The organism is Cryobacterium sp. SO1 (assembly GCF_004210215.2).
GTDB lineage: Bacteria > Actinomycetota > Actinomycetes > Actinomycetales > Microbacteriaceae > Cryobacterium.
In genome coordinates this window covers 2,612,797-2,726,168 of the sequence record NZ_CP067394.1, presented here as the reverse complement: position 1 = coordinate 2,726,168, position 113,372 = coordinate 2,612,797, and the positions used below count along the sequence as shown (strand labels likewise).

101 protein-coding genes, 2 tRNA genes and 4 pseudogenes (2 of these 107 only partly in view) are annotated in these 113,372 nt (G+C 69.1%); 62 read left to right on the top strand and 45 right to left on the bottom strand.

The window, feature by feature from the left end:
• Window positions 1-822, top strand: the 3' portion of a protein-coding gene (locus BJQ95_RS12885) for an ADP-ribosylglycohydrolase family protein (RefSeq protein ID WP_205750048.1). It extends 186 nt beyond the left edge of the window; 822 of the gene's 1,008 nt are visible here — the last part of the coding sequence; its start codon lies beyond the left edge, outside the window; its stop codon occupies window positions 820-822.
• A gap of 35 nt (window positions 823-857) precedes the next feature.
• On the opposite strand, the gene BJQ95_RS12880 is transcribed toward BJQ95_RS12885, so the two are convergent.
• Both BJQ95_RS12880 and BJQ95_RS12875 read right to left on the bottom strand, forming a co-directional pair.
• Window positions 858-3,041, bottom strand: coding sequence for an ATP-dependent DNA helicase RecQ (locus tag BJQ95_RS12880; protein ID WP_130176673.1), 2,184 nt, complete (start codon window positions 3,039-3,041; stop codon window positions 858-860).
• Between the two features lie 59 nt (window positions 3,042-3,100).
• On the bottom strand, window positions 3,101-5,698 hold the full coding sequence (locus BJQ95_RS12875) for a glycoside hydrolase family 65 protein (RefSeq protein WP_240694633.1): 2,598 nt from the start codon (window positions 5,696-5,698) through the stop codon (window positions 3,101-3,103).
• A gap of 74 nt (window positions 5,699-5,772) precedes the next feature.
• Between BJQ95_RS12875 and BJQ95_RS12870 the strand changes: the two genes are divergently transcribed.
• Genes BJQ95_RS12870 through BJQ95_RS12860 form a run of 3 tightly spaced genes read left to right on the top strand, consistent with a single transcriptional unit; the run spans window position 5,773 to window position 8,798 of the window.
• Window positions 5,773-7,050, top strand: a complete 1,278-nt coding sequence (locus BJQ95_RS12870; protein ID WP_130176671.1) for a M18 family aminopeptidase — start codon at window positions 5,773-5,775, stop codon at window positions 7,048-7,050.
• A gap of 44 nt (window positions 7,051-7,094) precedes the next feature.
• Window positions 7,095-7,772, top strand: a complete 678-nt coding sequence (locus tag BJQ95_RS12865) for a MerR family transcriptional regulator (RefSeq protein ID WP_130176670.1) — start codon at window positions 7,095-7,097, stop codon at window positions 7,770-7,772.
• Window positions 7,773-7,802: 30 nt separating this feature from the next.
• On the top strand, window positions 7,803-8,798 hold the full coding sequence (locus BJQ95_RS12860; RefSeq protein WP_130176669.1) for a hypothetical protein: 996 nt from the start codon (window positions 7,803-7,805) through the stop codon (window positions 8,796-8,798).
• Here BJQ95_RS12860 and BJQ95_RS12855 read toward each other — a convergent pair.
• Window positions 8,795-9,700, bottom strand: a complete 906-nt coding sequence (locus BJQ95_RS12855; RefSeq protein WP_130176668.1) for an oxygenase MpaB family protein — start codon at window positions 9,698-9,700, stop codon at window positions 8,795-8,797. The genes BJQ95_RS12860 and BJQ95_RS12855 overlap by 4 nt on opposite strands.
• 62 nt (window positions 9,701-9,762) lie before the next feature.
• On the opposite strand from BJQ95_RS12855, the gene menC reads away from it, so the two are divergent.
• On the top strand, window positions 9,763-10,872 hold the full coding sequence (gene menC / locus BJQ95_RS12850) for an o-succinylbenzoate synthase (protein ID WP_130176667.1): 1,110 nt from the start codon (window positions 9,763-9,765) through the stop codon (window positions 10,870-10,872).
• Here menC and BJQ95_RS12845 read toward each other — a convergent pair.
• Entirely contained in the window at window positions 10,869-11,768 is a 900-nt protein-coding gene (locus tag BJQ95_RS12845) for a DUF429 domain-containing protein (protein WP_130176666.1), read from the bottom strand. The genes menC and BJQ95_RS12845 overlap by 4 nt on opposite strands.
• Window positions 11,769-11,900: 132 nt before the next feature.
• On the opposite strand from BJQ95_RS12845, the gene BJQ95_RS12840 reads away from it, so the two are divergent.
• Together BJQ95_RS12840 and BJQ95_RS19565 are read left to right on the top strand one after the other, a co-directional pair.
• Complete coding sequence (locus BJQ95_RS12840; protein ID WP_240694632.1) at window positions 11,901-13,352, top strand: sugar porter family MFS transporter; 1,452 nt, start codon at window positions 11,901-11,903, stop codon at window positions 13,350-13,352.
• Window positions 13,312-13,656 (top strand): pentapeptide repeat-containing protein, encoded by a 345-nt coding sequence (locus BJQ95_RS19565; protein ID WP_370688392.1) that lies wholly within the window; start codon window positions 13,312-13,314, stop codon window positions 13,654-13,656. Before BJQ95_RS12840 ends, BJQ95_RS19565 begins: the two co-directional genes overlap by 41 nt.
• 71 nt (window positions 13,657-13,727) lie before the next feature.
• Here BJQ95_RS19565 and BJQ95_RS19560 read toward each other — a convergent pair.
• The 10 genes and pseudogenes from BJQ95_RS19560 to BJQ95_RS12790 all read right to left on the bottom strand — a co-directional run.
• Window positions 13,728-14,075, bottom strand: a pseudogene (locus tag BJQ95_RS19560) (RNase H family protein); the annotation flags it as partial.
• Between the two features lie 44 nt (window positions 14,076-14,119).
• Window positions 14,120-15,298 (bottom strand): MarP family serine protease, encoded by a 1,179-nt coding sequence (locus BJQ95_RS12830; RefSeq protein ID WP_130176663.1) that lies wholly within the window; start codon window positions 15,296-15,298, stop codon window positions 14,120-14,122.
• A 106-nt stretch (window positions 15,299-15,404) separates the two neighbouring features.
• Complete coding sequence (locus BJQ95_RS12825) at window positions 15,405-15,665, bottom strand: DUF6510 family protein (RefSeq protein ID WP_130176662.1); 261 nt, start codon at window positions 15,663-15,665, stop codon at window positions 15,405-15,407.
• A gap of 38 nt (window positions 15,666-15,703) precedes the next feature.
• Entirely contained in the window at window positions 15,704-16,414 is a 711-nt protein-coding gene (locus tag BJQ95_RS12820; protein ID WP_240694631.1) for an FAD-binding oxidoreductase, read from the bottom strand.
• 32 nt (window positions 16,415-16,446) lie between these two features.
• Complete coding sequence (locus BJQ95_RS12815) at window positions 16,447-17,040, bottom strand: sulfite oxidase-like oxidoreductase (RefSeq protein WP_205750047.1); 594 nt, start codon at window positions 17,038-17,040, stop codon at window positions 16,447-16,449.
• A 49-nt stretch (window positions 17,041-17,089) separates the two neighbouring features.
• Window positions 17,090-17,500, bottom strand: coding sequence for a hypothetical protein (locus BJQ95_RS12810; RefSeq protein WP_130176661.1), 411 nt, complete (start codon window positions 17,498-17,500; stop codon window positions 17,090-17,092).
• A 189-nt stretch (window positions 17,501-17,689) separates the two neighbouring features.
• Window positions 17,690-19,183 carry an HNH endonuclease signature motif containing protein gene (locus BJQ95_RS12805; RefSeq protein WP_256041375.1) on the bottom strand — a complete coding sequence of 498 codons (1,494 nt, stop codon included), beginning with the start codon at window positions 19,181-19,183 and terminating at the stop codon, window positions 17,690-17,692.
• A 90-nt stretch (window positions 19,184-19,273) separates the two neighbouring features.
• Entirely contained in the window at window positions 19,274-19,441 is a 168-nt protein-coding gene (locus BJQ95_RS12800) for a TraR/DksA C4-type zinc finger protein (RefSeq protein ID WP_130177382.1), read from the bottom strand.
• Window positions 19,442-19,480: 39 nt separating this feature from the next.
• A complete protein-coding gene (locus BJQ95_RS12795; RefSeq protein WP_165384906.1) occupies window positions 19,481-19,651 on the bottom strand; it encodes a hypothetical protein in 171 nt (56 codons plus the stop codon).
• Window positions 19,652-19,653: 2 nt separating this feature from the next.
• Window positions 19,654-21,195, bottom strand: coding sequence for a molybdopterin-dependent oxidoreductase (locus BJQ95_RS12790; RefSeq protein WP_256041374.1), 1,542 nt, complete (start codon window positions 21,193-21,195; stop codon window positions 19,654-19,656).
• A gap of 559 nt (window positions 21,196-21,754) precedes the next feature.
• On the opposite strand from BJQ95_RS12790, the gene BJQ95_RS12785 reads away from it, so the two are divergent.
• From BJQ95_RS12785 to BJQ95_RS12760, 6 genes are all read left to right on the top strand, one after another.
• Window positions 21,755-23,470: a glycosyltransferase gene (locus tag BJQ95_RS12785; RefSeq protein ID WP_240694700.1), complete on the top strand. Its 1,716-nt coding sequence runs from the start codon at window positions 21,755-21,757 to the stop codon at window positions 23,468-23,470.
• Window positions 23,467-24,198, top strand: coding sequence for a biotin/lipoyl-binding protein (locus tag BJQ95_RS12780; protein WP_130177380.1), 732 nt, complete (start codon window positions 23,467-23,469; stop codon window positions 24,196-24,198). Before BJQ95_RS12785 ends, BJQ95_RS12780 begins: the two co-directional genes overlap by 4 nt.
• 32 nt (window positions 24,199-24,230) lie before the next feature.
• The gene (locus tag BJQ95_RS12775; RefSeq protein ID WP_130177379.1) at window positions 24,231-26,285 is read left to right on the top strand and encodes a glycosyl hydrolase; all 2,055 of its coding nucleotides are present in this window, start codon (window positions 24,231-24,233) and stop codon (window positions 26,283-26,285) included.
• Window positions 26,286-26,302: 17 nt separating this feature from the next.
• Window positions 26,303-28,801 (top strand): RNA helicase, encoded by a 2,499-nt coding sequence (locus BJQ95_RS12770; RefSeq protein ID WP_130177378.1) that lies wholly within the window; start codon window positions 26,303-26,305, stop codon window positions 28,799-28,801.
• A 30-nt stretch (window positions 28,802-28,831) separates the two neighbouring features.
• The gene (locus BJQ95_RS12765) at window positions 28,832-29,314 is read left to right on the top strand and encodes an Lrp/AsnC family transcriptional regulator (protein ID WP_130177377.1); all 483 of its coding nucleotides are present in this window, start codon (window positions 28,832-28,834) and stop codon (window positions 29,312-29,314) included.
• A 126-nt stretch (window positions 29,315-29,440) separates the two neighbouring features.
• Entirely contained in the window at window positions 29,441-30,622 is a 1,182-nt protein-coding gene (locus tag BJQ95_RS12760; RefSeq protein WP_130177376.1) for a Gfo/Idh/MocA family oxidoreductase, read from the top strand.
• A gap of 7 nt (window positions 30,623-30,629) precedes the next feature.
• Here the strand turns inward: BJQ95_RS12760 and BJQ95_RS12755 are convergent, their stop codons facing one another.
• The 8 genes and pseudogenes from BJQ95_RS12755 to BJQ95_RS12720 all read right to left on the bottom strand — a co-directional run bounded on the left by BJQ95_RS12755 (window position 30,630) and on the right by BJQ95_RS12720 (window position 40,019).
• Window positions 30,630-30,929: a LysM domain-containing protein gene (locus BJQ95_RS12755; RefSeq protein WP_256041373.1), complete on the bottom strand. Its 300-nt coding sequence runs from the start codon at window positions 30,927-30,929 to the stop codon at window positions 30,630-30,632.
• A gap of 307 nt (window positions 30,930-31,236) precedes the next feature.
• On the bottom strand, window positions 31,237-32,616 hold the full coding sequence (locus BJQ95_RS12750; RefSeq protein WP_130177215.1) for an L-serine ammonia-lyase: 1,380 nt from the start codon (window positions 32,614-32,616) through the stop codon (window positions 31,237-31,239).
• Window positions 32,617-32,652: 36 nt separating this feature from the next.
• On the bottom strand, window positions 32,653-33,234 hold the full coding sequence (locus BJQ95_RS12745) for a CoA-binding protein (protein ID WP_130177214.1): 582 nt from the start codon (window positions 33,232-33,234) through the stop codon (window positions 32,653-32,655).
• Window positions 33,231-34,532 (bottom strand): O-acetylhomoserine aminocarboxypropyltransferase/cysteine synthase family protein, encoded by a 1,302-nt coding sequence (locus tag BJQ95_RS12740; RefSeq protein ID WP_130177213.1) that lies wholly within the window; start codon window positions 34,530-34,532, stop codon window positions 33,231-33,233. Before BJQ95_RS12740 ends, BJQ95_RS12745 begins: the two co-directional genes overlap by 4 nt.
• Window positions 34,533-34,593: 61 nt before the next feature.
• Window positions 34,594-35,637: a YeiH family protein gene (locus BJQ95_RS12735; protein ID WP_130177212.1), complete on the bottom strand. Its 1,044-nt coding sequence runs from the start codon at window positions 35,635-35,637 to the stop codon at window positions 34,594-34,596.
• Between the two features lie 107 nt (window positions 35,638-35,744).
• Window positions 35,745-37,002 (bottom strand): annotated as a pseudogene (locus BJQ95_RS12730) (IS110 family transposase).
• Between the two features lie 184 nt (window positions 37,003-37,186).
• A complete protein-coding gene (locus tag BJQ95_RS12725) occupies window positions 37,187-38,287 on the bottom strand; it encodes an acyl-CoA desaturase (protein ID WP_130178392.1) in 1,101 nt (366 codons plus the stop codon).
• A gap of 190 nt (window positions 38,288-38,477) precedes the next feature.
• Complete coding sequence (locus BJQ95_RS12720; RefSeq protein ID WP_240694833.1) at window positions 38,478-40,019, bottom strand: dolichyl-phosphate-mannose--protein mannosyltransferase; 1,542 nt, start codon at window positions 40,017-40,019, stop codon at window positions 38,478-38,480.
• A 51-nt stretch (window positions 40,020-40,070) separates the two neighbouring features.
• Between BJQ95_RS12720 and rsmI the strand changes: the two genes are divergently transcribed.
• From rsmI to BJQ95_RS12675, 9 genes are all read left to right on the top strand, one after another.
• Window positions 40,071-40,946 (top strand): 16S rRNA (cytidine(1402)-2'-O)-methyltransferase, encoded by an 876-nt coding sequence (gene rsmI / locus BJQ95_RS12715; protein WP_130178394.1) that lies wholly within the window; start codon window positions 40,071-40,073, stop codon window positions 40,944-40,946.
• A 67-nt stretch (window positions 40,947-41,013) separates the two neighbouring features.
• Window positions 41,014-42,576, top strand: coding sequence for a methionine--tRNA ligase (metG, locus tag BJQ95_RS12710; protein ID WP_130178395.1), 1,563 nt, complete (start codon window positions 41,014-41,016; stop codon window positions 42,574-42,576).
• Complete coding sequence (locus BJQ95_RS12705; protein WP_205750171.1) at window positions 42,569-43,543, top strand: TatD family hydrolase; 975 nt, start codon at window positions 42,569-42,571, stop codon at window positions 43,541-43,543. The genes metG and BJQ95_RS12705 overlap by 8 nt, the downstream gene beginning before the upstream one ends.
• Window positions 43,540-44,418: a 16S rRNA (adenine(1518)-N(6)/adenine(1519)-N(6))-dimethyltransferase RsmA gene (gene rsmA / locus BJQ95_RS12700; RefSeq protein ID WP_130178396.1), complete on the top strand. Its 879-nt coding sequence runs from the start codon at window positions 43,540-43,542 to the stop codon at window positions 44,416-44,418. Before BJQ95_RS12705 ends, rsmA begins: the two co-directional genes overlap by 4 nt.
• Before the next feature lie 9 nt (window positions 44,419-44,427).
• Window positions 44,428-45,363, top strand: coding sequence for a 4-(cytidine 5'-diphospho)-2-C-methyl-D-erythritol kinase (locus tag BJQ95_RS12695; protein ID WP_130178397.1), 936 nt, complete (start codon window positions 44,428-44,430; stop codon window positions 45,361-45,363).
• Window positions 45,364-45,534: 171 nt separating this feature from the next.
• Window positions 45,535-47,340, top strand: a complete 1,806-nt coding sequence (locus BJQ95_RS12690; RefSeq protein WP_130178398.1) for an ABC-F family ATP-binding cassette domain-containing protein — start codon at window positions 45,535-45,537, stop codon at window positions 47,338-47,340.
• A gap of 255 nt (window positions 47,341-47,595) precedes the next feature.
• Window positions 47,596-48,501 (top strand): MetQ/NlpA family ABC transporter substrate-binding protein, encoded by a 906-nt coding sequence (locus tag BJQ95_RS12685; RefSeq protein WP_240694834.1) that lies wholly within the window; start codon window positions 47,596-47,598, stop codon window positions 48,499-48,501.
• Window positions 48,502-48,571: 70 nt separating this feature from the next.
• A complete protein-coding gene (locus BJQ95_RS12680) occupies window positions 48,572-49,612 on the top strand; it encodes a methionine ABC transporter ATP-binding protein (RefSeq protein ID WP_130178399.1) in 1,041 nt (346 codons plus the stop codon).
• A 2-nt stretch (window positions 49,613-49,614) separates the two neighbouring features.
• Window positions 49,615-50,274: a methionine ABC transporter permease gene (locus BJQ95_RS12675; RefSeq protein WP_205750172.1), complete on the top strand. Its 660-nt coding sequence runs from the start codon at window positions 49,615-49,617 to the stop codon at window positions 50,272-50,274.
• A 72-nt stretch (window positions 50,275-50,346) separates the two neighbouring features.
• On the opposite strand, the gene BJQ95_RS12670 is transcribed toward BJQ95_RS12675, so the two are convergent.
• Window positions 50,347-50,838 (bottom strand): MarR family winged helix-turn-helix transcriptional regulator, encoded by a 492-nt coding sequence (locus tag BJQ95_RS12670; protein WP_130178401.1) that lies wholly within the window; start codon window positions 50,836-50,838, stop codon window positions 50,347-50,349.
• A gap of 102 nt (window positions 50,839-50,940) precedes the next feature.
• On the opposite strand from BJQ95_RS12670, the gene BJQ95_RS12665 reads away from it, so the two are divergent.
• From BJQ95_RS12665 to BJQ95_RS12655, 3 genes are all read left to right on the top strand, one after another.
• Window positions 50,941-51,012 (top strand) — tRNA-Gln (locus BJQ95_RS12665).
• Between the two features lie 20 nt (window positions 51,013-51,032).
• Window positions 51,033-52,460, top strand: coding sequence for a bifunctional UDP-N-acetylglucosamine diphosphorylase/glucosamine-1-phosphate N-acetyltransferase GlmU (glmU, locus tag BJQ95_RS12660; RefSeq protein WP_130178402.1), 1,428 nt, complete (start codon window positions 51,033-51,035; stop codon window positions 52,458-52,460).
• Window positions 52,461-53,438 carry a ribose-phosphate diphosphokinase gene (locus tag BJQ95_RS12655; protein ID WP_130178403.1) on the top strand — a complete coding sequence of 326 codons (978 nt, stop codon included), beginning with the start codon at window positions 52,461-52,463 and terminating at the stop codon, window positions 53,436-53,438. It abuts the gene before it with no gap.
• A gap of 66 nt (window positions 53,439-53,504) precedes the next feature.
• Here the strand turns inward: BJQ95_RS12655 and BJQ95_RS12650 are convergent, their stop codons facing one another.
• The gene (locus BJQ95_RS12650) at window positions 53,505-53,867 is read right to left on the bottom strand and encodes a hypothetical protein (RefSeq protein WP_130178404.1); all 363 of its coding nucleotides are present in this window, start codon (window positions 53,865-53,867) and stop codon (window positions 53,505-53,507) included.
• A 75-nt stretch (window positions 53,868-53,942) separates the two neighbouring features.
• Here BJQ95_RS12650 and BJQ95_RS12645 point away from each other — a divergent pair, with 75 nt between their 5' ends.
• Together BJQ95_RS12645 and BJQ95_RS12640 are read left to right on the top strand one after the other, a co-directional pair.
• Entirely contained in the window at window positions 53,943-55,214 is a 1,272-nt protein-coding gene (locus BJQ95_RS12645) for an APC family permease (protein WP_256041372.1), read from the top strand.
• A gap of 195 nt (window positions 55,215-55,409) precedes the next feature.
• Window positions 55,410-56,369: a hypothetical protein gene (locus BJQ95_RS12640; RefSeq protein WP_130178405.1), complete on the top strand. Its 960-nt coding sequence runs from the start codon at window positions 55,410-55,412 to the stop codon at window positions 56,367-56,369.
• Between the two features lie 171 nt (window positions 56,370-56,540).
• Here the strand turns inward: BJQ95_RS12640 and gndA are convergent, their stop codons facing one another.
• Window positions 56,541-57,944, bottom strand: coding sequence for an NADP-dependent phosphogluconate dehydrogenase (gndA, locus tag BJQ95_RS12635; protein ID WP_240694835.1), 1,404 nt, complete (start codon window positions 57,942-57,944; stop codon window positions 56,541-56,543).
• 121 nt (window positions 57,945-58,065) lie between these two features.
• Window positions 58,066-58,770 carry a FadR/GntR family transcriptional regulator gene (locus BJQ95_RS12630; protein ID WP_370688339.1) on the bottom strand — a complete coding sequence of 235 codons (705 nt, stop codon included), beginning with the start codon at window positions 58,768-58,770 and terminating at the stop codon, window positions 58,066-58,068.
• Between the two features lie 220 nt (window positions 58,771-58,990).
• Here BJQ95_RS12630 and BJQ95_RS12625 point away from each other — a divergent pair, with 220 nt between their 5' ends.
• From BJQ95_RS12625 to mfd, 3 genes are read left to right on the top strand one after another with little or no spacing between them, the layout of a single operon-like run.
• A complete protein-coding gene (locus BJQ95_RS12625) occupies window positions 58,991-59,602 on the top strand; it encodes a 50S ribosomal protein L25/general stress protein Ctc (RefSeq protein ID WP_130178407.1) in 612 nt (203 codons plus the stop codon).
• A 47-nt stretch (window positions 59,603-59,649) separates the two neighbouring features.
• Window positions 59,650-60,237, top strand: coding sequence for an aminoacyl-tRNA hydrolase (gene pth, locus BJQ95_RS12620; RefSeq protein ID WP_130178408.1), 588 nt, complete (start codon window positions 59,650-59,652; stop codon window positions 60,235-60,237).
• Between the two features lie 30 nt (window positions 60,238-60,267).
• Complete coding sequence (mfd, locus tag BJQ95_RS12615) at window positions 60,268-63,903, top strand: transcription-repair coupling factor (protein WP_130178409.1); 3,636 nt, start codon at window positions 60,268-60,270, stop codon at window positions 63,901-63,903.
• On the opposite strand, the gene BJQ95_RS12610 is transcribed toward mfd, so the two are convergent.
• Window positions 63,830-65,038 (bottom strand): Na+/H+ antiporter NhaA, encoded by a 1,209-nt coding sequence (locus BJQ95_RS12610; protein WP_130178410.1) that lies wholly within the window; start codon window positions 65,036-65,038, stop codon window positions 63,830-63,832. The two genes, mfd and BJQ95_RS12610, sit on opposite strands and share 74 nt — an antisense overlap.
• A gap of 121 nt (window positions 65,039-65,159) precedes the next feature.
• Here BJQ95_RS12610 and BJQ95_RS12605 point away from each other — a divergent pair, with 121 nt between their 5' ends.
• The 9 genes from BJQ95_RS12605 to BJQ95_RS12565 all read left to right on the top strand — a co-directional run bounded on the left by BJQ95_RS12605 (window position 65,160) and on the right by BJQ95_RS12565 (window position 73,503).
• Window positions 65,160-65,864, top strand: a complete 705-nt coding sequence (locus tag BJQ95_RS12605) for a MazG family protein (RefSeq protein ID WP_130178411.1) — start codon at window positions 65,160-65,162, stop codon at window positions 65,862-65,864.
• A 32-nt stretch (window positions 65,865-65,896) separates the two neighbouring features.
• Window positions 65,897-66,430 (top strand): ferritin, encoded by a 534-nt coding sequence (locus BJQ95_RS12600; RefSeq protein ID WP_130178412.1) that lies wholly within the window; start codon window positions 65,897-65,899, stop codon window positions 66,428-66,430.
• A 137-nt stretch (window positions 66,431-66,567) separates the two neighbouring features.
• Window positions 66,568-67,821 carry a histidine--tRNA ligase gene (gene hisS / locus BJQ95_RS12595; RefSeq protein ID WP_130178413.1) on the top strand — a complete coding sequence of 418 codons (1,254 nt, stop codon included), beginning with the start codon at window positions 66,568-66,570 and terminating at the stop codon, window positions 67,819-67,821.
• A gap of 159 nt (window positions 67,822-67,980) precedes the next feature.
• Window positions 67,981-69,261 (top strand): phosphopyruvate hydratase, encoded by a 1,281-nt coding sequence (eno, locus tag BJQ95_RS12590; RefSeq protein WP_088456721.1) that lies wholly within the window; start codon window positions 67,981-67,983, stop codon window positions 69,259-69,261.
• A gap of 236 nt (window positions 69,262-69,497) precedes the next feature.
• Entirely contained in the window at window positions 69,498-70,064 is a 567-nt protein-coding gene (locus BJQ95_RS12585; RefSeq protein ID WP_130178414.1) for a septum formation initiator family protein, read from the top strand.
• Complete coding sequence (locus tag BJQ95_RS12580) at window positions 70,061-70,597, top strand: DUF501 domain-containing protein (protein WP_130178415.1); 537 nt, start codon at window positions 70,061-70,063, stop codon at window positions 70,595-70,597. Before BJQ95_RS12585 ends, BJQ95_RS12580 begins: the two co-directional genes overlap by 4 nt.
• Window positions 70,552-71,871, top strand: a complete 1,320-nt coding sequence (locus BJQ95_RS12575; protein ID WP_130178416.1) for a S8 family serine peptidase — start codon at window positions 70,552-70,554, stop codon at window positions 71,869-71,871. Before BJQ95_RS12580 ends, BJQ95_RS12575 begins: the two co-directional genes overlap by 46 nt.
• 39 nt (window positions 71,872-71,910) lie before the next feature.
• Complete coding sequence (locus BJQ95_RS12570; protein ID WP_130178417.1) at window positions 71,911-73,365, top strand: NAD(P)/FAD-dependent oxidoreductase; 1,455 nt, start codon at window positions 71,911-71,913, stop codon at window positions 73,363-73,365.
• Between the two features lie 64 nt (window positions 73,366-73,429).
• A tRNA-Leu gene (locus BJQ95_RS12565) sits at window positions 73,430-73,503 on the top strand.
• 12 nt (window positions 73,504-73,515) lie between these two features.
• Here BJQ95_RS12565 and BJQ95_RS12560 read toward each other — a convergent pair.
• Complete coding sequence (locus tag BJQ95_RS12560; RefSeq protein WP_256041370.1) at window positions 73,516-75,774, bottom strand: Ig-like domain-containing protein; 2,259 nt, start codon at window positions 75,772-75,774, stop codon at window positions 73,516-73,518.
• A gap of 200 nt (window positions 75,775-75,974) precedes the next feature.
• Between BJQ95_RS12560 and BJQ95_RS12555 the strand changes: the two genes are divergently transcribed.
• The 4 genes and pseudogenes from BJQ95_RS12555 (at window position 75,975) to BJQ95_RS12540 (ending at window position 80,596) form a co-directional block, all read left to right on the top strand.
• A complete protein-coding gene (locus BJQ95_RS12555) occupies window positions 75,975-76,595 on the top strand; it encodes a TetR/AcrR family transcriptional regulator (RefSeq protein WP_130176143.1) in 621 nt (206 codons plus the stop codon).
• A gap of 2 nt (window positions 76,596-76,597) precedes the next feature.
• Entirely contained in the window at window positions 76,598-77,839 is a 1,242-nt protein-coding gene (locus tag BJQ95_RS12550) for an alanine racemase (RefSeq protein WP_130176151.1), read from the top strand.
• Window positions 77,836-79,145 (top strand): annotated as a pseudogene (locus tag BJQ95_RS12545) (D-arabinono-1,4-lactone oxidase). The gene BJQ95_RS12550 and the pseudogene BJQ95_RS12545 overlap by 4 nt, the downstream one beginning before the upstream one ends.
• Complete coding sequence (locus BJQ95_RS12540) at window positions 79,142-80,596, top strand: glycoside hydrolase family 1 protein (protein WP_130176141.1); 1,455 nt, start codon at window positions 79,142-79,144, stop codon at window positions 80,594-80,596. Before BJQ95_RS12545 ends, BJQ95_RS12540 begins: the two are co-directional and overlap by 4 nt.
• A gap of 71 nt (window positions 80,597-80,667) precedes the next feature.
• Here BJQ95_RS12540 and BJQ95_RS12535 read toward each other — a convergent pair whose 3' ends face one another.
• Complete coding sequence (locus BJQ95_RS12535) at window positions 80,668-81,402, bottom strand: ABC transporter permease (RefSeq protein ID WP_130176140.1); 735 nt, start codon at window positions 81,400-81,402, stop codon at window positions 80,668-80,670.
• A complete protein-coding gene (locus tag BJQ95_RS12530) occupies window positions 81,399-82,133 on the bottom strand; it encodes an ABC transporter ATP-binding protein (RefSeq protein WP_130176139.1) in 735 nt (244 codons plus the stop codon). The genes BJQ95_RS12535 and BJQ95_RS12530 overlap by 4 nt, the downstream gene beginning before the upstream one ends.
• Before the next feature lie 176 nt (window positions 82,134-82,309).
• Here BJQ95_RS12530 and BJQ95_RS12525 point away from each other — a divergent pair, with 176 nt between their 5' ends.
• Together BJQ95_RS12525 and BJQ95_RS12520 are read left to right on the top strand one after the other, a co-directional pair.
• Window positions 82,310-82,876 (top strand): LemA family protein, encoded by a 567-nt coding sequence (locus BJQ95_RS12525; protein ID WP_130176138.1) that lies wholly within the window; start codon window positions 82,310-82,312, stop codon window positions 82,874-82,876.
• A gap of 47 nt (window positions 82,877-82,923) precedes the next feature.
• The gene (locus tag BJQ95_RS12520) at window positions 82,924-83,808 is read left to right on the top strand and encodes a M48 family metalloprotease (protein ID WP_130176137.1); all 885 of its coding nucleotides are present in this window, start codon (window positions 82,924-82,926) and stop codon (window positions 83,806-83,808) included.
• Window positions 83,809-83,897: 89 nt separating this feature from the next.
• Here the strand turns inward: BJQ95_RS12520 and BJQ95_RS12515 are convergent, their stop codons facing one another.
• Window positions 83,898-85,103: a winged helix-turn-helix domain-containing protein gene (locus BJQ95_RS12515; RefSeq protein WP_130176136.1), complete on the bottom strand. Its 1,206-nt coding sequence runs from the start codon at window positions 85,101-85,103 to the stop codon at window positions 83,898-83,900.
• A 123-nt stretch (window positions 85,104-85,226) separates the two neighbouring features.
• Between BJQ95_RS12515 and BJQ95_RS12510 the strand changes: the two genes are divergently transcribed.
• From BJQ95_RS12510 to ilvA, 6 genes are read left to right on the top strand one after another with little or no spacing between them, the layout of a single operon-like run.
• A complete protein-coding gene (locus BJQ95_RS12510) occupies window positions 85,227-86,378 on the top strand; it encodes an ABC transporter substrate-binding protein (protein ID WP_130176135.1) in 1,152 nt (383 codons plus the stop codon).
• A complete protein-coding gene (locus BJQ95_RS12505) occupies window positions 86,368-87,228 on the top strand; it encodes an ABC transporter permease subunit (RefSeq protein WP_130176150.1) in 861 nt (286 codons plus the stop codon). The genes BJQ95_RS12510 and BJQ95_RS12505 overlap by 11 nt, the downstream gene beginning before the upstream one ends.
• Window positions 87,225-88,109: an ABC transporter permease gene (locus tag BJQ95_RS12500; protein WP_130176134.1), complete on the top strand. Its 885-nt coding sequence runs from the start codon at window positions 87,225-87,227 to the stop codon at window positions 88,107-88,109. The genes BJQ95_RS12505 and BJQ95_RS12500 overlap by 4 nt, the downstream gene beginning before the upstream one ends.
• Complete coding sequence (locus BJQ95_RS12495; protein ID WP_130176133.1) at window positions 88,106-89,215, top strand: ABC transporter ATP-binding protein; 1,110 nt, start codon at window positions 88,106-88,108, stop codon at window positions 89,213-89,215. The genes BJQ95_RS12500 and BJQ95_RS12495 overlap by 4 nt, the downstream gene beginning before the upstream one ends.
• Before the next feature lie 9 nt (window positions 89,216-89,224).
• Window positions 89,225-90,541, top strand: coding sequence for an AI-2E family transporter (locus BJQ95_RS12490; protein WP_240694565.1), 1,317 nt, complete (start codon window positions 89,225-89,227; stop codon window positions 90,539-90,541).
• Window positions 90,542-90,554: 13 nt separating this feature from the next.
• Window positions 90,555-91,811, top strand: coding sequence for a threonine ammonia-lyase (gene ilvA / locus BJQ95_RS12485; RefSeq protein ID WP_130176132.1), 1,257 nt, complete (start codon window positions 90,555-90,557; stop codon window positions 91,809-91,811).
• 58 nt (window positions 91,812-91,869) lie between these two features.
• Here ilvA and greA read toward each other — a convergent pair whose 3' ends face one another.
• Together greA and BJQ95_RS12475 are read right to left on the bottom strand one after the other, a co-directional pair.
• Window positions 91,870-92,358 (bottom strand): transcription elongation factor GreA, encoded by a 489-nt coding sequence (greA, locus tag BJQ95_RS12480; RefSeq protein ID WP_130176131.1) that lies wholly within the window; start codon window positions 92,356-92,358, stop codon window positions 91,870-91,872.
• Window positions 92,359-92,507: 149 nt separating this feature from the next.
• Complete coding sequence (locus BJQ95_RS12475) at window positions 92,508-92,909, bottom strand: DUF4307 domain-containing protein (RefSeq protein WP_130176130.1); 402 nt, start codon at window positions 92,907-92,909, stop codon at window positions 92,508-92,510.
• Between the two features lie 70 nt (window positions 92,910-92,979).
• Between BJQ95_RS12475 and mca the strand changes: the two genes are divergently transcribed.
• Both mca and BJQ95_RS12465 read left to right on the top strand, forming a co-directional pair.
• Window positions 92,980-93,843: a mycothiol conjugate amidase Mca gene (gene mca / locus BJQ95_RS12470; RefSeq protein WP_205750015.1), complete on the top strand. Its 864-nt coding sequence runs from the start codon at window positions 92,980-92,982 to the stop codon at window positions 93,841-93,843.
• Entirely contained in the window at window positions 93,840-94,103 is a 264-nt protein-coding gene (locus BJQ95_RS12465; RefSeq protein ID WP_130176129.1) for a hypothetical protein, read from the top strand. The genes mca and BJQ95_RS12465 overlap by 4 nt, the downstream gene beginning before the upstream one ends.
• Before the next feature lie 14 nt (window positions 94,104-94,117).
• On the opposite strand, the gene BJQ95_RS12460 is transcribed toward BJQ95_RS12465, so the two are convergent.
• Window positions 94,118-94,819, bottom strand: a complete 702-nt coding sequence (locus tag BJQ95_RS12460) for a hemolysin III family protein (RefSeq protein ID WP_130176128.1) — start codon at window positions 94,817-94,819, stop codon at window positions 94,118-94,120.
• Between the two features lie 76 nt (window positions 94,820-94,895).
• Between BJQ95_RS12460 and BJQ95_RS12455 the strand changes: the two genes are divergently transcribed.
• The 3 genes from BJQ95_RS12455 to BJQ95_RS12445 all read left to right on the top strand — a co-directional run bounded on the left by BJQ95_RS12455 (window position 94,896) and on the right by BJQ95_RS12445 (window position 98,383).
• Window positions 94,896-95,675: an isoprenyl transferase gene (locus tag BJQ95_RS12455; protein WP_130176127.1), complete on the top strand. Its 780-nt coding sequence runs from the start codon at window positions 94,896-94,898 to the stop codon at window positions 95,673-95,675.
• Window positions 95,672-96,820 (top strand): aminotransferase class V-fold PLP-dependent enzyme, encoded by a 1,149-nt coding sequence (locus BJQ95_RS12450; RefSeq protein ID WP_240694564.1) that lies wholly within the window; start codon window positions 95,672-95,674, stop codon window positions 96,818-96,820. The genes BJQ95_RS12455 and BJQ95_RS12450 overlap by 4 nt, the downstream gene beginning before the upstream one ends.
• Before the next feature lie 213 nt (window positions 96,821-97,033).
• A complete protein-coding gene (locus BJQ95_RS12445) occupies window positions 97,034-98,383 on the top strand; it encodes a PhoH family protein (protein ID WP_370688338.1) in 1,350 nt (449 codons plus the stop codon).
• A 64-nt stretch (window positions 98,384-98,447) separates the two neighbouring features.
• Here BJQ95_RS12445 and BJQ95_RS12440 read toward each other — a convergent pair whose 3' ends face one another.
• From BJQ95_RS12440 to xseA, 5 genes and pseudogenes are all read right to left on the bottom strand, one after another.
• Window positions 98,448-99,809, bottom strand: coding sequence for an aspartate ammonia-lyase (locus BJQ95_RS12440; protein WP_240694569.1), 1,362 nt, complete (start codon window positions 99,807-99,809; stop codon window positions 98,448-98,450).
• A 105-nt stretch (window positions 99,810-99,914) separates the two neighbouring features.
• Window positions 99,915-100,552, bottom strand: a pseudogene (locus BJQ95_RS12435) (carbonic anhydrase).
• Window positions 100,549-101,238: a DUF4245 domain-containing protein gene (locus BJQ95_RS12430; RefSeq protein WP_130176124.1), complete on the bottom strand. Its 690-nt coding sequence runs from the start codon at window positions 101,236-101,238 to the stop codon at window positions 100,549-100,551. Before BJQ95_RS12430 ends, BJQ95_RS12435 begins: the two are co-directional and overlap by 4 nt.
• Window positions 101,235-101,462, bottom strand: coding sequence for an exodeoxyribonuclease VII small subunit (locus BJQ95_RS12425; RefSeq protein WP_130176123.1), 228 nt, complete (start codon window positions 101,460-101,462; stop codon window positions 101,235-101,237). Before BJQ95_RS12425 ends, BJQ95_RS12430 begins: the two co-directional genes overlap by 4 nt.
• A gap of 10 nt (window positions 101,463-101,472) precedes the next feature.
• Window positions 101,473-102,699 carry an exodeoxyribonuclease VII large subunit gene (gene xseA / locus BJQ95_RS12420; protein WP_240694563.1) on the bottom strand — a complete coding sequence of 409 codons (1,227 nt, stop codon included), beginning with the start codon at window positions 102,697-102,699 and terminating at the stop codon, window positions 101,473-101,475.
• A gap of 110 nt (window positions 102,700-102,809) precedes the next feature.
• Here xseA and BJQ95_RS12415 point away from each other — a divergent pair, with 110 nt between their 5' ends.
• Window positions 102,810-103,850: a 4-hydroxy-3-methylbut-2-enyl diphosphate reductase gene (locus BJQ95_RS12415; RefSeq protein WP_130176144.1), complete on the top strand. Its 1,041-nt coding sequence runs from the start codon at window positions 102,810-102,812 to the stop codon at window positions 103,848-103,850.
• Between the two features lie 18 nt (window positions 103,851-103,868).
• Here the strand turns inward: BJQ95_RS12415 and BJQ95_RS12410 are convergent, their stop codons facing one another.
• A complete protein-coding gene (locus BJQ95_RS12410; protein WP_130176122.1) occupies window positions 103,869-104,447 on the bottom strand; it encodes a DUF6264 family protein in 579 nt (192 codons plus the stop codon).
• 15 nt (window positions 104,448-104,462) lie between these two features.
• The gene (gene fbaA, locus BJQ95_RS12405; protein WP_130176121.1) at window positions 104,463-105,488 is read right to left on the bottom strand and encodes a class II fructose-bisphosphate aldolase; all 1,026 of its coding nucleotides are present in this window, start codon (window positions 105,486-105,488) and stop codon (window positions 104,463-104,465) included.
• A gap of 183 nt (window positions 105,489-105,671) precedes the next feature.
• Here fbaA and glpX point away from each other — a divergent pair, with 183 nt between their 5' ends.
• On the top strand, window positions 105,672-106,658 hold the full coding sequence (gene glpX / locus BJQ95_RS12400; protein WP_130176120.1) for a class II fructose-bisphosphatase: 987 nt from the start codon (window positions 105,672-105,674) through the stop codon (window positions 106,656-106,658).
• Between the two features lie 4 nt (window positions 106,659-106,662).
• Here glpX and BJQ95_RS12395 read toward each other — a convergent pair whose 3' ends face one another.
• The 3 genes from BJQ95_RS12395 to BJQ95_RS12385 are packed head-to-tail and all read right to left on the bottom strand — an operon-like array spanning window position 106,663 to window position 109,036.
• A complete protein-coding gene (locus tag BJQ95_RS12395; protein WP_130176119.1) occupies window positions 106,663-107,319 on the bottom strand; it encodes a pentapeptide repeat-containing protein in 657 nt (218 codons plus the stop codon).
• On the bottom strand, window positions 107,319-107,756 hold the full coding sequence (locus tag BJQ95_RS12390) for a nitroreductase family deazaflavin-dependent oxidoreductase (protein ID WP_130176118.1): 438 nt from the start codon (window positions 107,754-107,756) through the stop codon (window positions 107,319-107,321). The genes BJQ95_RS12395 and BJQ95_RS12390 overlap by 1 nt, the downstream gene beginning before the upstream one ends.
• A 5-nt stretch (window positions 107,757-107,761) precedes the next feature.
• Window positions 107,762-109,036: an MFS transporter gene (locus BJQ95_RS12385; RefSeq protein ID WP_130176117.1), complete on the bottom strand. Its 1,275-nt coding sequence runs from the start codon at window positions 109,034-109,036 to the stop codon at window positions 107,762-107,764.
• Between the two features lie 41 nt (window positions 109,037-109,077).
• Here BJQ95_RS12385 and prfB point away from each other — a divergent pair, with 41 nt between their 5' ends.
• The 4 genes from prfB to smpB all read left to right on the top strand — a co-directional run bounded on the left by prfB (window position 109,078) and on the right by smpB (window position 112,987).
• Window positions 109,078-110,184, top strand: a complete 1,107-nt coding sequence (gene prfB, locus BJQ95_RS12380) for a peptide chain release factor 2 (RefSeq protein ID WP_130176116.1) — start codon at window positions 109,078-109,080, stop codon at window positions 110,182-110,184.
• Window positions 110,185-110,278: 94 nt separating this feature from the next.
• The gene (gene ftsE / locus BJQ95_RS12375) at window positions 110,279-111,526 is read left to right on the top strand and encodes a cell division ATP-binding protein FtsE (RefSeq protein WP_130176115.1); all 1,248 of its coding nucleotides are present in this window, start codon (window positions 110,279-110,281) and stop codon (window positions 111,524-111,526) included.
• Window positions 111,523-112,437, top strand: coding sequence for a permease-like cell division protein FtsX (gene ftsX / locus BJQ95_RS12370; RefSeq protein ID WP_130176114.1), 915 nt, complete (start codon window positions 111,523-111,525; stop codon window positions 112,435-112,437). Before ftsE ends, ftsX begins: the two co-directional genes overlap by 4 nt.
• 73 nt (window positions 112,438-112,510) lie before the next feature.
• Complete coding sequence (gene smpB, locus BJQ95_RS12365; RefSeq protein WP_066599783.1) at window positions 112,511-112,987, top strand: SsrA-binding protein SmpB; 477 nt, start codon at window positions 112,511-112,513, stop codon at window positions 112,985-112,987.
• 263 nt (window positions 112,988-113,250) lie between these two features.
• Here the strand turns inward: smpB and BJQ95_RS19430 are convergent, their stop codons facing one another.
• Window positions 113,251-113,372, bottom strand: partial view of an HNH endonuclease signature motif containing protein gene (locus tag BJQ95_RS19430; RefSeq protein ID WP_305088556.1) — the end only. It continues 1,726 nt past the right edge of the window; 122 of the gene's 1,848 nt are visible here — the last part of the coding sequence; the start codon falls outside the window, past its right edge; its stop codon occupies window positions 113,251-113,253.

Sequence of the window (113,372 nt, the reverse complement as noted above, 5' to 3'; positions counted from 1 at the left end):
CCGGTGGCGCGGGCCGCGGCCGAAGGGCTCGACCTCCGGGACGAGTCGACCCTGGACCTGATCACCGCGGAGTGGGTGGACTGGTCCAACACGGCGCCGTTCGCCGGGCTCCAGCTCGGTGCCGCGCTGTCCGGGCCCGATCCGACGGCCGCCGGGGTGCGCGCGGCCGCCCGTGCGCAGCACGAACGCATCGGCCGCAGCGCCGGCAATGGTTGCCTGATCCGCACGGCTCCGGTGGCCTTGGCGTACCTGCACGACCCGGAAGCCCTCGCCGCCGCCGCCCGCACGTTGAGCGACCTCACCCACTGCGAGACCGACGCCGGTGACGCCTGTGTGCTCTGGGGGCTCGCCATCCGGCACGCCGTGCTGACCGGCGACCTCGACCTGCGGGTGGGGCTCGGCACGCTCTCGCCCGGCCGCCGCGAGCTCTGGTCGGCCCGGATCGACCACGCCGAACGCCGGCAGCCGCGCGACTTCACCCGTAACGGCTGGGTCGTGCAGGCGCTGCAGGGCGCCTGGTCCGCGATCGTGCACACCGATGCGGGCACGGAGACCGGCGCCGCCGGCGGACAGTACCGGCTCGGCGTCGAGGCGGCCGTGCGGGGCGGCGGCAACACCGACGCCGTGGCCGGCATCGCCGGTGCGCTGTTGGCCGCCACGTGGGGCCTGACCGCGGTGCCCAGCGAATGGCGCCGGCTGGTGCAGGGCTGGCCGGGCCTGCGCGGAGCCGATCTGGTGCGCCTGTCGGTGCTCGCCGCGCACAGCCGAGACACCAACGAGGCCGGCGAACGCGACACCTTTCGGCTCCACGCAGTGAAGTGAGGCCCTTCAGGCCCGCAGCGGTAGGAGCGTAGCGGTCAGGAACGCTGCGCCAGGGTGAACGGCAGAACCGCCGGCGCGCCCGCGCGCCGGAGCAGCCGACCGGCGACCGTGATCGTCCACCGGCTGTCACCGAGGTCGTCGACGAGCAACACCGGCCCGGCGGCCTCGCCGAGGACCGCGGTGAGGTTCGCCGCGAGCTCCGGGCCCACCTCGAACGCTCCCCAGACGCTGGAGAGCCTGTAGGCGCTGTTGCCGCCGGACTCCCCGGCGGGCCCGGCGCCGACCAGGCTCAGGGTGCCCAGGAGCGGCAGGCGTCCCACCCGGCTGAGTTCGGCGGCCACCGAGGCCACCAGCAGCGGATGCGAGCGGGACGGCATGGCCACCACGCCCACGGGCCGTTCGGTCCAGCCCCACTCCGCGAGCACCCGCACACAGGCGGCCTTCAGCGGTGCGGAGGCGGGAGCATCCGGGGTGCCGGGCGCGAAAATCTCACGCAGGGTGTTGCCCCAGCCCAGGTCGGTGAGCCGGGCCAGCGAGCGCCCGGGCAGCACCCGGTCGCCCGGATCGATGCGGCCCTTGGCGGTGACGCCGAGCCGGTCGGCGCCGGTGGGCCACTGCGCCCGGGGCTCCAGGGCCACGCCCACCCGGTCCAGGGCGGCGGCGGCGGTGCTCGCCGCGTCGGCCTGCACCTCGGCGGGATACCAGGGGGAGGTGCAGTTGTCGCAGCGGCCGCAGGGCACCGCGGTGTCGTCGTCGAGGGCGCGCTGCAGAAACTCCATCCGGCAGCCGGTGAGGCGTTCGTAGGCGAGCATCGCGTTCTGCTCGCTGACCCGCGCCGCGCCGATGCGTTCGTAACGGTCGCTGTCGTACACCCAGGGCTGCCCGGTGGCCAGCCAGCCGCCGGTCACCCGGCGCACGGCGCCGTCCACGTCGAGTACCTTGAGCAGCAACTCCAGCGGTGAGCGGCGCAGGTCCACCCTGGCCTCCAGGGCCGGTGTGGACAGCGGGGCGCCCCCATTGGCGCCGAGCGCCGCGAGAACCGCCTCAGCCTTGTGCCGGCTGGGCATCGACGAGGTGGCGAAGTACTGCCAGATGGCTTCGTCCTCCACCCCGGGCAGCAACAGCACGTCGGCGTTCTCGGTGGCGCGGCCGGCGCGGCCGACCTGCTGGTAGTAGGCCACCGGGGAACTGGGAGCCCCCAGGTGCAGCACGAAGCCCAGGTCCGGCTTGTCGAAGCCCATGCCCAGGGCGCTGGTGGCCACGAGGGCCTTCACCTGGTTGGCCTTGAGCAGCCCCTCGGACTCCTCCCGTTCGGCGGTGTCGGTCTGGCCCGTGTACGCGCGTACGGCGTGGCCGGCGTCCCGCAGCAGCCGGGCGGTGTCTTCGGCGGCCGAGACCGTGAGGGTGTAGATGATGCCGCTGCCGGGCAACTCGGCCAGATGGCTGAGCAGCCAGGCCAGCCGGGCGCGGGAGTCCGGCAGCCGCAGCACGCCCAGCCGTAGCGACGCGCGGGCGAGCGGGCCGCGGATGGTGACGACGTCGCTGCCCCACCCTTGGGTCGAGCTTGTCGAGACCTGCTCCGCCACATCCGTCACCACCCGGCTGTTGGCCGTGGCCGTGGTGGCCAGCACGGGCACTCCCACCGGCATCGCGGCGATCAGGTCACGCAGCCGCCGGTAGTCCGGCCGGAAATCGTGGCCCCAGTCCGAAATGCAGTGCGCCTCGTCGACCACGAGCAGGCCGGCCCGCTCGAGCAGCGCCGGCAGCTGCTCGTCGCGGAAGGACGGGTTGTTCAACCGTTCGGGCGAGACCAGCAGCACGTCCACCTCGTCGGCGCGGAGCGCAGCAAGCACGTCGGGCCACTCGTGGGCGTTGGCGGAGTTGATCGACACCGCCCGCACGCCGGCGCGGGCGGCGGCGGCCACCTGATCGCGCATCAGCGCGAGCAACGGCGACACCAGGATGGTGGGCCCGGCGCCCTGGCGGCGGAGCAACAGGGTGGATACGAAGTACACCGCCGACTTGCCCCAGCCTGTGCGCTGCACCACGAGGGCCCGGCGGCGCTGGTCGACGAGGGTCTCGATGGCCTCGTACTGGCCCTCGTGGAAATCCGCGTCCGTGCGGCCGACCAGGGTGCGCAGGATGTCGAGAGCGGCCGCGCGCGTGTTCGTCCTAGCCTCGGTGGAGCCGGTGGAGCCGGTTGCGACGTTTCTGGCCATGCCCTCAGGCTAACGGGGTCCTCTGACAGTGCTCACGACGCCCGCTCTCGGCGCACTGCTCACGACGGGCTGAGCAGGAAATCGTGGGTCTGCCCCGGGTAGAGCTGCGCCTCACGGCCCTCGACGCGCACCCGGATGGGCGTGGCCCCGCCGCTGGGCAGCTGCAGCCGCAGATTGGTCGGGGTGACCTCGAGGTTGATCGGTTGCTCGCGGTAGTTGATGCTGAAGACGATCTTCGGCAGTTCGGTCGGCAGCGCGGGGTGCAGCCAGAGCATGTTGTCGCGGATCTCCAGGCCCGTGTAGCAGCGCACGACCATGTCGAGCGAGCCCGCCATCGCGCCGAGGTGGATTCCCTCGTGCGTGGTGCCGCCCTGGATGTCGCCGAGGTCGCTGTCCAGGGCCAGGCAGAGCGCCGCCCAGGACCGTTCCCGGTCGGCGCGGGCATCCACCCAGGAATGCACCACGTTGCTCAAGGTGGAGCCGTGCGTCGACCGGGTGCGATAGAACTCGACGGTGCGGCGGATCAGGTCGGGGGAGAGCGAATAGCCCAGCTCCTCGATCAGCTCGCGCAGTTCCTCGGCGGAGAACAGGTACAGCAGCATCAGCACGTCGGCCTGTTTGGCGACCCTGTAGTTGTTGGTGCTGTCGCCCTCGGCGTTCAGGATCAGGTCCAGGCGGCCCAGCGAGTGGTCCTCGGTGCCATAGGTGGTGCGGTAGTGCTCCCAGTCCAGCTCGGGCAGGGCCTCGTAACCGTCGAACTGGCTGATCACCCCGTCGGTGTGGAAGACCAGTCGCAGCCGTCGGCCGATCCTCTCCCAGGTGTCCACCTCGTCCGGCCCCAGCCGCACCCGGTTCCAGAGCGGCCGGCAGGAGCGGCCCTCGAGCAGGGCGATCGTGTCGACGGCGCGGCGCATCACCCAGGCGACCATGACATTCGTGTAGGCGCTGGTGCGCACCCCTTCGCCCGGGTGGCCGGGCAGGCTGTCGTGGAACTCGTCCGGCCCCATCGTGCCGGGGATGTCGAACCGGTCGGCGGCGTCGTCGTACTCGGTGAGCGAGGCGAAGAACCTGGCGATCTCGAGCAGCAGCTCGGCGCCCTGCTCGATCAGGTATTCGACGTCGCCGGTGGCCTGGTAGTAGCCCCAGACGCTGTAGGCGATCGCCAGGCCCACGTGGTGCTGCAAGCCGGAGTGGTCGGGCATCCATCGGTTGGTGCGCGGGTTGAACAGTTCGGTGGGGGTGACGTCGCGCCCGTCGATGCCGCTCTGCCAGGGGAACCTGGCGCCCCGGAAGCCGGCGGCGTGCGCGGCGGCCCTGGCCTCGCCCAACCGGCGGTAGCGGTAGCCCAGCAGCGCCCGGCTCAGGTCGGGGCGGCGCAGGGTGAGCACCGGGTAGACGAACATCTCGTCCCAGAAGACGTGGCCGCGGTACCCCTCGCCGTGCAGGCCCCGCGCCGGGACGCCGGCGTCGAGGTCGGCGTCCACCGCGGCGACGGTCTGCAAGACGTGGAAGGTGTTGAGATTGAGCGCCAGTGACTGCCGCGCCCCGCTGTGCAGGTGTACCGCGAATTCGTCCCAGAGGATCTGCCATTCCCGCTCGTGCGCGGCGAGCAGCTCGGCCGGGTCCGGGGTGCGGCCCAGCCAGGTGGCCACCGCCATCGGTGGGGAGACCACGGCGCGGTCCCTGGAGGTGCTCACCACGACGACCTTCTCCACCCGCACGGGGACGCCCTGCTCGAGGGTGAGGTCGAATTCGTGGGCGACCCAGCGGCTGGAGTCGGTGAGGAAGCGCCGTTCGGGCTCGAGCGGCACACCGCCGGCGTAGACGCGGGTGCGGGCGGCCATGGCGATGTGGATGCCGGACCGGGTGGTCTCGACCTCGAGCAGCACCGAGTCCTGGTTCAGTTCCCTGGCCGTGCGGGGCATCAGGTGCAGATGGGCCAGCTGCCTGTCGGCGGCCACGTTGCGGTTGGCGACCCGGCCGTCGATGGCCGACCGCACGGTGAGCGGGCCGGACCAGTCCTCGGCGACGAAGGTGGTTTCCAGCACCGCGACGTGCGGCGCCGCCTGGGAGACGAACCGCCGGCTCTGCACCCGGGTGACGTGGCCGCGCGTGTCGCGGAACCGGATCAGCCGGGTGAGCAGACCGCGGCGGAGGTCGAGCTCCTGGCGGTAGTCGATCAGCTCGGCGGTCTCCGGGTGGAACCAGCCGGTGTCGGGGGCGGCGAAGTCGCCCACACTGCTGCTGCCGGGGCCGCCGCCGCCGGTGCGGAACCAGAGCGGCAGCCAGTTGGGGGCGTTCACCATGTGTTCGTCGTCGCGCACATGCGCGCCGGGGAACTCCGCCGCCGGGGACCCCGGCACCGGCTGGAACGGGGTGCGGATGCCGGGCTCGACCACGGCCGCTCCTGCAGCCGCGGTGTCGCCGACGGCTTCACCGAGGTGGACCTCGGTGCTCAGCGGGTTGTAGACCCCGGCGAGGTAGGTGCCCGGGTAGTGCACGGCATCCGTGCGCGCCTCAGGGGCGGCGCCGCGGGTGCCCCAGTAGCCGTTGCCCAGGGTGCACAGCGCTTCACGATGCCCCTCGGCGGCCGGGTCGAACCCGTCGAAGCGCAGCAGCCACGGGTCCGGTGTGTTGTCGTTCGCCGTGTCGGTCACGATGCCCTCCTCGCCTGGTGCGAGAGTCGCACCGCTGGGCCTGCTTGTCGAGGTGTGGGTGGTTGGATGGACGCATGACTTCACTCTCGGCATACATCGACGATTTCGCCCGCTTCATCACCGCGTCACCGTCGTCGTACCACGCGGCCGCGGAGGCGGCCAGGCGGCTGGGCGAGGCCGGCTTCGAGCAGCGGGACGAGGCCGAGGACTGGACGGCCGGCACGAGCGCCGGCCGCTACTACGTGGTGCGGGATGGCGCCATCGTCGCCTGGGTGCAACCGGCCGGGGCGACCCCGACAACGCCGTTCCGGATCCTGGGCTCGCACACCGACTCGCCAGGCTTCAAACTCAAGCCCAAGCCCACGACAGGCTCTTACGGCTGGCTGCAGGCCGGCGTCGAGGTCTACGGCGGACCGCTGGCCAACTCCTGGCTCGACCGCGAGCTCGAACTGGCCGGCCGGCTGGTCACCACAGACGGGGAGGAGTACCTGGTGCGCACAGGCCCGTTCCTGCGGATCCCGCAGCTGGCCGTGCACCTGGACCGAACTGCCAACGAGTCCCTCACCCTGGACCGGCAACGGCACCTCAACCCGGTATTCGGGGTGGGCGACCTTCGCCAGGTGGACCTGGTCGGGCACCTGGCCGCGCTCGCCGGGGTCGCCGGTGCGGATGTCGCCGGGTACGACATCCTCACCGCCGACACCAACCCGCCGGCGCGGTTCGGCCTGAATCACGAGCTGTTCGCCGCCGGCCGGATGGACAACCTCTCGTCGGTGCACGCCGGCTTGCTGGCGCTCATCGAGGTGTCGGGGAACGACGAGACCATCAATGTGCTCGCCGCGTTCGACCACGAGGAGCTGGGGTCGCAGTCCAGGTCGGGGGCGAGCGGGCCGATGCTCGACGACATCCTCAGCCGCATCGGCGATGACCTCGGGGCCACGGTGTCCGAGCGGAAGCGCGCCTACGCCGACTCCTGGTGCGTCTCGGCCGATGCCGGCCACGCCGTGCACCCGAACTACCCCGAGCGGCACGATCCGGCCAACCTGCCGCTGGCCGGCCGGGGTCCGCTGCTGAAGATCAACGGCAACCAGCGCTACGCCACTGATGCGGCCGGCGCGGCCCTCTGGGCGCGCGCGAGCGCGGCGGCGGGCGTGTCGTACCAGGAGTTCGTGTCGAACAACGCGATTCCCTGCGGCTCCACCATCGGGCCGCTCACGGCGACCCGGCTGGGCATCCGCACCGTGGATGTGGGCATCCCGTTGCTCTCGATGCACTCGGCCCGCGAACTTGCGCACGTGAACGACCCGTTCGCGCTCTCCGCGTCGATCGGCGCGTTCTTCGCCGGAGCGTAACATCGGTATAGACAGTTGCACTATCCGATAGATATACTATCTGCATGAAGATGGCGCAGCTCAGCACGACCAGCGGGGTTCCCGTGGCGACGATCAAGTACTACCTCCGGGAGGGGCTGCTGCCCGCGGGAGAGAAAAGCGGTCCCAACCAGTCGCTGTACGGACCGGATCACCTGCGCCGGCTGCGGGTCATCCGGGGACTGCTCGACGTGGGCGGGCTCAGTGTCACTGCCGCCCGCCGGGTAATCGACGCCATCGACTCCGATCTGGGTCTCGCCCACACCTTTGACATCGCCCAGCGCACGGTCTCGCCCCAGATCGACCGCAAGACGCTGTCGCCGGCGGCAGTGGCACAGGTCGACGAGGCACTGAGCGGATGGCACGTGTCACCCGAGAATCCCGGTCGCCTGGCCGCCGCCCGGGTGCTGCAGACCTTCGCCGAGCTCGGCCAGCCCGACCTCCGCGGCTGGGTGCCCGGTTACGCGGCCGCGGCGCTCGCCGTGGCCGAGGCCGACCTCGACGAGGTCGACGCCCGAGACGACCGGGAATCCAAGACCGAGATGGTCGTCATCGGCACTGTGCTCGGCGATGCCCTCTTCGCCGGGCTGCGCCGGGCCGCCCAGGAGCACGTCACCGCGACGCGATACGCGGGACCGCCCACCCCTGCCGCACCGACCCACTCTGCTGCACCGACCCACTCTGCTGCACCGACCAACTTGTAACCCCACCCGACCTGACAGGAGCCCGTCATCATGGCCAGTAGTCGCACCGAAACCGGACCCGTCCGCAGCACCATTCTGCCGCCGGCCATCCGCTGGCACCGGCCGCTGCTCTGGCTGGCGGCGGCCATGGCGGTCGTTGCCGTCGCAGCTCTGGTGGGCCTCGCCGTGGATCCCCGCACCCTCACGGGCGCGCCACTCTGGGCCAAGCCGCTCAAGTTCGCGATCTCGGTGGGCATCTACGCGGTGACCCTCTCCTGGCTGATCGGGCTGCTGCCCGCGGCGAGCTCCCGCCGGCGCCGGCCGGCCCCGCACCGATTGGCCTGGTGGGCCGGCACGATCGCGGCGGTCTTCCTGGTCGTGGAGATGGTGATCATCGTCGGAGCCGCCGTGGCCGGCCTCACCAGCCACTTCAACGTGTCCACGGCGTTTAACGCCGCACTCTGGTCGGTGATGGCGGCATCGATCGTCACGGTCTGGGTCGCCGCAGTCCCCATCGCCATCCTGCTGCTGCGTACCGACCTGGGCGACCCGGCCAGGGCCCTCGCCATCCGCTCCGGCCTGCTCATCGCCCTCGTCGGCATGGGTCTGGCGTTCCTGATGACCGGGCCCACCGCCGCCCAGCTCGATGCCTATCAGGGCATCGTCGGCGCGCATACGGTCGGCGTCGCCGACGGCGGCCCGAGCCTGCCGCTCGTGGGCTGGAGCACAGTGGCCGGCGACCTCCGCATCCCGCACTTCGTGGGCATGCACGCCCTGCAGGTGCTGCCGCTGGCGGCCCTGCTGCTCGAAGTCCTGGGCAGACGGATCACCCTGCTGGCGCATCCGCTCGCCCGTCGCGGCATCCTGCGCGTGCTGGTTGTCCTGTACCTGGGCGTGCTGGCCCTGGTGACCGGTCAGGCTCTCGCCGGCCAGTCGATCGTGCAGCCGAACGCTCCGGTGCTCGCCATCGCGGCTGCCCTGTCTGGTGCCACGGCCGCAGCCGTCGCCGTCACCCTGCGCCGAGAATCCCGCCGGCTTCGAGCCTAGGAGACCGCCAGGCGGGCGATCCGGGCCCGGGCGGCGTCCTCCGAGGTGGAGGAGGCGCCGAGCAGCAGGCGCACCAGGCCGAGCACCGCGCCGGTGGCCCAGACCACGGGCAGGGGAGAACGGCGCAGTCCCAGCATCCGCCGGTACTGAACCGGGATCGACGCCACGGCCCCGGCGAACATGATGCGGTAGAACGGCATCATGCCGCGCCGCAGCGGCGGGTTGCGGATGAACCGCACCGCCTCGGCGACGCGGTCGCCGCCCATCAGCACACCGGCGTCGGAAAAGGCTTTCAGCTGTGCGGCGAGGTCCGCGTCGGAGCGCGGCGGGTTCTGCACCCCCACGAGCTCGCCGGCCTTGGCCCACTCCCGCACGTACCGGTCGGCGCCACCCGGGATCGGGCCGCCCCACAGCGTGTGGCTGGCCAGGAAGGCGTCGGTGAACACCACGTGCACCCAGGACAGCAGCTCGGGGTCGCCGGCCGAGTACTCCCGTTCGACGCCGCGGGCGTCGACGTAGCGGCCCGCGACTCTGTCGTGGAACTTTCCCACGCGCGCCGACTCCCGCTCGGCCTGCTCGGTGGCGGCGAACGTCACGGTGACCAGCCATTGGATGGTCCCGCTGAGCCTGCCGAGCGGATCCTCCCGGTACCGGGACCAGTCGTGCACCCCGGCCATGGCACCCGGGTGCAGGGTCTGCATCAGCAGCGCCCGGATGCCCGCGACCATGGTGGCCATGCCGCCGTGCACCGCCCAGGACGCCGACCCCGGCCCGAAGAAGCCCGCGTCGTCGCCCTGCTGCATGGTGCCCACCCAGGCCGGCCGGCCCTCGTCGTTGCCCGAGAGCGTGACGAGCAGGTGCGACCGCCAGCTGTTCACAAAACCATCCACGAGAGCGCTCATTCTTCGAACCCTAATCGACGAGACCGGGCGGATGGCTGGGGATGCGCCGTAAACTCCGCACCATGAGAATCGAGAACATCGAGCTGCGCCGGGTCAGCTTGCCGCTGGTGCGGCCGTTCCGCACGTCGTTCGGCACCGTCACGGAACGCCAGATCTCCCTGGTGCACGTGTCGACCGTCGAGGCCGAGGGCTGGGCGGAGTGCGCCGCCGAGGTGCGGCCGCTCTACAGCTCGGAATTCATCGACGCCAGCGACCTGGTGGTCCGGGACCACCTGATCCCGCGGCTGCAAGCCCTCGGCGACGGCCTCACCGCCGAACGGGTGGGCGGTGCGCTCGCCCCGGTGAAGGGCCACCAGATGTCCAAGGCCGTACTCGAGACGGCGATCCTCGACGCCCAGCTGCGGGGGACCGGACAGTCCTTCGGCGGCTACCTCGGCGCCGTTCACGAGACCGTGCCCGCCGGCGTCTCGGTGGGCATCATGGACTCGGTCGACGAGTTGCTCGAGGCCGTGGCCGGTTACCTCGCTCAGGGCTACCTGCGCATCAAGCTCAAGATCGAACCCGGCTGGGACCTCGAGCCGGTACGCGCCGTGCGCGAGCGGTTCGGCCCCGACCTGCTGCTGCAGGTCGACGCGAACACCGCGTACTCGCTGGCGGATGCCCGGCACCTCGCCCGGCTCGACCCGTTCGACCTGCTGCTCATCGAGCAGCCGCTCGGCGAGCGGGACCTGCTGGGTCACGCGGCGCTGGCCCGGCTGATCCGCACCCCGGTATGCCTGGACGAGTCGATCGAGTCGGCCGAGGACGCCGCCGCGGCGATCAGCCTGGCCGCGTGCAGCATCATCAACGTGAAGCCGTCGCGGGTGGGCGGCTACCTGGAGGCCCGGCGCATCCACGACGTCGCGGCCGCGCACGGTGTGCCGGTGTGGTGCGGCGGGATGCTCGAAACGGGGATCGGCCGGGCCGCGAACGTGGCGCTGGCCGGCCTGCCCAACTTCGTGCTGCCGGGCGACACGTCGGCCTCGGACCGCTACTACGCCCGGGACCTGACCGCGCCGTTTGTGCTCGAGGCCGGCCATCTCCGGGTTCCGACCGGCCCGGGTATCGGGGTGGAGGTCCTGCCGGACGTGCTGGCCGAGGTGACCCTGTCGCGTCAGGACATCCGCTTCTAGTGGGCGGCGCCGGTGGGGGCGCTGGCTGCCGGTGCGCTGGCTGCCGGTGAGCTGTGCGCGGCGGCCCGCAGCGCATCCTCGCCGCGGCGCTGTTCGGGCCGGGCCGGCGCGATGATGGTGCCCCGGCGGCCGTTGACCACGAGCGGGTCTGCGGCGCCGAGGACCTGACACCGGGCGGTACCGAACCGGTGCCAGAGCGACGCCGTCCAGGCGCACAGCACCGCGTCGAGAAGATCCTCGCGGTGTTTGTAGGCGGCGTCGGCCAACGGTGTCGGCTCGGTCACCAGGCTGTCGGTCGCCGCGTGCGTGGCCAGGTCCAGCGGCGGTGAGCCCGCGTGCAGCCGCCACAATCGCTCAATGAGGTCGTCGCAGACCAGGGCGCGCTCGGCGCGGCGCTGAACGATCGGCAGCGCCGACCCCATCCGCTTGTAGCGGGGGCGCCGCTCGTCATAGCCGAACTCCGCCGCGCCCACCAGGGTCGTGTACGGGTAGCACTCGAAGACGCTCCGGGCCCCCGCTTCGACGGGCTCGACGCCGTCGGTGTAGGTCCAGCCGAGATCCTCCAGCCGGCCACGCAGGGTGACGCCGCCCAGGCGCGGCAGGGCCTGGTTGGACGCGTTCGCCGACACGTGCCACCGCCCGTACCGCGACCCGGTCTCCCGTTCGCACTCGCGCATGCCGGTGGGGTTGTTGACCACGAGTGGTGCGTCCACGGCGAGCACCGCGCCGGGTTCGACCATCGACTGCACCCAGTCGACGACCTCGTCGATGCCGCGGGCCCAACCCGCGTGGATCACCCGTCCGGTGTCGTCGATGCAGGCGAGCCCGCTTTCATTAGCCGGTTTCGCCGCCGTGCCTTCGGCCCAGGCCAGATCCACCCCGAGGAATCGTGTCATGGGACATGAATACCATGGTCACCCCCGGGTGTGGGCCAGGCGTAAGATTTTCAGGTTGCCCAGACGACGAAAACACCAGCGAAGACGGGGGAAGTGGCGATGACAAACACAACAGGGCCGAAAACAGACCGGATGCCGACAGACAAACCCGCGACAAATCGCAAGGTCGTCGCGTTGGCGATCGCCGGCGCGTTCGGCGGGTTCCTCTTCGGCTTCGACTCCTCCGTGATCAATGGTGCGGTCGAGGCCATCCAGGGCCAGTTCGGCCTCACCGAAGCGATCACCGGCTTCGCCGTGGCCAGCGCACTGCTCGGCGCTGCCACCGGCGCCTTCCTGGGCGGCCGGTTCGCGGACCGGTTCGGCCGCATCCCGGTGATGCTCGCCGGCGCGATCGTGTTCTTCGCCAGCTCCATCGGTTCCGGTCTCGCGTTCGGCGTGGTCGACCTCATCGTCTGGCGGGTCGTCGGCGGCATCGGCATCGGGCTCGCCTCGGTCGTCGCTCCCGCGTACATCGCTGAGATCTCGCCCCGGCAGATGCGCGGCCGGCTGGGTTCCCTGCAGCAGCTCTCCATCACCATCGGCATCTTCGCCGCCCTGCTCTCCGACGCCGTGTTCGCCACGACAGCCGGCGGTGCCAGCGAGATGTTCTGGTGGGGCCTGGAGGCCTGGCGCTGGATGTTCCTGATCGCCGCGATTCCCGCCATCGTCTACGGCGTGATCGCACTGCTCCTTCCCGAGTCGCCGCGCTACCTGGTGCTGCACGGCAAAGAGGACAAGGCCAAGGAGGTGCTGCACAGGGTGTGGCCGAACGGCGACGTCGCCCGTGAGCTCCGCGACATGAAGGCCTCCATCGACGACGACATCAAGGCCAAGCGCACCGGGTCGTTGCGCGGGCCGGTCCTGGGCCTCAAACCCATCGTCTGGGTGGGCATCATCCTGTCGGTGTTCCAGCAGTTCGTGGGCATCAACGTGATCTTCTACTACTCGACCACCCTGTGGAGCGCGGTGGGCTTCGAAGAATCCAGTTCGCTGGCGATCTCGGTGGCGACGTCGGTGACGAACATCCTGGTCACCCTGGTGGCGATCGCGCTCGTCGACCGGATCGGCCGGCGGCCGATCCTGCTCAGTGGTTCCATCGGTATGACGGTGTCGCTGGCCACGATGGCCATCGCGTTCAGCCAGTCGGTCATGGTCGACGGCGAACTCGCCCTGCAGGGCGCCTGGGGTCCGATCGCGCTCGTCGCCGCGAACGTGTTCGTGATTTCCTTCGGTGCCTCCTGGGGCCCGGTGGTCTGGGTGCTGCTGGGCGAGATCTTCCCCAACACCATCCGCGCCAAGGCGCTCGGCCTGGCCGCCGCCGCCCAATGGGTGGCGAACTTCCTCATCACGGTGACGTTCCCGCCGATGGCGGCGCTCTCGCTGCCGCTCACCTACGGCATGTACGCCCTGTTCGCCGGGCTGTCGTTCCTGTTCGTGCTCACCAAGGTACCCGAGACCAACGGCATGTCACTCGACGAGGCGAACACCCTGCTGCCGCACAAGAATGCGGCCAAACCGAAGACGCAGCCGAAGCTGCGGCGCTAGTCAGATCAGGTCGCGGAGCAGCTCTTCAGGGCTGACTCCGCGGCCGGACGCCCGGCGTTTGAGCCGGCCGAGCTCCTCGGTGCTCAGCGTCACCTGCACCGAGTGCGGGCGGTCGACCTCGAAGTCGAACAGCCCCAGGTCGGCGGATGCGCGCGGTGCCGCGCTCTTCACCGGCGCGGCCTTGACCGGCGCGGCCTTGACCGGCGCGGCCTTGACCGGCGCGGCCTTGACCGGCGCGGCCTTGACCGGCGCGGTGCCGCCCGCGACGAAGCCCGGACCGGCGGGGATCGAGGCGTTCCGCTGATACGCCTCGGACACCGCGCGGGCACGGGAGTCGGCGGCCTCGTTGAGCGGGTGGTTCGCGTGGCCCTTGACCCACTCGAACCTGTATCTGCGGCCCACCAGGGCCTCATCGATCTCCTGCAGCAGGTCGAGGTTCATCACGGGCTTGCCGTCGGCCTTGCGCCAACCCTTGGCCTTCCAGCCGCGCATCCACTTGGTCACGGCGTTGATCACGTACTGGCTGTCGCAGAGCACCAGCAGGTCGTCGTCCACGTGCGCGGTGGCCCGGAACAATTCGAGGACGGCCTTGAGCTCGCCCTGGTTGTTGGTGGCGTGCTTCCAGCCGCCGGCGGCCCAATTGTTGTCGTCGATGTACCAGGCCCAGCCGGCCGGTCCGGGGTTGCCAAGGGCCGAGCCGTCTGCGGCGGCGGTGATAGTCATGGATCCAGTCTGCCAGCCCGGGAGTGCGCTCAATCCCCGGCGAACTACCCCTGGATGCAGGTACCGGAGCTGACCGCACTGGAGAGGCCGTCGGCCTGGGCGACGACCGGGGCGACCTCGGACATCGCCAAGGCGTAGCCCACGTTGGCGGTGTTGGCAGCCTTGGCGAAGATCACACCGGCCACCCGGCCGTCACCGCTGAGCAGCGGGCCGCCCGACTCGCCCTGCTGCACGTCCGCGGCGAGGGTGTAGACATCCCTGGCGGTGGGGGACTGGCCGTAGATGTCGGCGACGAGCACCGAGCCGACCGACATGACCCGGGCCGGATCGGAGTCGAAAGGCCCACCGAACGGGTAGCCCAGGCTGGCGCCCTCGCTGTCCACGGCCAGGTCACCCTGCAGGGTCAGCGGTGCGGCGGACAGCCCAGGCACGGCGATGATCGCGAGGTCGTCGACGGGGTCGAAGTAGACGATCTCGCCGGTCAGGGCGCCGGCTCCGGGTACCTCCACGACGGCTTCGGTGACTCCGGCCACGACGTGGGCGTTGGTCATCACCCGCTCGGGGGCGATGACGAAGCCCGAGCCGGACTGGCTCTGGCCGCAGGCCACGGCGTTGCCCGTGATGCGTAGCACGGATGCCGCGGCGGTGTCGAGCGCGGCGTTGTCGAGCTGGGCCTCGGGCAGGGTCGGGCTCTGGCCGCCGAACGCATCCGCGATGACGGGCAGACCGTCGTCGACGACGGTGGAACGCAGCTGGGCGAGGAAGCTCTTGACCGGGCCGGGGGTGACCGAGTCGATGGTGCGCACCACTCCGGAGGAGGCGATCGCGGAGGTGAGCACGGGAATGCCCAGGGCGCCGACGCTGAACGCGACCATCGACATGACGGCCGCCGCAGCGGCCACGCCGATCACGGCGCCGAAGAGCCTGTCCACGCCGCGCAGCTTGCGGGGTGTGCGACGGCGCAGGGCCAGGCCGATCGACTCGCCGACGGTGAGCCCGACGATGACCAGCGCCAGCGCCGCGGCTATGGACGCGGGGGTGCGCCACTCGGCGGCGGGCACCCAGGTGGGCACCAGTGGCACGATGAAGTAGGCGGCGACAGCGCCGGCGACCAGGCCGAGGATGCCGCTGATGCTGCCGATCAGGCCGCTGCGGTAGCCGGCGCCCAGGCTGGCGACGAGGAGCACCACCAGAATGACGTCGAGGATGACCGATCCCTGCATGCACGCTCCCGGGTGTCTGAACGGCGTGAGATTCGCCGTGACCCAGCCTAAAGGGGCGGTGGCGGCTTTAGCTGGGAAGCCGGCGAGCCGTCGAGCCGGCGAGCCGTCAGTCGCGCTGGAGTTCGACGAAGCTCAGACCGTGCAGGTCCAGGCAGACGGTGTCGCCGGTGTCCACGAGCCGGAGCAGGATCTCCGTGCAGCCGGGGCAGCGCAGCAGCAGGCCGTGCGAGTGGGGGTAGAGCTGTGCGGTGGCCAGGGCGCCGGTGCGGCCGCAGTGCAGACACCGGCCGCGGGCGGTGGTGACGTCGATGGCGAAGAACTCGCTGAGCGGCCCGGCCGCAGCGTTGCCGTCCAGGTAGTCGCTCACAGCGTGCACCTCACGGTCTGCACCTCACGGTCTGCACCTCACGGTGTGCTCCCCATTCCGCCGTAACGCTCGGTCTTGATCCGGTCGGCGGGGTAGCCGGCCTGCACGAGCCAGTCGGCCACCGTCTCCACAAACGCGGTTGCCCCGCAGATGTAGAAGGCCGGGTTCGCCGACACCGGCAGCACGGCGATGCTCAGCGCCCGGGCATCCAGCCGCCGCGGCGGAACGGGGCTGCCGGCCGGGGCCTCGCGGGTGTAGACGTAGGTGACGCTGAGGAGGGCTGACTTGGCCAGTTCGTCGAGCTCGGCGCCGTAGTAGGCCGCCTCGGGGCTCCGCACCGAGTACAGCAGCCGGAACTCGGCGGTCCCGCCGGGGGAGGCGGGGTCGGCGGCGTGGGCCCGGATCATGGCCATCAGCGGCACCACCCCGGAGCCGCCGGCGATGAGTTGCACGGGGGACGGGTCGGCCGGATCCCAGACGAACCAGCCGCCCACCGGACCGCGCACCTCGAGTTGGTCGCCGACCGAGACGCCGTGCACGAGATAGGGCGACACCTCGCCGTCGTCCAGTTCCTCCACCGTGAGTTCGAGTTCGTCGCCGGGCAGCGCGGACGCCACCGAGTACGAGCGCACCGCGGTGTAGCCATCCGGGGCGCTGAGGCGCACGTCGACGTGCTGACCGGCCCGGTGCCCGGTCAGGCCGGGCAGCCGCAGGCGCAGGGTGCGCGCTGTCCGGGTCTCCTGACTCACTCCGATCACCTCCGCCACTCTCCACCCGGTTCTCACCAGTAGCGCTCTTCGCGCCAGGGATCGCCGTACATGTGGTAGCCGTTGCTCTCCCAGAAGCCGGGTTCGTCCTGGCGCAGCAGCTCCAGGCCGCGCACCCACTTGGCGCTCTTCCAGAAGTACAGGTGCGGCACCAGCAGCCGGGCCGGGCCGCCGTGGGCCGGCTCAAGCGCTGTGCCGTCGAACTCGTGGGCGATCCAGGCCTTGCCGCCGAGCAGATCGTCGAGCGGAACGTTGGTCGTGTAGCCGCCGTAGGAGTGCGCCATGGTGAATTCGCAATCGGACTCGACCGATTCGAACAGGGTGTCCAGCGAGACGCCGCGCCAGCTGGTGCCGAGCTTGGACCAGCTGGTCACACAGTGGATGTCCTGGGTCACGTCGTCCTGTTTGAGCGCGAGGAATTCGTCCCAACTCCAGCGGTGCACCTGGCCGGTCTCGGTGGTGATGGTGAACTCCCACTCGTCCGGTGCGATCCGCGGGGTGGGGCCGGCCGAGAGCACCGGGAAACTCTCGGTGAGGTACTGGCCGGCCGGCAGCGCCGGATCGCCCTGGCGGCGGCGGCCGAAGAAGCCGGGGGAGACGATTCCCAAGGGGGTTCCTTTCGCTTGGCGGAAGCCTAATGGAGCATCGGCGCCCGGTCTACGGGGTCGCGGTCGCCACAGCCAGTCCCACCAGCATCAGGGCGACATTGACCAGCAGGACCGCTGTGAGCACGATCTGCAGCCAGACGTACCGTTGAGCGAGGATCGAGATTCCGCTGAGCAAGGCGGCAAACGGCAGCGCCCAGGGGACGATCAGCAGGAGTGCGAGCATGAATGCGCCAGAACTATCCAGGGGCAGTGCAATCGCGGAGACTCCGGCGATCGCCAGCACCACCACACCGAGGTCACCCCACACCACTCGGGATGCCGAATCGGACGACCGGAAGACCGAGCTGCTCAGAATCCTGCAGACAGCGCCGAGGGCAAGGAATGCCAAGGCCTGCACAACGTCGAGGTAGATCCAGGGGAATCGGCTCCATTCTCCGCGGCCACTCAGCTGCAGGAGCATGAGTATGAACCCGCCGAGGTGAAAGGTCAGGGCTGCCGATATGACGCTTGCGTACCAGGACTGTGTGAACCAGGACTGTGTGAACCAGGACGGCGCAGCGCGGCCCCTACGTTCGCCTTCCAGTCTTTCGCTCACGTCTCACCCTTTCACACCGCCGCGCACCTTCGGGCGCACTTCTGTGATGCGTGATCAGAACGGAGGTGGACCGGGTGGTGACGGCACAGAGGCCTCCGGTGTGGTGCCGCCTAGGTGCGTTGGTGAGGCCGCCGGGGTGGTGGCGCCGGGTGGCGGGCTGTCGCCGCTGACGGGGTACGGTGCCGGGTCGTAGGTGGTGGGGTCGGTGTGGGTGGGGGCGGAGGTGTACGTCTTGCCTGCGGGGGTGGTCCAGGTGAGGGCGCCGCCGGGGCCTTGGTTGGTGGTGAAGCTGGACTGGTGTTTGAGGCGGTGGCATGATTTACAAAGTTTCACGAGGTTATCCACGTCGGTGGGTCCGCCGGTGTTCCAGGGCCGGGTGTGGTCGATTTCGCTGAGGGTGGCGCGGCGGGTGCAGCCGATGCCTTGGCAGGTTTGGTCGCGGGCGTCGAGGTAGCGGCGCATATCCGCCGGTGGGGCGTATTGCTCGCGGCCCATGCTGAGTCGGCAGCCGGTTTCGGGGTGGGTGAGGATGCGACTCCAGCTGGTCGCGGTGCCGGCGATCCGGCGGGCGGCCTCGGGGTCGATCGGGCCGTAGCCCTCGAGGATGGCGGGTTCGTCGCTGCGGCCCAGCAGCGTCAGCGCGGGGACAGTCAGGTGCACGGTGCCGCGGATGCCGTGGCCGAGCCCGGCGGGTCCGACACCGTCGAGGAGGAGGTCGCGGTACGCGTCCGCGCGGCGCTGGTCCTTGGTGCGGGCTGTGGCGCTGCCGGTCGGGCCGCAGCCGGTCGGGCCGGTGCTGGTCGGGCCGGTGCTGGCTGGGTCGGCGCCGGGTGTCGAGGCGTCGGTGTCGAGGGTGGTGGCGATGCGGCTGAGCCGGTCGTAGATCGCCTGGGCGTCTTCGGCTTTGAGGTAGGCGTTCAGCCAGGCCATGCCGTCGGCGTCGGGCCGCAACACCAGCCTTCGTGTGATGAAGCCGGCGTCGGCGCGGGTCTGCAACGGCACCGGGTGCATCCGCTCCAGGATTCGGCCGGCGACCCGGACGAACTGGGTGGAGGTGAGTTTCTCCGCTGCGGGCAGCACCTTGGCTTCGAACGCGGGCAGGATCTCTTCGGGCACCCCGTCGGTGAGATCGAGCATTTTCAGCGCGTGACCCCAGGTGATGCTGCCCCGGCCCAGCGCCTGGTGGAACTGGGGGAGTTGGTCGGTGAGGCGGACGGCGTTGAACACCATGATCCCCGCCGTGCTCGCCTTCAACCGCAACGCCCCGGCGGCTTCGGCGGCCATGCACCGGCGGGCCAGTTCTTCGTCGTCCCAGGCCGGGCCGTGCGCGCCGGTGTCGGGGTCGTTGTGGCCGGACTCGACCGGGTCTCCGCACAGGCCCGCGATGATGCGCGGGTCGTGGCCGAGCCGGTCCAGCTCGGCCAGCAGCCGGGTGCGCTCCGCGTAGCCGGCGGCGATCACTTTCTCGTTGGCGATCAGCGGGTCGATCACCGCACTGATCGCCGCCGCTATCGGGTCTACTCCGGGGGTGGCATCTGAGGTGGCCATAGGGACAGTGAATCACCCACCACCGACACTCCCCGGCGCGAAAAGACCTCGGTGGACAACAACTGAAAGGACCGGCCTGTGGAGGAGGGCCTACGCCTCCCGGGCGCAGTCGATGCACAGCTCGGCGGCCGGCCGGGCCTCCAACCGCTCGCGCCCGATCGGCTCGCCCCGGCGCAGGCACACCCCGTAGCCGCCCTCGACGATGCGTACCAGGGCCGCGTCGATGGCCGCCAGGGACGCGGTCAGCTCCGCGTGCACTCCCGCGCGGAGCGACCACTCGTCGGAGAGCGTCGGGCCCTAGGGGTCGTGCTCGTCGTCGGCATCCCCGCCGCTGCGGGCGGCGCGCACGGCATTCAGGGTGTCACCCTGCCGGCTCAGCTCGAGCAGGAGGTCACGCCGCCGGCGGCCCAGCACGTCCTCGAAATAGCCGACCTCCGCGGCCGTCAGCGGCGATGAGGCGCCGCCCACGATCAGGAGACCGAGACGCTGATCTCGTGCAGACCCGTGGCACCGTCCGGCGCGACATCCGCGAGCTTGCTGGTCTGCACCAGGCCGTCGGCATCAGTGGCGCGCACCCGGATCGTGTGGGAGCCGCTCGGGGCGTCCCAGTCCCAGCGCCACTGCCGCCAGGTGTCGACGGAGATTGCGTCGGCGAGGGTTGCGGAGTTCCAGTCGCCGTCGTCCACCTGCACGTCTACGGCGGAGATGCCCACGTGCTGGCTCCACGCCACACCGGCGACCGTGATGGTACCGGCGTCGACGGTCGCGTTCCCGCGCGGCACATCCACCCGGCTCGACAGCTTCACCGGACCCTTCTCTGACCAGCCGCGAGTGGACCAGTACGCCGTCTCTTTGTCGAACCGGGTAACTACCAGCTCGGTGACCCACTTGGTCGCCGACACGTAGCCGTACAGGCCGGGCACCACCATCCGCACCGGGTAACCGTGTTCCAGCGGCAGCGGATCGCCGTTCATGCCCACCGCGAGAATCGAATTGCGCTCGTCGGTGAGCGCTTCGATCGGCGTGCTCGCCGTCCAGCCGTCCTGGCTGCGGGAGAGCACCATGTCGGCGTCAGCGCGGGGCTTGGCCCGGGCGAGCAGCTCGCGGATCGGGTAGCCCAACCAGACCGCGTTGCCGATCAGGTCACCGCCCACGTAGTTCGACACGCAAGCCAGCGTGGTGGTGCTCTCCTCCAGCGGCAGGGCCAGCAGCTCGGCGAAGTCGATCTCCACCTCGTTCTCGACCATCCCGCTGATCTTCAGGGTCCAGGTCGACGGGTCGACCCGCGGCACCGAGAGCGCGGTGTCGATGCGGTAGAACTCCGCGTTGGGCGTGATGATCGGCGTGAGGCCGTCGACCGCGAACGACGCCCCGGCGGGGATGGCCGCGCCCGGCACGGTCGGAGCCGGCAGGGTGAACATCGCCCGCGCCGCATCCGCCGCCCGGCTGCCGGCCGTGAGCAGCTGACCGCCGAGCGCCGCGAGCACGCCGACGCCGGCGCTGACGCCCGTGTAGGCAAGAAACCTGCGTCGGTCCAGCGCGGCCCGTGTGGCCGCGGCCGGGGTGACGGCCGCCGCACGGCCGGTGTCCGTGGCGGCCGCCGCGGCCGCTTCGCCGGGGGCCAGGCTGGTGTGCAGACGCCGGGTGAGCATGCTGAGCACCAGGGCGGCGACCAGCATCGCCAGCACCGGAGGAACGGCGTCGAACGGGGAGGCGCCGGCGCGGGTGAGCGCCGCCGCCAGCGCCACCAGGCCCGCGGCCACGATCACGTACCGGCCGAACGGGGGCCGACGGTACTCCAGAATGCCGGCCAGCGCCGCCAGGACCGCCGCGACCAGTGCAATGAAGACCACCAGGGCGACCTTGTCGCCGGTGCCGAACAGGGAGATGACCAGCTCCTTGGCCCAGGCCGGAGCCAGATCGATCAGGAGCGCGCCGACGACCAGCACCGGGCTGGCGCCCGGCGCGATGAGACCGGCGACCAGCTCGGCGAGGCCGAATCCCGCCAGCACAGCGGCCAGGCCGGCCAGGGCAGCCAGCCAGGTCGTCCCGCGGCCGCGGGTCGCTGCCGAGACGCCGGGCGATGAGCCGCCGGCCGAGCCGCCGGCTGCCGAGACGCCGGGCGATGAGCCGCCGGGCGTAGCCGATGCCGGCGGGGGGACAGCGGGCTGGACATGGCCCCAGCATAGGTTCGCACGCTGGGAGATGTGCGGGCAATCGTGCCGGATCAGCCTTACGAAAGGCTTACGAGCAGATCCGTGAGCAGGGCCGGAGGCCGGGTTACGGCAATGTTACGAACACGAAAACGTTGAGGGAACCGATAGCTCTCCGAGGTGCGTCGGTTCTACGGTGGGTCTACCGCCACGACGAACGGTCGAACCCGACCTCCCCGTTCATCGTCTACGCCGTTGCCCTGGCACCGCGCCGTTCCATCGAACCGCTCTGTGAACCAGTTCCTCGGCCCCACCCGTGCCACCCCGGCCACGCTTGCGTCAGCACCAGCACCGCGAACCTCGCCCGAGATCCCGTTCGCGAACCCCGGATGCGAATCCGGCACCGAAAGAGAGACGGATGACTGCCCTTCATCCCAGCCTTGGCGTACCCAGCACTCCCGAATCCACCCTGGATTCCGTGCTGACGCCCGAGGCCATGTACCGAATCCCCGCCCACCGAGTGGCAACCGAACCCCGCACGGGCCGGCCGGCGCCCACCGGTCATGCCCATTCGCCCTCCCTGGTGATGCTGGTGCTGATCGCCACCGTCGGCATCCTGGCCTACGCCCATTTCCTGCTCAACCCGGCCAGCCGCGGTGACTGGCTGCCGTACTCGCTGGTCATCGCGGCCGAGTCGATCCTGATCTTCCAAGCGCTGCTGTCGATGTGGACAATCCTGTCCGGGTCGAGCGATCCGAGGGAGTTCAGCGTGCACCAGGCCCAGGCGACCCTGATCCACACTCGATCCCTCGCCAGGGACGGTCTGATGGACCAGCCGGAGCGGTGGCCCCTGCACCTGGGCGACCAGCCGGCGACGATCGACGTGTTCATCACCACCTACGGCGAGGACCTCGACGTGATCCGCACCACCGTGACCGCCGCGCGCCGGATGCACGGCGAACACCTCACCAGGGTGCTCGATGACGGCCGGTCCGACGAGGTGCGTGACCTCGCCGCCGAGCTGGGCGTGCGCTACCTGCGGCGCCTGAGTTCGAACGGCGCGAAGGCGGGCAACGTCAACCACGCGCTCACGGTGAGCACCGCGGAGTTCTTCGTGATCTTCGACGCCGACTTCGTACCCAAGCCGGGATTCCTGCTCGAGACCCTGCCGTTCTTCATCGATGACACGGTCTCCTTTGTGCAGACCCCGCAGGCCTACAGCAACCTGCACAACGTCATCTCGCGCGGCGCCGGGTACATGCAGGCCGTCTTCTACAGGTTCATCCAGCCCGGCCGCAACCGGTTCAACGCCGCATTCTGCGTGGGCACCAATGTGATCTTCCGCCGGGACGCCATCAACGACATCGGCGGCATGTACACCGACTCCAAATCCGAGGATGTCTGGACCTCGCTCAAGCTGCACGAGCGCGGATGGAAGACCATCTACATTCCCACCGTGCTGGCAACCGGCCACGCCCCCGACACCGTGGAGGCGTACACGAAACAGCAGCTGCGTTGGGCAACGGGCGGCTTTGAGATCCTGCTGCAGAGCAACCCGCTCAGTCCGCGCCGCCGCCTCACCTTCGACCAGCGCCTGCAGTACCTGGTGACCGCATCGTTCTATCTCACCGGGATCGCGCCGCTGCTGCTGCTGCTGGTGCCGCCGCTGGAGATCTATTTCGACCTGCGCCCGATGAACATCTCCACGACCGTCGTGACCTGGTTGCTGTACTACGCGGGCTTCTACCTGATGCAGGTCGTCCTGGCCTTCTACACGATGGGGTCGTTCCGGTGGGAGACGCTGATGCTCGCCACGGCGTCGTTCCCGATCTATGTGGCCGCGCTGATCAACGTGCTGGTCGGCAAGGAGCAGCACTGGAGTGCCACCGGTAACCGGTCGAAAGCGGCCTCGCCGTTCAACTTCATGATTCCGCAGGTCCTGTTCTTCGTCTTCCTGCTGCTGACCTCGGTGGTGGCGGTGTGGCGGGACGTCACGATCGGCACCCTCACCCTGGCCACGGCGTGGAACGTGACCAACACCGTCATCCTCGGCACCTTCGTGGGCACGGCTCTGATCGAGTCACACGGCGCCCGCCGGGTGCGGGCCCTGTCCCGAAAGGTGGTGCCCTCATGACCTGGGCCAATCGATTCAAGCTCTTCGTCGGGCTCATCGCGGTTGTCGGCATCGTCGCGGTGCTCACCATCGTGTTCAATCAGCGGCAGGCCCAGGTGATGAGCGCCTCCGCCTCGATCCAGGCGGCGGAGTACCCGGTGGGATCCGACTACGGCGGAACCGTGCTGGACCGGCTCGTCGACGACGGTGACAAGGTGAAGGCCGGCCAGGCCCTGTTCAGGTTGCAGAGCCCCACCCTGCAGGCCGATCTGGCCGAAGGGTTGGTCACGGCGGACAACGTGGCCTACTCCGTCGGCGACGACGGTGTGCTCACCCTCACCGCATCCGTCGACGGCACCCTCACCGACATCACCACCGAACGCGGTTCCTTCGTGCAGGCGGGGCAGGTGCTCGCCGTGATCGACAAGACCGGTTCCCTGTTCGTGTCGGCCGATTTTGTGCTCACCAGCGGTGACTACGCGCGGATCGAACCGGGCGCGGACGTCGACATCCTGCTGCCCAACCAGACCCGGGTGGCCGGCACCATGGATACCCTGGACGTGCAGACCGCCGACGGCCAGGCGGAGACGACGGCGAAGGTCGTGAGCCCCGACCTCGTCGACGGCGCCGCGAATGGGCTGATGGCTCCCGGCACACCCGTGACGGCCACGATCTCCCTGCGCGACGACGGCCTTCTCGCCGGGGCCAGCGACGGACTGTTCAGCTTCCTGCGGACGATCGGCCTGTGAACGTGCGGAGGACGAGGAGGAGCCCGCTCACGATGGCCACGATTGTCGTGCTCGCGACATTTCTGGCCGCCTGCACGACGACCACCGCCGATTCCCCGCCCGTCGGGGGCGACGAGATCAGGGGAGCCGCGGTGTTCCCCAGTGCCGAGGTGGCGCCGCTGGTGAGCGCTCTTCCCCAGCAGACCGTGAAATCCCTGCCCCCGGCCCGGCTCGCCGACGGGCTGATCCCGCCCACCAACCGCTGGTTCTCCGGCCTGGTCTTCGGCGAGGACTCGATGCCGGTGTTCCCGCTGCCGCTGACCTTCCAGCTCACCGACACCGGATTCGCCTTCGGACTGCCGGTGGTGTCTGCGGAGCCCACCGTGATCGTGGGCGGCTTCGCCGGCCAGATCGGGGTGCAGGTCGGCGCCGGGGATACCGCCCTCGAGCAGCGGGTGACGGCCTACGACGAGGCGTCGGTCACCATCGGCCAGTTCGTCGGCGGCACCCTGGTCGGCAGGACCGTGATCGCGGAAGGCTCGCCGTTCGTGACGTTCACGGCCACGGCCGACGTGGCCCTGGCGATGCCGACCGTCTTCTCCGCCGCGGATGCCGGGCAGAGCGGCGGCGCGTGGACCGCGGAGGTCGCCGGCGACACCTACGGGCTGGTCAGCGGCGGCACGCTCTCGGCCGGCACCGATCTGTCCCTGGCAGCGGGCCAGTCCGCCACCTGGTTCGCCCTGCCGGCAGGTGGGGGCCTCGACGCTTTCGTCGAAGCCGCGGCGCATCCGGTCACCGGCACCCGGGTCGACTACTCCACCGATGCCGACACCGCCGGCACCACCATCACCTACGACACCAGCGACGGCGGTGACACCCTGATCGCCGTACTCCCGCACCAGCAGGCGGGCCTGGCGAAGAACGCATCCTGCGCCGCGGGGGAGTACCCGAGCATCTACGGTGCGCTCACGGTCTGCCACGGGTCGTCGCTGAACTGGTCGGTACCCACCGTCGCCCCGAGCGGAATCGTGGACCTTTCCGCCATCGACTCTGATCAACGCGCCCGGCTGGCCGACCAGGTGCGCGCGGATGTGCTGGCCACCCAGACCTTCGCCGCCGACACCTACTTCGGCGGCAAGTCGCTCTACCGGGCCGCCAACCTGCTCGCGGTGGCCCGTCAGGTCGGCGCCGATGACGCGGTGTCCGCCCTCACCGACCGCCTCAGCGCCGCACTCGACACCTGGATGGACCCCGACGGCTGCGTCACCCGCACCGAGCGCTGCTTCGTCTACGATCCCGCCGCGAAGGGCATCGTGGGCCTGGCCACCTCGTTCGGCTCGGAGGAGTTCAACGACCACCATTTCCACTACGGCTACTTCTTTTACGCCGCGGCGGTTGTGGCGGCGGAGAACCCCGACGCCGCGAAACGTTGGGCGCCGGTGCTCAACCTGCTCGCGGCCGATCTGGCCACGAGCGGCGGCAGCGACGTGTTCCCCGACCGACGGGTCTTCGATGCCTACGCCGGGCATTCCTGGGCCAGCGGCACCTCGCCGTTCGGCGACGGCAACAACCAGGAATCCAGTTCGGAGGCCGTGACCGCCTGGAACGGGCTGGCCCTGTGGGCCGCCGTGAGTGACCAGTCCACGCTGCAGACCCAGGCCGAGTGGATGCTCTCAGCCGAGGCCGCCTCGGCCCGGGCCTACTGGACCGACTTCGACCTGGCCGACCCGGTCTACCAGGGGTTCGACCACACCATCACCTCGCTGGTCTGGGGCGGCAAACGGGACTACGCCACCTGGTTCAGTGCCGAACCGAGCGCCATGCTCGGCATCCTGGTGCTGCCGATGAGCCCGGTCGCCGACTACCTCGGCGGCGACCCGGCTCGGGTGCAGGCCAACCTGGCCGATGCCCTGCCCTCCGGCAGCTCCGGCACCGCGAGCTACGACGCCTTGTTCGGCGACTACCTACTGATGTACTCCGCCCTTGCCGGCCGGGAGGCCGCATCCGACGCTCTCGCGGCCGCCACGGGGCTGCCTGAGGACCGGATCGACGACGGGAACAGCCGGGCCTACCTGCTGGCCTGGCTGATGCAGCACGCCGCCGGATAGGGGAGGATTGGGGGATCATGGCAACCCTCACCGCCCTCCCGCACGTCACCGATCCCGATGTCCTCTTCGAGGCCTTCGAACTCTGGGCGGCGGATGCGGGCCTCAGGCTCTATCCGGCGCAAGAGGAGGCGGTCATCGAGATCGTGTCCGGTGCCAACCTGATCCTTTCCACCCCCACCGGCACCGGCAAGTCCCTCGTGGCCGTCGGTGCGCACTTCGCGGCGCTCTCCGCCGGCAAGCGCAGCTTCTACACCGCCCCGATCAAGGCGCTGGTGAGCGAGAAGTTCTTCGCGCTGGTGGAGATCTTCGGCGCCGAGAACGTGGGCATGATGACCGGTGACTCGTCGGTCAACTCCGACGCCCCGATCATCTGCTGCACCGCCGAGATCCTCGCCAACCTGGCGCTTCGCAACGGCGAGGACACCCCGGTCGATCAGGTCGTGATGGACGAGTTCCACTTCTACTCCGACCCGGACCGCGGCTGGGCCTGGCAGGTGCCGCTGCTGCTGTTGCCGCGGGTGCAGTTCATCCTGATGTCGGCCACCCTCGGTGACGTCACCGACATCGCCGCGGACCTGTCCCGCCGCACCGACCGCGACACCGCCGTGGTCACCGGTGTCGAGCGCCCGGTGCCGCTGCACTACTTCTACGAGACCACCCCGGTGCACGAGACCGTGGAGGACCTGCTCAAGACCGGGCAGGCTCCCGTGTACATCGTGCACTTCGCCCAGGCCGCCGCCCTCGAGCGCGCCCAGGCGCTCTCCAGCGTGAAGGTCGTGACCAAGGAGCAGAAGGAGGCCATCGCCGAGCTGATCGGCGAATTCAGGTTCACCACCAGCTTCGGCAAGACCCTCTCCAGGCTGATCCGGATGGGCATCGGCGTGCACCACGCCGGCATGCTGCCCAAGTACCGCCGACTCGTGGAGCAGCTCGCCCAGCGCGGCCTGCTCCGGGTGATCTGCGGCACCGACACCCTGGGCGTGGGCATCAACGTGCCCATCCGCAGCGTGCTGTTCACGGCCCTGACCAAGTACGACGGCGTCAAGATGCGCCAGCTCAACGCCCGCGAGTTCCACCAGATCGCCGGCCGGGCGGGCCGGGCCGGCTTCGACACCGCCGGAACCGTGATGGTGCAGGCGCCCGACCACGAGACCGAGAACCTCAAGGCCATCGAGAAGGCCGGCGACGACCCCAAGAAGCGGCGCAAGATCGTGCGCAAGCGCGCTCCGGAGGGCTTCGTCTCCTGGGGGGAGCCGTCGTTCCGCCGGCTCGTCGACGCCGAACCGGAGACCCTCACCTCGAGCATGCAGATGACCAGCGCGATGCTGATCAACGTGATCGCCCGCGGCGGCGACGCCTACGCGAACGTGTACTCGTTGGTGTTCGACAATCACGAGCCGTGGAAGCGTCAGCTCGCCCACGCCCGCCGCGCCCTGGGCATCTACAAGACCCTGCGCGCGGCTGGGATCGTGGAGCAGGGTGCGGACGGCAGCATCCGTCTCACCGTTGACCTGCAGGCGAACTTCGCGCTCAACCAGCCGCTGTCGCCGTTCGCGCTGGCCGCGTTCGACCTGCTCTCCAGTGAGGCACCCACCTACGCGCTGGACATGATCTCGGTGCTCGAGTCCACCCTCGACGACCCGCGCCCGGTGCTGATGGGCCAGCAGTTCGCCGCCCGCGGCGAGGCGGTGAACGCCATGAAGAGCGAGGGCATCGAGTACGACCAGCGCATGGAGCTGCTCGAGGAGATCACCTGGCCCAAGCCCCTGGACGAGCTGCTCAGCTACGCGTTCGAGACCTACAAGCAGTCCCAGCCCTGGATCGCCGACTTCCCGCTGCGGCCCAAGACCGTGGTGCGCGACATGTACGAACGGGCCATGTCGTTCGGCGAGTTCGTGGCCTACTACAAGCTCGCCCGCAGCGAGGGCGTGGTGCTGCGCTACCTCTCGGATGCCTACCGGGCCGCCCGGCAGACCATCCCGGACGAAGCCAAGACCGAGGACCTGCTCGACCTGATCGAGTGGCTCGGCGAACTGGTGCGGCAGGTGGACTCCAGCCTGCTCGACGAGTGGGAGGAGCTGATCCACCCCGATCTGGCCGCGCACGAGGCCACCGCACACGCCGTGGTGCCGCCCGCGCCGCACCGGCTCACCACCAACACCCGGGCGTTCCGGATCCTGGTGCGCAACGAACTGTTCCGCCGGGTGCAACTGGCCGCGCTGGAGAACTACGACGCCCTGGGCGACCTCGACCGCGACAGCGGCTTCGGCGCGGAGGCCTGGGCCGACGCCATGGACGGCTACTACGCCGAGCACGACGAGTTGCTGGCCGGGGCGAACGCCCGCGGCGCCGGGCTGCTCATCCTCGACGAGGGTGCCGCGGTGTGGACCGCCCGGCAGATCTTCGACGACCCGGCCGGCGATCACGACTGGGGCATCAGCGCCCAGATCGACCTCGCCGAGTCCGACGAGCTGGGCATCCCGGCCCTGACCGTGACCGGAATCAACCGGCTCTAGCTTCCCGACTTCGGCAGACAAGGACCTCGGATGGACGCACCCAAGAAGCGACTGGCCGTTCGCGCGGATGCCCTCGACGCCGTGGATCACGGCCTGCTCGGGTTGCTGCGCTCCAATTCGCGGCTGTCGAACGCCGCCCTGGCCGCCTCGGTGGGCATCGCCGCGTCCACCTGCCTCGAGCGGGTGCGGTCGCTGGTGACCCGTGGTGTGATCCGCCGGTTCACCGTGGATGTCGACCCGGCCGCGCTGGGCCTGAGCGTGCAGGCCTTGATCAGCATCAACATCCACTCCGGCGCCCGGTCGCAGATCACGCCGTTCGCCACCCGCATCCGCGACCTGCCCGAGGTGGTGCAGTTCTTCTTCGTGGGCGGCAACGAAGATTTTCTGCTGCATGTGGCCGTGCAGGACACCGCGGGGCTGCGTCGCTTCGTGGTCGACAATCTCTCGGCCGACCCTGTCGTGGCGGCCACCCGCACCAGCGTCATCTTCGACCACGTGACGCCGCCGCTGTAGCCCGACCCGCTCCCGCCCCCGAACTGGTCCCAAAGCGGACATTTGTGGCCGGTGTGCCGGACCCAATTGTCCGGACGGGGACCAGTTATGGGCGGATGGTGCCGTCAACCGGCGTAACCTCGGGCCATGGCCACTTCAGAAATTCAGCCGGAATCCCCGATCAACACGCCGAAGCCGGCGCCCAAGCCGGGCCCGCGCCCCGGACAGGGCCCGCAGCACGGCACCCGGGCGGATGCACGACCTGCCCCGACCGCCACCGGCGGCACGGCAGCCAGGCTGACCGGGCCGATTCGCGCGGCCGTGATCGGCTACGGGCTCTCCGGCCGGGTCTTCCACGCGCCGTTCCTGGCGGCCAACCCCGACTTCTCGCTCGAAGCCATCGTGACCGGCGACCCCGAGCGCGGCGCACGAGCCACCGACAGCTACCCTGGCGTGCGGATCGTGCCCACGGCCGAGGCCCTGTTCGCGCAGGCGGCCGACCTCGACGTGGTGGTCATCGGCACCCCGCCGGACACCCACGTGGCCCTGGCCAACGCGGCCCTGAACGTGGGCCTGGCCGTCGTCATCGACAAGCCGTTCGCGGTGGACTCCGAGCACGGCTGGGCGTTGCTGAACCGGGCCGAGAGCCTGGGGCTGCCGCTGACGGTATTCCAGAACCGGCGCTGGGACGGCGATTTCCTCACTCTGCAGGCCCTTTTGGCCGACGGCGCCCTCGGCGATGTCTACAGGTTCGAGTCCAGATTCGAGTTCTTCAAGCCGGGGACCCCGCGCAGTTGGAAGGCCGGCGCGACCCCGGCCGCGGGCGGCGGTGTGCTCTATGACCTCGGCGCCCACCTGATCGACCAGGCCGTGCTTCTGTTCGGCCCGGTCGACGACTTCACCGCGGAGCTGTCCACCCGCCGGCTCGGCGGCGCCGCCGACGACGACTCCTTCGTGTCGCTGCACCACGGGTCGGGGGTGCGCTCGCACCTGTGGGTGAGCTCCTTCGCCGCCCAGGCGGGCCCGCGGTTCCGGGTGCTCGGCTCGGCTGCGGGCTACACCAAGTGGGGAGTCGACGGTCAGGAGGCAGCCATCCAGGCCGGCAACCTGCCCAGCGACGCCGACTTCGGCCTCGAGCCGGAAGCCACCTGGGGCCGTCTCGGCGCCGACGGGGCCAGCCAGGTCGTGCCGACCCAGCGCGGACACTATGCAGGCTTCTACCAGGGCCTGGCCGACGCCCTGCTACGTGGTGCTCCGCTGCCGGTGAACGCCGTCGACTCGGCGCACACCATCGAACTGATCGAACGGATTCACGCCTCGGTGCGGTGAGCCGGGATCAGCCCGTCGTCGTCCAGTCGAGGTTGATGACCTGACGCAGGTAGATGTTCTCGCCGAGCCCGGACACCTTGGGGTTCATCCGCAGGAGCTGCTGCATCGGCAGGTCGAAGCGCTGGGCGATGTCGAAGAACGAGTCGCCCTCGATCACGGTGTAGCTGACCGGGTTGCCCGCGCCGTCGTACTCCGGGGCGGCTTGGGCGCCCGGTCCCGCGCCCCTGTCCTGCGCGGGGCCCTCCGGGATGGGCTCGGCCGGCAGGTCGGGGTTCGGAACGGGCTCCGGCGCGGGCGCCTCGGCCACCGGTTCCTGCGTCGGGGTCGGGGTGGGCGTCGCTGTGGGGGTGGGGGGGGGTCGGGGTGATCACGATCGTCTGGGTCACCACCGGAGCCGGCGCCGCGGCGCAGCCGGCCAGGACCAGACCACCGGAGAGCACGGCGGCCAGTGCGATGGCGCGGCCGGTGCGAAAGAGTGCAGAGTGACGCAGTGCGGTGAGCGGCCGTGCCGGCCGGTTCTGGCTGAGATTGTCGATGGTGTACCCCCGGGAACCTAGCTTAGGTCAGGGATTTGGCCGGGGGCACCCCGCCGGTGTGCCCACTGCGGGGGAGGGTCAGCACTCGATGACGTTGACCGCGAGGCCACCCTCACTGGTTTCCTTGTACTTGGTCATCATGTCCAGGCCGGTCTGCCGCATGGTCTCGATCACGGTGTCCAGCGACACCAGGTGGGTGCCGTCGCCGTGCAGGGCCAACCGCGCCGCGGACACGGCCGTCGATGCGGCGATGGCGTTGCGTTCGATGCAGGGCACCTGCACGAGGCCGCCGACGGGATCGCAGGTGAGGCCGAGGTGATGCTCCATGGCGATCTCCGCCGCGTTCTCCACCTGGCGTGGGGTGCCGCCCAGCACGGCGCAGAGCGCCCCGGCGGCCATGGCGCAGGCCGAGCCGACCTCGGCCTGGCAGCCGCCCTCCGCGCCGGAGATCGAGGCGTTGGCCTTGACCAGGGAGCCGATCGCCACCGCGGTGAGCAGGAACCGGCGGATGCCGGCCGTGCTCGCGCCGGGGACGAAGCGCAGGTAGTAGTGCGCGACGGCGGGGATGATGCCCGCGGCGCCGTTGGTGGGCGCCGTCACGACGCGGCCGCCGGAGGCGTTCTCCTCGTTCACCGCGAGGGCGAAGGCGTGCAACCACTCCGTGGAGGTGTCCCGCTCACGCTGGGTCAGACCGTCGTATTCTTCCAACTGCATACGAATCGCCGAGGCGCGGCGTTTGACACCGAGTCCGCCGGGAAGGGTTCCGTCGACGCGGAGTCCGGCCTCCACGCAGGCGTGCATCGCCGACCAGATCGCGTCCAGTCCGGCGTCCAGCCTGTCGGCTCCGTGCACGGCTTCCTCGTTGGCGCGGGCGACGTCGCAGATTCCGATACCGTGATCGTCGCAGAGCGCGAGCAGCGCGGCGCTCGAGGCGTACGGCATCGGCTGGACGAGAGTCGCGGCGGGCCGGATCGGGTCGCCGTCGCGGCGGATGAAGCCGCCGCCGATCGAGTAGTAGGTCTCCTCGAGCACCGCGGGAGCGGTCGGGTCGTCGCTCCAGGCGGAGAGGGTCATCGCGTTGGGGTGGCCGGGCAGCCGGGTGCGGGGTTCGAAGACCACGTCGCTCTGCTGCACCGGCACCGGGTGCACGCCGTTCACCAGCAGGGTGGCGCCGGGGGCGAGGTGGGCCCAGAGGTTGCGCACGTCGTCGGGGTCGCAGGCCTCCGGGCGGAGGCCCGCCAGGCCGGCCAGGATCGCGTCCGGAGTGCCGTGGCCGAGACCGGTCGAGCCCAGAGAGCCGAACAGCGAGCACCGGATGCGGTGAACCTCGGCCAGCCGGCCGCTCTCGGCCAGATGTTCGGCGAAGGCCAGGGCGGCCCGCATCGGGCCGACAGTGTGGGAACTGGATGGACCGATTCCGATGGAGAAGAGGTCGAGAGCCGATACGTACGCAGTCACTCGCCCCATCGTACGCGGGCCGCGCCGCCCACGGAGCTACCGGATTCTCTTGCGGGCCGTGATCTGCCCGGTGTCGAAGCCGAGCAGGTGCAGCCCGCCGTGGAACCTGGCGTGCTCGATCTTGATGCAGCGGTCCATCACGACGGTCAGCCCCTTCGACTCGCCGTACTCCGCCGCCTCCTGGTTCCAGATGCCCAGTTGCACCCACACGGTCTTGGCACCCACCGCGAGGGCGTCGTCGATCACGGAGGGAATGTCGGAGGCCTTGCGGAACACATCGACGATGTCGGGCACCTCCGGCAGCGACGCCAGGTCGGGGTAGGCCTTCTCGCCGAGGATTCTGTCGGCGCGCGGGTTGACGAAGTAGACCGTGTAGTCGCTCGACTGCTGCAGGTAGGTGCCGACGAAGAAGCTGGACCTGGCCGGGTTGGGGGAGGCGCCGACGATGGCGATGGACTTTGCGCGCCGCAGGATGCCCAGGCGTGCCTTGGCGTCCGGTCCCTCCCAGGTGCGCTGGGTGCGCAGCAGCTTGGCCAGCGGGGAGTTGGTGGGAACGCTGCAGCTCAGGCCGTTGGTGAGCTGAACTGTTTCGGTGCTGTTCCCGGTGTCGGTGCTCATGACGCTCCTGACGTGCCGGCGGCCTGCGCCAGCGCCTGGTCGAGATCGTAGATGATGTCGTCGACATCCTCGATGCCCACGCTGATGCGCACCAGCCCGGCCAGCACGCCGGCGTGGACGAGTTGTTGCTCGCTGAGTTGGGCGTGCGTGGTGGAGGCCGGGTGGATCACCAGGGTCTTGGCGTCGCCGATGTTGGCGAGGTGGCTGGCCAGGTCGACCGATTCGATGAAGGTGCGACCGGCGTCACGGCCGCCCGTGACGCCGAAGCTGAACACCGAACCCGGACCCTTGGGCAGGTACTTGAGGCCGCGCTCGTAGTGCGGGTGGCTGGGCAGACCGGCCCAGTTGACGAAGTCGACGCGCGGGTCGGCGTCGAGCCACTCGGCCACGATGCGGGCGTTGTTCACGTGCGCCTGCAACCGGTACGGCAGCGTCTCGACTCCCTGGGCGAGCAGGAACGCGGAGTGCGGGGCGAGCACCGGACCGATGTCGCGCAGCTGTTCGGCGCGGAGGCGGGTGAGGAAGGCGTACTCGCCGAAATTGCCCGACCACTCCAGGCCGCCGTAGCTGGGTACGGCCTCGGTGAACAGCGGGAACTTGTCGCTGTCCCAGTTGAACCGGCCGCTCTCCACGACCACGCCGCCGAGGGTGGTGCCGTGGCCGCCGAGGAACTTGGTGGCCGAGTGGATGACGATGTCGGCGCCCCATTCGATCGGCCGGCACAGGTACGGGGTGGCGATGGTGGAGTCGATGATCAGCGGGATGCCGGCGGCGTGCGCCACGGCCGCGAGGCCCTCGATGTCGGCGACCTCGCCGGAGGGGTTCGCGACGGTCTCGGCGAAGATCAGCTTGGTCTTGTCGGTGATCGCGGCTGCGTAGTCGGCCGGGTCGGCGGACTGCACGAAGGTGGTCTCCACGCCGAACCGGCGCAGGGTCACGTCGAGCTGGGTGATCGAGCCGCCGTAGAGGTTGGCGCTGGAGACGATGTGATCGCCCGCCCCGGCCAGGCTGGCGAAGGTGATGTACTGGGCGGCCAGGCCCGAGGCGGTGGCGACGGCACCGAGGCCGCCCTCCAGGCTGGCGATGCGTTCCTCGAACGCGGCCACGGTGGGGTTGGACAACCGCGAGTAGACGTTGCCGTACTTCTGCAGGGCGAAGCGGGCGGCGGCATCCGCGGTGTCATCGAAGACGAAGGCGCTGGTCTGGTAGATGGGCAGGGCCCGTGCCCCCGTCACCGCGTCGGGGATGTTCCCGGCGTGGATTGCCCTGGTCGTGAAGCCGTACTCGCGATCTGCCATGGGAATACGCTACCGGCCAGGTGCCGGCCCCCGGCCCGGCGGCGTAACAGAGCGCCACATGTCAGCTCAGCTGCACGGCGGCCAGCGCCAGCAGGGCGATCAGCAGCCAGGAGGCCAGGCCAACGCCCAGCGCCTTCCCGCCGGTCTGCACCAGCTCGGTCAGCCGCACCGCGGTGCCCAGCCCGAACAGCGCCATGGCCAGCAGCACGGTCTGCACCAGGTCGGCTGTTTCGAGCACGGCCGTGGGCAGCGGAACAAACGTGCGTACCAGCACCATCGCCAGGAACCCGGCGACGAACAGGGGCAGCACCGGCGTTCGGCGGGCGGCGGGCACGGCGGCAGGCATAGCGGCGGGCACGGCGGCAGGGGTGCCGATCACGTCGCCGGCCGGGGTGACCGGGACGGGCGCCCGGCGGCGTTCGTAGACCGCCACGCCGGCCACCAGCGGGGCGAGCATCAACACCCGGGTGAGCTTGACCACCACGGCCACGGCGAGGGCCGCCGACCCGGCGATCTGCGCGGTGGCGACGACCTGGCCCACATCGTGTACCCCGGCGCCGACCCAGTGGCCGAATTTCAGGTCGGTCAGTCCCAGCGGATGCCAGAGCAGCGGCAGTACGCCGATCGCGAGGGTGCCGCACAGGGTGACGAGCGCCACCGGGGTGGCGGTCTCCCGGTCCTTGGCCTTGATCACCCCGCTCATCGCGCCGATGGCGGAGGCGCCGCAGACGGCGAAGCCGGTGGCGATGAGCAGCGGCTGATTGCCGGGCAGGCCCACCCGGCGGCCCAGCCACAGGGTGCCGAAGAAGGTCAGCAGCACGATCAGCACCGTGCTGCTGATGGTGAGCCAGCCGAGCGCGGCGATGTCGACCAGGCTGAGCTTGAGGCCGAGCAGCACCACGCCGAGCCGCATCAGGCGTTTGGCGGCCAGGGACAGGCCGGGCCCCAGCGGGCCGGCCAGGGCGGGGCGCAGCATGGGCAGCTGCCCCACCACGATGCCCAGCAGCACGGCCGCGGTCAGAAGCGGGACCGCGGGAACGAGAGTGTGCACACCCCACGCCGCCAGGGTGGCCATCCCGGCCGCCGCAACTCCCCACATCCACATTGTCTCAACCCTACCGATCGGTTCGCGAAGCGTGAGAAAAGCCCCAAGAATCCGAGATTCCGGGGGCTTTCCTCACAGTTCGCGAGGGGGTGCCCCTATGTGTTTCGTCAAGTCTTGATGGGGGTTTTGTTTTCGTAGAGCGTGCCATCGCGGAGCATGGCGTAGAGCACGTCACAGCGTCGGCGGGCGAGGGCTATGAGGGCTTGGTTATGGCGTTTACCTTGGGCGATCTTGCGGTCGTAGTAGGTGCGTGAGACGGGGTCGCTGAGGGCCGCGAAGGCGGAGAGGAACAGCGTGCGTTTGAGGACTTTGTTGCCACGCCGTGAGGGGTGCTCGCCTCGGATGGATGATCCGGAGCGTCTGGTGACCGGCGCCAGGCCGGCGTAGGAAGCGAGGTGGCCGGCGGTGGCGAACTCCTTGCCGGAGATCTCGGTGATGACACGGGCGGCGGTCCTCACACCGACCCCGGGCATGCTCGTGATGATCGGTTCCAGTGGGTTGGCGTCGACGAGCTCGGCGACCTCGACGGCAATTTCGGTGCGTTGGCGGTGGAGCGTGCTGAGCTGCTCGGCGAGGCGCGGCAGCACGGCGCGTGTGGCGTGGGTGCCACCAACGATGACGGTCTGCTCGGAGAGCGCCTGGAAGATTTCCTCTGCTAAGCGGCGGCCCATCCGTGGCGCGAGCTTGATGAGGCGGTTGCCGACCCGGACCCTCCCGGCGGCCGTCAGTGCTGTCGGTGTCGGGTATTTCTGGAGGAGATCCAGGACGGCCGGGTGGTCGAGGTGCGGGCCCAGTACCCGCTCCAACGCTGGGTGGATCTGCATCAGCAGCCCCCGGATCCGGTTGCTGGTGGCGGTCATCTGGCCGACGATGTCATCGTCGAATCCGCACAGCATCGATAGTTCAGCGATCTGCTCGTCTTCAAGGCGCAGCGGGCGCAGAGCGTGCGGGAGGGTGCGGGCAGCTTCGGCGATGATGGCCGCGTCGCGGGCATCCGTCTTTGCCTCACCGGGGTGCAAGTCGGCGATTCGACGCATAGCCAGCCCGGGCAAATAGGCCACGAGGATGCCTTCGGCATAAGCGACGGCGACGGGCAGAGCGCCGACTGTTTCGGGCTGGTCGACGACTAGGAGGACCTGCCCGCGGACCTTGAGTTTCTGGATCACGGCGCGCAGTCTTGCCTCGTCATTGGGGAGCGCTTTGTCATAGAGGCGTTTCCCAGAGCGGTCCAGAGCGACCGCGTGATGTTCGCTTTTTCCAACGTCAACACCGATGAACACGTCGACGCTGTCGTAATTCTCAATCATGAGTTTCCCGTCAGCCATGCGGATTAGTTGGCCTGTCCACGGCATCAAGTCTCGGCATCCACGTTACGTTCGACCCAGAAACGAGTTCCAGTCGAGCCCCTATTAGCGATCACCCAATGCCAGTCAGGCCCGGTGACAACACCCCCCGGATCATTAACGACTGGGGGCAACAACCATGCCGGGCCTAACAGGCCAACACCCTTCAGAAGCAAGCTTCAAGGGCTACTTACAAGGTAACGGGGTCAGCGGTGGTGGAAGCGCTGCACCATCGGGCAGTCGAACGGGTCGCGGGCGGCCAGGCCCACCTTGTTGAGGTAGGCGACGACGATGCCGTACGACTCGAACAGACCGGTCTCCGTGTACAGGATCTTGTTCGACTCGCAGTATTCCTTGGTGATCTCCTGCGCCTTTTTCAGGTGCGGGCGGGCCATGTTCGGGAACAGGTGGTGCTCGACCTGGTAGTTCAGGCCGCCCATGAAGGTGTCCATGAAGGTGCCGCCGCGGATGTTGCGCGACGTGAGCACCTGGCGACGGAGGAAGTCGACCTTGCTCTCGTGCGGCAGCTGCGGCATGCCCTTATGGTTGGGTGCGAAGGATGCGCCCATGTAGACGCCGAAGACGGCCATCTGCACGCCGATGAAGGCGAACGCCATGCCCAGCGGCAGGAAGTAGAAGATCACGGCGAAGTAGACCAGGATGCGCGTGGTGAGCATGGTGATCTCGAGCCAGCGCTTGTCGACCTTGCCCCTGCCGAAGACGGTCTTGAAGCCGTGGATGTGCAGGTTGATGCCCTCGAGGGTGAGCAGCGGGAAGAACAGGTAGCCCTGCTTGCGGGTGATGAAGGAAGTGAGCCAGTTGACCTCTGACGCGTCCTTCTCGTTGAACCGGATCACGTCGGGGTCGATGTCCGGGTCCTTGCCCACCACGTTCGGGTTGGCGTGGTGCCGGCTGTGCTTGGTCATCCACCAGGCGTAGCTGATGCCGACGAACAGGTTGGCGAGGATGCGGCCGGCCCGGTCGTTCGCGGGGCCGGACTCGAAGACCTGGCGGTGTGAGGCCTCGTGGGCAAGGAAGGCGAACTGGGTGAGGATGATGCCCAGCACGCCGGCGATGATCAGCTGGTACCAGGAATCGCCCAGCAGCACAAAGCCGACGCCGAGGCCGGCGGTGATCAGTACCAGAGCGGCGAAGACACCCCAGTAGAAACCCGTGCGGCGGCCGAGCAGGCCGAGGTTCCGCACGGTGTGCAAAAGAGAGGAGTACTCGGTGGTGGGGTTCTTGGAGTCGCCACCCTTGCGAGTGCGGACAATACGCACCGTGGGTGCGGCAGATGCTTCCGACATGAGGCCTTTGGTTTGTATCTGGACTTCTCAGTCGGTAATAGAGCAAACACTCGTCAAGCAGATACCGGCCATCCTACGGGTTCTGACCCCGAAAACAGCGCCAATTCACACGCCTTTAACAGCGGACGTATTCCAATTTCGGCATATGTCGAGATGTATGCACGGCCTGCAATACCAGCGTTTGAGCCGGTCAGCGCCAGCTCGGCAGCCAGATGTGGGCCTGCCAGAATCCGAACGGAACCTGGGCGCCGGTCCAGAGCGGGAAGTAGAAGGCGCTCACGAGCGTGGCCAGGACCAGGAACACCACCACGACGACCCGGCCCGAGACGCTCCTGAGGAGCAGGCCGATCACCAGGGTGAGGCCGAGGATCAGGTACGGCTGGAACGCGATCGTATAGAACTGAAAGACCGTGCGGTTCAGGTACATCAGCCAGGGCAGGTAGCCGGCCACCAGCCCCATCAGGATCAGGCCGACCTGCCACTGGCGGTATCGCACCAGCCGGTAGACCAGGTAGAGGATGGCGATGCTCGCCGCCCACCAGATCAGCGGATTGGCGATACCGGTGATCGCCTCGGAGCAGGTGGCGTAGCCGCAGCCGATCTCGCCCAGGGAAGAACCCTGGTAGTACATGCTGGTCGGCCGGCTCATGATCAGCCAGGTGAGCGGGTTCGCCTGGTACGGATGCGGGGTGACCAGGCCCACGTGGTACGCGTACGCCGCGGACTGGTAGTGCCAGAAGCTCTGCAGGCTGTGCGGCACCCAGGCCAGTGCTCCGGTCCAGGCCTGACCGGCCTGATCGGCCCAGTCCCGGTAGTAGCCGCCGCGGGTGACGAACCAGCCGGTCCAGGAGACCAGGAAGGTGAGAACGGCAACGGGCACGAAGAGCAGGAACGTCACCGGGCCCTGCTTGAGGATCGCCCCGCTGGCCCAGAACGGCAGCCCGGCCCGGCGCCGGGCGAGCGCGTCGACCACCACGAGGTAAATGCCGAACGCGGCCAGGAAATAGGCGCCGGACCACTTCACCGAGCAGGCCAGACCGAACGCCAATCCCGCCGCCAGCACCCACGGCCGCCACCAGAGCGCCGGCCCCCAGGTGGGCTCGATCTGATTGTCCCGCTTCTCGTTCAGCCAGGCGCCCAGGCGCACCCGGTGGTGGTCCCGGTCCATCAGTACCGCGCCGAAGCCGAGCAGGGCGAAGAACATCACGGAGTTGTCGAGCAGCGCCACCCGGCTCATCACGATGGCGTTGCCGTCGATGGCGAAGAGGAACCCGGCGAACGTGGTCAGCAGCACCGAGCGGAACAGCTTCTGGGCGATGAGCATCAGCAGTGCGACCGCGAGCAGCCCGACCAGGGCGGTGACCACCCGCCAGGCGAACGGGTTGTCGGCGCCGAACGCGGCCATCCCGAGCGCGATCAGCCACTTGCCCAGCGGCGGGTGCACCACGAAGGACGCAGCGCTGCCGAAGACGTTGCTCTGCCCGGCGGCGAACAGGGCGTCGGCACCATCCGGCCAGGTCGACTCGTAGCCGTTGTTGAACAGGCTCCAGGCGTCCTTCACATAGAAGGTCTCATCGAACACCAGGGTGCCGGGGTGGCCGAGGTTCCAAAAGCGTAAGGCAGCGGTCAGCAGCAGAACCAGCGCCGGTCCGGCCAGGCGCACCCATCGGGTGACCCACAGGTCGGGCCAACGCTGGGTCGCACGATCGGACGCGGGGTGGGTGAGGAGCACCTGACCATCGTAGTGAGCGACCGGAAGAGCCAGGGCTGCGAGACTGAGTACATGATCATTCTGGCTGCCACCCCCATCGGAAACCTCGGGGACGCCTCAACCCGCCTGATCGAGGCGTTGCGCACGAGCACAGTGATCGCCGCCGAGGACACCCGGGTGACCGTGCACCTGCTCAAGGCCCTCGGGGTGGAGAACCGGCCCCGGCTGATCGCGCTGCACGACCACAACGAGCGCGGCAAGGCCGCCGAGCTCGTGGAGTTGGCCCGCGACACCGACCTGCTCGTGCTCAGCGACGCCGGCATGCCCACGGTCTCCGACCCCGGCTTCCACCTGGTGGATGCCGCCATCGCCGCCGGCGTCACGGTCACGGCGCTGCCCGGCCCGTCGGCCGTGCTCACCGCGCTGGCCGTCTCCGGCCTGCCCACCGACAGGTTCACCTTCGAGGGCTTCCTGCCGCGCAAACACGGCGAGCGGATGCAGGCGCTGCGCGAGGTGGCGACCGAGCGGCGCACCATGGTCTTCTTCGAATCGCCCAACCGGCTCGCCGCGTCGCTCACCGACCTTGCCGCCGCGCTCGGCGCCGAGCGCCGCGTGGTGGTCTGCCGGGAACTGACCAAGTTCTATGAAGAGGTCAAGCGGGGCACCGCCGCCGAGCTGGCCGAGTGGGCCGCAGCGGGTGTGCGCGGGGAGATCTGCATCGTCGTGGCCGGAGCCAGCGCCCGCGTGCTGGACCTGGCCACCGGCGTCGACGAGGTGCTGGCCCTGGTGGCGGCCGGGGCACGCCTGAAGGACGCCGCCGCGGACGTGTCCGCCGCATCCGGTCTCGGCAAACGCGATCTGTACGAGGCCGCTCTCACCGGCAAGGCCGCCGGAGCCGGGTCGACCCGTCAGAAGGCGGCCCCGCAGCCCGAACTGCCGCTGGGCTGAGCGCGGCGGCGCAGCCGCGCGGCGTAACAGGGTCGGCGGTCCTGGCCGGTCCCCATAAGATGAAAGCATGTCCGACGGCTCATCTTTTTACATCACCACGCCTATTTTCTATGTGAATGATGTCCCGCACATCGGGCACGCCTACACGGAGGTGGCCGCGGATGTGCTTGCCCGCTGGCACCGCCAGCGCGGCGAGGACGCCTGGCTGCTCACCGGCACGGACGAGCACGGCCAGAAGATCCTGCGCACCGCCACGGCCAACGGGGTCACCCCCAAGCAGTGGGCCGACCGGCTGGTCGAGACGGCGTGGAAGCCGCTGCTGGAAACCGTCGACATCAAAAACGACGACTTCATCCGCACCACGGACGTGCGCCACGAGGTGAACGCGCAGAAGTTCCTGCAGCACCTCTTCGACGCCGGCCACATCTACACGGGCGAGTACGAGGGTTTCTACTGTGTGGGCTGTGAGGAGTACAAGCAGCCCAGCGACCTCGTCGACGGCACCGGCGAGTACACCGGCCAGCAGGTCTGCGCCATCCACTCCATCCCCGTGGAGCTGCTGCACGAGAAGAACTACTTCTTCCGGATGAGCACCTTCACCGACCAGCTGCTGGCCCTGTACGAAGCCAACCCCGACTTCATCCAGCCCGAGTCGGCCCGCAACGAGGTCATCTCGTTCGTCAAACAGGGCCTCTCCGACCTGTCGATCTCCCGCTCGAGCTTCGACTGGGGCATCAAGGTGCCCTGGGACGACAGCCACGTCGTCTACGTGTGGTTCGACGCCCTGCTGAACTACATCACCGCGGCCGGTTACGGCCAGGACGATGAGAAGTTCAGCCGGCTCTGGCCCGCCACCCACATCGTCGGCAAGGACATCCTGCGCTTCCACGCCGTGATCTGGCCCGCCATGCTGCTGGCCGCCGGGCTCCCGGTGCCCACCCAGGTCTTCGGCCACGGTTGGCTGCTCGTGGGCGGCGAGAAGATGAGCAAGTCCAAGCTCACCGGCATCGCCCCGAACCAGATCACCGACGTTTTCGGCTCCGACACGTTCCGCTATTACTTCATGCGCGCCATCAGCTTCGGCCAGGACGGTTCGTTCTCCTGGGAGGACCTGTCCGCCCGCTACCAGTCGGAACTGGCCAACGGCTTCGGCAACCTGGCCTCCAGGGTCATCGCCATGGTCGTGCGCTACTGCGACGGCGAGATCCCGGCCGGCGGCCCTCAAACGTCCGCGGATGCCGCCATCCTCGCCACCTCGATCCGGGTCAGCCAGACCGCCGACGAAGCCATCGACAGGCTCGCCCTGCACGAGGCCCTCGCCGCGGTGTGGGAACTCGTCGACGAGCTCAACGGCTACATCACCACGCAGGAGCCGTGGGCGCTGGCCAAGAACCCTGACGACCGCGAACGCCTGGAAACCGTGCTGCACACCGTGGTGCGCGGGCTCGGCACCCTCGCCGTGCTGCTCTCCCCGGTGACGCCGCAGGCCACCGCCACCCTGTGGAGCGCCCTGGGCGGCACCGGAGCGGTGCAGGACACGCCCATCCACCGGGCCTGGGAATGGACGGGTGGCACCCACGTGTCGCCGCTGACCGCCCTGTTCCCACGCATCGAGGCCACGGTTGGCTGACGACTCCGCCGAGCGCAGTCACATCCGCGCCCGCGGGGCGTGCGCCGGTCGCGACCTGGTCTACCCGCCCGCCCCGGTGCCGCTGGTCGTCGGCGTCTACGACAACCACACGCACCTGGACCCTTCGACAGGCTCAGGACGAGCGGACGGCATCACCCCGCTCTCGGTCGCCGAGCAGCTCGACCTGGCCTCCAGCGTGGGAGTGCGCGGCGTGATCCAGGTGGGCACCGACGTGGCCACCTCCCGGTGGTCCGCCGAAATGGCCGCCCGCGAACCGCGGATGCTCGCCGCCGTCGCCATCCACCCTAACGATGCACCGGCGCTGGAGAACGCGGGCACCCTCGACGAGGGGCTCGCCGTGATCGACGAGCTCGCCGGGCGACCCCGCGTGGTCGCGATCGGCGAGACCGGCCTGGACTTCTTCCGCACCGCACCGGAGGGCCGGGCCGCCCAGTTCCGCTCGTTCGAGGCGCACATCGAGATCGCCAAGCGGCACGGCCTGGCCCTGCAGATCCACGACCGCGACGCCCACGACGAGGTCGTCGAGACCCTGTTGCGGGTCGGCGCGCCCGCACGCACGGTGTTCCACTGCTTCTCCGGCGGCGCCGAGCTGGCCCGGCTCTGCGCCGACCAGGGCTGGTACCTGTCGTTCGCCGGCCCGGTCTCGTTCAAGAACGCTGCCACCCTGCGCGAAGCGCTGGACGTGGCACCGCGCTCCCTGCTGCTGGTGGAGACCGACGCGCCCTACCTCACGCCCACCCCGCACCGCGGCCGCCCCAACGCGCCGTACCTGCTGCCGCACACCCTGCGCGCCATGGCCGACCACCTGCAGACCGATGTCGCCGTGCTGGCCGCCCAGATCACCTCGAACACCGAACTCGTCTACGGCCGCTGGGACGCGGAACCCGTTGTGGTGACCGACACCGCCCGTGACCCTCGCATCAGCCCGGCCGGAGGCCTCGCATGACCGACTCTGCCCCCACACCAGCCACAGAACCGGCCGCGCCCACCCTGCTCGGGCCGGCCGAGATCCGCGACCTCGCCGAGATGCTCGGGGTGAACCCGACCAAGAAACTCGGACAGAATTTTGTCATCGACGGCAACACGGTGCGGCGGATCGTGAAGGTCGCCGCCGTGCAGCCCGGCGAAACCGTCGTCGAGGTGGGCCCCGGCCTCGGCTCGCTGACCCTGGGCATCCTCGAAGTGGGCGCCGCCGTCGTGGCCGTGGAGATCGACGACCGTCTGGCCGAACAGCTTCCGCTGACCGTGCAGCTCATGCAGCCGACCGCACAACTCACGGTCATCCGTGCCGACGCGCTGAAGATCGCCGACCTGCCTGGCGCGCCCACCCGGCTGGTGGCGAACCTGCCCTACAACGTGTCGGTGCCGGTGCTGCTGCACCTGCTCGAGCACTTCGCCTCCATCCGCGCCGGCGTCGTGATGGTGCAGGCCGAGGTGGGGGAGCGCCTCGCAGCCGCGCCCGGGTCGAAGATCTACGGCAGCCCCAGCGTCAAGGCCGCCTGGTACGGCCAATTCCGCACCGCCGGCAAGGTGAGCCGGCAGGTGTTCTGGCCGGTCCCGAACGTCGATTCCATCCTCATCGCGTTCGAGCGCCGCGCCGAAGAACTCGAATCCGAGGAATTGCGTCTGGCCACGTTCGCCCTCGTCGACGGGGCCTTCCAGCAGCGCCGCAAAATGCTGCGTCAGTCGCTGTCCGGCGTGCTCGGCGACTCCACCCAGGCGGCGGCCGTACTCACCGCTGCGGGCATCGACCCCACCGAACGTGGCGAGCAGCTCACCGTCAACGACTTCCTGGCGATCGCCCGGGCCTGGCTGGCCTAGGTTAGAGGCATGACCAACACGGCGACCTCACCGGTTGTGCATGCGAGGGCACCGGGCAAAATCAACGTCTTCCTCAAAGTGGGCGCCGTGATGGACGACGGCTACCACGATCTCGCCACCGCGTTCCAGGCCGTCTCCGTCTACGAAGACGTGCGCGCCACGGCCGCTGACGACTTCAGCGTCGAGTTCACCGGCACCATCGACACCTCGGCTCTGGCCGTTGACGACAGCAACCTCGCGATCAAGGCTGCCAGGGCGCTGGCCCGGTATACCGGCTACACCGGCGGGGTGCACCTCAGGATCGACAAGAACGTGCCCATCGCCGGCGGCATGGGCGGCGGGTCGGCGGATGCCGCGGCCACCCTGCTCGCCTGCGACGCGCTCTGGGGAACCGAGCTGAGCCGCGAGGAACTGCTGAAGATCGCGGCCACCCTCGGCGCGGATGTGCCGTTCGCGTTCACCGGCGGCACCGCCATCGGCACCGGGCGCGGTGACCAGCTGAGCCCCGCCCTGGCCAAGGGCACCTTCCATTGGGTCCTCGCCCTGGCCGAGTTCGGCATGTCGACCCCCTCGGTCTACAGCGAGTTGGACCGGCACCGCACCCGGCACGCCCAGGACATCTTCCCCGCCCAGTTGCAGCCCACCGTGGACGCCGACGTGCTGCAGGCCCTGCGCGCGGGCGACCCGGCCATGCTGGCCGAGTCGATGCACAACGACCTGCAGGCTCCGGCGCTGCAGCTGGCGCCGGGCCTGGGCCGGGTGCTCGAGCTCGGCGAGGCGAACGGCGCCCTGGCCGGCATCCTCTCCGGGTCCGGCCCCACTGTGGCGTTCCTGGTGCCCGACGTGGACGCGGGCCTCGAGCTGCAGGTGGCGCTGAGCGCCGCCCGGCTTCATTTGGTGCGGGCCACCGGTCCCGTGCACGGCGCCCGGATCCTCACCTCCTAGCGCACCGCGCGGCCGGCGGATGCCGATGCGCGGGTCAGGCGCCGGTGCGCGGGTGGCGCGCCACCCGCATAGGGGCGCAGTGCCCGCGTAGCTCGAAAAGTGCGCGCCTCGCACTGCCGGGCGAGAGCCGGCGGTCCGGGCTTTCAGCTGCGACGGCTAGGCTCGAACCCTATGGCACATTTGCTCGGGGCCGAGTCCCTGCACCTTGAATTTCCCACCCGCGTCATCTTCGACAGCGTCACCGCCGGACTGAACGAGGGTGACCGCATTGGCATCGTCGGCCGTAACGGCGACGGCAAGTCCACCCTCCTGCGCCTGCTCGCCGGCCGGATGGAGCCCGATTCCGGCCGGGTGACCCGCCGGCGCGGCGTCACCATCGGCGTGCTCGACCAGTCCGACGACCTCGTCAACGGCCACACCGTCGGGCACACCATCGTCGGCGGCATCGACGAGCACGTCTGGGCCGGCGACTCGAAGGTGCGCGACGTCATCGCGGGCCTCGTGCGCGACATCCCCTGGGACACCCTCGTCGACGACCTCTCCGGTGGCCAGCGTCGCCGGGTGGCCCTCGCCCAGGTTCTCATCGGCGACCACGACGTGGTCTTCCTCGACGAGCCCACCAACCACCTCGACGTTGAAGGCATCTCCTGGCTCGCCGGGCACCTCAAGAGCCGGTGGGCGCAGAACTCCGGCGGACTCGTGGTCGTCACCCACGACAGGTGGTTCCTCGACGAGGTCTGCAATATGACCTGGGAGGTGCACGACCGCCTGATCGAACCGTTCGAGGGCGGGTACGCCGCCTACATCCTGCAGCGCGTGGAGCGCGACCGGATGAGCGCGGTGATGGAGGGCAAGCGCCAGAACCTGATGAAGAAGGAGCTGGCGTGGCTGCGCCGCGGAGCCCCGGCCCGCACCGCCAAGCCCAAGTTCCGCATCGACGCGGCCAACGAACTGATCGAGAACGAGCCGCCGCCCCGCGACACCGTGTCGATGCAGTCGATGGCCATGCAGCGCCTCGGCAAGGACGTCGTCGACCTCGTCGACGTCACCGTCACCTTCGGTGAGAAGACCGTGCTCAACAACATCACCTGGCTGATCGCGCCGGGCGAGCGCACCGGCATCCTCGGCGTCAACGGCGCCGGCAAGTCGACGCTGCTGAACCTGGTCGCCGGCACGCTCACCCCCGACACCGGCAAGGTCAAGCGCGGCAAGACCATCAAGGTCGCCGTGCTCACCCAGCAACTGTTCGAGCTGGACGACATCCGCAATGACAGGGTCAGCGACGTCATCGCCCGCCAACGCACCTCGTACATGGCCGGCGGCAAGGAGATCACGCCCGGCCAGATGCTCGAGCGGATGGGCTTCATGAGCGCGCAGCTCTCCACCCAGGTCAAGGACCTCTCCGGTGGCCAGAAGCGCCGCCTGCAGCTGCTGCTGATCGTGTTGGACGAGCCGAACGTGCTGATCCTCGACGAGCCCACCAACGACCTGGACACCGACATGCTCGCGGCCATGGAAGACCTGCTCGACTCCTTCCCCGGCACGCTGCTGGTCGTCTCGCACGACAGGTACCTCATCGAGCGCGTCACCGACAACCAGTACGCGGTCTCTGACGGCGGCTTCCACCACCTGCCCGGCGGCGTCGACCAGTACCTGGAGCTGCGCCGCCGCCAGGTCGCCGGCGGCTCCTTCACGGCGGATGCGGCCTCGCCGACCTCCGCGACGGCCAAGGGCTCCGGCAAGCCGGCGCTCGGCGGCGCCGAGCTCCGCAACGCGCAGAAGGAACTCGCCTCCATCGACCGTAAGGTCGCCAAGCAGCAGGCCAAGATCACGGAGCTGCACAACGCCCTCGCCGCGCACGACCAGGGCGACTACACGGGCCTGGGCGTGCTCCAGGCCGAGGTCGCCGCGGCCGAAGACGCCGTCGCCGGCTTCGAAACCCGCTGGGTGGAACTGTCGGTGCTGCTCGAAAAGTGACCCGGCCGTTTCCGGCGACCGGCGCACCGCTTCGCTGACCCGCCGTCCGCCTCGCAGATGCTGTGACTGGGCGGCGGTCGTCGCAGCATCTGTGACGAAGTGTGTCGGCGCGGTACGGTCGTCGTGCCTTCTGCGGCTACCGTGGGAGAGTGCCACGCGACGATGCGGCACAGAATTCCCACGCGACGATTCCGTGGATGACCTGTGCCAGCCAGCTCTTCGTCCCGCGTTGCACGCACACACAGCGACCGAGACGTGGAGAACACTGAAGTGAAGAAGTACAGCGCGAAAAAGGGCTTCCTGAGCATCCTGGCCGTGGGCGCCAGCCTGACACTGCTTGCCGGCTGTGCCGGTGCGGCAGGCGGAGGCGACGAGACCGTGAAGATCGGCGTCGTCGGGGCCAGTGACCCGTACTGGGCCGACTACACCGCGGCAGCCGCCGACGAGGGCATCAGCGTCGAGATCGTGGACTTCGCCGACTACAACCAGCCCAACCCGGCCCTGACCAACGGTGACATCGACATCAACCAGTTCCAGCACCTGGTCTACCTGGCCGACTACAACGTCTCCAGCGGTGAGGACCTCACGCCCATCGGCGCGACGGCGATCTACCCGCTCGGCCTGTACTCCACCAAGGTCACCGACGTCGCCGACCTCAAAAAGGGCGACACCGTCGCCGTGCCCAACGACGCGAGCAACCTGGCCCGAGCCCTCCTGGTGCTGCAGAGCGCCGACCTCGTTGTGCTCAAGGACGGCGGATCCATCTTCAGCACCCTGGACGACGTCGACACCGCCAAGTCCACGGTCACCGTCACCGCGCTCGAGCCGTCGCTGACCGCGACGTCGCTGCCCGACGTGGATGCCGCGATCATCAACAACGACTTCGTCGAGAAGGCCGGCCTCAAGTTCGAGGACGCGCTGATCAAGGACGACCCAGCCGACGAGTCCGCCCTGCCGTACGTGAACGTGTTCGGTGTGCGCGCCGAAGACAGGGACAACGAGACCTACGCCACACTCGTCGAGCTCTTCCAGACCACGAGCACCGTCACCGACGGCCTGCTCGAGATCTCCGGCAACTCCGCCGTGCTGGCCACCACGTCGCCCGCCGACCTGCAGGCCGCCCTGGCCACGGTCGAGGAAGACACCGCGGCCCAGAAGTAAGCAGCCCCCGGCCGGCCGCCCCTCCCGTGAGGCGCGGCCGGCCTTTCCCCGCTCCAACCGAAGGACCTGCATGCCAGCACCCACCCCACTCGTCGAACTGAGAAACGTCAGCAAGGTGTACCCGGCCACCGTCAAGGGCGCACCGGATGTGACGGCGATCGACGACGTGAGCATCAGCATCGACGCCGGCGACGTCTACGGCATCATCGGCTATTCAGGGGCGGGCAAGAGCACCCTGGTGCGCCTGGTGAACGTGCTCGAGCGCTCCACGGCCGGCCAGATCCTCATCGACGGCCGGGACGTCGCCGGCCTGCCCGAACGCGAACTGCGACCGGTGCGACTGGGGATCGGCATGATCTTCCAGCAGTTCAACCTGCTGAACTCCCGCACCGTCGCCCGCAATGTGGCCTACCCCCTCGAGGTGGCCCGCCGGGACAAGGCCGACCGCACGGCACGGGTCGCCGAAATGCTCGACTTCGTGGGGTTGGCCGACAAGGCCGGCGCCTACCCCGACCAGCTCTCCGGCGGGCAGAAGCAGCGTGTGGGCATCGCCCGCGCCCTGGCGTCCTCGCCCGCGCTGCTGCTGGCCGACGAGGCCACCAGCGCCCTGGACCCCGAGACCACCCATGAGGTGCTCGAACTGTTGGGGCGGGTCAACCGCGAGTTCGGCGTCACCATCATCGTCATCACCCACGAAATGGATGTCATCCAGACTCTGGCCACCAAGGTCGCCGTGATGGACCAGGGCCGCATCATCGAACGCGGCGACGTGTTCGACGTGTTCTCGAACCCGCAGCAGGCCGCGTCCGCACGGTTCGTCTCGACGGTGGTCAAGGGGCTCCCGTCCAAGCCGGAACTCGACGTGCTCCGCTCCAGGCACACCGGCCGCATCGTGACCCTCGCGTTCCGCAGCGACACCGTCGACCAGACCCTGGTGTTCGGCGAACTGTCCCGCGACGGTATCGCCTTCCAGGTCGTCTACGGGGGCATCAACGAAATCCAGGGGCGCCCGTTCGGGCACCTCACCCTGGCGCTGACCGGGGACGAGACGACCATCGACGCCGCGCTTGACCGGGTGCGCGCGCTCACGACAGTCACCGAGGTGCGCTGACCATGGACGGACTCATCACTCTCCTGCCCCAACTGTGGGTTGCCGCGTGGGAGACCCTGTACATCGTGGGCCTCACCCTGCTCCTGGGCGGCTTCGGCGGCCTGGTCGTCGGCCTCGGCCTCTACCTCACCCGGGCCGGCAGCATCCTGGCCAACCGCGGTGTCTTCGGGGTGCTCAACGTCCTCGTCAACACCATCAGGCCGATCCCGTTCATCATCTTCCTGGCGGCGGTGCAACCACTCACCCGAGCCGTGGTGGGCACCGGTATCGGCAACAACGCGATGATCTTCACCATCGCACTGGCGGCGATGTTCGCGATGGCGCGCATCGTGGAGCAGAACCTGCTCACCGTGACGCCCGGCGTGATCGAAGCGGCCCGCAGCGTGGGCGCCGGCCCGATCCGCATCATTTTCACGGTGCTGCTGCCCGAGGCGCTCGGCCCGCTGATCCTGGGCTACACGTTCATCTTCGTGGCGCTCGTGGACATGTCGGCGGTGGCCGGTTACGTCGGCGGCGGCGGTCTGGGCGCGTTCGCGCTGCTCTACGGCTGGCGGCAGTTCGACCCCGTCGTCACCTGGGCCGCCGTGCTGCTGATCGTCATTTTTGTGCAGGTTGTGCAGTTCCTCGGCAACCGGCTGGCCCGCAAGGCGCTGCGCCGCTGATCCGCGAACCGTGAGTTAAGCCCCAGAAATCTCGGGTTTTGGGTGCTTACGTCACAGTTCGCGAGAGGGTGGTCAGTCGAAGTCGAGGCTGAGCTTGCGCAGCAGGGCGGCCAGACGTTCCTGATCGACGGCGGGCAGGCTCTGCAGCAGGGCCGCCTCGGCGTCGACCAGACGGGTGATCGCGGCATCCACCCGGGTGAGGCCGCCGGCGGTCATGCCCACGAAGATGCCACGGCCGTCGTTGGGGTCGGTGCGCCGGGTGACCAGGCCACGTTCGACGAGCCTGTCGATGCGGTTGGTCATGGTGCCGCTGGAGACCAGGGTCTGCTGCAGGAGCAGCTTCGGGCTCAGCTCGTACGGATCGCCAGCGCGGCGCAGGGCCGAGAGCACGTCGAATTCCCAGGAATCCAGCTCCGACCTGGAGAACGCGGTGCGGCGGGCACGGTCCAGATGTTTGCTCAGCCGGGCGACGCGGGAGAACACCTGCAGGGGAGCGAAATCCAGGTCAGGGCGCTCCCGCAACCAGGCATCAACGATCCGGTCGACTTCGTCATTGGCAGGCATCCGTCCATTATCCGGTTTTCGGCCGCGTGAAAGCGCGGATGACGCGCAGGCGCCCGCGCATCTGGCAGACTTGACTCCGTTGCCCGGCCGTAGCCGGCGCAATCCGCCGTGGTGTAATGGCAGCACGACAGCCTTTGGAGCTGTTAGGTCTAGGTTCGAGTCCTGGCGGCGGAGCTCGTTTTGAGAGGACCCCCGTGACCGATTCCCGCCTCGCCATCATCGTGCTGGCCGCCGGCCAGGGCACCCGCATGAAGTCCAGCCTGCCCAAGCTGATGCATCCGCTGGCCGGGTTGCCGATCATCAGCCACGTGCTCGCCACGGCCAGGGCCCTGGATGCCGCCCACGTGATCACCGTGCTCCGGCACGAACGGGAACGCCTGGCCGAGCTCGTCGCCTTCGACCTGCCGGAGAGCCTGCTCGTCGACCAGGACGAGGTCCCCGGCACCGGCCGTGCCGTTCAGCAGGCCGTCGCCGCGCTGCCGGCCGACTTCGACGGGGATGTGCTCGTGATCAGCGGCGATGTGCCGCTGCTGAACGCCGCCACCCTCACCAACTTCATCGAGGCACACCGCGAACGCGCCGGGGTGTCCGCAACGGTGCTGTCCGCGTTCCCTGGCGATGTCACCGGCTACGGCCGCATCATCCGCGGCGACGACGGCACCTTCGACCGCATCGTGGAGCACAAGGACGCCAGCGACGACGAGCGGGCGGTCGACGAAGCCAACGCCGGTGTGTACATCTTCGGCCTCGCCGAACTGCGCGACCAGCTGGCCCGTCTCACCACCGAGAACGTGCAGGGCGAGAAGTACCTCACCGATGTGATCGGGCTGCTCCGCGCGGCAGGCTCCGAGGTGCGCGCCGTGCCCGTGGCTGATGCCTGGCTCGTCGCCGGCATCAACGACCGGGCGCAGCTCAGCGACACCGCCGCCAAGCTCAACGCCGTCATCGTGCGCGGCTGGCAGCTGGCCGGGGTGACCGTGCAGGACCCGGCCACCACCTGGATCGACCTCAAGGCCACGCTCGCCAGCGATGTGACCCTGCTGCCCGGCACCCAGATCCTCGGCTCCACCACGGTGGCCACCGGCGCGATCGTCGGCCCGGACACCACCCTGCTCGACTGCGAGATCGGTGAGGGGGCCACGGTCAAACGCACCGACGGCACTCTCGCGGTGATCGGCGCCGGCGCCACCGTCGGCCCGTTCGCCTATCTACGCCCGGGCACCTGGCTGGGCGCCGACGGCAAGATCGGCACCTTCGTGGAGACCAAGAACGCGGTCATCGGCGAGGGCAGCAAGGTGCCGCACCTCAGTTACGTCGGCGACGCCACGGTCGGGGTGCACTCCAACATCGGCGCCGGCACGATCTTCGCCAACTACGACGGCGTGAACAAGAACCCGTCGGTGATCGGGTCGCATGTGCGCACCGGGTCGCACAACGTGTTCGTCGCGCCGATTAGAATCGGAGACGGAGCCTACACGGGCGCCGGCACTGTGGTCCGCAAGGACGTGCAGGCCGGGGCGCTCGCGATCAACGTGGCTCCGCAACGCAATATGGTCGGTTGGGTAGAGACCAACCGTCCGGGAACAGATGCGGCGACAGCCGCCTCACAGAGCGGAGACTAGGTGCCTGGAATCAAGAGCAGCGGCGAGAAGAAATTGGTGCTCATCTCGGGGCGAGCACACCCACAACTCGCGATCGACATCGCCGCAGAACTTGGTTCGGAGCTGATCCCCACCGACGCACGCACCTTCGCGAACGGTGAGATCTACGCTCGCTTCGACGAGAGCGTGCGCGGCGCGGACGCGTTCGTCATCCAGTCGCACACCAACCCGATCAACGAATGGCTGATGGAACAGCTCATCATGGTGGACGCTCTCAAGCGAGCATCGGCCAAGCGCATCACCGTGGTCGCCCCGTTCTACCCGTACGCCCGCCAGGACAAGAAGGGCCGCGGCCGTGAGCCGATCTCGGCCCGCCTCGTCGCCGACCTGTTCAAGGTCGCCGGCGCCGACCGCATCATGTCGGTCGACCTGCACGCCGCCCAGATCCAGGGCTTCTTCGACGGCCCCGTCGACCACCTCTTCGCCATGCCGGTGCTGCTCGAGCACTTCCGCGCCAAGCTCGACCCGTCCACCCTCACCATCGTGTCGCCGGACATGGGCCGTGTGCGCGTCGCCGATATCTGGAGTGACAAGCTCGGCGCCCCGCTGGCCATCATCCACAAGCGCCGCGACCCGCTGGTGCCCAACCAGATCACCGTTCACGAGATCGTCGGCGAGGTCAAGGGCCGCGTCTGCCTGATCGTCGACGACCTGATCGACACCGGCCGCACCATCGTCCAGGCCGCCGAGGCGCTCATGGCCGCCGGCGCCATCGGTGTCGTCGTCGCCGCGACGCACGCCGTGTTCAGTCCGCCCGCGCTCGAGCTGCTGCAGAACGACGCCATCCTGGAGGTTGTCGTCACCGACACCCTGCCGATCCCCACGGACAAGCGTTTCCCGACGCTGACCGTGCTGCCGATCGCCCCGCTGTTGGCGCGCGCCATCCACGAGGTCTTCGACGAGGGATCCGTCACGTCGATGTTCGAGGGCGCCGCGTAACGCTCGCCCCCAGTTCTGTCGTAAGGCCGGTCCCGTTCCCGGGGCCGGCCTTCGGTCTGTTCGGCGTCAGGACACGCTGGTCGCCGGCGGCCGGAACGGGCCGGGGATGATGCCGAGGGGCAGCACGAAGGTCTGGCGTTCGTTCTGGTCGATCGCGTAACACTGCCAGCCGAAGCCGCCCGCGCCGGCCAGTTCGAACCTGGCGTCGATGCCCTCCGAGAGCGGGTAGTAGCGTGCCACGGCCTGGTCGCAGGCCCGCGCGGCCGTGGCCGAGGCGATGCTCAGGGTGGTGAGGACGCCGGGCACGACAAGCCCCACCAGGCCGAGCACCACGGTGATGCGCATGAGCAGCAGCATCCGCCGGCCGCGGAGGGGCCGGGAGGAGTCGGTCGGCTCGTAGCCGGAGAGTTCGGGGTGAAAATCGCTCATGGGTGTCCTCCAGTAAATCAGACCCTGGCCCGGTGCGGATGCCTGCGGTTCACCTGGATTGCCTACTGTGGGTGCATGGACGGATCGACACGGCCCGAGGACACCCTGCGGCGCCACCTCGGCATCGGCGGGGCCACCGTGGTGGGCCTGGCCGCGATGATCGGCGCCGGAGTGTTCTACGTCTGGGCGCCGGCCGCCGCCGCGGCCGGTTCCGGCCTGCTCGTCGGACTGGTCCTCGCGGGGCTGATCGCCTCGCTGAACGCCCTGAGCTCGGCGCAACTGGCGATGAGCCATCCGGTGTCCGGGGGAGCGTACGCGTTCGGCCGGGCGACCCTGGGCCCGTGGTGGGGGTTCTCGGCCGGCTGGCTGTTCCTGGCCGGTAAGACCGCCTCGGCCGGCGCCATCGCCCTGATCCTGGGCGGCTACCTCTGGCCGGAGCAGGCCAGGCTGGTGGCCGTCCTGGCGATCCTGGTGCTCGGCTCCGTGAACCTGGCCGGGATCCGCAGCACCGCCAGGCTCAGCGCCGTGGTGGTGTTCCTGGTGCTCGGCGGACTGTTCACGCTGGTGCTCGTGGTGGGTGCCGGCCTCGCCGGAGGGACGTTGCCGGTGGCGTTCGACTCCGGCACGCTGTTCGAGGGCGGCTGGGTGGGCATCATGCAGTCGGCCGGGCTGCTCTTCTTCGCGTTCGCCGGTTACGCCCGGATGGCCACCCTGGGGGAGGAGGTCCGCGACCCGCGCCGCACCCTGCCGCGGGCGATTGTGACCGCGCTTGCCCTCACCCTGGTGGTCTACGGGGTGATCGGCCTGCTGTGCGTGCTTGTGCTCGGGCCGGCGGCCCTGGCGGCCTCTGCGTCGCCGCTGGCCGACCTGGCCGGCAGGGCCGAGCCGTGGACCGGTATCGCCCGGGTGCTGGCCGCCATCGCCTGCCTGGGCTCGCTCGCGGGCATCCTGGCCGGCCTCAGCCGCACCGGACTGGCGATGGCCAGGGAGGGGGACCTGCCGGGTGCGCTCGGCCGTATCTCGCCGGCGCGGCGCAGCCCGGTGACGGCCGAGGTGACCATCGGCCTCGTGGCGATGTTCGGAGTGCTGCTGCTGGACCCTGCCCAGCTGGTGGGCTTCTCGGCCTGCGCGGTGCTGGTCTACTACGCCATCGCGCACCTGGCCGCGCTGCGTCAGCCACCCGAGGAACGCTGGCTGCCCCGCTGGGTGCAATACGCGGGCGCCGCCGGCTGCCTGTTGCTGGCCGTCACCCTGCCCTGGCCCGGCGTGCTCGCCGCGTTCGCCTGGCTGGGGCTTGGACTGGCGGGCCGCGCGCTGCGCTTCGCCCGAGCCGCCCGCCGCTCCTGACCCGCCGCACAGGCTCCCGAACGCACGAACTGGTCCCCGTGCGGACACTTGGTCCCGGCACACCGGGTGCAAATGTCCGGACGGTAACAGATAGCGGCGGAAGGTGCGGCTCCTCCACAGCCGGGGCGACGGGCGGATCTGCACCGATGGGCGCCATCCGGGTCCCGGTGAGACGGCGGATGCGAGTCTGACCCCATGGCTGATGACCGGCTGGACCCACGAACGGGCCTCTTCCTCGTCCAGAGCGTCGGCGTTTCTGACACCGATGCCCGGCAGTTCCGCCGATCTGTGGATCGGGGGCAGGGCACCCGCTTGCGCCGCGGGGTCTTCACGACGACGGACCGTTGGGGCGGCCTGGCACCCCAGGATCGATACCTCGACCGCATCCGCGCTGTTGTGGCGACCAGGAGGCGGCACGACCCCGTCGTCAGCCACCAGTCTGCCGCGGCGCTGTGGGGCATCCCGCTGGGTGGCGCCTGGCCGGAGACCGTGCATGTTCTCGCGGTACCGGGCTCACGGGTGCGAAGCAAGAACGGCGTGTTCGTGCATCGCACCGGGTTCGACTGGGCCGAGGTCGTCGAACTCGACGGCGTGCTCGTGACCAGACCGGCTCGCACGCTCCTCGACCTCGCGAGGACGGCAACGTTCGACAATGCCGTCGTCGCGCTCGACCACGGCATGAATCCTCGACGGGCCACACCGGAGATGCTCGTCTACCCGGACGAGTTGTCCGAGATGTTGGCCCGGTGCGGGTCGGTTCGCGGCAGCACCAGAGCGCAACGGGCCATCGACTTCGCGCGTCCCAACGCCGACAACCCGGGGGAGTCGCTGAGCCGGGTGGCGATCTTCGAGCTGGGCTTCCCCGACCCCGAGTTGCAGTGCCGGCACCCGAATCCGCAAGGTGGGTGGTACTTCACCGACTTCGAATGGCCGAGATTCCGGCTGATCGGGGAGTTCGACGGGCGGGGCAAGTACCTCAAGGACGAATATCTGCACGGGCGTGCGCCGGGCGACGTCGTGTACGCCGAGAAGGTGCGGGAGGACCACCTGCGCGCCGAGGGGTTCCGGGTGGTGAGGTGGGGCGCCGCCGAGCTGGCCAACCGGGCTGCGCTGAGCCGACTGCTGGTCACTGCCGGCTTGCCGGTCACCCGGTGACCAAGCCAACTGTTGCCCGTCGTGCGGACAACCGGTCGCGGTGTGCCGACCGGCCGGCCGATCGACCGCACAGACAACTGTTGCCCGTGCGGACAACTGGTCCCGGTGTGCCGGGTGCCAATGTCCGCACGGGCAACAGTCGCCGAGCGGGTGGAGCGGGGGGAACAGCCTCTAGTGCGAGGAGCCCTCGGTGACGATCTCGGTACGGTCGCCGGACCACAGGGTGTGGAAGGTGCCTTCCTTGTCGACGCGCTTGTAGGTGTGCGCACCGAAGAAATCGCGCTGGCCCTGGGTGAGGGCAGCGGGAAGGCGGTCAGCGCGCAGGCTGTCGTAGTACGCCAGTGACGAGGCGAACACCGGCGCGGGGATGCCGGCGTGGGCGGCGTCGGCGACAACATTGCGCCAGGAGTCCTGGGCCGTCGCGACAACATCGGTGAAGAACGGGGCGGTGACGAGCGAGACAAGTCCCGGGTTCTCGGTGTACGCCTCGGTGATGCGGTTGAGGAAGCGGGCGCGGATGATGCAGCCACCGCGCCAGATCTTCGCGATCTCGCCCTTCTTGATGTCCCAGTTGTACTGTTCGGCACCGGCGACGATGGCGTCGAAGCCCTGCGAGTAGGCGATGACCTTGGACGCATAGAGCGCCTGGCGGACACCCTCGATGAAGCCGTCCACATCTTCGACGGGGTTGGCGGTCGGGCCGGGGAGGGCGGCGGCAGCTGCGCGCTGCGCGGGCTTGGAGGAGACGGACCGGGCGAACACGGCCTCGGCGATGCCGGACACGGGGATGCCCAGGTCGAGGGCGGTCTGCACGGTCCACACGCCGGTGCCCTTGCTGCCCGCCTGGTCGAGGATGACGTCGACGAGCGGCTTGCCGGTCTCCGCGTCGACCTGCTTGAGGACCTCAGCGGTGATCTCGATGAGGTAGCTCTCGAGCTCGCCCTTGTTCCACTCGGTGAAGATCTCGGAGATCTCGGCCGGGGTCTTGCCGGTTCCGCGACGGATAAGGTCGTACGCCTCGCCGATCAGCTGCATGTCGGCGTATTCGATGCCGTTGTGGATCATCTTGACGAAGTGGCCGGCGCCATCGGTGCCGACGTGGGTGACGCAGGGCACGCCGTCAACGACCGCGGCAATGGACTCGAGGATAGGGCCGAGGGTGACGTACGCCTCCGCTGAACCGCCGGGCATGATGCTCGGGCCGTTGAGGGCGCCTTCCTCACCACCGGAGATGCCGGCGCCGACGAAGTTGATGCCTGTCTCGCGAACGGCCTTCTCGCGACGGAGGGTGTCGGTGAACAGCGCGTTGCCGCCGTCGACGATGATGTCGCCGGGCTCGAACAGCTCGGTCAGCTGGCTGATCACGGCGTCGGTGCCCGTGCCGGCCTGCACCATGATGATGGCCGTGCGGGGGGTGCTGAGCGAGGCGACGAAGTCCGCGATGGTTTCGGATGCCACGAAGCCGGCCTCGGGGTGTTCGGTGGTGAGCAGGCGGGTGCGTTCGGGCGAACGGTTGTAGACGGCCACGGTGTTGCCTTCGCGGCTGGCGAGGTTACGGGCGAGGTTGGAGCCCATCACCGCCAGTCCGACGACGCCGATGTTTGCTGAACCGGTTTCTGACACGCAAATCTCCTTTGGGTCTGTGAGCGATGACCACCATCAAGGTTAGTGGACCGCTAGACCTATGTAATCATATTTATTGCCCGGATGCGCGGGACCAGCTGGGCTGCACCTCCGCGTAGGTGCGGCGCATGATCAGCTCCATCGCCACCCGGGCCGCTCCCGGCTCGCCGGCGGCGATGGCATCGGCGACGTCGGCGTGCAACTGCAACGTGTTCTCGTGCGGGCGGTCGGGCATCAGGCCCAGGTCGGTGCGGCCGGACAGCACCGCCGCGATGGGCTCGCCGAGTTTGGCGAACATCTGGTTGCCCGACCCGTGCAGCACCAGCGTGTGAAAGCGGATGTCGAGCTCCAGGAACTGGGACAGGTCACCGGAATCGCCGGCGCTGCGCATCAGCTCGGCCACGGCCACCAGCTCGGCGGAGACCGCGGGAGCCGAGTGCCGGGCGGCCAGCTCCGCGGCCATCGGCTCCACGGCGCTTCGGAGTTCGGTCAGTGACCGCAACTGTTCCCCTTTGCCCGGCCCGAGCAGGCGCCAGCGGATGATGGTGGGATCGTACGCGTTCCAGCTCTCCGGCGGCAGAACCCGGATGCCGACCCGTTTGACCGACTCCACCAGCCCCATCGACCCCAGCACCCGGATCGCCTCCCGGATCACCGACCGGCTCACACCCTGCCGGCGTTCGATCTCATCGGAGAGCAGGATCGTGCCCGCCGGAACCGTGCCATCGACGATGGACCGGCCGACGTCATCGGTCACTCGGGTGTGCAGGCTGGCCATGATCGTCACTTTATCGTCTAGAGTGGTGAGTTGAACTTCGGCGAGGGATTCGTGCGGGGCCCGGGAAACCGGCCCGGTGAAATCCGTAATCGACGCGGCGAAAAGTCCCTCCAAGGCCTTTCCTCACGCTGACATGCGTTCGAGTTGAACCAGCATCCGTACTGCGGGCCCAGCGCCAGCACACATCAATACGGGCACACGAGGCCCGCAAGGAGACACCATGGCCGAGGCCAAGAACAACAACAACAAGATTTCCGCTGACGCGCGCCACAGCTTCGGCAAGGGCGCTGCCCGCAAGCTGCGCGTGCTGGGCAAGATCCCCGCCGTCATCTACGGCCACGGCACCGAGCCCGTGCACGTGGCCCTGCCGGCCCACGAGATCGGCCTGCTTCTGCGTCGCGCGAACGCCGTGCTCGAGCTCGACGTCGAGGGCACCACGCACCTGACCCTGGTCAAGGACGTGCAGAAGGACCCGGTTCGCCAGATCATCGAGCACCTCGACCTCATCGTCATCCGCAAGGGTGAAAAGGTCCAGGTCGAGGTCGCCGTGCACATCACCGGTGAGAGCGCCCCCGGCACCATCGCGGACCTCGACGCCAAGACCCTGCTCCTTGAGGTCGAAGCCACCAACATCCCGCAGAGCGTCAGCGTCGATGTCGAGGGACTGGAAGACGGCGCCCTCATCCACGCCAGCGAGATCAAGCTCCCCGCCGGCGCGTCGCTCGTCTCCGACCCCGAGATGGTCGTCATCGGCGTGCACCTGCCCGCAGAGGAAGAGGCAGAGGAGACCACCGAGGCCGAGGCTCCCGCCGAGGAAGCCGCCGCCGAGTAGCCTTTCCCCTCCTCACCGCCGGACAGGAACTTGTGTAAAGGAACCCCCTGGACGAGAATCTTTGGCTCGTAGTCGGGCTCGGTAACCCCGGGCCCGGCTACGCCGGCAACCGCCACAACGTCGGCCACATGGTCACGGCAGTGCTCGCCGACCGGATGCGCGCGAACTTCAAGAACCACAAGGCGAACGCCTCCGTCGCCGAGGGTCGCAGCGCGCCCGGCGGCCCCAAGCTGATCCTGGCCAAGCCGAACAGCTTCATGAACCTCTCCGGCGGCCCCGTCGCGGGCCTGCTGCGCTTCTACTCGCTCGACGTCTCCCGGCTGATCGTCGTGCATGACGAGTTGGACCTGCCCTTCGACACCCTGAAGATCAAGGTGGGCGGCGGCCACGGCGGCCACAACGGGGTGCGGGACATCATCGCCGCTACGGGCAGCAACGAATTCACCCGCATCCGGATGGGCATCGGCCGGCCGCCCGGCCGCCAGAACGCCGCCGACTTCGTGCTGCACGACTTCTCCAGCATCGAGCGCAGCACCCTGCCGATCATGCTCGAGGACGCCGCGGATGCCATCGAGATGATCGCCGCAGACGGCGTCACCGCGGCGCAGCAGAAGTTCCACGCCCCTCCCGCCTAGCGATCATCCTGGAACCCGTAGACTTGTGCGGTGATTCTTCAGGGCTTGATTCCGGCGCTTTCTGGTGCCTCCACGTTCGACAACGCCCTCGCCTTCGCGGCGTGTGACGCCGATTTCTCCCTCACCGAGGGCCTGCGGGCCCCGCTGCTGGCCGCGCTGCTGGAGCAACGGTCCCGGCTCGACAAGGGCCGAGCCCTGTTCGTGATCACGGCCACCGGCCGCGAGTCCGAAGCGCTCCGGGAGAACCTCGGCTGCTTCTCCGACGACGCCGAGATCGTCGAATTCCCCGCCTGGGAGACCCTGCCGCACGAACGGCTCAGCCCCAGTGCCGAGATCGTGGGCCGCCGGCTCTACGCGCTCCGCCGGATGCGCGACTGGGAGAACTCGGATGCGGCCGGCCGCCGTCCCCTCATCGTGGTGGCCTCGGTGCGGGCCGCGCTGCAGCCCGTGGCCGACAACCTCACCGACTACGACCCCCTCGAGCTCAGCGCCGGCGGCCGCGGCCACGACCTCGCCGCCATCTCGGTGGACCTGGTCAACGTGGCCTACGCCCGCGTCGACATGGTCACCCGGCGCGGCGAGTTCGCCGTGCGCGGCGGCATCCTCGACGTGTTCCCGCCGATGGCCGCGCACCCGTACCGGATCGAGTTCTTCGGCGACGAGGTCGAGCAGATCCGCGCCTTCGCGGTCGCCGACCAGCGCTCGATGCCCGAGCCCATCGACTCGGTGACCCTGCCGCCGAGCCGGGAGCTGCTGCTCAGCCCCGCCGTGCGGCAGCGTGCCCGGGAGATGCAGCACGAATTCCCCAGCCTCGCCGGCCTCCTCGCCAAGGTCGCCGAGGGCATCCCGGTCGAGGGCATGGAAAGCCTGGCGCCGGCGCTGGTGGACCGGCTCGTGCCGGTCACCCACTACCTGCCCCGGCAGGCCGCCGTCGCGGTGATCTCGCCCGAACGGGTCGCCTCCCGGGCGATCAGCCTCGCCGAAACCAACCGGGAGTTCCTCTCCGCAGCCTGGAACGCCGCCACCGCCGGCGCCGAAGCGCCCATCGACCTGGCCAGCGGTGACTTCCTCACCCTGGGCACCCTGCGGGACGCCGTGCGCTACTCCGCCCCCGGCGCCCCCGCCACCGAACGAGTCTGGTGGACGCTCAGTTCGTTCCAGGCCGCCCCGACCGACATCGAGGTGCTGCCTGAGCACCGCGAGATCGACGAACTGCTCACCATCCGCATCGAGGGCGACGCCGTGCCGAGCTTCGCAGGCAGTGTCGAAGGCGCCGTCGGACACCTCTCCAGCCGGCTCAAGGACGGCTGGACGGTCGCCGTCGTCGCCCAGGGCGCCGGCCTGGTCGACCGGGCCGCCGACGTGCTCGCCGGCGCCGAACTGCCCGCCCGCATCGTGGCGGAATTCCCGGCGGACCCGGAGCCCGGCATCGCCTACCTGATCAAGGCCTCCATCGCCCACGGCTTCGAGATCCCGGAGACCAAGCTCACCCTGGTGAGCGAGAGCGAGTTCTACGGCCGCACCGTCGGCTACGACGCCCGGCAGATCAAGAAGTTGGCCAGCCGGCGGAAGAACGTCGTCGACCCGCTGCAGCTCAAAACCGGCGACCACGTCGTGCACCAGACCCACGGCATCGGCAAGTTCCTCGAACTGACCCAGCGCGAGGTCTCCAGCGGGGGCCGCAACCCGGTCAAAACCACCCGCGAATACCTGGTGCTCGAATACGCCGCATCCAAGCGCGGCCACGGCGGCGACAAGCTCTACGTGCCCACCGACCAGCTGGACCTGGTCTCCCGCTATGTCGGCGGCGAGGCCCCGGCGCTGTCCAAAATGGGCGGCAGCGACTGGTCGGCCGCCAAGACCAAGGCCCGCCGGGCGGTGCGCGACATCGCCGTCGAACTGGTCAAGCTCTACTCCGCACGGATGGCCAGCAAGGGCCACGCGTTCGGCCCGGACACCCCCTGGCAGCGTGAGCTCGAGGAGGCGTTCCCGTTCGCGGAGACGCCCGACCAGCTCACCACCATCGAAGAGGTCAAGGCCGACATGGAACGGCCCATCCCGATGGACCGGCTGCTCTCCGGCGACGTGGGCTTCGGCAAGACCGAGGTCGCCGTGCGCGCCGCGTTCAAGGCCATCCAGGACGGCAAGCAGGTGGCCATGCTCGTGCCCACCACCCTGCTCGTGCGCCAGCACATGGAAACCTTCCAGGAACGCTTCGCGGGCTTCCCGATCCACCTGCGCGCCCTCAGCCGGTTCCAGACCGACAAGGAATCCCGCGAGACCGTGGCCGGCATGCAGGGCGGCACCGTCGACATGGTCATCGGCACGCACCGGCTGCTCTCGGACAACACCATCTTCAAGGACCTCGGCCTGGTCATCATCGACGAGGAGCAGCGGTTCGGCGTGGAGCACAAGGACGCGCTGAAGAAGCTCAAGACCAACGTCGACATCCTCGCCATGAGCGCCACACCCATCCCGCGCACCCTGGAAATGGCCGTCACCGGCATCCGGGAGATGTCCACCCTGGCCACCCCGCCCGAGGATCGGCACCCGATCCTCACCTTCGTCGGCCCGTACTCCGACCGTCAGGTGGCGGCCGCCATCCGCCGGGAACTGCTGCGCGAGGGGCAGATCTTCTTCGTGCACAACCGGGTCTCCAGCATCAACCGGGTGGCCGCGCAGCTGGCCGAACTGGTGCCGGAGGCCAGGGTCGCCGTGGCGCACGGGCAGCTGCCGGAGGCCCAGCTGGAGCAGGTGGTGGTGGACTTCTGGGAGAACAAGTTCGACATCCTGGTCTCCACGACCATCATCGAGACCGGCCTGGACATCGCCAACGCGAACACCATCATCATCGACCGCGCCGACAAGTACGGGCTCAGCCAGCTGCACCAGCTGCGCGGCCGGGTCGGTCGGGCCAGGGAACGGGCCTACGCCTACTTCCTCTACGACGAGAACAAGCCGCTCAGCGAGATCGCGCACGACCGGCTGGCCACCATCGCCGCCAACAACGAGCTCGGCGCCGGCATGCAGGTGGCGCTGAAGGACCTGGAGATTCGCGGTGCGGGCAACCTGCTCGGCGGCGAGCAGGCCGGCCACATCGCCGGGGTGGGTTTCGACCTGTACCTGCGCATGATCGGCGAGGCCGTGGCGACCTTCCGCGGCGACGTCGCCGAGGGCCAGACCGAGCTGCGGCTCGAGCTGCCCGTGGACGCGCACATCCCCGAGGAGTACGTCGACAGCGAGCGGCTGCGCCTGGAGGCGTACCAGAAGCTCTCCGGCGCCAGCTCACTGGCGGCCGCCGACGATCAGATCGGCCTGGTGCTCGAGGAGCTCACCGACCGCTACGGCGAACCGCCCGAGGCCGTCACCAACCTCATCGCCGTGTCCAGGCTGCGCCGGCACGCCCAGCAGGCCGGTCTCGGCGAGGTCGTCGCGATGGGCTCCAACCTGCGGGTGGCCCCGGTCGACCTGGCCGACTCGATGCAGGTGCGGGTGCAACGGATGTACCCGGGCGCGAAGTACTCGGCCGCGGCCGGGTCGATGATCGTGCCGCTGCCGCGCCTGAACGGCGAGCCGCTGGCCGACGCCGGGCTTATCGTGTGGACGGGCTCGCTGCTGGACGCGGTGTTTCCGCGGCCCGTCGATACTGCCGTGCCCGCACACTGACCACGACGGCCGACACCAGAATGGCGAATCCTGAGCCGAGCAACACGGCGAGGGTGGCCTCGTCGACCACCTCGACACTGCCGGCGAAGGCGAGAGCGCCCATCAGCAACGACACCGTGAAGCCGATACCGCCCAGGCAGGCGACCATGACGATGTCGGCGAACTTGAGCCCGGATTTGGACCCGTTCGGCCGCCGGGAGATCAGGCTGCCGAGGCTGCCGGCCACGGTGATGCCGATCAGCTTGCCCACCGGCAGGGCCACCAGGATGCCCCAGAACGCCGGGCTGAGCTCGGCCAGGCTCACCTGGGGGATGGCGACCAGGGCCGCCGAGAAGGCGAACAAGGGCAGGATCACGGCGTTGGAGTACGGCTCGAGCACGTGGTGGGCGCGGCCGCCGGGGACCCGGGCCATCACCAGGCCCAGGATGACGCCGGCGATCGTGGCGTGCACGCCGGACAGGTAGGTGAAGTACCAGGTCGCCAGGCCCAGCACGGTCAGGGCGGCCACGATCGGCCAGACCGGCTTCCGGCCCAACACCCAGGCCGAGCGGGGCTTGAGCAGCCGGCTGGTCACGCCGAAGAGCGTCGCGGCGATGGCGGCGAAGCCGATGTACTGCAGCTGCGGGTCCTGGGTGAAGAAGAACGCGATGATCAGGATCGCCACGAGGTCGTCGAGCACGGCCAGCGCCAGCAGGAACACCCGCACCCGGGTGGGGATGCCGCGGCCGAACACCGCCAGCACACCCAGGGCGAAGGCGATGTCGGTGGCCGTCGGCACCGGCCAGCCGGCGGCGAGCCCCGACCCCTGGGTGAGCAGCAGGTAGATTCCGGCCGGCACCACCACCCCGCCGAGCGCGGCGAGGGCAGGCAGCGCGGCCTTGCCGATGCTGTTCAGGTCGCCGATCACGAGCTCACGCTTGAGTTCGATGGCGATGAGGAAGAAGAAGACCGCCAACAGCCCGTCGCTGATCCAGTGCTTGGCGGACAGGTCGAGCCCGAAGATCCCGGTGGGCAGGTGTTCGTCGGCGGCCACGATCAGGGCGGGCCCGAACGCGACGTTCGCGGCGAGGAGGCCGAGGACTCCGGCTAAGAGGAGGAATCCGGCGGCGTAACGCTCGGAGCGAATGAAGGTCATGCGTGGTCCTGTCCACCCGCCGAAAACGGGTCTGTCGTGAGTCAGAGCGAATCACTTCGCCCGCCGACCAGACTTCCCGGCACACCTGTGACCAGTCTAGCCAGGCCACCTACGATGGAGTGTGACCGAATACTCCCCGCCCACCCCATCCGCTTTCGACCAGCTCGTGGCCACGGTCGCCCGGCTACGTGCGCCCGGCGGCTGCCCGTGGGACGCGGAGCAGACCCACGAGTCGCTCGTGCAGTACCTCACCGAGGAGACCCACGAGCTGATCGAGGCCATCGAGAGCGGCAGCAGCGACGACCTGCTCGAGGAACTCGGCGACGTGCTCTACCAGGTGGTCTTCCACGCGTCGATCGCGGCCGAGACGGCCGGTGAGGGGTTCGACATCCAGGATGTGGCGGCGCGGATGACCCGGAAGATGGTCGGCCGGCATCCGCATGTCTTCGGCGACGCGGGCCGGCAGAGCCTCGAGACCGTCGTGGCCGGCTGGGACGACGTGAAGGCGGCCGAGAAGCCGCACCGCACCAGCGTGCTCGACGGTATCCCGCAGGGCATGCCGGCCCTGGCCCTGGCCGACAAGGTGATCGGCCGGGCCCAGAAGATCGGCCTGCTCGAAACGGACCCGCCCGCCCTGCTGCCGATCGACAGCGAGGACGAGCTCGGCCCGATCCTGCTGGCCATCGTGTCGGCGGCCAAGGCCCAGGGGTTGGACTCCGAGCGGGCGCTGCGCACGGCCCTTCGCGACCTGCAGGATGAGATCCGCAGCAGTGAACAGGAGAGCGACCCCGGGGACGCCGGGATCATCGGATACCCGTCCGCGTAGCGGGGCAGAGCGTAGCCCGGTAACGTCGAATCATGACCGAGACATCCTTCAACGCCCTTCTCACCCAGCAGATCGGCAATGAATTCGCCGCGTCCCAGCAGTACATCGCCATCGCCACCTGGTTCGACAGCCAGGACCTGCCCCAACTCGCCGCGCATTTCTACCGCCAGTCGGTCGAAGAGCGCAACCACGCCATGATGCTCGTGCAGTACCGCCTGGACCGTGGCCTGGAGGTCGTGATCCCCGGCATTCCCGCGGTGGTCAACGGCTTCGCGAACATCGTCGAACCCATCGCGCTGGCCCTCGCTCAGGAGCAGCAGGTCACCGGCCAGATCGAGGCGCTGTTCCGTGCTGCCCGAGAGGATGGCGACGCGCTCGGCGAGCAGGCCATGCTCTGGTTCCTCAAGGAGCAGGTCGAGGAGGTCGCCTCAATGTCGACACTGCTGACCATCGCCCGGCGCGCCAAGGACAACCTCTTCGACATCGAGAACTTCATCGCCCGTGAGGCGGTCGGCGACGCCGGCGGCGACACCGACGCCCCGGGCGCGGCGGGCGGAGCCCTGTAGCTCCTCTCCTGAGCCAACTGTCACCCGTGCGGACACGTGCACCCGGCACACCGGGACCATTTGTCCGCGAGCGGGAACAGAAAGGCGGGGAACCGGGCCGGGCGGGGACGCGACGGGGGACCTGACAGAATTGGGGCATGGCAACAGCAGTGACCCCTCCTCGCGGCATGCGCGACTTCCTCCCGGCCGACAAGGCCACCCGTGAACGGGCGCTGGGCGTCATCCGCTCCAGCTTCGCCGCACACGGCTTCGACGAGATCGAGACCCCGGTGATGGAGGACACCGCCAAATTGCACTCCGGTCTCGGCGGTGACAACGAGAAGCTCGGCTTCGCCGTGCTCAAGCGCGGCATCGGTCCCGCCGACCTGGTGGCAGCCGCCGAGGCCGACGAGCTGCTCTCGCTGACCGACCTGGGTCTCCGCTTCGACCTCACGGTGCCGCTGGCCCGGTTCTACGCCAGCCACCATGCCGAACTGCCCACCGTGTTCCGTTCCATCCAGATCGCCCCGGTCTGGCGCGCCGAACGCCCGCAGAAGGGGCGCTACCGCCAGTTCGTGCAGTGCGACATCGACATCATCGGCGAAGCCGGTCCGCTCGCCGAGATCGAGCTGATCACCGCCACCGTCGCGGCCCTGGACAACCTGGGGCTGTCCGGCTGCTCGATCCGGATCAACGACCGGCGCATCCTGAGCACCATGCTCGCCGCCTGGGGCGTGGCCGAGAAACTCACCGAACGGGCCCTGATCACCCTCGACAAGCTCGACAAGATCGGTGTGGACGGCGTGGTCGCCGAACTCGCGCAGCTCGGCATCACCACCGCCGGCCTGGCCGACACCCTGGCGGGCTTCGCCGACGCGGGCTGGCCGGACCCCGCGGCCGCGCCGGCCTGGCTCGACGCCGCGGCCTACGCCGACCTCACCGCCCTGCGCGCCGCACTGCCCGGCGCGTCGCTGGAGTTCGACCCCACCCTGGTGAGGGGGATGGGCTACTACACCGGCACCATCTTCGAGATCAAGCACCCCGACCTGGGCTACTCGCTCGGCGGCGGCGGTCGGTACGACGGCATGATCGGCCGGTTCCTCGGCACCGACGTGCCCGCCTGCGGCTTCTCGATCGGCTTCGAACGCATCGTCGACCTTCTTGCCGGCTCCGCCGGAGACACCGACCGGGCGGTGCTGCTGGTGCACGAGAAGGATGCCGACCCGGCCGCCCTCGTCGCCCTCAAGTCCGCCCTGGTCGCCGACGGTCTGCGCGTGCGCCTGGAGAAGCGCACGAAGAACCTCAAGGCGCTGCTCGAGCGAGCCGGCCAGGCCGGCTACGGCAGGTTCGCCTTCGTGACCCAGAACTCCGCCGACCCGGCCGAGCTCGTTTTCAAACCGTTGGGCGGCTGAACGATCGATGAACGCCGGAGCGGCGGGACTTCAGTCCTAGAGCGCCCCGAGCGCGCGATCACTAGACTGTTCTCGGACTGGAACACAGCGGCGTATTCCTCAAAATCCAATCGGACTGAGAAATCCAAACGAAGATCGACAGACAAACAGGAGATAGTTGTGGCTCTTATTGACGCAGTTGTTGCACGCGAAATCCTTGACTCTCGGGGAAACCCGACCGTCGAGGTCGAGGTCCTTCTCGAGGACGGCACGCTGAGCCGTGCCGCCGTCCCCTCAGGCGCCTCGACCGGGGCCTTCGAAGCCTACGAGCTGCACGACGGTGACAAGAAGCGTTACCTCGGCAAGGGCGTGCTCAAGGCCGTCGGCTCCGTCACCGACGAGCTCGGCCCGGCCGTCGAAGACCTCGACGCCGCTGACCAGCGCATCATCGACATGGTCCTCAACGAGACCGACGGCACCGTCAACAAGGAGCGCGTCGGCGCCAACGCCATCCTCGGCGTGAGCCTGGCCGTGGCCAAGGCCGCCGCCAGCTCGGCCGACCTGCCCCTGTTCCGCTACCTCGGCGGCCCGAACGCGCACACCCTGCCCGTTCCGATGATGAACATCATCAACGGTGGCTCACACGCCGACAACGACGTCGACATCCAGGAATTCATGGTTGTCCCGCTCGGCGCCCCCACCTTCAGCGAGGGCCTGCGCTGGGGCGTCGAGGTCTACCACGCCCTCAAGGGCCTGCTGAAGAGCAAGGGCCTCGCAACCGGCCTCGGCGACGAGGGTGGCTTCGCCCCCAACCTGCCCAGCAACCGTGCCGCTCTCGACCTCATCGTCGAAGCCATCACCCTCGCCGGCTACACACCCGGCACCGACATCGGCCTGGCCCTGGACTGTGCAGCCACCGAGTTCTTCAAGGACGGCGTCTACCACTTCGAGGGCAAGGAACTGACCTCGACCGAGATCGTCGCCTACTACGCCGAGCTGCTCGAGGCGTACCCGCTCGTCTCCATCGAAGACCCGCTCGAGGAAGAGGACTGGGAAGGCTACGTCCACCTCACCGCTCAGCTCGGCGACAAGGTGCAGATCGTCGGAGACGACCTGTTCGTCACCAACCCGATCCGCCTGGCCAAGGGCCTCGAGATCAAGGCTGCCAACTCCATCCTGATCAAGGTCAACCAGATCGGCACCCTGACCGAGACGATGGATGCCGTCGCCCTCGCCCAGCGCGCCGGCTACACGACCGTCATCTCGCACCGCTCCGGCGAGACCGAAGACACCTTCATCGCCGACCTCGCCGTCGCCACGGATGCCGGCCAGATCAAGACCGGTGCCCCGGCCCGCAGCGAGCGCGTTGCCAAGTACAACCAGCTCCTGCGCATCGAAGAAGAGCTCGGCGAGGCCGCGGTCTACGCCGGCCGCTCCGCGTTCCCGCGCTTCAAGGGCTAATCGCCTCAGAGAAGACACACGGGCTCCCCGCCTTCGGACACCGTCCGGGGCGGGGAGCTCTTTGTGTGGGCCGTCGTGACGGCTTGGCTGCGGGTTTGCTCAGGATTCCGATTGTCCGTCCCGTGGCGAACCGTTCGGGCCGAAAGATCTGGCAGTCTAGAGCCGGGGCGACTTCGTGTGCCCCGGCCAGCAGTCACACATCGAGCAGCCATACCGAGCACCGGACGGGAGCCACCGTGACCTTCACCGGTTCAGGCATGACCCCGCCCCGGCCACCCACACCGCGCCGGCCGACGTCCCGGCCGACGCCGCGCCCGACGTCCCGGCCGACGCCGCGCCCGACGGAGAAGAGAACCGTCACACTCGCCGATGACTCCGCGGTGCGCGGCTGGCTGCGGGGCCTGCGGCTGAGCGGTTTCTCGTTCGTGATGATGGGCATCCTGGTGCTCGCGGTCATCGTCCTCGCGCCCAGCGTTCGCACCTTCGCCGAACAGCGCCAGCAGATCGACGAACTCAGCAATACCGTCGCGGCGCAGCAGGACTCTGTCGACGACCTCAAGGCGGAGCGTGAGCGCTGGAACGACCGCACCTTCGTGACCACCCAGGCGCGCGACCGGCTCTCCTACGTGCTGCCGGGCGACATCAGCTTCCTGGTCATCAACGACACCGGAGCCGGTGTCGACGGCGCCGCCGACAGCGCGCCGATCAGCACCGCCATCCAGGACACCGAGGTCGACTGGGTCGATTCGGTCTTTCGATCGGTGATGACCGCCGGATTGGCACCACAGGAGGCAGCACAATGACCCGACCGCCCTTCGACCCCGCCTCAGAGGCCGACATCGCCACCGTGTCCGCCCAACTCGGCCGACCCGCCCGCAACGTGATCGGCATCGCCGCACGGTGTGCCTGCGGCGCCCCCACGGTGGTGGCCACGGCCCCGCGGCTGGAAGACGGCACCCCGTTCCCCACCCTGTACTACCTGTCCCACCCCGCCGCGACGGCCGCGTTGTCGTTCCTGGAGGCCACCCAGGTGATGAACGAATACAACCAGATGCTCGCCGACGACGAGGACCTGCGCGCGCACTACAGGTCCGCGCACGAAAGCTTCCTCGCCGACCGCGAGATAATCGGCGTGGTCCCGGAACTCGCCGGCGTCTCCTCCGGTGGCATGCCGGTGCGGGTGAAGTGCCTGCACGCCCTGGCCGCCCACGCCCTGGCGGCCGGACCCGGCGTCAACCCGATCGGCGACCTCGCCCTGCGGCGAGCAGCCTGGTCACCCCAAGTGTGCGAATGCCTGGACTACGCTCCGCCTTCGGGCCCGCCGGCACACGCGTGACGGGCGCCTGGCGCCGCATCCTCACCGGCATCGCGATCACCCTCGCGGCAGCCGTCGCCGTCGTCGGCGTCGTCGGTGACGCCCCCGTCGCCCGGGCCGACCAGGTGCGCGACCTCGAGTATTGGCTGAACGACTACGGCTTCAGCCAGGCCTGGAACACCACCAAGGGAAAAGGTGTGACGGTTGCCGTCATCGACACCGGTGTCGATGGCAGCATCGCCGAACTCAACGGAGCCGTCGTCGGAGGCACGGACGTCTCCGGTGTCGGATCGTCCAATGGGCAGACCCCCGTCGGCGACGACAACGAACACGGCACCCTGGTGGCCTCGCTGCTGGCCGGCCGCGGCACGCCCACCGGAGGCGGCCTGATCGGCGTGGCGCCCGAGGCGTCGATCCTCGCGGTCTCCGTGGCGTTCGGCACCAGTGACGCGGCCCTGAGCAACGACGACCAGATCGCCGCAGGCATCCGCTGGGCCGTCGACAACGGCGCCGACGTGATCAATATGTCCCTCACCCGCAACACCCTGGACTGGCCCACCAGCTGGGATGACGCGTTCCTGTATGCGTTCGAGCACGACGTCGTCGTCGTCGCGGCGGCCGGCAACCGGGGCAGCGGAACCACCGAGGTGGGCGCGCCGGCCACCATTCCGGGCGTGCTCACCGTGGCCGGCGTCGACCAGTCCAAGGAAGCCAGCTTCGACGCCTCCTCCCAGGGCATCACGATTGCCGTGGCAGCGCCCAGCGAGAAACTCGTCGGCGTCGCGCCAGGCGGCGGCTACATGGAGTGGTACGGCACGAGCGCTGCCGCGCCGATCGTGTCGGGGCTGGTCGCCCTGGTGCGCTCCGCGTACCCGAAGCTGGATGCCGCGGAGGTGATCAACCGGGTGATCGAGACCGCGAACCCCAACGGGCACACCGTACCGAGCCCGATCTACGGCAACGGCCTGATCGATGCCGCCGCCGCGGTCTCGGCGTACGTGCCCAAGTCGGCCTCCGCCACGCCCACCGAGCTGCTGCAGGAGTGGATCACGCTGCACCGCCGGGCCGATACGGCACCGCTGACGCCCACCACGCCGAGCACCGCGGCCCCGACCGTTCCGGACGCCGACCCGCCCCTGCCGCAGCAGAACGCCGCCGCCGGCTGGCTGCCGACCCCGCTCACGCTGACCTATGTGAGCGTGCCGCTCGCCCTGCTGGTCGGGTTTGGTATCCTAGTAACGCTGTTCGGCATTGGGGCCACGCGGCATTTCAAGCGAATTCGTTCCAAGCTCTAAAATCTCGCGTATCCAATCCTTGTAGGAGGCCTTCTAATCGTGCCCAAAATTCTCATCGTCGGTGGCGGCTACGCGGGTTTCTATACCGCCTGGAAGCTTGAGAAGTGGTTGCGACCCGGCGAGGCCGAGGTCACCATGGTCGATCCGCTGCCGTACATGACCTACCAGCCGTTCCTTCCCGAAGTCGCCGCCGGTTCCATCGACCCGCGTCACTCCGTTGTGGCGCACCGTCGCCACCTCACGAAGACCAACGTGCTCACCGCCAAGGTCACCAACGTGAACCACGCGGAAAAGAAGGCCACCATCACGCCGCCCGTCGGCGAGCCGTGGGTGTTCGACTACGACATCGTCGTGGTCACCGCCGGTGCCGTGTCGCGCACCTTCCCGATCCCCGGGGTCGCCGACCAGGCCATCGGACTGAAGACCATCGAGGAAGCCGTCGCGATCCGCGACAAGGTCCTCACCAACTTCGACAAGGCCGCTCAGCTGCCCGCCGGGCCCGAACGCGACCGCCTGCTGACCTTCGTGGTCATCGGCGGCGGCTTCGCCGGTATCGAGGTCTTCGCCGAGCTGCGTTCCTTCGCCAGCTCGCTCTTGACCAGGTACCCGCAGATCGCCTTCGAGGACACCCACTTCCACCTCATCGAGGCGATGGGCCGCATCATGCCCGAGGTGTCCGAGTCGACGGCTCTCTGGGTGATCAAGAACCTCGCCGCGCGTGGCGCAGAGGTGCACCTGAACACCCAGCTCACCTCCGCCGTCGACGGCAAGATCGAACTCTCCACCGGTGAGACCTTCGAGACCGACCTGATCGTGTGGACCGCCGGCGTCATGGCGAACCCGGGTATCGTGCGCAACACCGACCTGCCGGTCGAGGAACGCGGCCGCTTGCGCGTGCGCCCAGACCTGCGCGTGGGAACCGAGGACGAGATCGTCGTCGACGCCTGGGCCGCCGGTGACATCACCGCGGTTCCCGACCTCTCCGGCGGCGGCGTCGGCGGCTTCTGCGTGCCCAACGCCCAGCACGCCGTTCGTCAGGGCAAGCTCATGGCCAAGAACATCGTCGCGGTCATCCGCGGTGAAGGCACCGTGGAGTACAACCACAAGAACCTCGGAGCGGTCGCCGGTCTCGGTGTCGGCGTCGGCGCATTCCAGTCCGGCAACTTCGCCCTCACGGGTTTCCCGGCCTGGGTCGCCCACCGTGGCTACCACGGCCTGGCGATGCCGAGCTGGGAGCGCAAGATCCGCGTCGTCGGCGGCTGGGTGCTGAACCTGTTCCTCGGTCGCGACATCGTGTCGCTCGAGGCCGTGCAGACTCCGCGCGCCGTGTTCGAAGAGTTCGCGTCCCGCCCCAAGCCGCCGGCAGCCGCGCCCGCCGCGGCCCCGGCCGCCGCCGTCAGGGCCCCGCGCGCACCGCGCAAGCCCCCGGTGAAGAAGCCCGTTGCCGAGGTCGCCGCGGCCGAAGCCGGCACAGAGACCGTCTCAGCACCGTAGAGTCACGAGGGGATGCCGCACGCGGGTGCGGCATCCGCTCGTGCTTCCCGGCCAAGCCGGGCGTGCCCCCGTAGCCCAACCGGCAGAGGCAGGCGACTTAAAATCGTCACAGTCTGGGTTCGAATCCCAGCGGGGGCACCGACAGAGCGCTCAGTCGAGCGCCGGTTGCACGAAGCGCTGCCAGGCCCAGGCGGCCACGCTCAGCACGGCGAAGCCGGCGGCGACCAGCCAGAGCAGGCTCGCGGTGCCGCTGCCCGTCCACTGCGGCAGCATCGGCGAGAGCAGCGCGAACAGGGTGAGAAAGGCCGGCACGGTCAGGGCCGCCCAGATCGGCGGCGACCAGGCCAGGATGCTGCGCCCGCTGGTGTTGCCGATGGGCACGAGGACCAGCACGGCGGATCCGATCGACGCCAGCACCACGGTGTTGGCGACCTCGGCGGCCAGGGCGCTGAGGAAGCTGCTGGCGACCGGGAGGGTGCCGACGATCACCAGGGCCGCCAGCCCCAGGCCGAGCAGGCTGCCGGCGCGGATGGCGGCCAGCTGACCGCGCTGGGCCGCGACGGGCCCCGCGGTCACGACGACGCTGCCCAGCAGGCCGAAAAGCAGGGCCGGCTGCAGCTCGAACACGCGGGATGCGAGTGCGGTGACGGCGATGACCGCGAGGTAGCGCGGCAGGATGGTCATCGACACGTCCACCTGCAGTACCCGCGACCCCCACCACTGCGGCACGAGGCCGGCCACGGCGTTCACCACGAGCAGGGCGAGCGTCACCGCGAGCAGGAGCCTGACGTAGGACAGCGTTCCAGACACCGGTCCGGACAGCAGCACGAAGACCGCGGCGGTCAGGACGGCACCGCCGTAGGCGACCCAGCGGTTGACCCGCACCGTCGGGGCGACCTCGAATTCCTCCCTGGCCCGGTTGCGGCCGGAGAACCGATGGCCGGCCAGAAGCGCCCGGCCGCCCCGCGCCCGGCTGATCGTGCCGGCCAGAAGCCGGGCGGGCACCACAAGCAGCAGCAGCGCGCCCAGGGTCAGCATCGCCGCCTGCAGCCAGGGGAACTGCGCCACCGTCCAGGGCGGGATCACCGCTGTGCTGAACTGGGTGGGGTCGTTCCAGCCGCCGGGCACGGTGAGCGCCGGCGGAACGGCGCCGGCCTGGTCGTCCCCGCCTCCGGGCACCGCCGGCACCGGGGTGGGACTCGAGCTGCCCGGTGTAGCCGAGGGGGTGGGTTGCGGCGTGGCCGTCGGCGCCGGCACGACGGGTGGGGCGGCCGTGGGGGTGGGGGTGGGGGTGGAAGTGGAAGTGGGGCTGGGTGCCGGCGCGGGCGCCGCCGGTGCGGCGGCGTAGGTGACCTTGATTGCGGGGCTGCCGGGGCTCACGTTGCCGGCGGCATCCTGCTGTACCGCGCGCAGATCGTAGGTACCGTCGGCGATGCCGGACCCGGTGCACGACCAGCTACCGCCGAAGACCACGGCACTGCACACCGAGTACGCGCCGGCGAACACCGTGACCGTGGCCCCGTTCTCGCCCTGCCCGTCGTACGGCCCGGCGGCGGCGGTGAGCGTGGCGCCGGCACCGGGGTTCACCACGGCGGGGGCGGCCGGGGCGTCGACGTCGATGGTCAGCGAGACCGGATCGCTCGCCGGAGACGACTCCGGGGCGCTGAACGAGGTCTGCTGCAAGGCGGTGACCTGCTCCGACCCGCTGGTCAGCGTGCCCTGCAACAGGCAGGCCCACGCTCCGGATGCGTCGGCGGTGAATGAGCAGCGCGCTCCGCCGGTCAGGGTTGCGGTCACGGTGGCGCCGGGGTACCCGGTGCCGCGTACGATGCCGTTCGTGGTGGGCTGACCGGTCGAACCGCCCGTGACGGTGGGGGCCTGGAGCACCCGCACTTTAAGCGCGGCGGCGAGGCCGGCGTCCCTGGTCACCACGGCCTTGAGGCTGACACTGGGCCCGCTGGGCAGACGTACCCGCGAGCACTCCCAGGTGGCCGAGCCGTCCGGTTCCACGATGCACAGAGGATCGCCGCCGGTGGGGGAGAGCAGCTGGATCTCCTGAGCGGGGTCCCGGGTTCCGGCGACGGTGATGCTGCCGCCGATGAAGGCGTTGGCGCTGGGGCTGTCGATGGTCGGCGCCGGGGCTGGGGCGGCGGACGGAGTCGGCGACGGCGATTCTGAGGGCTGCGCCGACGGTTGCGCCGACGGTTGCGCGGACGGTTCCTGTGTCGGCGCGAACGATTTGGGTGCCGGGGAGGGTGCGGCGGTCTCCGAGGGCTCCGGCGTCGGTTCGGCGGTACCGACGGTCGCTGCGGACTCAATGGATTCCGCGGTGGCGGGTGTCGTGGTGCCGGCGAGCGGGCCGACGATCAGGGCCGCGACGAGGATGCCCAGCGTGACCAACCGTGTCACCAGGGCTCGCCGACCACCCCGACGGGCTCGATGATTCGGCCCGTGCGCGCTAGAACGGCGTGACGTGAGCATGGACCCCCTCAGACCATTCCACGGTCCATGGCCCGGAATGTCAATCCGGCGCGCCCGGTGCGGCATACTATGCACTGGGTCAACTGCCCCACTATTCGACGTCGAACAGGCAGGAACGAGGTGACCGCGTGACTCGAATCCCCGCCGCTGACCGGCGCAGCGCTCTGGTACGCGCCGCGTTGCGGGTCGTTGCCGACAAGGGCGTGGCCCAGGCCACGACCCGTGCGATCGTCGCCGATGCCGGCATGTCGTTGGCGAGCTTCCACTACGCCTTCGAGAGCCGCGACGAGCTGATGGCCGAACTGATCCGTCATGTCGTCGAACAGGAAGGCACCGCCGTGCTGCCACAGCCGGCCGCCGAGGTCCCCCAGGGGGTGGGCGGGCCCGAACCGTTGCGGCAGGTGCTGCGCGTCGGGCTACAGGGTTACGCCGATCACCTGCGCCACGACCCGCTGAGAGAGAAGGCCATGCTCGAACTCACCCAGTACGCCCTCAGGTCCCCGGCGATGCGCCATCTCGCGCAGGCGCAGTACGAGCGCTACCACGCCCTCGCCGCCGTCGCGCTGGAATCCGCGGCCCAACGCAGCGGCTCGGTCTGGCTCCTCCCGGTCGGCGAGATCGCCCGTCTGGTGGTCGCCCTCACCGACGGCCTCACCATCGCCTGGCTGGTCGACCGGAACGACGCCGCCACCGCGAGCCTGCTTGACGTCGCCGCCGACTCCGTCGCTCGGCTGGGACGCCCCGCGTGAGCCTGGCGTTGGCCCTCGGCGAGAGCACCGACCAGGGCGGGGCGCCCTGGCAGACACCCGAGCTGTACTGGCCGGGCCTGACCGAGGCCACCAGCGGTCTGGACACCCCCGTGGGCGCGCTGCACCTCGGCGCGCTGCGGCACAACACCCAGGATCTGCTCCGCCGCGCCCAGGGCACCCCGATCCGGGTGGCCAGCAAATCGCTGCGGGTGCGGGGCGTGCTCGAGGCCGTGGTCGCGCTGCCCGGCTACCGCGGTGTGCTCGCGTACACCCTGGCCGAGGCCCTCTGGCTCGCCGAGACCCTCGATGACATCGTGGTCGGCTATCCCAGCGCCGACACCTCGGCGATCCTGCGGTTGGCCCGCTCGGCCGAGCTGGCCGGCCGGATCACCCTGATGGTGGATTCGATCGCCCACCTCGACCTGATCGACGCTGTGATCGCGCCGCCCCAGCGTGAACGCATCCGGGTCTGCCTCGAACTGGATGCGTCCTGGAACGCGCCGGTGCTCGGCCACCTCGGCGTCTGGCGCTCGCCCGTGCACACGCCGGAGGACGCCAGGGCGCTGGCCGTGGGGATCGTCTCCCGGCCCGGCTTCGACCTGGTCGGGTTGATGGCGTACGAGGCCCAGATCGCCGGGCTCGGCGACCGGCCGGACGCTCGGCCGGTGCAGGGCAGGTTGAACCGCTGGGTGCGCAACCGGTCGATCGTGGACATCAACACCCGCAGGGCCGCCGCCGTCGCCGCGGTGCGGCAGGTGGCCGACCTGGAATTCGTCAACGGCGGCGGAACCGGGTCGCTGGAGAGCACCCATGCCGACACCTCGGTGACCGACATCGCCGCCGGGAGCGGCTTCTTCGGCGGCCACCACTTCGACAACTACTCCGGCTTCCGGCCGGCCCCGGCCGCCGCGTTCGCGCTGTCGGTGGTGCGCAAACCGACCGCCTCCACGGCGGCCCTGCTCGGCGGCGGCTGGATCGCCTCCGGCCCGCCGGGCGCTGACCGCTCGCCCCGGCTGGTCTGGCCGGAGGGTCTGGCCCTGGTGCCCCGCGAGATGGCCGGGGAGGTGCAGTCCCCGGTCACCGGGGCCGCAGCGGCGGAACTGCAGGTGGGCGACCGGGTGTGGTTGCGGCACACGAAATCCGGGGAGCTCAGCGAACACCTCAACGAATTCGCGCTGGTCGACGACGGTATCGTGGTCGACATGCTGCCGACCTACCGAGGCGAAGGGAAGGCCTTCCTGTGACGGCCAGCGGTGCGCGCTGGCAGAACTGGGCACGCAGCGAATCCGTCGTGCCGGCCAGGGTGGAGCGGCCCACCAGCGCGGGAGCGGTGCAACGCGCCGTTTTCGCCGCGGCGACCGCGGGCATCCGGATCAAGGCCGTCGGCGCCGGGCACAGCTTCTCCGGCATCGCGCTGGCCTCCGGGGTGCAACTCGACCTGGCGTTCGGCGGGCTGGTCGACGTCGACGAGGCGGCCGGCCGGGTCACCGTCGCCGCGGGCACCCATCTTCACGAGCTGCCCGCGCTCCTGGCCCCGTACGGTCTGGCGCTGCAGAACATGGGCGACATCGACCGGCAGACCATCGCCGGCGCCACCTCGACGGGCACGCACGGCACCGGCACCGGTTTCGCCGGCCTGGCCGCCCAAATCGTGGCCGTCACCCTGGTCACCGGCGACGGAACGCTGTTGCACGTCAGCGACTCCGAGAACCCCGAGCTGCTCCCCGCCGTGCGGCTGGGCCTGGGCGCGCTGGGCATCCTCGTCGACCTCACCATCCAGTGCGTGCCCGCCTACCTGCTGCATGCCGTCGACACGCCGGAGCCGGTCGAGGACGTGCTGGACGGGTACCTCGAACGCAGTGCCTCGGCCGACCACTTCGAGTTCTACTGGTTTCCGCATACCGAGACCGCCCTGACCAAGACCAACACCCGGTTGCCGCCCGGAACCGGCCGGGCCCCGCGGGGCCGGCTGAACCGCTGGGTCGACGACGAACTGCTCGCCAACGGGCTGTACCGCGCCACCTGCGCGGCCGGCCTGATCGTGCCGCCGGTCGTGCCCAGGGTCAACCGGCTCGTCGAACGGCTCACCGGCCGCCGGGACTTCACCGACCACTCGCACCGGGTCTTCGTCACGAACCGCTCTGTTCGGTTCCACGAGATGGAGTACGCGCTGCCCCGCGAGGCGGTGCCGGCAGCACTCCGCGAGGTGCGCGCGCTCATCCAGAAGCGCGGCTGGCGCATCTCCTTCCCCCTCGAGGTGCGCACCGCCGCGGCAGACGACCTGTGGATGTCCACCGGCTTCGGCCGGGATACCGGCTACATCGCCGTGCACACGTACTACCGGGAGGACCCCAGCCGTTACTTCACCGATGTCGAGGCGATTATGCGCGCGCACGACGGTCGCCCACACTGGGGAAGATGCACAACCAGACCGCGGACACACTCCGCACGGTTTACCCGCACTTCGACGACTTCCTCGCCGTGCGGGACCGGCTGGACCCGGAGCGTCGATTCACCAACCGTTACCTGGAAAGAGTCCTTGGACCATGAACAGCAACACCCCGGCCTCCCGCGCCTGGCAGCACCGGGCCAGTGAGCTGGGCGACCGGCTGCCCACCGGATTCCAGATCGGAACGGCCACCTCCGCCTTCCAGATCGAAGGCGGCGCCCGCGACGGCGGCCGCGGCGAATCCAGCTGGGACGCCTTCACCCGCGCGCCCGGGCGCATCCTGGACGGCCAGAACGCGTCGATCGGAGCCGACCACGTCACCAACCTGACCGAGGACGTGACGCTGCTGACCGAACTGGGCGCAGACATTTACAGGTTCTCCTTCGCCTGGCCGCGGCTGCAGCCCGACGGGCGCGGGTCGCTCAACCGGTCCGGCCTGGCGTTCTACGACCGCTTGCTCGACCAACTGCTCGGCAGCGGCATCAGCCCGATGGCCACGCTCTATCACTGGGACACCCCGCTGGCGCTCCGCGGCGGCTGGCTGAACCGGGACACGGCGATGCGCTTCGGCGACTACGCCCACCAGATGGGCGAGGTCTTCGGCGACCGGATCGAACGCTGGGTCACCATCGCCGACCCGGCCACGGTGATGTTCAATGGTTACGCGATCGGCGTGCACGCCCCGGGCGAGACCCTGCTGCTGGGCGCACTGCCGGCCGGCCACCACCAGCTGCTCGCGCACGGCTTGGCGGTGCAGGGCCTGCGCGCCGCCGACGTCAGCGGCCGGATCGGCCTGTCCAACGCGCACTCGCCCGTGCAGAGCGCCACCGACCGGGAGGCCGACCGCGACGCGGCCGCGCTCTACGACCTGCTGCACAACCGGCTCTTCGCCGACCCGGTGCTGCTCGGCCGCTACCCGGACCCCGCCGGGGTGTTCGAGAACGAGTTGCGCTTCCTGCACGAGATCGAGCCAGACGACCTGCGCACGATCCACCAACCGCTGGACTTCTACGGCGTCGACTACTTCCAGCCCACCCGGGTGGCCGCAGGCGGGGCCCGACCGGTCAGTGTGCCGGGGGAGCGGCCCGCCGAGGAGCGCCCGATGGTCAACCGCCTGCCCTTCCATGTCGAGGCGTTCCGAGAGCATCCGGTCACCGGGTTCGGCTGGCCGAACGCCCCGGAGTACCTGCCGGTGCTGCTCGCCGAACTGCATGAGCGCTACCAGAAGGCCCTGCCGCCGGTCTACCTGACCGCCGGCGGTGCGAGTTACCCCGACCGAACGGATGCGCACGGCGCGGTCACCGACCTGGCCCGGATCGACTACCTGGCCGAGCACCTGGTCGCGGCCGTGGACGCCGTCGCCCCCGGCGGGCCGGCCGAGGGCGTGGACCTGCGCGGCTACCTGGTCTGGTCGCTGCTGGATGGCTTCGAGTGGGCGGCCGGCTACACCCAGCGCTTCGGCCTGGTCTACGTGGACTTCACCGACCCGTCCCGCCCGCGCACTCCCAAGCTCTCCTACCGCTGGCTCCAGCGGGTCCTCAACTCCCGCTAGGCCCGCGAACTGTGACTTAAGCACCTAAAACGGGCCCGGAAAGGTGCTTAGCTCACAGTTCGCGGGAGGGGCTAGGGGGTGCGGCGGCGCAGGGTGAGGGAGGCCAGGATCACCGCACCGGCGATCCAGGCCAGGATGACGAGGAGCTTGCCGAGCACGTAGGCGTCGTCGTGGTTTCCGTCGGCCACAGCAGTGAGCGCGTCGATGGCGTGCGAGAGCGGCAGCGCATCACCGATCGCCTGCAACACCTCCGGCAGCTGGTTGCGCGGCAGGAAGATACCGCCGAGCAGGATCTGCGGGAAGACCAGCAGCGGCATGAACTGCACCACTTGGAACTCGGTGCGGGCGAAGGCACTCGCGAGCAGCCCCAGGGCCGTGCCCAGGATGGCGTCCGCCACCGCGACGGCCACCAGCAGCCAGAGCGAGCCGGCGATGTCCAGCCCGCAGACCGTGACGGCGAACAGCGCCGCGATGCTGGACTGCAGCACCGCGAGCAGCCCGAACGCGAGCGTGTAGCCGAGGATCAGGTCGCCGCGGCCCATCGGCATCGATAACAACCGCTCCAGCGTGCCGGTGCGCCGCTCCCGGAGGGTGGTGATGCTGGTGACCAGGAACATCACGATGAACGGGAAGAGCGCGATCATCGCCGGCCCCACCGATTGGAACACCGTGGTGTCGGAGAAGATCCAAGCCACCAGGCCGATCAGCAGGCTCGGCACGAGCAGCAGCAGCGCGATGGTGCGCGGGTCGTGCCGGATCTGGGTGAGCACCCGGCCGGCGGTGGCGAGGGTGCGGGTGATGGTCATGCGCCCTTCTCGATGAGGCTGAGGAAGGCGGCCTCGATGTCCGTCGTGCCCGTGGCGGCGAGCAACCCGGCCGGGGTGTCGTCGGCGAGGACCTCTCCTGAGCGCATGAGCAGCAGCCGGTCGCACCTGGCCGCCTCGTCCATCACGTGGCTGGAGACCAGCAGGCTGGTACCGCCGGCGGCCAGGCGGTGGAACAGGGCCCACAGGTCGCGCCGGAGGACCGGATCCAGGCCCACGGTGGGTTCGTCGAGCACGAGCAGTTCGGGGGAGCCGATTAGGGCCACAGCCAGCGACACCCGGCTGCGCTGCCCGCCGGAGAGCGACCCGGTCAGCTGGGCCGAGCTGGCGCCCAGGTCCGTCGCGTCGATGACCCTGGCCACGTCGGCGCGGCTGGCGCCCAGCACGGCCCGGAAGTAGTCCAGGTTCTGCCGCACGGTCAGGTCGTCGTAGACGCTGGCGTCCTGGGTGACGTAGCCTACCCGCCGGCGGAGGGCCGCGCATCCGGCCGGCTGGCCGAACACCGTGACCGATCCCGACTGCACGACCTGCACGCCGACAATGGCGCGCATGAGAGTGGTCTTGCCCGATCCGCTCGGCCCGATCAGGCCCACGACGACGCCAACCGGGATCGTGAGGGACAGCCCGGCCAGCACCGGTCGGGTGCCGCGGCGCACGTGCAGGCCGGACACCGCAACGGCCGGCTCCGGCTGATGCCCTGGTGAGTGCTCCATGACTGCATTATTCGCCGGTCAGGGTCGAATGTCACGTGCCGTGCGGCGCGATTCCTTGGAGTGTCATGGGAAGCACATGGGAGCCCCAGAGTGCTTCGTTATGATGGGCTCAATCCCCACCGGCTCACTCGCCCCCGGAGAATTTGTCACAGCTTCAATTGCAAGGAGACGTTGCCATGGAATGGCTCATCCCGGTCCTCATCGTTGTCGTACTCGTTGCGATCGCGGGTATCTACCTGTGGGCGACCTACAACTCGCTCATCACCCTCAAGGTGCGAGTGGATGAAGCGTGGAGCGACATCACGGTGCAGCTGAAGCGTCGTGCCGACCTCATCCCCAACCTGATCGAAACGGTCAAGGGCTACGCGGCACACGAGAAGTCGGTTTTCGAGAACGTCACCAAGGCGCGCGCCGAGACTCTCTCCGCGCAGGGCCCGGTGGACGCCGCGGCGGCCGAGAACCACATGCAGACCGCCCTGAAGAGCATCTTCGCCGTTGCCGAGGCCTACCCGCAGCTGCAGGCCAGCCAGAACTACCTGCAGTTGCAGGGTGAGCTGGTCGACACCGAAGACAAGATCCAGGCCTCGCGCCGGTTCTACAACGGCGGCGTGCGGGAGTTGAACACCAAGATCCAGGTCTTCCCGAACCATCTGTTTGCGAAAAACCTCGGCTTCACCCAGCGCGAGTTCTTCGAGGTCAGCGACGCCGCGGCCATCGCCGAGCCGCCCCGCGTGCAGTTCTAACCAGTCCTGACCACGTCTAGTTCTCACCCTGAGCTCGAAGAGGATCCATGTATAGCGCGATCGCGCGAAACAAGCGCAACACCGTCGTCATCATCGTGCTGTTCCTGGTGATCATCTCCGGGCTCGGCTGGCTCGCCGGCGCCGCCTACGGTGTGCAGGGCCCCGGCGTGCTCATCCTGACCCTGGTCGTCGCCGGCGGTTATGCGCTGATCCAGTACTTCGCGGCCGGCCGGCAGTCGATCGCCATGAGCGGCGGCATCCGGGTGAACAGCGTCACCGACCACCCCCGGCTGTGGCGCATCGTGGAAAACCTGTCGATCACCACCGGCACGCCGATGCCCGAGGTCTACATCATCAACGACCCGGCGCCCAACGCCTTCGCCACCGGGCGGGACCCCAAGCACGCCATCGTGGCCGCCACGACCGGTCTGCTCGACATCATGGACGACGCCGAGCTCGAGGGCGTCATGGCCCACGAGATCGGGCACGTGCGCAACTACGACATCCGGGTGTCGATGATCGTGTTCGGCCTGGTCGTGGCCGTCGGCTTCATCTCCGACATCTTCCTGCGGATGGCGTTCTTCGGACGCGGCAACAATAACAACGGCAACCCGATCGTGCTGGTCTTCGGCCTGGTCGCCATGGTTGTGGCCCCGCTGATCGCCTCCGTGGTGCAGCTGGCCGTGTCACGTCAGCGCGAGTACCTGGCGGATGCGACGGGAGCTCTCACCACCCGTCAGCCGGACGCGCTGGCCAGCGCCCTGGCCAAGCTCGGCGAGTACGGCCGGCCGATGCGTAAGCAGAACACCTCGATGGCGCACCTGTGGATCGCCGACCCGCTCAAGCCCGGCGTGATGGACAAGCTCTTCGCCACCCACCCGCCGCTGAACGAGCGCATCGAGCGCCTGCACGCGATGGGCAGCAAGTTCTAACCCTCTGAGCCAACTGTTCCCGAAGCGGACAACTGGTCCCGGTGCGCCGGGCGCACTTGTCCGCACTGGGAACAGCTGCGACCGGGAAACTAGGCCAGCTCGGCAGCGAGGCCGCCCGCGAGGGTGCCGCGCGGCACCACCTCGATGTCGGACAGGCCCTGCCACGCGGCGGTGCTCCGCAGCAGCCCGGCCAGCCGCGCGGCGGTGTCGGCGGGCGCTGTGGGCTCGGCCCAGCTGGCCTGCACCCGCAGCACCCCGGCCTGCCGGTCATTCTTCAGGTCGACCCGGCCCACGATGGTGTCGCCCAGCAGCACCGGCAGCACGTAATAGCCGAATTGACGTTTCTCCTGGGGGGTGTAGATCTCGATGCGGTAGTGGAAGTCGAACAACCGCAGCGCCCGCGCCCGCTCCCAGACCACCGGGTCGAACGGGCTGAGCACGGCGGCGGCATCCATCCGGCGCGGCAGCCGGGCGTCCCGGTGCAACCAGGCAGCGCCGGCCGCCCCGCCGCGGCCCCAGCCCGGCACCTCGACGGGGATGAGCTCGCCGGCCTCCACGAGGTCGGTGATGGCGGCCCTGACGGGTTCGGTGCGTAACCGGAAGTAGTCGGCCAGGTCTTTCACCGTGCCGATGCCGTGCGCCCTCGCCGCCTGGCTGATCAGAGCGCGGTGGGCGTCGGCGGCGGAGACCTGCCGGTCCAGCAGTGCCGTGCTGAAGACCTGCTCCGGCAGCGCGTAGACCCGCTCGAAGCGCTCCCGGCCGCCACTGACCACATCACCCCACCGGAACAGGGTCTCCAAGCCGATCTTCACGTCGGACCAGCCCCACCACGGGCCGCGCTTCGTGTTGGCGTCGTGCTCGATGGCGCTGGCGCGCAGGGGGCCGTTCGCGGCCAGTTCGCCCAGCAGCCAGGCCAGCATCGGGGCGTTGTCCCGCGACCAGTGCGCGTCGTCGGCGGCCGCCCTGTCCCGGTAGGCCTGCATCCGCCAGCGGAACAGCGGCCAGTCATCGACCGGGATCAGCGACGCCTCGTGCGCCCAGTACTCGGTGAGGCGCGGCTTGGTGCCGGTACACAACCGGTCGAGCTGGGCCTTGTCGTACGGGCCGAGCCGGCTGAACGCCGGCACGTAGTGGCTGCGCTCGAAGACGTTCACCGAATCGATCTGAAGCAACCCGAGCCGCTCCACCAGGGCGCCAAGCTGGCGGATGCCGGGAGCGGGCGCGGAGGTCCCGCCGAAGCCCTGCGCGGTGAGGGCGATGCGGCGGGCAAGGGCGGGGGAGATCGTCTGGACCACGACTCGACCCTACCGATGCCCGGTGACACACGACGTTCACACGCCGTTTAGGAGCAGGGCGGCACCAGGACATTCCCCGCCTCTAGCCTCGCAGCGACCGGTTACCCGGCACCCGAACTGTTCATGACGGAGGAACCCTTGCCTACCACCCGAACCCTGGCAGCCACCATCGCGGCGACCGCGATCGTCGCCCTCACCCTCACCGGCTGCTCGGGCGCCGCCGACGCGTCCGGCACAGGCACCGCCGTCGACGCCTCCACCGCGACCAGTATCTCCGCCTTCGGCGACCTGGCCGCCCTCGAGGCCGCGGCCATCGACGAAGGGGCACTGAACGTCATCGCCCTGCCGCGGGACTGGGCCAACTACGGCGCGGTGCTGGACCTGTTCGCCGAGAAGTACCCGGAGATCACCATCACCGAGGCCGCCCCCGATGGGTCCAGCGCCGAGGAGATCCAGGCAGCCCAGAACCTGGCCGGCCAGGACACCGCCCCCGACGTCTTCGACCTCGGCCTGGCCGTTGCCCTGGCCAACACCGACCAGTTCGCCCCGTACCAGGTGGCGACCTGGTCCGACATCCCCGACGCCCTGAAGGAAGAGAGCGGGCTGTACGTGGGCGACTACGGCGGATACATGGCCGTCGGCTACGACCCCGACACCGTGCCGGCACCGAAGTCGCTCGCCGACCTGCTCGGCGCGGAGTACAAGGGCAAGGTCGCCATCAACGGCGACCCGACCCAGGCCGGTGCCGCGTTCGCCGCTGTCGGCATGGCCGCCGTGCAGAACGACGGCTCGGTGGATGACTTCCAAACCGGCATCGACTTCTTCGGCGACCTCAACGCGGCCGGGAACTTCGTGAAGATCGACCCGACCCCCGCCACCATCGCCTCCGGTGAGACCCCAGTGGTCTTCGACTGGGACTACCTCAACGTGGGTTACGGCACCCAGCTGGAGGGTGAGCGCAACTGGGAGGTCGTGGTCTTCCCCGGCACCGGATACGCCGGTTACTACAACCAGGCGATCAACGTGGATGCGCCGCACCCGGCCGCCGCGCGCCTCTGGCAGGAATTCCTCTACACCGACGACGCCCAGAACCTGTGGCTCGCCGGAGGCGCCCGCCCGGCCCGGGCCGACGCCATGGCCGCGGAAGGCACCATCGACGCCGACCTGTTCGACGCCCTGCCCGCCGTGCCGGACACCACCGTGGTGCCCACAGGAGCGCAGAGCGAAGCCGCAGCCACGCTGCTCGGCGAGAAGTGGGCAGCGGCTGTCCAGTAGGTTCCGTGTACCGGCAGCAGCCTTCGGGCTGCTGCCGTTCGCGGTGTACGTGTTGCTTTTCCTGGGGCTGCCGACCCTGATCGCGGTCGGCACCGGGTTCGTCGGCAACGATGGAGCCTTCACCCTCGACACCGTCGCCGCCCTCACCGACCCCGTGGTCCTGGCCGCCTTCGGCAGTTCGATCGGCTTGTCGGCGTTGACCGCGGTCATCGGCGCAATCGTGGGCGCCCTGGTCTGCTACGCGCTGCTCGGTGCCCCGCCGGAGGGACCGCTGCGGTCGACCATCGACTCGCTGAGCAGTGTGCTCGCCCAGTTCGGCGGCGTCATGCTCGCGTTCGCGTTCATCGCGACCATCGGCATCCAAGGCATGGTCACCGTGCTCCTGCGCGACACCTTCGGCGTCGACATCTACGCGGACGGTGTCTGGCTCTACGAGCTGCCCGGCCTGGTGCTGCCCTACGTCTACTTTCAGGTGCCCCTCATGGTGATCACGTTCATGCCCGCCCTGGTGTCGCTGAAGACCACCTGGGCCGAGGCCAACGCCACCCTCGGCGGCAGCTCCCGCAGCTACTGGCTGCGAATCGCTCTGCCGGTGCTGGCACCGTCCTTCCTGGGCAGCCTGCTGTTGTTGTTCGCCAACGCGTTCTCCTCCTACGCGACCGCGGCGGCCCTCACCAGCCAGGGGTCGCAGATCGTGCCGCTGCAGATCCGCTCGGCCCTGACCAGCGAAACCATGCTCGGCCGGGAAAACCTGGCCGGGGCGCTCGCCCTGGGCATGATCCTGGTGATGACCGTCGTGATGGCCGGTTACTCGTTGCTGCAGTCCCGCGCGGCGAGGTGGCAGCGATGAGCGGCGGGCTCCGCAGCACGGGCGTCGTCGCCCACGCTCCCAGCAGGCTTGTCCGCGGTCTGATCCTCGGCGTCGTCGGGCTGGTCTTCGTCGTGCCGGTGCTGGCCATGGTCGAGTTCACCCTGCGACGAGGACTCGTCGGCGGCTACGACCTGCACCGCTGGACCGAGCTGTTCCAGGGTGGCCTCACCGGTGAATACAAGCCCGTGCTGGTGGCGCTGGGCAACTCGGTGGGCCTGGCGCTCGGCACCGTCGCCATCATGCTGCTGCTGCTGGTGCCGACCATGCTGCTCGTGCACATCCGGTTCCCGAGGCTGCGCCGGACGCTGGAGATCATCTGCATCCTGCCGATCTCGATTCCCGCCATCGTGCTCGTGGTGGGCCTGGCGCCGGTGTTCTCCGTCGTGGCCCGACTCGTGGGCAGCGGCGTCTGGACCCTGGCGCTCGCCTACGGCATCACCGTGCTGCCGTTCGCCTACCGTGCCATCCAGGCCAACCTCGACGGCGTCGACGTGCGCACCCTCAGCGAGGCGGCCCGCACCCTCGGCGCCGGCTGGGGCAGCGTGCTGCTGCGGGTGTTGGTGCCGAACCTGCGCCGGGGCATCCTCGCCGGAGCGTTCATCGCCGTGGCCGTGGTGCTGGGCGAATTCACCATCGCCTCGCTGCTCAACCGGGTGAACCTGCAGACCGCACTGGTCGTGGTGAGCAAGGACGACCCGTACACCGCGGTGATCCTCTCGCTGATCGCCCTGCTCGTGGCCTTCGCCCTGCTGATGGCCATCGGCAGGCTCGGCGCCCCGCGCCGCACCCGCACACGGCGCGCGGTCACCGCGTCATCACCCCAGACCGCGACCCCGAACCCGACCGGAGACCGACCATGAGCCAGGCGACAACGCAGCGTGCAGAGACCAGGACCGGCGCCGTCGTCGAATTCGCCGGGGTGGCCAAGCGCTACGGCACTCATCTGGCGCTGGCCGAATTCGACCTCACCCTGCGGGCCGGCGAACTCGTGGCCCTGCTCGGCCCCAGCGGCAGCGGCAAGACCACGGCACTGCGGGTGTTGGCGGGACTGGAGAGCTGCGACGACGGGGGCATCCGGATCAACGGCGACGACGTCTCCGCTCTGCCGACCAGCCGCCGGGACATGGGCATGGTGTTCCAGTCCTATTCGCTGTTCCCGCACCTGAGTGCCGGCGAGAACGTCGAATTCGGGTTGCGGATGCGCCGGGTGCCGGCCCCCGAACGGCGCGAGCGGGCGGCGGCCGCGCTGGCGCTGGTGGGCCTGGACGCCCACTACGGCCGGTTCGCGCACGAGCTCTCCGGCGGCCAGCAGCAGCGGGTGGCCCTGGCCAGGGCGCTGGTCACCCAGCCCAGGGTGCTGCTCCTGGACGAACCGCTCTCGGCGCTCGACGCGAAGGTGCGGGTGCAACTGCGCGACGAGATCCGGCGGATCCAGACCGACCTGGGCATCACGACCCTGTTCGTCACCCACGACCAGGACGAGGCCCTCGCCGTGGCCGACCGGGTGGCGGTCATGCGGGACGGCCGGATCGAACAGGTGGGCACGCCTGAGGAGCTCTACACCCGGCCGGCGACCCCGTTCATCGCCGACTTCGTGGGGCTGAGCAATCGGTTGCCGGGCGTGGTGCGGCACGGTTTTGCCGAGGTGCACGGTGTGAAGCTGCCGCTGCTCGATCCGTCGCATCCGGATGGCGCGGTGCTGGTCTTCGTGCGCCAGGAGGACCTGACGCTGGCCCCGGCCGGGCCGAGCGGCGTGGGTGCTACGGACCTGAGCGCGGCCGGCAGGAGCCTGGCCGGCACGGTGCTGATCTCCAGTTTCCTCGGGTCGCTGCGCCGCACGAGCGTGCGGCTCGCGCAGGGCGGCACCGTCGTTGTGCAGCACGACGTACGCGACCGCCTGCAGGTGGGCGACGCCGTTGTGGTGCGCTTCCGCGGCGCACCGGTACCGGTTCACGCAGCGTCTTAGACTGGTTCGGTGAGCACATCCACGGGAAGATCCGGCTGGTTCGGCCGCCGGCGTAGAGGCCGTACGGAGCCCCCGGCACCCGCGGCGCCCTCGGCACCCTCGGCACAGCCGATCACGGCGGTCGTGTCGCCCATCCCGGCCGAGCCGAACGGGGTGGACGAGAACATCCCTGCGGGCATCCGCCTGGCCGGCGCCTGGGCGTGGCGGCTGCTGGTGATCGCGGCGGCCATCGCGGTGGTGTTGTTCCTGGTGGTGCAGTTGCGCTTCATCGTGATTCCGCTGCTGGTGGCGGTGCTGGTGTCCGCCCTGCTGGTGCCCCTGGTCGGTTTCCTCACCCGGCACCGTTGGCCAAAGGGCCTCGCCGTGGCCCTGGCGCTGGTGGGCACCCTCGCGGTGATCGCCGGCCTGGTCACGCTGGCCGTCACCCAGATCGCGGCCGCTTCGGTGGGGCTGAGCTCCCGGTTTGCCGCCTCGTACGCGAACCTCACGGAGCTCTTGGCCGCGTCGCCGCTGCAGTTGAGCAACGCCGAGATCAACGGCTACCTCGGCCAGGCGGTCGACGCCCTCCAGAACGACAGTCAGATCTTCATCACCGGTGCGCTGTCGTTGGGCTCGTCGCTGGGGCACCTGGCCACCGGTGCGCTGCTGACCCTGTTCAGCCTGCTGTTCATCCTCATCGACGGTGCCGGTATCTGGAACTGGATCGTCAAGATCTTCCCCCGCCGGGCCCGGCCGGCCATCGCCGGCGCCGGCATGGCCGGGTGGCGGACCCTGGGCAACTTCGCCAGGGTGCAGATCCTGGTCGCCACGATCGACGCCATCGGTATCGGCGCCGGTGCCGCGATCCTCGGTGTGCCGATGGCCATCCCGATCGGCGTGCTGGTCTTCCTGGGCTCGTTCATCCCGATCGTGGGAGCCGTGGCCACCGGCGCGGTGGCCGTGCTCATCGCGCTCATTTTCAACGACTGGTTCGTGGCCCTGCTGATGCTCGGCGTCGTGCTCCTGGTGCAGCAGATCGAGGGTCACGTGCTGCAGCCGCTGATCATGGGCACCGCCGTCAAGGTGCATCCTCTCGGCGTGGTGCTCGTCGTCGCGGCCGGTGCTCTTCTGGCCGGCATCCCCGGCGCCCTGTTCGCGGTTCCCGTCGCGGCCGTGCTGAACGTTATGATCAGCTACATCCACAGCGGTGCCTGGCGCGGGGGAGTGCCACCGGCGGGCGCTGTGCCCGGCTCCATCCTGTGGCAGACCATTCCGCAACGGCCGGGGTTCCGGCAGGCGCGGACCGCCCCGGTCACGATCGCAACATCCCAGAGCACAGCAGAATAAGAGAGACCCGTCCATGACTGACAGCCCCGCAGTTCTTGCCCCCGCAGATCTGGCCGGCCCCACCCTGGCCGACTTCGAGACGGCGCGCACCATCGTCTCCCGGGTGGCCGATGTGACCCCCATGGAGACCTCACGGTACCTGTCGGCGATTCTGGGCGCCCCGGTGTTCCTCAAATGCGAAAACCTGCAGCGCACCGGATCGTACAAGATCCGCGGCGCGTACAACCGGCTGTCCAAGCTCACCGACGAGGAGAAGGCCCGCGGCGTCGTCGCCGCGTCGGCCGGTAACCACGCGCAGGGCGTGGCCTTCGCCGCCTGCGAACTCGGCATCGAGGCGACCATCTTCATGCCCGTCGGTGTCGCCCTGCCCAAGCTGCAGGCCACCAGGGACTACGGCGCCCAGGTGATCCTCCGCGGGCACACCGTCGCGGAGCCGCTGCTGGCCGCCGCGGAGTACGCCCGCGAGACCGGCGCCATCCTGATCCCCCCGTTCGACCACCCGGATGTCGTCGCCGGCGCCGGCACCGTCGGCCTCGAGATCCTCGACCAGGTACCTGAGCTCGACACGGTGATCGTTCCGATCGGCGGCGGCGGGCTCACCGCCGGCATGGCCAGCGTGCTCAAGCAGTACGCGGCCAGCCACAACCGTCGGATCCGGGTCATCGGCGTGCAGTCGCAGAACGCGGCGGCGTACCCGCCCTCTCTCGCAGCCGGCGAGGCCCTCGCGATCGACATCAGCCCCACCATGGCCGACGGCATCGCCGTGGCCAAGCCGGGCCTGCTCAACTTCGCGATCATCCGCGACGCCGTCGACGAGATCGTCACGGTCACCGAGGACGACATGGCCAGGGCCATGCTGGTGCTCCTCGAACGGGCCAAGCTCGTTGTCGAACCGGCCGGCGCCGTCTCCGTCGCGGCCATCCTGGCGGGCAAGATCACCGCGACGGGCAACACCGTGGCCATGCTCTCCGGGGGCAACATCGACCCGCTGCTCATGCAGCGCGTGATCAGCCACGGCCTGGCCGCATCCGGCCGGTACCTCAAGCTGCGGATCATGCTGCCCGACCGGCCGGGACAGCTCGCCCGGATCTCCGAGTTGCTCGCCGAGGCGCGCGCCAACGTCATCGAGGTGCTGCACACCCGGCACGGCGTGGGTCTGCAGATCAGCGAGGTCGAGCTTGATATCAGTGTCGAGACCCGCGGGCCGGAGCACCGCCAGCACGTCGTCGACACCCTGCGCGCCGCCGGGTACGACCCGCGCACCGACTAGAGACGCGAAAAAACGGCCGGCTGCCATGCAGCCGGCCGTTTCACGTTGTGCGCGGCACTCAACCGGTGAAGGTCTCCACCAGGTGGATCTCGACGGCGATCTGCTTGCCGTTGGGGGTCTCGTAGCTCGTCTTCGCGCCGACCTTCAGCCCGATGATGGCCTCACCCAGGGGGCTCTTCTCGCTGTACACGTCCAGGTCGCTGTCGCCGGCGATCTCGCGGCTGCCGATCAGGAACCGGCTTTGATCGCCGGCGATCGTGGCGGTGATGATCGTGCCGGGCTCCACGACGCCCTTGCTCTCGGGGGCGTGGCCCACCTCGGCGGTGCGCAGCAGCAACGTCAAGGTGCGGATGCGGGCCTCCATCTTGCCCTGCTCCTCCTTGGCCGCGTGGTAACCCGCGTTCTCCTTGAGGTCACCCTCCGACCGGGCCGACTCGATCTTGTTGGCGATGTCCACCCGAGCAACGGTGCTGAGAGTGTCCAACTCCAGAGCGAGGCGGTCATAGGCCTCCTGGGTCAGCCAGGTGACCGAAGTTTCGGTTGTCATGGTTCTCTCCTTCTCGTGCTGATCGGTGGTGCGCCGGCAGATAGTGCGCCGATGGTGCCGCGGAGGCGGCCGTTCGTCGCTGAGTACGCTACGAAGACACCGCGCCATACAGCGGACGCCCCGACTTCTGTCAGGGCGAATACATCAGTCTAGGTCAACCAACAGCGGTAAATCAATCCGGTGTTGCTCAGCTCCGTTGTCTTCACGATCTCGGTGAACGAGCGGGTGTAGTCGTCAGACGGCGGCAGGTCGATGACCTTCCAGCCCACCACGGTGAAGGACTCGTTGAGCGCCTGCACGGCGCAGCTGGAGGCCGTGTCGGTGGGCAGCGACACCTCGAAGGTGACACTGATGCTGTTCTCGTCGATGATCTGGTGCCGGGTGTCCCTGGCCTCGATCGCCGGGCCGGCGCCGTCCAGTCCCGCCCAGACCACCCAGGCGGTGAGGATCAGGGCGAAGGCGCCCGCGACGATCCAGAGCACCCGGCGGTCGCGCATCCTGCTGCCGGAGGTTCGCCCATAGCGTTCGTCGAGGTTGCTGCTCACGGCCACTGAAGACTCCACACTCACTGTTCAACGATTAGGCTTGCACCTAGGTTAGCTGGCATTTCTGAGGAGTTTCATGACGCTGCGGCTCTTGGCAGTGCACGCCCATCCCGACGACGAGTCGAGCAAGGGCGCCGCTACGTACGCTTACTACCGAAGCCTGGGCGCGGAGGTGCTCATCGTGAGCTGCACCGGCGGTGAACGCGGCAGCATCCTCAACGAGGACCTGGTCGACGTGGCCATGGCCGAGCGCGACCTCTCGGGACTGCGCCGCCTGGAAATGGCGGCGGCGCAGCAGGCGATGGGCATCCAGCACCGCTGGCTGGGCTACCAGGATTCCGGCATGGCCGACGACGGCGGGGTGCCGAAGAACTCGTTCGCCGACATTCCCCTGGTGTACTCGGCCGAACCCCTGGTGCGCATCATCCGCGAGTTCCGCCCGCAGGTGCTCGTCACCTACGACGAGAACGGCGGCTACCCGCACCCCGACCACATCCGTTCCCACGAGGTCTCCCTCGAGGCGTTCCGGGCGGCGGCTGACACCGAGCGGTACCCGGATGCCGGCGCGCCGTGGCAGATCGACAAGCTGTACTACGACCGTATCTTCAACCTCGAACGCATGGACGCCATGTACCTCGAGCTGAGCGTCGCCGAACCGGACTCCGACCTTCTCGAGCCGCTCGCCAGCGCCAGGGAGCGGATGAGCGACTACCCCAACCTGGCGACCACGCACGTGCCGATCGGGGACTTCCTGGAGGTGCGTGATGAGGCCCTCAAGGCGCACGCCAGCCAGGTCTCACCCACGAGCAGCTTCTTCTTCTGGCCCAACGACATGGTCCGCAAAGCCTGGCCCTACGAGGACTTCCAGCTCGTCGAATCGAAAGTTGACACCGTCATGCCCGAATCCGACCTCTTCAGCGGCGTGCGGGACGACGCATGAGCGTCACGCTCGCGCCCGTGCTCGGCTTCATCCTGTCCAACACCCCGCCGCCGGAGTTCAACCCTGACACCGTCACTCCGGGACCGTGGGGCTTCTTCGCGATCTTGTTTGTCGCGGTCGTGACCCTGTTGCTGGGCATGGACCTGGCCCGGCGCATCCGCCGCACCACCTACCGTGCCGAAATGCGGGAACGGTTGCAGGCCGAGGTCGCCGAACGCGATGCCGCGGCGGCTGAGCAGAAGAAGTCCGACACTCCTTAAGTGTGGAGCGGGCCCTACGGGTAGAGCGGGTGGGTCGCGATGATCAGGATCGCGACCCAGTGGCAGAGGAACGCCACGACGGTGAGCGAGTGGAAGATCTCGTGGAATCCGAAGACTCCGGGAACCGGATTGGGCTTCTTGAGGCCGTAGACGACGGCGCCGACCGAGTAGCAGAGTCCGCCGACCATGATCAGCGTCATCATCAGGGCATCGGCCTGGAAGAAGTCGACGATGAACATCAGTGCGCCCCAGCCGAGCGCCAGGTAGAGCGGCACGTACAACCAGCGCGGGGCGTTGATCCAGAACACCCGGAACGCGATGCCGAGGATGGCGCCGCCCCAGACCAGCGACAGCAGCAGCACGGCCTTCTCCGGCGGGAGGGCCAGCACCGTGATGGGCGTGTAGGAGCCGGCGATCAGCAGGAAGATGTTGGCGTGGTCGATGCGTTTGAGCACCATCCGGGTGCGCGGCTGCCAGTTGAACCGGTGGTACAACGCCGAATTGCCGAACAGGAGCATCGAACTGGCCACAAAGACCGCCGAGCTCCACTTCGCGGCCGGGCCGTCGGCGGCGAGCAGGAGAACGATGCCGGCGACGATGGTGACCGGGAACGTACCCGCGTGGATCCAGCCCCGCCAGGTTGGCTTTTCGGCAAGCGGATGCTCGATCTCGTCTTCGAGAAGAGGGAGATTCGGGATGTCGTCCGTGGAGGCCATGTTGTCAGGATACGGCAGCGCCGGAAGCCATGCGGCGCGAACGCGGGCCGGATTGAGCTAGCGTAACTGTGTGCAGATGCGGCAATCCTCCCTCGGACGCGGACTCCTTTACCGGATCTACCAGCGTCGGCTGCGTCGCGGGCTGACCGCCGCGGTCCTGCCCAAGCACGTTGCCATGATCATCGACGGCAACCGCCGCTGGGCCAAGCAGCTCGGCTACGACTCCGCCGCGCACGGCCATCGGGCCGGGGCCGCGAAGATGCGCGAGTTCCTGGAATGGTGCGACGATCTCGGCATCTCCGTCGTCACGCTGTACCTGCTCTCCGCCGACAACCTCACCCAGCGGCCGACCGAGGAACTCGATGCCCTGTTCGAGATCATCGCTGACCTCGCCGAGGACCTCTCGCACTACCGGGACTGGAAGGTGCAGCAGGTCGGCTCCAAGAAGTGCCTTCCCGGCCCGCTCGAAGGCGCCCTGGCCGCCGCGGAGGCCCGCACCCACGCCAACCGCGGCCTGCACGTGAATCTCGCCGTCGGGTACGGCGGCCGCACCGAGATCACCGATGCGATGCGCAGCATCGTCTCCACCCACCACGCCCACGGCGGGACCCTCGAAGACCTCGCCGAGACCCTCACCCCTGAGCTGATCGGCCAGCACCTGTACACGGGCGGCCAGCCCGACCCGGACCTGGTCATCCGTACCTCGGGCGAGCAGCGGCTCAGTGACTTCATGCTCTGGCAGAGCGCGCACAGCGAGTTCTACTTCGTCGAGGCCCTCGGCCCCGACCTTCGCCAGGTCGACTTCCTGCGGGCCCTGCGCGACTTCGCCAAACGGCACCGCAGGTTCGGCGGGTGAGCAGGGTCGACACGCCCCTGGCCGGCTACCTGGACGGATTCACCGAAGACCCCGGTTACCTGGACTACGGTCGCATCGGCCCGGTCTCCAGGGCCGTCGTGGCCGAAACGCGCGGCCAGACCGAAATCCTCGCCAGGGCGCGGTTCGGCAGTCTGGGGCATTTCGGTGAGCAAGACCTGCGGATGCGTACCGCGGTGGCGGCCGTTCTCGGCTTCCGGACCGATCAGATCGTGTCGCAGCCGAACACCAGCATGGGCCTCATGCACGCCATGTTCGGTCTCACGGGTGACGTGCTGCTCTCGCCGGCGGACTTTCCCAGCGTGCCGTTCGCGGCCGTGCGCGCCGCCGAGGCGCTGCACGTGGCCACCCCGCTCTGGCTCACGGTGGACGGCGGCGAGAATAGCGCCGGAGCGGTCACGCCCGGCCAGGTGCGCGACCAGCTGACACCGGGCACCGCCGCGGTCGCCGTCAGCCTGGTCGACTCCCGCACGGGCTTCAGGGTCGACCTGGAGGGCATCCGGCAGGTGATCGGTGACCGGCTGCTCATCGTGGACGCGATTCAGGGTTTCGGGGTGGTCGACGCGGCCTACGAGGTCGCCGACGTTGTCGTCTCCGGCGGCCAGAAATGGGTCAGGGCCGGCTGGGGTACCGGTTTCCTCGCCCTGAGCGACCGCGCCGTCGAACGGCTCACCCCCGTCGTGTCCGGTTTCACCGGCACCGACGCGACCGAATCCTGGGATGAGGTGCTGCCGCCGGTGCGTGCGGCGTCGGCGTTCCGGGTCACCAACGGCGACGGCATCGCCCAGGCCGGGTTCGCGACGGCGCTGGAGGAGATCCAGGCCGTGGGGGTGGCCACGATCGAGGGCGCCGTTCAGGGCAACGTGGACCGGCTGATCAACCTGGCCGACGAATATGCCCTGCCGGTTGTCTCCTCCAGGGACGTACGGGAACGGGCCGGCCTGGTGGTGCTCGCGCCGCCCGCCGAGCGCCTCACCGCGCTGGGCGCGGCGTTGCACAACCACGGGGTCACCGTGACGACCAGGGGCGGCAGGGTGCGCCTCAGTGTGCACGCCCACCTCGCCGGCGACACCGTCGACATGCTGCGAGGCGCTCTGATGGCGTACTCCGCCGGCGCCACCTACTAGACTGCCCGCCCCGTGTGCCCCGCCCGCCGGCGGTGAACGTTAACGTCTCATGACCTTGGGCGTGTCGTTTTTCCAATTCCCAGCCGATCGACGTACGTTCATCACATCAGGTACGGCACCTGATCGAGACGGCCACATAAGTACGGCTCGAGAAAAAAAGCTTGTGGTCGTTCGCTAAGAATCCGCACCCTCGGGTGCGGGGTGGGAGTGGCTGTGACCGCTAATCGAACCGACTACCTGAACGTGGACCAGAGCGTCTCAGGGGTCGACCAAACCGAGCGCACCTTCGTGCTGGACACCTCGGTGCTGCTCTCGGATCCCAAGGCGATCTTCCGTTTCGCCGAGCATGCCGTGGTGTTGCCGGTGGTGGTGATCACCGAACTCGAGTCCAAGCGCAACGACCCGGAGATCGGCTACTTCGCCCGGCAGGCGCTGCGCTACCTCGACGAGCTGCGGGTCAAGCACGAACGGCTCGACTTCGCCATCCCGGTGGGCGAGGGCGGCAGCCTGCGGGTGGAGCTGAACCACTCCAACATGTCGGTGCTGCCCAACGGCCTGCAACTGGGCGACAATGACTCGCGGATCCTGGCGGTGGCGATGAACCTGGCCAACGACGGGCTGGCCGTCACGGTGGTGTCCAAAGACCTGCCGCTGCGGGTCAAGGCCGCCTCGATCGGCCTGGCCGCCGACGAGTACCGGCACGAGCTGGCGGTGGACTCGGGCTGGACCGGCATGGATGAGATCACCCTGAGCGCCGAGCAGGTGAACGACCTCTACGACAAGGAGTCCCTGCAGACCCGGCTGGTGCAGGACATGCCCGTCAACACGGGCCTGGTGATCCACTCCGATCGCGGTTCAGCGCTCGGCCGGGTCACCGGCCGGGGCGAGTTGCGCCTGGTGCGGGGCGACCGGGACCTGTTCGGCCTGCACGGCCGCTCGGCCGAGCAGCGCCTGGCGATCGACCTGCTGCTCGACCCGGAGATCGGCATCCTGTCGTTGGGAGGTCGAGCGGGGACGGGGAAGTCGGCGCTCGCCCTCTGCGCGGGCCTTGAGGCCGTTCTCGAGCGTCAGCAGCACCGCAAGATCATGGTGTTCCGGCCGCTCTACGCGGTGGGCGGCCAGGAGCTCGGCTACCTGCCCGGTGACGCGCAGGAGAAGATGGGCCCGTGGGGCCAGGCGGTCTTCGACACCCTCGGCGCCCTGGTCAGCGAGAACGTGCTCGAGGAGGTCGTCGAGCGCGGCATCCTCGAGGTGCTGCCGCTCACCCACATCCGCGGCCGGAGCCTGCACGACGCCTTCGTGATCGTGGACGAGGCGCAGTCGCTGGAGCGGAACGTTTTGCTGACGGTGCTGAGCCGCATCGGGCAGAACTCCCGCGTGGTGCTCACCCACGATGTGGCGCAGCGCGACAACCTGCGGGTGGGCCGTTTCGACGGGGTCGCCTCGGTCATCGAGACCCTCAAGGGGCACCCGCTCTTCGCGCACATGACCCTGACCCGGTCGGAGCGGAGCGCCATTGCCGCCCTGGTCACGGAAATGTTGGAGGGCAACGAGCTGAGTTGACCGATCCGTCGGTCGAGCTTGTCGAGACCCGGTACCAGGTCTCGACAAGCTCGACCAGCGATTACTACTGCGGCGGCCTCGTCATGCTCAGAACGTCCAGAGCCGTGTCGAGCTGCTCGAGGGTCACCTCGCCGCGCTGAACGAAACCGAGGTCGATCACCGACTCTCGCACCGTGAGGCCCTGAGCCACGGAGTGCTTGGCGACCTTGGCGGCGGCCTCGTAGCCGATCACCCGGTTGAGCGGGGTGACGATCGACGGCGAGGACTCGGCCAGCGCGCGGGCCCGGTCGAGGTTGGCCTCCAGGCCGTCGACGGTCTTGTCGGCGAGTACCCTGGCCCCGTTGGCGAGCAGCCGGATCGACTCGAGCAGGGCGGTGCCCATCACGGGGATGGCCACGTTGAGCTCGAACGCGCCGGAGGCGCCCGACCAGGCGATGGTGGCGTCGTTGCCGATCACCCGGGAGCAGACCATGAGCACGGCCTCCGGGATGACCGGGTTGACCTTGCCGGGCATGATCGACGATCCGGGCTGCAGGTCGGGGATGCTCAGCTCCCCGATGCCGGTGTTGGGGCCCGAGCCCATCCAGCGCAGGTCGTTGCAGATCTTCGTCAGGCCCACGGCGATGGTGCGGAGCGCCCCGGAGGCATCCACGAGACCGTCACGGTTGGCCTGCGCCTCGAAATGGTCGATGGCCTCGGTGATCGGCAGTTCGGTCTCTGCGGTGAGCAGTTCGATGACGAGCTGTGGGAAGCCGGCGGGGGTGTTGATGCCGGTGCCGACGGCGGTGCCGCCCAGCGGCACCTCGGCGACGCGGGGGAGCGCGGTGCGCACCCGCTCGATGCCCAGGCGCATCTGGCGGGCGTAACCGCCGAACTCCTGGCCCAACGTGACCGGGGTGGCATCCATCAGGTGGGTGCGGCCGGCCTTGACTGCGGTCGCCCACAGTTCGGCCTTGGCCTCGAACGCCACCGCGAGGTGGTCGAGCGACGGGATCAGGTCGTCGATGAGAGCGCTGGTCACCGCGATGTGCACCGAGGTGGGGAAGACGTCGTTGGAGGACTGAGAAGCGTTCACGTGGTCGTTGGGGTGCACCGGGCTGCCCAGGCGCCGGGTGGCGAGGGTGGCGAGCACCTCGTTCATGTTCATGTTCGACGAGGTGCCGCTGCCGGTCTGGTACACGTCGATGGGGAACTCGGCGTCGTGGCGGCCCGTGATGACCTCGTCCGCTGCCGCCGCGATGGCGTCGGCGACGGCCGGGTCGAGCACCCCCAGGCGGGCGTTGGCGAGGGCGGCCGACTTCTTGATGCGGGCCAGGGCCGCGATCTGGGCGGACTCGAGCACCGACCCGGAGATCGGGAAGTTCTCGACCGCGCGCTGCGTCTGCGCGCCGTAGAGCGCGTTGACGGGAACCCGCACCTCGCCCATCGTGTCGCGCTCGATCCGGTATTCGGTCGGCACGGAGTCTGTCTCAGTTGAAATGTCCACCACGGTGTGTCATACCTTTCGATTCATTGCTTTGTGACGAGGGCTCTAGACGACGCCGACGACGATGTCCGGATCAGCCCGGCCCTCGAGGAGCCGGTAGTTCGCGCCGACGATAGCCAATGTACCTTCTGCGATGGCGGCACTGATCATCTCGGAGCGTTGGACGAGTTCGGCGACAGTGTCGCGCAGGTGTTCCCGGCCCACGGCGGATGCGTCGATGTCGTCGGTGTCGAGCGGGCCGGTCGTGGGGCCGCCGACGCGGCGCACGGCCGGCACGATCTTTTCGATGATGGTGTTGATGTGCGGGGGCAGGGCCGCGGCGTCTGCGCCTTGCGAGTCGATGGCGGCGCGCACCGCGCCGCACCTGTCGTGGCCGAGCACCAGGATCAGCGGAACGTTGAGCACGGCGACGGCGTATTCGAGCGAGCCGAGCACGGAGTCGGAGATGACCTGGCCGGCGTTCCGCACGACGAACAGGTCGCCCAGGCCCTTGTCGAAGATGATCTCGGCGGCGAGTCTGGAGTCGCTGCAGCCGAACAGGGCGGCCATCGGGGTCTGCACGAACGCGGTCTCGGCGCGACGGTCGACGTCCTGGCGGGGGTGCTGGGGGTGCCGGCGACAAACCGCTCGTTTCCCGCTGCCAGTTCGTTCCAGACCTGGGCTGGTGTGAGGGTGTCACTCATTCGCTGGAACCATTCTGTTCGGTGCTGGTCTGCTCTGTGCTGATGTCTGTGCTGATGGGCTCGGCGAGGGCGCCGGCCAGGACGCTGAGCTCTTCGTCGGAGGCGGTGCCGATCAGCAGGTAACTGCTGGCGCCGGCGTCGGTGACGAGGGCGGACTCGAAATTGCCCCGGTCTTCCTGGGGCGCCGGGTTGCGGTAGACGTCCCACTCGACGCCGTCGATGGTGACGGTGTCGTCTGCGGCGACGTTCCCCAGCTTGTCGGCCAGCCAGGTGGGGTTCGCGTCGACGGCCTGGGTGAGGCCGATGAACTCGTTCGACGGGGTGAGCAGGCCGATGTACCAGCTGGAGACGCCGTCACTGCCGCCGCTTCGCCATTCGGCAGCGTTCGCGGCCCAGCCCGCGGGCAGATCGGGGGCCACCAGAGCCACGTCGACACCGGTTTGGACCTGTTCGGCCACACCGGCGTAGTCCACGTTCCGGGTCAGCGGGGTGTCGCTGCGCGGCACGATCAGCACCAGCACGATGACGGCGCCCACGGTCGCCAGCAACGAGTAGACGAGATTGTTGATGGTCTTCCGCGAACGGTAGTTGCGGGAGTTCGTCGCCAGCCGGGTGGCCCGTTCCTCCGCGGTCTCCGGGCGGCCGAGCTCCGCGACGACGCGCGGTGGGCGGGGGCTGCGGCTCATTCCGCGGCGGCCGCGCCGCGGGCGGCGTCCAGGCGTGCCTTCGCGCCGATCAGCCATTCCTCGCAGCGGGTCGCGAGGGCTTCGCCTCGCTCCCACAGGGACAGGGACTCTTCGAGCGTCGACGCGCCCTGCTCGAGCACCGTGACGACGCGAATCAGTTCGTCCCTGGCCTGCTCGTAACTGAGCGAGTCGACGGGAACGGGCGTGCCTGCGGACGAAGTCATGTCAGCCATTCTATTTCGAGACGGCCGGCACGGTGCCCACGGCCACGGTGATCAGCAGATCGGTGCCGGCCTGCGCCTGGTCGCTCGAGCGCAGCACGTGGCCGTCGGGCAGCTGCACGATGGCGTAGCCGCGGTCCAGGGTGCCCTGCGGGGAGAGGGCGCGCAGCTGGGAGCGGAGTTCCAGCACGCTGGAGCCCGCGCGTTCGAGGGTGCGGTGCATCAGCTCGGCACCGCGGGCCACGAACCGGGTGAGGTCCTGCGAGCGGCTGTCGATGATCCAGTCGGCGCCGGCGAGCACCGGGCGGCTGCGGAGGGTGCCGAGCCTGTCCACCTCGGTGGCGAGGGTGCCGGTGAGCCGGCTGCTCAGGCGCGCCCGGGCCTGCTGCACCCGGTTGAGTTCGTCGGAGACGTCGGGTACGACCCGTTTGGCGGCGTCGGTGGGGGTGGAGGCGCGCAGATCGGCCACATCGTCGAGCAGCGGCCGGTCGGCCTCGTGGCCGATGGCGCTGACCACCGGGGTGGTGCAGGCCGCGACGGCGCGCACCAGGGACTCGTCGCTGAAGCCGAGCAGGTTCTGGAAGTCGCCGCCGCCGCGGGCGACGATGATGACATCCACCTCCGGGTCGGCATCGAGCCGTGTGATGGCCGCGGTGACCTCGCCGACCATCCGGTCGCCCTGCACGGCGGCGTGCACAACGCTGAAGTCCACCGCCGGCCAGCGCAGCTGGGCGTTGCGGAGCACATCCTTCTCGGCGTCGGAGTCCTTGCCGGTGACCAGGCCGATGCGGTGCGGCAGGAAGGGCAGCGCCCGCTTGCGGGAGGCATCGAACAGGCCCTCCGCCGTGAGCTGAGCGCGCAACCGTTCGAGACGCTCAAGCAGGTCGCCCAGCCCCACGTGCCGCAGCTCGAAGACCTGCATCGTGAGGGTGCCGCCCTTGACCCAGTAGTTGGGCTTGACCAGCGCGATCACCCGGTCGCCCTGCTTGAAGTCACCGGTGAGGCGGGCCTTCACCGACGACCACACCGTGAAGCTCACCGTCGCATCCACCGAGAGGTCCTTGAGCTTGCCGTAGACGTTGCCGCCGCTGGCGCCCCACTGCACGATCTCACCCTCGACCCAGGCGGTGCCGAGCCGTTCGATGTAGCCGCGGATCTTGTTCGAGAGCACCGCGACCGGCCAGGGGGCGTCGACGGTGGGCGGCTCATCGCCGGCGGCGGGCATCGTGACAGCGTTCATGGTTCTCCAGGTCTGCAGGTCTACTGACGGCTCGCACGGTCTGTCCAGACGCGCCCGCTTAGACTGTTCAGGTGAGTACCAGTACTAATGCGCCCGTGATCGGCCTTGGCATGCCCAGAATTCCGAGCCTGGCCAACAGGCTCAAGGATACCCCGGTGGAAGGGCCGAAAAAGGTGCTGCTCGCGGCCCCACGCGGCTACTGCGCCGGCGTGGACCGCGCCGTCATCGCCGTCGAGAAGGCCCTCGAGCTGTACGGCGCCCCCGTGTACGTGCGCAAACAGATTGTGCACAACACCCACGTGGTCAGCGAACTCGAGAAGAAGGGTGCCATCTTCGTCGAAGAAGTGGATGAGGTTCCCACCGGTTCGCATATCGTCTTCAGCGCCCACGGCGTGTCGCCGGCCGTGGTCAACGCCGCCGCTGAGCGCGGCCTGTCGGCCATCGACGCCACCTGCCCGTTGGTCACCAAGGTGCACCGCGAGGCCGTGCGCTTCGCCAGGGACGATTTCGAGATCTTGCTGATCGGCCACGAGGGTCACGAAGAGGTCGAGGGCACCGCCGGCGAAGCGCCGGAGCACACGACCCTGGTCGGCAGCCCCGATGAAGCCGACACCATCACCGTGCGCGACCCGAACAAGGTGGTCTGGTTATCGCAGACCACGCTGAGCGTCGACGAGACCATGGAGACCGTCCGGCGCCTGCGGGCCCGGTTCCCCAACCTGCAGGACCCGCCCAGCGACGACATCTGCTACGCCACCCAGAACCGTCAGGTGGCCATCAAGAAGGTCGCCCGCGACTCCGACCTGGTCATCGTCGTCGGATCGGCCAACTCGTCCAACTCGGTGCGTCTGGTGGAGGTGGCGCTGGAATACGGCGCCAAGGCCGCCTACCGGGTGGACTACGCCAACGAAGTGAAGCAGGAATGGCTCGACGGAGTGAACACCGTCGGCGTCACCAGCGGGGCCTCCGTGCCGGAGGAACTGGTGGAGGAACTGCTGCGCGACCTGGCCGATGCCGGCTACGGAGACGTGGAGCAGGTCAAGACCGCTGAGGAAGATCTGCTCTTCTCGCTACCCAAGGAACTGCGTAAGGATCTGCAGGGCAAGACCGACGCGCGGGCGCTCGGTGGCCGGGTCAGCCAGCCCGAGTAGTCCTGCCGGGCTGCGCGGTTACGGCCGGCTGAAGTAGTCGAGCAGTGCCGGATCGCCGGCGAGCACAACGGCGGTGACCGCGACCAGCAGCACGAAAGCGACGACGCCGCCGACGATCGGAACGTAGAACGCCCGGCGGCCACGGAGCAGCAGCATGGTCGAGACCGTGGCGGTGGCCAGCCAGAGCACGCCGAGGCCGATGCTGCCGCCGGTGATGATCGCGCCGACCGAGTCGGCGGCGGTGTAATCGCCCAGGCTCGCCTGCGTGTAGAGCGTCTGCAAGGCCTCCGGCATCGAGCCGAGGATCGAGATGGTGAAGAACGCGCCGAGCACCCCCAGGATCAGCAGGCTGAGGGTGACGGGTCGGTCCCAGGTCGGTGCCGATCCTGGTGCCGAGCTCGGTACGGCACGGCCAGGGGTCACGGGGGCCTGGACCGGTTCCGGGCTGACGACGGCAGAGTCCGCGGGCGCGTGTTCGTCCTGCGGCGGGGTCCAGGTCCAGCCCTCCGGGGCCAGCTCGCCGTAGCGGGGCTGGGGGCGGTAGTCCACCGGCGGGGTCGCCGGCGACTGGTCTGGAGCGTTCTCTGCCATCGTCATCCGGTTGTTTCTGATCTAGCTGTTGGAGTGTCCGGCGGAGCCGAGCTGGCGGGTGGCCTGGGCGACGCGGGCGGCCATGGCCGTCTCGGCAACCTTGCCCCAAGCGCGAGGGTCGTACAGCTTCTTGTTGCCCACTTCACCGTCGACCTTGAGCACGCCGTCGTAGTTCTTCAGCATGTAGTCGGCGATGGCGCGGGTGAACGCGTACTGGGTGTCGGTGTCGACGTTCATCTTCACGACGCCGTTGGCAACGGCTTCCGCGATCTCGGCGTCGGTCGAGCCGGAGCCGCCGTGGAAGACGAGGTCGAGCGGCAGGGCGCTGGTGCCGTACTTGGCGGCGACGCTCTCCTGGATCTCCGCAAGGAGCTCCGGGCGCAGCTTGACGTTGCCGGGCTTGTACACGCCGTGCACGTTGCCGAAGGTCAGGGCGGCCATGTAACGGCCCTGCTCGCCGAGGCCGAGGGCTTCGATCATCTTGACGGTGTCGTCGAAGGTTGTGTACAGGTTGTCGTTGATGTCGCCCTCAACGCCGTCTTCTTCGCCGCCGACGGCGCCGATCTCGACCTCGAGGATGGCGTTGATCGCCTTGGTACGGGTGATGATGCCCTTGGCGATCTCCAGGTTCTCGTCGAGCGCGATGGCGGAGCCGTCCCACATGTGCGACTGGAAGATTGGGTTGAAGCCGTCGGCGACTGCGGTCTCGGAGGCCGAGATCAGCGGCAGGACGAAGTCGTCCAGTGCGCCCTTGGGGCAGTGGTCGGTGTGCAGGGCAACGGTGACGGGGTAGTTGTCGGCAACGGCGTGCGCGAACTTGGCGAACGCGAGGGCGCCGGCGGCGCGGTTCTTGACGGTGTGGCCGGCGAAGTAGTCGGCGCCTCCGGTGGTCACCTGGATGATGCCGTCCGAGCCGGCTTCGGTCAGGCCCTGGAGAACGGCGTTGATCGACTGCGAGGAGGAAACGTTGAATGCGGGGTACGCGAACCCCTTCGACTTGGCCTTGTTCAGCATTTCGGCGTATTGGTCTGGGGTTGCGATGGGCATTGCGTCTCCTCGAAATCGAGCTGGGGTGTCTGTCAAGTGTAGCGAGAGCGGATGTGCACGTGCCGAGCGCGTCGGGGGTAGAAGGTCCTGCCCCAAAACGGGGGCTGGGTAAGCTGAGCCGGGTACCGTTCGATGCGGCACGTCCCTCAGCAACCCACATACGACCTCGAAGGACAACCACCAATGGTGAATACCGAACACGCTTCGCTCTACCTGCACCCCGACCGCAACCTCGGCATGGAGTTGGTGCGGGCCACCGAGGCCGCCGCCATCCGTGCGGTGCCGTTCATCGGCCGGGGCGACAAGAACGCCGCCGACGGTGCCGCGGTCGACGCCATGCGCAAGTTCCTCGGCACGGTCGATTTCGACGGCGTTGTCGTCATCGGCGAGGGCGAGAAGGACGACGCCCCCATGCTCTACAACGGCGAGCACGTCGGCAGTGGCCGCGGGCCGTCGTGCGACATCGCGGTCGACCCGATCGACGGCACCTCGCTCACGGCCAACGGCCGCCAGAACGCGCTGAGCATGATCGCCGTCGCCGACCGCGGCAGCATGTACGACCCCAGCGCCGTGTTCTACATGGACAAGATCGTCACCGGCTGGGAGGGCCACGGTGTTGTGGACCTGCGCCAGCCGATCGGCGAGAACATCCGCGCCCTCGCCAAGGCCAAGGGCAAGGACGTGGCCGACATGACCATCGCCATCCTCGACCGTCCGCGCCACGCGGGCCTGATCGACGAGGTGCGCGCCGCGGGAGCCGGCACCCGCCTGATGCTCGACGGCGACGTGGCCGGCGGCATCAACGCTGCGCTGAGCGAGACCCGCATCGACATGTGCGTGGGCATCGGCGGCACCCCGGAGGGCATCATCACCGCGTGCGCACTCAAGGCGCTCGGTGGGTTCATCCAGGCCCGGCTGCACCCCAAGGACGACGACGAGGCGCAGAAGGCCATCGACGCGGGCCATGACCTCGAGCGGATCCTGGGCGTGGACGACCTCGTCACCAGCGACAACACCTACTTCGTGGCCACGGGCGTCACCGACGGCCAGTTGGTCGGCGGGGTGCGCAAGATGGGCCCGAAGATCCGCACAGAGTCCATCGTGCTGCGAGGCAAGAGCGGCACCATTCGCCGGGTCGTGGCCGAGCACCTCGCGGAGAAGTGGCTCTAGCCGACTATTCGACCAGGATGCCGAGGTGCGCGGCCAACAGCGGCGCCAGCATCGACAGCTGAGCGTCGTCGATGGTGGCGCCCTTGAGGCCCTCAAGGCTGTGGATGGCCGAGAAGTCGCTCGAGCGCAGGTCGACGTCGGTGAGGCGGGCGCCGGCCACGTCGAGCGTGCCGATGCGGCAGTCGTGCAGTTCCAGCCGCTGCACGACGGCACTGGACAGGTCGAGCTCGTCGATGATGCAGTTGCTGATCAGCACGTCCGTGAGCGTGGAATTCCGCAGGTTCACGAAGTCCAGCTTCGAACCGTCGATCTGAACGCTGCGCAGGTTCGCGTCGTACATCTCCACCGAACCGAGCCTGGAATGCTCGATGCGCACGTCCCGCCAGGACGACCGGGGTGCGCTGAACACCGCGGCGTGCAGTTCGGTGGCGATGCATTCCGACCAGGAGCTGCCGCGCAGCACCGTGGTATTCAGGTCCACGGCGTGCAACTCGCACTCGGTGAAGCTCGTGCCGGTGAGGTCCCGGCCGGAGAAATCCACCCGGCTGAACCGCTCGGCCTCCCTGTCGTCGCCGCGCCCCACCAGGGCGCCGTCGTCGTCCAGCAGGTTCTCGAGAATGATGCGGTCCAGTTGCGGGCCGCGCTTCTTGGAGCGGGCCACTAGGACAACGGCTCGAGCAGGAACACCGGGATGACCCGGTCGGTCTTCTTTTGGTAGTCGGCATAGTCCGGGTACGCGGCCACCGCGCGTTCCCACCACAGTGCCTTCTCCTCGCCGGTGATCTCCCGCGCCCGCATGTCCTGCCTGATCGGGCCGTCCTGCACCTCCACGAGCGGATGCGCGAGAACGTTGGCGTACCAGACCGGGTTCTTCGGGCTGCCGCCGAGCGATGCGACGGCGGCGTACCGGCCGTCGTGCTCGACTCGCATCAGCGGGGCCTTGCGGATCTTCCCGGACTTCGCTCCGACGGTGCTCAGCACGATCACGGGCATCCCGCGCATTGTGGTGCCCGCGGTGCCGCCAGAGGTCTCGTAGAGGTCGACCTGATCGCGGACCCACTTCTCAGGGCTGGGCTGGTACTCGCCGTGCAGGGGCATGATGGCTATCTTTCTCTCGGGAAAAAACGAGGGTGGCGCGGTGCGTACCGGGGAATGTAGCGCCAGAGCACCCCGGCGCCGAGGAGCCCCACGATGCCCATGACACCACTGGCCACCGACAGCGACAACACCGCGGTCATGCCGGCGACGGCCAGGGGAGCGGCGGCGCTGCCGAAATCGGCGGTGAAACGCCAGGCACCCAGGAACGGTGCCGGCCCGGTTGCCGGTGCCAGGTCGGCGCCCAGGGTCATCAGCAGACCGCTGCCGATGCCGTTGGCCAGCGACAGGAACATGGCCACGGCGATGAACCATGCCACGTTGTCGGGCAGGTCGTGGGTGAACGAGAGGGCGACCATGCCGATGCCCAGCCCGATCATCGACGGGATCGCCGTCCACATCCGGCCGAACCGGTCCATGATCTGGCCGCTGGCGTAGAACAAGGCGAAATCGATGCCGCCGGCGATGCCGATGATCAGGGCCGTGTCCGGCTCGTTGATGCCGATGCTGACCGCCCAGAGCGGCAGCATCACCGTGCGGGTGGCGCGCATCGCGCCGACGAGGCCCGCGCCCGTGCCGAGTCGTAGCAGCACGCCGCGGTAGCGCCAGATGGTGGCGAACAGGCCGGTGGTCTCCGCCTTGGCTTCGTCCTCTCCGGCCGTGCGCACGGTGGTGCCGGTGGGTGCTCCGGGCGCTGCGCTGGCGAAGGTGCTTGAGGGGTCCGGCAGCAGCATCAGCACCACGGCCGCCGCCAGGCAGCAGACGATGAACACCCAGAAGACCGCGGTGGTGCTGCCGGTGAGCTGGATGACGCCGGCCGCGATGAACGGGCCGACGAACCAGCCGGCCCGGAAGACGCCGCCGAGGGTGGAGAGGGCCCTGGCCCGGTAGGCCACGGGTACGTAGCTGGTCATGAAGGCGTGCCGGGCCAGGGCGAAAACGGCGGTGGCCAGGCCGATGAGGAAGATGCCGACCAGCAGGACGACCGGGTTGGGGGCGACGATGCAGACCAGCACGGCAAGGATCGCCAGCAGCGACGCGCCGATCATCGAGTTCCGCTCGCCGAAGCGCGACACGACCGCGCCGCTGGGAATGTCCCCGACGAGTTCGCCGACCATCACCATGGCCGCGATGAATCCGGCAAACGCGAGGGAGGCACCGAGGCTGTCGGCCACCAGCGGGATCAGCGGGATCATCGCGCCCTCGCCGATCGAGAAGAGCATGGTGGGCAGGAACGCCGCGAGAGCCACTCCCCGGAGGCTGAAGGGGCGGTCGGTACTCATCCGTTCGATGCTACCTCTCGCCCGGTAGGCTGGATTCCACAATGATTGAGTTGGATTTCTCTGAGCAGATCGCCGCGCTGCGGGCCACGTTTGACGACATCCGGTCGGTGATCGACATGGACAGGCTGCGCCTGGACATTGCCGAACTGAACGATGCGGCGGGTGCCCCCGACCTGTGGAACGACTCCGAGCACGCCCAAAAGGTGACCAGCGACCTCAGTCACCGCCAGAGCGAGCTCAAGCGCATCGAGAGCATCGAGTCGCGCCTGAACGACCTCGAGGTGCTCGTGGAGCTGGCCAACGCCGAGGGCGACCAGGAGTCGGCCGAGGAGGCCACCGCCGAGTTGAAGAGCGTGCAGAAGGTGCTCGGCGACCTCGAGGTGCACACCCTGCTCAACGGCGAGTTCGACCCGAACCCGGCCGTGATCACCATCCGTGCCGGTGCCGGCGGGGTGGATGCCGCCGACTTCGCCGAGATGCTGCTGCGGATGTACCTGCGCTGGGCCGAGCAGCACGACTACACCACCAATGTGCTCGACGTGAGCTACGCCGAAGAGGCCGGCATCAAGTCCGCCACCTTCGAGGTGAACGCGCCGTACGCCTTCGGCACCCTCAGCGTCGAGGCCGGCACCCACCGGCTGGTGCGGATGAGCCCGTTCAACTCCGCGGGCAAGCGCCAGACCTCCTTCGCCGCCGTCGAGGTGGTACCGCTGATCGAGCAGGCCGAGGCCGTGGAGATCCCCGACAACGACATCCGGGTCGACGTGTTCCGCTCCAGCGGCCCCGGCGGCCAGTCGGTCAACACCACCGACTCCGCCGTGCGCATCACCCACCTGCCCACCGGCCTGGTGGTGAGCTGCCAGAACGAGAAGAGCCAGATCCAGAACCGTGCCGCGGCCATGCGGGTGCTGGCCTCCCGGCTGCTGCTGCTGCAGCGTGAGCAGGAAGCGGCCACCAAGAAGGAATTCGCCGGCATCATCACCGCCAGCTGGGGTGACCAGATGCGCAGTTACGTGCTCGCTCCGTACCAGATGGTCAAGGACCTGCGCACCGAGTACGAGGTCAACAACCCGTCCAACGTCTTTGACGGCGACCTGGACGGATTCATCGCCGCGGGCATCCGGTGGCGCAAAACCCCGACCGATTAAGGCGCCGGCACGACGCCCGCGAACCTTTGGACTTGCTGGTTGAGGCATGTCGCAAGTAGGTAAAACGCGGATGGCTGCCTAGGCTCGAAACGCCATGATCCGATTTGATCACATCACCAAGAAATATCCCGGTACGAACCGTCCGGCCCTGAACTCAATCGACGTCGAGATTCTTCGCGGCGAATTTGTCTTCCTGGTCGGGGCTTCGGGCTCGGGTAAGTCCAGCTGCCTTCGCTTGATGTTGAAGGAGGAGAAGCCGTCCAGCGGAAGCATTCACGTGCTCGGCCAGGACCTGCGCTCCATCTCCAACCGCAAGGTGCCGTACTTCCGCCGCAACCTCGGGGTCGTCTTCCAGGACTTCCGCCTGCTGCCGAACAAGACCGTCTACGACAACGTTGCGTTCAGCCTGCAGGTGATCGGCAAGTCTCGCGGGTACATCCAGGAGGCCGTGCCCGACACCCTGCACATGGTGGGGCTGGCCGAGAAGGCGCAGCGGCTGCCGCACGAACTCTCCGGTGGTGAGCAGCAGCGTGTGGCGATCGCCCGCGCGATCGTGAACAAGCCGCAGATCGTTCTGGCCGACGAGCCGACCGGTAACCTCGACCCGACCACCAGTGCCGAGATCATGTCGCTGCTGGCTCGGATCAACGCCGGCGGTACCACGGTGATCATGGCCACGCACGAGGCGGGCATCGTCGACAAGATGAAGCGCCGCGTGATCGAACTCTCCGCGGGCCAGATCGTGCGTGACGAGCGCCAGGGCGGTTACGCCACCGCGGCCATCCCGATGGTGCTTGCGCCGGGCGAACGGGCCGCGTCCCGGTCGTCGCGGATGCCGACAACGGCATCGAGCGCCGGGCCGATCACCGATCAGACCCCGGTCGAGCCGTTCACCCACCCCGCGCCCGAGGTGCTGCCCCAGCAGGTGGCATCGGCAGAGGTCGAGGCCGCCGCCGTCGCGGTGAACACCGCTCCGCCGACTGTTCCCGCAGAGACCGTCGCCGAGACCGCGGCACCGACCGCCGCACCGACCGCCGCACAGTCCGTGCCGGCAGCCGAGACCCGGCCTGCCGTTGCAGAGAACGTGCCGGCCTTTGCGCCTGCTCCGCCTGCTCCGCCTGCGCCGCTTGCGCCGCGAGCCGACGCTCCCGCTGCGGTCACCCCGCGGTCGGATGCTGAGTCTCCGGTTGAACCGCCGACCTCCACGATGTCCAGGCCGGTCCTTCCGGTCACCCAGCACGACGAACCAGAACAGCTCACCCTGGCCGAGAAACTCGGCCTGCGCGCTCCGGGCGAAAAGCCCGACCCGACCAGTGAGCAGAACGTAGGACCCACCCGATGAGACTCGGACTTGTGCTTTCCGAAGCATCCAACGGCCTGCGCCGCAACGCCTCGATGGTCGTTTCGGTCGTTCTGGTCACGTTCATCTCGCTGACCTTCGTCGGAGCGGCGATCCTCATGCAGATGCAGATCGGCCAGATGAAGAACTTCTGGTACGACCGCGCACAGGTGGGCATCTACATGTGCACCGCCATCTCGCCGGGGGAGACCTGCACGGCCGGCGAGGCCAGCCAGGAGCAGATCGACTCGGTGGAGGCGCAGCTGCAGTCCCCGACGCTGACGACCTTCATCGACAAGTACTACTTTGAGACCCACGAGCAGGCGTTCGAGAACTTCAAGACGCAGTTCGCGGGCAACCCCGTGGCCGACTATGTGACGGCCGATCAGCTCAACCAGACCTTCTGGGTGAACCTGACCAACCCCGCGGACTCCGACGTGCTGGTGGAGAGCCTCTCCGGTGTCGCCGGTGTCGAGAACGTTGCCGACCAACGCAAGTACCTCGACCAGATCTTCTCGGTGCTGAACGTGGCCAGTTACACGGCCATCGGGATCGCGTCGCTGATGCTCGTGGCGGCGGCCCTGCTGATCGCCACGACCATCCGGCTGTCGGCCTTCTCCAGGCGCAAGGAGCTCGGCATCATGCGGTTGGTGGGCGCGTCGAACCGGTTCATCCAAACTCCGTTCATCCTCGAGGGTGTCTTCGCGGCGCTGTTGGGATCGCTGCTGGCCGGTGGTGCGATCGTGGCGATCGTGCACTACTTCGTGCAGGGCTATCTGGGCGTCAGCCTGAGCGGATTCGCCCTGGTCGGCCTCGATGATGCGTTCACCGTGGTGCCCATTCTGTTGGTCCTCGGTGCGGCGCTGGCCGCGGCGTCGGCCAACTTCGCGATCACCCGCTATCTGAAGGTCTGATCAGATCCACTAGACTGATGGGCTGCCCGGCGGATGCCCGGCCGATTTAACCGAACCGATCGAGGAGAATGCCGTGCCCAGGGAAAAAGGCGAGAAGGTCGTTGCGACCAATCGCAAGGCGCGCCACGACTACCTCATCGAGGATACGTACGAGGCCGGAATGGTGCTCAGCGGCACCGAGGTGAAGTCGTTGCGGGCCGGGCGGGCGTCGCTCGTCGACGGATATGCGTTCATCGAGTCCGGCGAGGCGTGGCTGGATGCCGTGCACATTCCGGAGTACACCGCCGGCACCTGGACGAACCACCCGCCCCGTCGCAAGCGAAAGCTGCTGCTGCACAAGCAGGAGATCATCAAGATCAGCCACAAGACCAAGGAGGGTGGTTACACCCTCATTCCGCTGAAGATCTATTTCAGCGACGGCAAGGCCAAGGTCGAGATCGCGGTGGCCAAGGGTAAAAAGGAATTCGACAAACGCCAGACCCTGCGCGAACGCCAGGACAAGCGCGAGTCCGACCGAGCCATCTCCGCCCGCCGTAACCTCGGCGACTAGCCAGCCAGACAGCCAGACAGCCAGCCAGACAGCCAGCCCAGCCAGCCAAGCTCAGCCAAGCTCAGCCAAGCTCAGCTCAGCTCAGCTCAGCTCAGCTCAGCTCAGCTCAGCCCAGCCCAGCCAGCCCAGCCCAGCCCAGCCCAGCCAGCCCAGCCAGCCCAGCCAGCCCAGCCAGCCCAGCCCAGCCCAGCCAGCCCAGACAGCCCAGACAGCCCAGACAGCCCAGACAACCCAGCCAGCCCGCCAACCCGGCCGGGCCTAACTCATTCGGTGTGGGGTGGTTTTCGGGTTGTGGGGTTGTGGGCGCGGTGTTGGGGTGGTGTGCGCCAGGTGCCGGTGGGGTCGATCCAGTGTGGTGCTTTGACTTCGGGCATGCCGAGGATCA

Coding starts and splice junctions, on each gene's coding strand:
- BJQ95_RS12880 (WP_130176673.1), bottom strand. CDS start 3,041: ATGGCCAGAAACGTCGCAACCGGCTCCACCGGCTCCACCGAGGCTAGG.
- BJQ95_RS12870 (WP_130176671.1), top strand. CDS start 5,773: ATGACTTCACTCTCGGCATACATCGACGATTTCGCCCGCTTCATCACC.
- BJQ95_RS12865 (WP_130176670.1), top strand. CDS start 7,095: ATGAAGATGGCGCAGCTCAGCACGACCAGCGGGGTTCCCGTGGCGACG.
- BJQ95_RS12860 (WP_130176669.1), top strand. CDS start 7,803: ATGGCCAGTAGTCGCACCGAAACCGGACCCGTCCGCAGCACCATTCTG.
- BJQ95_RS12855 (WP_130176668.1), bottom strand. CDS start 9,700: ATGAGCGCTCTCGTGGATGGTTTTGTGAACAGCTGGCGGTCGCACCTG.
- menC (WP_130176667.1), top strand. CDS start 9,763: ATGAGAATCGAGAACATCGAGCTGCGCCGGGTCAGCTTGCCGCTGGTG.
- BJQ95_RS12845 (WP_130176666.1), bottom strand. CDS start 11,768: ATGACACGATTCCTCGGGGTGGATCTGGCCTGGGCCGAAGGCACGGCG.
- BJQ95_RS12840 (WP_240694632.1), top strand. CDS start 11,901: ATGCCGACAGACAAACCCGCGACAAATCGCAAGGTCGTCGCGTTGGCG.
- BJQ95_RS19565 (WP_370688392.1), top strand. CDS start 13,312: ATGCGGCCAAACCGAAGACGCAGCCGAAGCTGCGGCGCTAGTCAGATC.
- BJQ95_RS12830 (WP_130176663.1), bottom strand. CDS start 15,298: ATGCAGGGATCGGTCATCCTCGACGTCATTCTGGTGGTGCTCCTCGTC.
- BJQ95_RS12810 (WP_130176661.1), bottom strand. CDS start 17,500: ATGCTCCTGCAGCTGAGTGGCCGCGGAGAATGGAGCCGATTCCCCTGG.
- BJQ95_RS12805 (WP_256041375.1), bottom strand. CDS start 19,183: ATGGCCACCTCAGATGCCACCCCCGGAGTAGACCCGATAGCGGCGGCG.
- BJQ95_RS12785 (WP_240694700.1), top strand. CDS start 21,755: ATGACTGCCCTTCATCCCAGCCTTGGCGTACCCAGCACTCCCGAATCC.
- BJQ95_RS12780 (WP_130177380.1), top strand. CDS start 23,467: ATGACCTGGGCCAATCGATTCAAGCTCTTCGTCGGGCTCATCGCGGTT.
- BJQ95_RS12775 (WP_130177379.1), top strand. CDS start 24,231: ATGGCCACGATTGTCGTGCTCGCGACATTTCTGGCCGCCTGCACGACG.
- BJQ95_RS12770 (WP_130177378.1), top strand. CDS start 26,303: ATGGCAACCCTCACCGCCCTCCCGCACGTCACCGATCCCGATGTCCTC.
- BJQ95_RS12765 (WP_130177377.1), top strand. CDS start 28,832: ATGGACGCACCCAAGAAGCGACTGGCCGTTCGCGCGGATGCCCTCGAC.
- BJQ95_RS12760 (WP_130177376.1), top strand. CDS start 29,441: ATGGCCACTTCAGAAATTCAGCCGGAATCCCCGATCAACACGCCGAAG.
- BJQ95_RS12745 (WP_130177214.1), bottom strand. CDS start 33,234: ATGAGCACCGACACCGGGAACAGCACCGAAACAGTTCAGCTCACCAAC.
- BJQ95_RS12740 (WP_130177213.1), bottom strand. CDS start 34,532: ATGGCAGATCGCGAGTACGGCTTCACGACCAGGGCAATCCACGCCGGG.
- BJQ95_RS12735 (WP_130177212.1), bottom strand. CDS start 35,637: ATGTGGATGTGGGGAGTTGCGGCGGCCGGGATGGCCACCCTGGCGGCG.
- BJQ95_RS12725 (WP_130178392.1), bottom strand. CDS start 38,287: ATGTCGGAAGCATCTGCCGCACCCACGGTGCGTATTGTCCGCACTCGC.
- rsmI (WP_130178394.1), top strand. CDS start 40,071: ATGATCATTCTGGCTGCCACCCCCATCGGAAACCTCGGGGACGCCTCA.
- metG (WP_130178395.1), top strand. CDS start 41,014: ATGTCCGACGGCTCATCTTTTTACATCACCACGCCTATTTTCTATGTG.
- rsmA (WP_130178396.1), top strand. CDS start 43,540: ATGACCGACTCTGCCCCCACACCAGCCACAGAACCGGCCGCGCCCACC.
- BJQ95_RS12695 (WP_130178397.1), top strand. CDS start 44,428: ATGACCAACACGGCGACCTCACCGGTTGTGCATGCGAGGGCACCGGGC.
- BJQ95_RS12690 (WP_130178398.1), top strand. CDS start 45,535: ATGGCACATTTGCTCGGGGCCGAGTCCCTGCACCTTGAATTTCCCACC.
- BJQ95_RS12680 (WP_130178399.1), top strand. CDS start 48,572: ATGCCAGCACCCACCCCACTCGTCGAACTGAGAAACGTCAGCAAGGTG.
- BJQ95_RS12675 (WP_205750172.1), top strand. CDS start 49,615: ATGGACGGACTCATCACTCTCCTGCCCCAACTGTGGGTTGCCGCGTGG.
- BJQ95_RS12670 (WP_130178401.1), bottom strand. CDS start 50,838: ATGCCTGCCAATGACGAAGTCGACCGGATCGTTGATGCCTGGTTGCGG.
- BJQ95_RS12650 (WP_130178404.1), bottom strand. CDS start 53,867: ATGAGCGATTTTCACCCCGAACTCTCCGGCTACGAGCCGACCGACTCC.
- BJQ95_RS12645 (WP_256041372.1), top strand. CDS start 53,943: ATGGACGGATCGACACGGCCCGAGGACACCCTGCGGCGCCACCTCGGC.
- BJQ95_RS12640 (WP_130178405.1), top strand. CDS start 55,410: ATGGCTGATGACCGGCTGGACCCACGAACGGGCCTCTTCCTCGTCCAG.
- gndA (WP_240694835.1), bottom strand. CDS start 57,944: ATGGGCTCCAACCTCGCCCGTAACCTCGCCAGCCGCGAAGGCAACACC.
- BJQ95_RS12630 (WP_370688339.1), bottom strand. CDS start 58,770: ATGGCCAGCCTGCACACCCGAGTGACCGATGACGTCGGCCGGTCCATC.
- BJQ95_RS12625 (WP_130178407.1), top strand. CDS start 58,991: ATGGCCGAGGCCAAGAACAACAACAACAAGATTTCCGCTGACGCGCGC.
- BJQ95_RS12610 (WP_130178410.1), bottom strand. CDS start 65,038: ATGACCTTCATTCGCTCCGAGCGTTACGCCGCCGGATTCCTCCTCTTA.
- BJQ95_RS12600 (WP_130178412.1), top strand. CDS start 65,897: ATGACCGAGACATCCTTCAACGCCCTTCTCACCCAGCAGATCGGCAAT.
- hisS (WP_130178413.1), top strand. CDS start 66,568: ATGGCAACAGCAGTGACCCCTCCTCGCGGCATGCGCGACTTCCTCCCG.
- BJQ95_RS12580 (WP_130178415.1), top strand. CDS start 70,061: ATGACCCGACCGCCCTTCGACCCCGCCTCAGAGGCCGACATCGCCACC.
- BJQ95_RS12575 (WP_130178416.1), top strand. CDS start 70,552: ATGCCTGGACTACGCTCCGCCTTCGGGCCCGCCGGCACACGCGTGACG.
- BJQ95_RS12540 (WP_130176141.1), top strand. CDS start 79,142: ATGAACAGCAACACCCCGGCCTCCCGCGCCTGGCAGCACCGGGCCAGT.
- BJQ95_RS12535 (WP_130176140.1), bottom strand. CDS start 81,402: ATGACCATCACCCGCACCCTCGCCACCGCCGGCCGGGTGCTCACCCAG.
- BJQ95_RS12530 (WP_130176139.1), bottom strand. CDS start 82,133: ATGGAGCACTCACCAGGGCATCAGCCGGAGCCGGCCGTTGCGGTGTCC.
- BJQ95_RS12525 (WP_130176138.1), top strand. CDS start 82,310: ATGGAATGGCTCATCCCGGTCCTCATCGTTGTCGTACTCGTTGCGATC.
- BJQ95_RS12520 (WP_130176137.1), top strand. CDS start 82,924: ATGTATAGCGCGATCGCGCGAAACAAGCGCAACACCGTCGTCATCATC.
- BJQ95_RS12510 (WP_130176135.1), top strand. CDS start 85,227: ATGACGGAGGAACCCTTGCCTACCACCCGAACCCTGGCAGCCACCATC.
- BJQ95_RS12500 (WP_130176134.1), top strand. CDS start 87,225: ATGAGCGGCGGGCTCCGCAGCACGGGCGTCGTCGCCCACGCTCCCAGC.
- BJQ95_RS12495 (WP_130176133.1), top strand. CDS start 88,106: ATGAGCCAGGCGACAACGCAGCGTGCAGAGACCAGGACCGGCGCCGTC.
- ilvA (WP_130176132.1), top strand. CDS start 90,555: ATGACTGACAGCCCCGCAGTTCTTGCCCCCGCAGATCTGGCCGGCCCC.
- greA (WP_130176131.1), bottom strand. CDS start 92,358: ATGACAACCGAAACTTCGGTCACCTGGCTGACCCAGGAGGCCTATGAC.
- mca (WP_205750015.1), top strand. CDS start 92,980: ATGACGCTGCGGCTCTTGGCAGTGCACGCCCATCCCGACGACGAGTCG.
- BJQ95_RS12465 (WP_130176129.1), top strand. CDS start 93,840: ATGAGCGTCACGCTCGCGCCCGTGCTCGGCTTCATCCTGTCCAACACC.
- BJQ95_RS12460 (WP_130176128.1), bottom strand. CDS start 94,819: ATGGCCTCCACGGACGACATCCCGAATCTCCCTCTTCTCGAAGACGAG.
- BJQ95_RS12455 (WP_130176127.1), top strand. CDS start 94,896: ATGCGGCAATCCTCCCTCGGACGCGGACTCCTTTACCGGATCTACCAG.
- BJQ95_RS12440 (WP_240694569.1), bottom strand. CDS start 99,809: ATGGGCGAGGTGCGGGTTCCCGTCAACGCGCTCTACGGCGCGCAGACG.
- BJQ95_RS12430 (WP_130176124.1), bottom strand. CDS start 101,238: ATGAGCCGCAGCCCCCGCCCACCGCGCGTCGTCGCGGAGCTCGGCCGC.
- BJQ95_RS12425 (WP_130176123.1), bottom strand. CDS start 101,462: ATGACTTCGTCCGCAGGCACGCCCGTTCCCGTCGACTCGCTCAGTTAC.
- xseA (WP_240694563.1), bottom strand. CDS start 102,699: ATGAACGCTGTCACGATGCCCGCCGCCGGCGATGAGCCGCCCACCGTC.
- BJQ95_RS12415 (WP_130176144.1), top strand. CDS start 102,810: ATGCCCAGAATTCCGAGCCTGGCCAACAGGCTCAAGGATACCCCGGTG.
- BJQ95_RS12410 (WP_130176122.1), bottom strand. CDS start 104,447: ATGACGATGGCAGAGAACGCTCCAGACCAGTCGCCGGCGACCCCGCCG.
- fbaA (WP_130176121.1), bottom strand. CDS start 105,488: ATGCCCATCGCAACCCCAGACCAATACGCCGAAATGCTGAACAAGGCC.
- glpX (WP_130176120.1), top strand. CDS start 105,672: ATGGTGAATACCGAACACGCTTCGCTCTACCTGCACCCCGACCGCAAC.
- BJQ95_RS12390 (WP_130176118.1), bottom strand. CDS start 107,756: ATGCCCCTGCACGGCGAGTACCAGCCCAGCCCTGAGAAGTGGGTCCGC.
- BJQ95_RS12385 (WP_130176117.1), bottom strand. CDS start 109,036: ATGAGTACCGACCGCCCCTTCAGCCTCCGGGGAGTGGCTCTCGCGGCG.
- prfB (WP_130176116.1), top strand. CDS start 109,078: ATGATTGAGTTGGATTTCTCTGAGCAGATCGCCGCGCTGCGGGCCACG.
- ftsE (WP_130176115.1), top strand. CDS start 110,279: ATGATCCGATTTGATCACATCACCAAGAAATATCCCGGTACGAACCGT.
- ftsX (WP_130176114.1), top strand. CDS start 111,523: ATGAGACTCGGACTTGTGCTTTCCGAAGCATCCAACGGCCTGCGCCGC.